Origin of the sequence: Oribacterium sinus, from assembly GCF_963553175.1 — a bacterium.
GTDB classification, from domain to species: Bacteria; Bacillota; Clostridia; order Lachnospirales; family Lachnospiraceae; genus Oribacterium; species Oribacterium sinus_B.
In genome coordinates this window covers 1-95,287 of record NZ_CAUVME010000006.1, presented here as the reverse complement: position 1 = coordinate 95,287, position 95,287 = coordinate 1, and the positions used below count along the sequence as shown (strand labels likewise).

At 43.0% G+C, this 95,287-nt stretch carries 69 protein-coding genes, 1 tRNA gene and 1 pseudogene; 60 read left to right on the top strand and 11 right to left on the bottom strand.

Annotated features, from left to right (window positions below; genetic code table 11):
* Positions 1–244: 244 nt before the first annotated feature.
* The 3 genes from RYO92_RS03030 to RYO92_RS03020 form a co-directional block, all read right to left on the bottom strand.
* A complete protein-coding gene (locus tag RYO92_RS03030; protein WP_304071852.1) occupies positions 245–820 on the bottom strand; it encodes a hemerythrin domain-containing protein in 576 nt (191 codons plus the stop codon).
* Positions 821–980: 160 nt separating this feature from the next.
* On the bottom strand, positions 981–1,586 hold the full coding sequence (locus RYO92_RS03025) for a hypothetical protein (RefSeq protein ID WP_007158057.1): 606 nt from the start codon (positions 1,584–1,586) through the stop codon (positions 981–983).
* A complete protein-coding gene (locus RYO92_RS03020) occupies positions 1,586–1,795 on the bottom strand; it encodes a DUF1858 domain-containing protein (protein WP_315369450.1) in 210 nt (69 codons plus the stop codon). The genes RYO92_RS03025 and RYO92_RS03020 overlap by 1 nt, the downstream gene beginning before the upstream one ends.
* Positions 1,796–2,079: 284 nt before the next feature.
* Between RYO92_RS03020 and RYO92_RS03015 the strand changes: the two genes are divergently transcribed.
* The 6 genes from RYO92_RS03015 to RYO92_RS02990 all read left to right on the top strand — a co-directional run bounded on the left by RYO92_RS03015 (position 2,080) and on the right by RYO92_RS02990 (position 11,201).
* On the top strand, positions 2,080–2,622 hold the full coding sequence (locus tag RYO92_RS03015; RefSeq protein ID WP_315000198.1) for a glutathione peroxidase: 543 nt from the start codon (positions 2,080–2,082) through the stop codon (positions 2,620–2,622).
* A gap of 213 nt (positions 2,623–2,835) precedes the next feature.
* Positions 2,836–4,167, top strand: coding sequence for a M18 family aminopeptidase (locus RYO92_RS03010; protein WP_183684397.1), 1,332 nt, complete (start codon positions 2,836–2,838; stop codon positions 4,165–4,167).
* A gap of 117 nt (positions 4,168–4,284) precedes the next feature.
* Positions 4,285–5,703: an APC family permease gene (locus RYO92_RS03005; protein ID WP_183684398.1), complete on the top strand. Its 1,419-nt coding sequence runs from the start codon at positions 4,285–4,287 to the stop codon at positions 5,701–5,703.
* Between the two features lie 240 nt (positions 5,704–5,943).
* Complete coding sequence (gene ppk1 / locus RYO92_RS03000; protein WP_315369452.1) at positions 5,944–8,010, top strand: polyphosphate kinase 1; 2,067 nt, start codon at positions 5,944–5,946, stop codon at positions 8,008–8,010.
* A gap of 113 nt (positions 8,011–8,123) precedes the next feature.
* On the top strand, positions 8,124–10,382 hold the full coding sequence (locus RYO92_RS02995; protein WP_315369449.1) for a spore photoproduct lyase family protein: 2,259 nt from the start codon (positions 8,124–8,126) through the stop codon (positions 10,380–10,382).
* A gap of 78 nt (positions 10,383–10,460) precedes the next feature.
* Entirely contained in the window at positions 10,461–11,201 is a 741-nt protein-coding gene (locus RYO92_RS02990; RefSeq protein ID WP_315369448.1) for an SDR family oxidoreductase, read from the top strand.
* Positions 11,202–11,860: 659 nt separating this feature from the next.
* Here the strand turns inward: RYO92_RS02990 and RYO92_RS02985 are convergent.
* Positions 11,861–13,318, bottom strand: a complete 1,458-nt coding sequence (locus RYO92_RS02985) for a sodium:solute symporter family protein (protein WP_314634517.1) — start codon at positions 13,316–13,318, stop codon at positions 11,861–11,863.
* A gap of 337 nt (positions 13,319–13,655) precedes the next feature.
* Here RYO92_RS02985 and RYO92_RS02980 point away from each other — a divergent pair, with 337 nt between their 5' ends.
* The 33 genes from RYO92_RS02980 to RYO92_RS02820 all read left to right on the top strand — a co-directional run bounded on the left by RYO92_RS02980 (position 13,656) and on the right by RYO92_RS02820 (position 51,118).
* On the top strand, positions 13,656–16,157 hold the full coding sequence (locus RYO92_RS02980) for a hypothetical protein (protein ID WP_315369447.1): 2,502 nt from the start codon (positions 13,656–13,658) through the stop codon (positions 16,155–16,157).
* A 186-nt stretch (positions 16,158–16,343) separates the two neighbouring features.
* Complete coding sequence (locus tag RYO92_RS02975) at positions 16,344–18,200, top strand: hypothetical protein (protein ID WP_315369446.1); 1,857 nt, start codon at positions 16,344–16,346, stop codon at positions 18,198–18,200.
* A 77-nt stretch (positions 18,201–18,277) separates the two neighbouring features.
* Positions 18,278–20,104: a hypothetical protein gene (locus tag RYO92_RS02970; RefSeq protein WP_315369445.1), complete on the top strand. Its 1,827-nt coding sequence runs from the start codon at positions 18,278–18,280 to the stop codon at positions 20,102–20,104.
* 244 nt (positions 20,105–20,348) lie between these two features.
* Positions 20,349–21,386, top strand: coding sequence for a PDDEXK nuclease domain-containing protein (locus RYO92_RS02965; protein ID WP_315369443.1), 1,038 nt, complete (start codon positions 20,349–20,351; stop codon positions 21,384–21,386).
* 333 nt (positions 21,387–21,719) lie between these two features.
* Entirely contained in the window at positions 21,720–22,115 is a 396-nt protein-coding gene (locus RYO92_RS02960) for a Fic family protein (protein ID WP_315365012.1), read from the top strand.
* Positions 22,116–22,211: 96 nt separating this feature from the next.
* Positions 22,212–22,283: transfer RNA gene (locus tag RYO92_RS02955), tRNA-Arg, on the top strand.
* A 427-nt stretch (positions 22,284–22,710) separates the two neighbouring features.
* Entirely contained in the window at positions 22,711–23,943 is a 1,233-nt protein-coding gene (locus RYO92_RS02950) for an ATP-binding protein (RefSeq protein ID WP_308579532.1), read from the top strand.
* A 148-nt stretch (positions 23,944–24,091) separates the two neighbouring features.
* Positions 24,092–24,706, top strand: coding sequence for a DUF6088 family protein (locus RYO92_RS02945; protein ID WP_308579530.1), 615 nt, complete (start codon positions 24,092–24,094; stop codon positions 24,704–24,706).
* A 285-nt stretch (positions 24,707–24,991) separates the two neighbouring features.
* Positions 24,992–25,396 carry a YbgA family protein gene (locus RYO92_RS02940; RefSeq protein ID WP_308579529.1) on the top strand — a complete coding sequence of 135 codons (405 nt, stop codon included), beginning with the start codon at positions 24,992–24,994 and terminating at the stop codon, positions 25,394–25,396.
* Complete coding sequence (locus RYO92_RS02935) at positions 25,380–25,748, top strand: TIGR02328 family protein (protein WP_314345168.1); 369 nt, start codon at positions 25,380–25,382, stop codon at positions 25,746–25,748. Before RYO92_RS02940 ends, RYO92_RS02935 begins: the two co-directional genes overlap by 17 nt.
* A gap of 110 nt (positions 25,749–25,858) precedes the next feature.
* Positions 25,859–26,314 (top strand): thioredoxin-dependent thiol peroxidase, encoded by a 456-nt coding sequence (bcp, locus tag RYO92_RS02930; RefSeq protein WP_308579527.1) that lies wholly within the window; start codon positions 25,859–25,861, stop codon positions 26,312–26,314.
* A 219-nt stretch (positions 26,315–26,533) separates the two neighbouring features.
* Entirely contained in the window at positions 26,534–26,854 is a 321-nt protein-coding gene (locus RYO92_RS02925) for a helix-turn-helix domain-containing protein (RefSeq protein ID WP_314965239.1), read from the top strand.
* Positions 26,854–28,113 carry a type II toxin-antitoxin system HipA family toxin gene (locus RYO92_RS02920; RefSeq protein ID WP_315369442.1) on the top strand — a complete coding sequence of 420 codons (1,260 nt, stop codon included), beginning with the start codon at positions 26,854–26,856 and terminating at the stop codon, positions 28,111–28,113. The genes RYO92_RS02925 and RYO92_RS02920 overlap by 1 nt, the downstream gene beginning before the upstream one ends.
* 294 nt (positions 28,114–28,407) lie before the next feature.
* Positions 28,408–29,592, top strand: coding sequence for an ABC transporter substrate-binding protein (locus RYO92_RS02915; RefSeq protein ID WP_007157809.1), 1,185 nt, complete (start codon positions 28,408–28,410; stop codon positions 29,590–29,592).
* Between the two features lie 90 nt (positions 29,593–29,682).
* The gene (locus RYO92_RS02910; RefSeq protein WP_315369441.1) at positions 29,683–30,546 is read left to right on the top strand and encodes an ABC transporter ATP-binding protein; all 864 of its coding nucleotides are present in this window, start codon (positions 29,683–29,685) and stop codon (positions 30,544–30,546) included.
* Positions 30,467–31,357, top strand: a complete 891-nt coding sequence (locus tag RYO92_RS02905; RefSeq protein WP_315369440.1) for an ABC transporter permease — start codon at positions 30,467–30,469, stop codon at positions 31,355–31,357. The genes RYO92_RS02910 and RYO92_RS02905 overlap by 80 nt, the downstream gene beginning before the upstream one ends.
* A gap of 25 nt (positions 31,358–31,382) precedes the next feature.
* Positions 31,383–32,069 carry an L-2-amino-thiazoline-4-carboxylic acid hydrolase gene (locus RYO92_RS02900; protein WP_308579523.1) on the top strand — a complete coding sequence of 229 codons (687 nt, stop codon included), beginning with the start codon at positions 31,383–31,385 and terminating at the stop codon, positions 32,067–32,069.
* Positions 32,070–32,195: 126 nt separating this feature from the next.
* Complete coding sequence (gene proC, locus RYO92_RS02895) at positions 32,196–33,002, top strand: pyrroline-5-carboxylate reductase (protein WP_315369439.1); 807 nt, start codon at positions 32,196–32,198, stop codon at positions 33,000–33,002.
* Positions 33,003–33,181: 179 nt separating this feature from the next.
* Positions 33,182–34,579 carry an ABC transporter substrate-binding protein gene (locus RYO92_RS02890; protein WP_315369438.1) on the top strand — a complete coding sequence of 466 codons (1,398 nt, stop codon included), beginning with the start codon at positions 33,182–33,184 and terminating at the stop codon, positions 34,577–34,579.
* Between the two features lie 180 nt (positions 34,580–34,759).
* On the top strand, positions 34,760–35,644 hold the full coding sequence (locus RYO92_RS02885; RefSeq protein WP_315369437.1) for a carbohydrate ABC transporter permease: 885 nt from the start codon (positions 34,760–34,762) through the stop codon (positions 35,642–35,644).
* 191 nt (positions 35,645–35,835) lie between these two features.
* On the top strand, positions 35,836–36,705 hold the full coding sequence (locus RYO92_RS02880; protein WP_331648038.1) for a carbohydrate ABC transporter permease: 870 nt from the start codon (positions 35,836–35,838) through the stop codon (positions 36,703–36,705).
* A 100-nt stretch (positions 36,706–36,805) separates the two neighbouring features.
* Positions 36,806–37,015, top strand: coding sequence for a hypothetical protein (locus RYO92_RS02875; RefSeq protein WP_331648035.1), 210 nt, complete (start codon positions 36,806–36,808; stop codon positions 37,013–37,015).
* Positions 37,016–37,101: 86 nt separating this feature from the next.
* On the top strand, positions 37,102–37,980 hold the full coding sequence (locus RYO92_RS02870; protein ID WP_007157797.1) for a BRO family protein: 879 nt from the start codon (positions 37,102–37,104) through the stop codon (positions 37,978–37,980).
* A gap of 271 nt (positions 37,981–38,251) precedes the next feature.
* Positions 38,252–38,974: a TIGR00266 family protein gene (locus RYO92_RS02865; protein ID WP_315369436.1), complete on the top strand. Its 723-nt coding sequence runs from the start codon at positions 38,252–38,254 to the stop codon at positions 38,972–38,974.
* Positions 38,975–39,180: 206 nt separating this feature from the next.
* A complete protein-coding gene (brnQ, locus tag RYO92_RS02860) occupies positions 39,181–40,542 on the top strand; it encodes a branched-chain amino acid transport system II carrier protein (protein ID WP_315369435.1) in 1,362 nt (453 codons plus the stop codon).
* Between the two features lie 260 nt (positions 40,543–40,802).
* Positions 40,803–41,573: a glucose-1-phosphate cytidylyltransferase gene (rfbF, locus tag RYO92_RS02855; protein WP_183684418.1), complete on the top strand. Its 771-nt coding sequence runs from the start codon at positions 40,803–40,805 to the stop codon at positions 41,571–41,573.
* A gap of 119 nt (positions 41,574–41,692) precedes the next feature.
* Entirely contained in the window at positions 41,693–42,799 is a 1,107-nt protein-coding gene (gene rfbG, locus RYO92_RS02850; RefSeq protein ID WP_315369434.1) for a CDP-glucose 4,6-dehydratase, read from the top strand.
* A gap of 125 nt (positions 42,800–42,924) precedes the next feature.
* Positions 42,925–43,758 carry a LicD family protein gene (locus RYO92_RS02845; RefSeq protein ID WP_315369433.1) on the top strand — a complete coding sequence of 278 codons (834 nt, stop codon included), beginning with the start codon at positions 42,925–42,927 and terminating at the stop codon, positions 43,756–43,758.
* Positions 43,759–43,881: 123 nt separating this feature from the next.
* Positions 43,882–44,835 (top strand): glycosyltransferase family 2 protein, encoded by a 954-nt coding sequence (locus RYO92_RS02840; RefSeq protein ID WP_315369432.1) that lies wholly within the window; start codon positions 43,882–43,884, stop codon positions 44,833–44,835.
* Positions 44,836–45,187: 352 nt separating this feature from the next.
* The gene (locus RYO92_RS02835) at positions 45,188–46,297 is read left to right on the top strand and encodes a galactose ABC transporter substrate-binding protein (RefSeq protein WP_308579513.1); all 1,110 of its coding nucleotides are present in this window, start codon (positions 45,188–45,190) and stop codon (positions 46,295–46,297) included.
* A 182-nt stretch (positions 46,298–46,479) separates the two neighbouring features.
* Positions 46,480–47,988, top strand: a complete 1,509-nt coding sequence (locus RYO92_RS02830; protein WP_315369431.1) for a sugar ABC transporter ATP-binding protein — start codon at positions 46,480–46,482, stop codon at positions 47,986–47,988.
* 11 nt (positions 47,989–47,999) lie between these two features.
* Positions 48,000–49,028, top strand: a complete 1,029-nt coding sequence (locus tag RYO92_RS02825) for a galactose/methyl galactoside ABC transporter permease MglC (RefSeq protein ID WP_315369430.1) — start codon at positions 48,000–48,002, stop codon at positions 49,026–49,028.
* Positions 49,029–49,354: 326 nt separating this feature from the next.
* On the top strand, positions 49,355–51,118 hold the full coding sequence (locus RYO92_RS02820) for an N-acetylmuramoyl-L-alanine amidase family protein (RefSeq protein WP_315369429.1): 1,764 nt from the start codon (positions 49,355–49,357) through the stop codon (positions 51,116–51,118).
* A 141-nt stretch (positions 51,119–51,259) separates the two neighbouring features.
* Here RYO92_RS02820 and RYO92_RS02815 read toward each other — a convergent pair.
* A pseudogene (locus tag RYO92_RS02815) lies at positions 51,260–52,793 on the bottom strand (IS1634 family transposase).
* Between the two features lie 110 nt (positions 52,794–52,903).
* Here RYO92_RS02815 and RYO92_RS02805 point away from each other — a divergent pair.
* The 12 genes from RYO92_RS02805 to RYO92_RS02750 all read left to right on the top strand — a co-directional run bounded on the left by RYO92_RS02805 (position 52,904) and on the right by RYO92_RS02750 (position 74,475).
* A complete protein-coding gene (locus RYO92_RS02805; protein ID WP_315369426.1) occupies positions 52,904–53,074 on the top strand; it encodes a hypothetical protein in 171 nt (56 codons plus the stop codon).
* A gap of 75 nt (positions 53,075–53,149) precedes the next feature.
* The gene (locus RYO92_RS02800; RefSeq protein ID WP_315369425.1) at positions 53,150–54,997 is read left to right on the top strand and encodes an N-acetylmuramoyl-L-alanine amidase family protein; all 1,848 of its coding nucleotides are present in this window, start codon (positions 53,150–53,152) and stop codon (positions 54,995–54,997) included.
* A 75-nt stretch (positions 54,998–55,072) separates the two neighbouring features.
* The gene (locus RYO92_RS02795) at positions 55,073–56,968 is read left to right on the top strand and encodes an N-acetylmuramoyl-L-alanine amidase family protein (RefSeq protein WP_315369424.1); all 1,896 of its coding nucleotides are present in this window, start codon (positions 55,073–55,075) and stop codon (positions 56,966–56,968) included.
* Between the two features lie 75 nt (positions 56,969–57,043).
* A complete protein-coding gene (locus RYO92_RS02790) occupies positions 57,044–58,951 on the top strand; it encodes an N-acetylmuramoyl-L-alanine amidase family protein (protein ID WP_315369423.1) in 1,908 nt (635 codons plus the stop codon).
* Positions 58,952–59,026: 75 nt separating this feature from the next.
* Positions 59,027–60,922 (top strand): hypothetical protein, encoded by a 1,896-nt coding sequence (locus RYO92_RS02785; protein ID WP_315369422.1) that lies wholly within the window; start codon positions 59,027–59,029, stop codon positions 60,920–60,922.
* A gap of 163 nt (positions 60,923–61,085) precedes the next feature.
* Positions 61,086–67,253 (top strand): hypothetical protein, encoded by a 6,168-nt coding sequence (locus tag RYO92_RS02780; RefSeq protein WP_315369421.1) that lies wholly within the window; start codon positions 61,086–61,088, stop codon positions 67,251–67,253.
* Positions 67,254–67,808: 555 nt separating this feature from the next.
* Positions 67,809–70,457 carry a hypothetical protein gene (locus RYO92_RS02775; protein ID WP_315369420.1) on the top strand — a complete coding sequence of 883 codons (2,649 nt, stop codon included), beginning with the start codon at positions 67,809–67,811 and terminating at the stop codon, positions 70,455–70,457.
* 54 nt (positions 70,458–70,511) lie between these two features.
* Positions 70,512–71,474: a DUF3137 domain-containing protein gene (locus tag RYO92_RS02770; protein WP_315271451.1), complete on the top strand. Its 963-nt coding sequence runs from the start codon at positions 70,512–70,514 to the stop codon at positions 71,472–71,474.
* Positions 71,475–71,562: 88 nt separating this feature from the next.
* On the top strand, positions 71,563–72,507 hold the full coding sequence (locus RYO92_RS02765) for a DUF3137 domain-containing protein (protein ID WP_315369419.1): 945 nt from the start codon (positions 71,563–71,565) through the stop codon (positions 72,505–72,507).
* Between the two features lie 33 nt (positions 72,508–72,540).
* A complete protein-coding gene (locus tag RYO92_RS02760; protein WP_315369418.1) occupies positions 72,541–73,197 on the top strand; it encodes a hypothetical protein in 657 nt (218 codons plus the stop codon).
* Entirely contained in the window at positions 73,194–73,778 is a 585-nt protein-coding gene (locus RYO92_RS02755; protein WP_315369417.1) for a TadE/TadG family type IV pilus assembly protein, read from the top strand. The genes RYO92_RS02760 and RYO92_RS02755 overlap by 4 nt, the downstream gene beginning before the upstream one ends.
* 10 nt (positions 73,779–73,788) lie before the next feature.
* Complete coding sequence (locus RYO92_RS02750) at positions 73,789–74,475, top strand: A24 family peptidase (protein ID WP_315369416.1); 687 nt, start codon at positions 73,789–73,791, stop codon at positions 74,473–74,475.
* Between the two features lie 148 nt (positions 74,476–74,623).
* On the opposite strand, the gene RYO92_RS02745 is transcribed toward RYO92_RS02750, so the two are convergent.
* On the bottom strand, positions 74,624–75,619 hold the full coding sequence (locus tag RYO92_RS02745; protein ID WP_315369415.1) for a DUF3137 domain-containing protein: 996 nt from the start codon (positions 75,617–75,619) through the stop codon (positions 74,624–74,626).
* Between the two features lie 212 nt (positions 75,620–75,831).
* On the opposite strand from RYO92_RS02745, the gene RYO92_RS02740 reads away from it, so the two are divergent.
* A complete protein-coding gene (locus RYO92_RS02740; RefSeq protein WP_315369414.1) occupies positions 75,832–77,148 on the top strand; it encodes an ATP-binding protein in 1,317 nt (438 codons plus the stop codon).
* Positions 77,149–77,336: 188 nt separating this feature from the next.
* On the opposite strand, the gene RYO92_RS02735 is transcribed toward RYO92_RS02740, so the two are convergent.
* Positions 77,337–78,548, bottom strand: a complete 1,212-nt coding sequence (locus tag RYO92_RS02735; protein ID WP_007157775.1) for a DUF819 family protein — start codon at positions 78,546–78,548, stop codon at positions 77,337–77,339.
* A gap of 53 nt (positions 78,549–78,601) precedes the next feature.
* A complete protein-coding gene (locus RYO92_RS02730; RefSeq protein ID WP_315369413.1) occupies positions 78,602–80,083 on the bottom strand; it encodes a C69 family dipeptidase in 1,482 nt (493 codons plus the stop codon).
* Between the two features lie 222 nt (positions 80,084–80,305).
* Here RYO92_RS02730 and RYO92_RS02725 point away from each other — a divergent pair, with 222 nt between their 5' ends.
* From RYO92_RS02725 to RYO92_RS02715, 3 genes are all read left to right on the top strand, one after another.
* Positions 80,306–80,692 (top strand): hypothetical protein, encoded by a 387-nt coding sequence (locus RYO92_RS02725; RefSeq protein WP_315369412.1) that lies wholly within the window; start codon positions 80,306–80,308, stop codon positions 80,690–80,692.
* 63 nt (positions 80,693–80,755) lie between these two features.
* A complete protein-coding gene (locus RYO92_RS02720; protein WP_007157772.1) occupies positions 80,756–81,373 on the top strand; it encodes a flavin reductase family protein in 618 nt (205 codons plus the stop codon).
* Positions 81,354–82,139, top strand: a complete 786-nt coding sequence (locus RYO92_RS02715) for a hypothetical protein (protein WP_315369411.1) — start codon at positions 81,354–81,356, stop codon at positions 82,137–82,139. The genes RYO92_RS02720 and RYO92_RS02715 overlap by 20 nt, the downstream gene beginning before the upstream one ends.
* A gap of 246 nt (positions 82,140–82,385) precedes the next feature.
* On the opposite strand, the gene RYO92_RS02710 is transcribed toward RYO92_RS02715, so the two are convergent.
* The 3 genes from RYO92_RS02710 to ssnA form a co-directional block, all read right to left on the bottom strand.
* Positions 82,386–83,612: a polysaccharide deacetylase family protein gene (locus RYO92_RS02710; RefSeq protein WP_315369410.1), complete on the bottom strand. Its 1,227-nt coding sequence runs from the start codon at positions 83,610–83,612 to the stop codon at positions 82,386–82,388.
* 891 nt (positions 83,613–84,503) lie between these two features.
* The gene (ygfK, locus tag RYO92_RS02705) at positions 84,504–87,497 is read right to left on the bottom strand and encodes a putative selenate reductase subunit YgfK (protein WP_315369409.1); all 2,994 of its coding nucleotides are present in this window, start codon (positions 87,495–87,497) and stop codon (positions 84,504–84,506) included.
* Positions 87,498–87,700: 203 nt separating this feature from the next.
* The gene (gene ssnA, locus RYO92_RS02700; protein WP_315369408.1) at positions 87,701–89,032 is read right to left on the bottom strand and encodes a putative aminohydrolase SsnA; all 1,332 of its coding nucleotides are present in this window, start codon (positions 89,030–89,032) and stop codon (positions 87,701–87,703) included.
* Between the two features lie 305 nt (positions 89,033–89,337).
* Here ssnA and RYO92_RS02695 point away from each other — a divergent pair, with 305 nt between their 5' ends.
* From RYO92_RS02695 to arcC, 5 genes are all read left to right on the top strand, one after another.
* Complete coding sequence (locus RYO92_RS02695; RefSeq protein WP_183684816.1) at positions 89,338–89,985, top strand: helix-turn-helix transcriptional regulator; 648 nt, start codon at positions 89,338–89,340, stop codon at positions 89,983–89,985.
* Between the two features lie 32 nt (positions 89,986–90,017).
* Entirely contained in the window at positions 90,018–91,211 is a 1,194-nt protein-coding gene (dpaL, locus tag RYO92_RS02690; RefSeq protein WP_304070480.1) for a diaminopropionate ammonia-lyase, read from the top strand.
* Positions 91,212–91,291: 80 nt separating this feature from the next.
* Positions 91,292–92,620, top strand: a complete 1,329-nt coding sequence (locus RYO92_RS02685; RefSeq protein ID WP_007157765.1) for a YgeY family selenium metabolism-linked hydrolase — start codon at positions 91,292–91,294, stop codon at positions 92,618–92,620.
* A gap of 128 nt (positions 92,621–92,748) precedes the next feature.
* Positions 92,749–93,954 (top strand): knotted carbamoyltransferase YgeW, encoded by a 1,206-nt coding sequence (ygeW, locus tag RYO92_RS02680; protein ID WP_040649311.1) that lies wholly within the window; start codon positions 92,749–92,751, stop codon positions 93,952–93,954.
* Positions 93,955–94,183: 229 nt separating this feature from the next.
* Positions 94,184–95,122 (top strand): carbamate kinase, encoded by a 939-nt coding sequence (arcC, locus tag RYO92_RS02675; RefSeq protein ID WP_308580293.1) that lies wholly within the window; start codon positions 94,184–94,186, stop codon positions 95,120–95,122.
* Positions 95,123–95,287: the final 165 nt, after the last annotated feature.

Genomic DNA, 95,287 nt, shown 5'->3' with positions numbered 1-95,287 from the left:
CGTGATATCCGATGAAATAAAAAAGAAGCTATAAAAAATCAAGATTATTAAGCAGGTTTTCAGCGATATAGGTCTGAAATGGGGCAATCTGAACCCGCGGGTACTTACGAAAAACGAATAGCATGAAGTTTTTCGCTTAGTACCCCTGCAGGGCGAGGTTAGCGGGAGCGTGCCCCAATTTAGACCTATATTGCATAGAAAACCGATATGATTTTTCACAGCTCATCTTTTTCTAATTTCGATATTACGCCTGTGCACTTGCCGGATATTTCTTCTCCAACTTCTCCAAAATATCCAGGTAATGCTTCTGCACACCCTTGGCAGTTTGCTCATCCTCGAAAATCTGGCTCTTCTCATTGATTTCCTTGAAATCTTCTTCGCTTAGACCTCTTTCCGCAAAGGGATATACCACACTGTTTTCCTTCTCGATATGAAGCTGTAATAAGTGAGCATAAGCCATAGCATAGGACAAGATGTCCAGCTTTAACTCCAGACGGGGATTTTTCTTATACTCGTTCAGGGCGGTTTCTAATGATAAAACATCCGCTCTTCCTAAATCATGCTCCACCAGCATACCGTGAGTTACTAGCTTGTCTCCTACAGGTCCCAACTTCTTTACCATCACGGGGAAGAGGAATTTCTCTTCCTTACCGTGGTGATGCTTATCCGCATATTCCCGAACAAACTCGATAATTTCCCGGAAATCCTCATCGGGAACTTCCCCTCCCTGCATCAGCTGCAGACAAATGTTACGGATAACGCCTAAAGCTCTATTGATGTTGGCATGGTCTTCTTCCATAAGAATTACACTTTGATTCATAAACTTCCTCTTTTCGTATTTTCTGAAATTTTTGCAATAGTAATAGGAGAAGGGTTTCTTCAAAGTGATGACCCCTCAATAAAAGATTCCTATAAATATATAGTATCGCCGGTGCTATGGGATTACGCCAGCCTTTAATCTGAACCGGCAGCATTTCCCTTTATCTGTAAATGCTGTAATGGTTTTCATCAGAAGAATCCATATGGAGTTTGGTATCCTTTAACATACCTTCCATAATTTTTCTTCTCAACTGATAGTAAACCTTAGGATCTCCGGAAACGGCCTCCCAGAAGGGGGCATGAATATCCTCTTCCTGCTGCCAGGAGGTTCTATCCACATCCTGCTCTGTTAAGACATTAACTCTGTCACAGGGCATACCGTTTAAAAGAGAATCGTCAATCTTTCTGTAAGCGTCGCTGGCATCGGAGTCAGCCTCCAAAGCGTGCTTCTGTCCAAACTGAAAGGCGATATCCTCTAAGGAAGAAAGACGGGAACTGTCCTCTGCAAGAACAGTTGTAACCAAAAGAGCATAGCGAGCTTCCGCATCCTGCACTCTTTCCTGCAACCATCCGTGAATGTTCATTACGTCAATCAATTCATTTAAAGGACGTAACTCTTTGTTTACCGTTTTCTCAGCCAAGTTTCCATCAGCAAAAGCCTTCCATTGCTCTTTTTCGCCGTAAGCTACAATATCCTTAATCAGCTCTTCCTGAAGCTGGATCTTGTTGTATAACCAATAATGAATCGGCCCTAAAAATGCACTCATTACGCCTCTACCTCTCCTAACTTACTGTTTAATGCCAAAACAAGAGCATCCGGGTTTAATCCGTGAACCATGCAAGCATCCTCCAAGGACTCCATCTGGGAGCTTGGGCAACCCAGACAATGCATTCCTGCCTCAAGTAAAGTATCAATTAATACGGGATACTCATTTACAATCTGTCCTACCAACATATCACTAGTAATCTGTGCCATTATTTTATCCTCCTGTAAACTCTGACTTATAAATTCTGAATCTGAGCAAAGTATAGCAAAGAGAAAAAATAAAGTTTGTTGCGATTGCAACATTTGGAGAAAAAGTATAGGCATAGAGGATTTTTAGACTTTCTTGAATTTTTAGATTCTTTTCCTTGACAGGGAAGTTTGCCCTCACTACAATAAAAATTGTAAAAAATTGAATTGTCAAAAATCTTTCAAAAAGCCAAAGACGGAAGAGAATTCAAATAGAACGTTAGTATAGTATTAGGAAGGAGTTTTTTATGGGATTTTATGATTACAAGGTAGCGGACACCAAGGGCGGAGAGAAGGACTTAAAGGATTTCGAAGGAAAGGTAGTATTGGTAGTAAACACTGCAACAGGCTGCGGATTTACTCCTCAGTACAAAGAGCTGGAGGAGATGTACGAGGCATTCCACGACAAGGGACTGGAGATTCTGGATATTCCTTGCAATCAGTTTGCCGGACAGACTCCCGGAACGGATGAGGAAATTCATGAGTTCTGTACTTTAAACTACAATACCCGGTTCCCTCAGATGAAGAAGGTGGATGTAAATGGAGAAACCCAGATTCCTCTTTATCGTTTCTTAAAGGAGCAGCAGGGCTTTAAGGGCTTCGGAGAAGGCAAGATGGCAGATCTTCTTCGGGATATGCTTCCCAAGATTGATCCGGACTATGAGAAGAATCCGGAGATTAAGTGGAACTTTACCAAGTTCCTGGTGGACAGAAAGGGAAATGTTATTGCCCGCTTTGAGCCCACCGCAGATATGGCAGAGGTAAGAAAGGCTGTAGAAGCTGCACTATAATATCTCCTTTGTCAAATTGCTTGGAAGCTATTTCTCAGAACAGATAGTTTTGAATAAATAGAAACAGCATTCAACAAATAGTTTTGCATAAATAGCATAAAAGAAAAGCCCGGACAGTATTTCATTGTCCGGGCTTTTACGGTATAATGCCATTCGGGTGTCACGATGTATTTCAGTGACCACCGGTTCTTGCAAGATTAGAAAGGAGTCTATATGCCGATAGACAAAGAAGAACAAAGCATAAACCGTAAATTAATGGACTTTTTGGACCAAAGTCCTAATGCCTTTTTTGCTGTGGAAAATATGAAGCAGGCTTTGGAAAAGGGCGGTTTTAAAGCTCTCTATGAGGGAGAGGCCTGGAAACTGAAGGCAGGAGAAAAGTACTATGTGACAAGGAATGGATCTGCTTTAATTGCCTTTGTCCTTCCCAAGGGGGACTTCAAAGGCTTCCAGATGATGGCCAGCCACAGTGATTCTCCGGTTTTCAAAATCAAGGCCAATGCGGAAATCGGGATTGACAAGGAGTATCTGAAGCTGAATGTGGAGAAGTATGGCGGAATGATTTGCTCCCCCTGGCTGGACAGACCGCTGTCTTTGGCGGGAAGAGTCATTTGCAAGACAAAGGGCGGAGTAGAGACTAAGCTCTTAAATGTGGACAGAGACTTAATGATTATCCCGAACCTTGCCATTCACATGAATCGTGAAGTCAACGACGGCTATGCCTTCAATGCACAAAAGGATATGCTGCCTTTATTTTCCTCCTTCCAGGAGAAGGGAGCCTTTCTGGAATTTATCGGAAAGGAACTGGGAGTTAAGCCGGAGGATATCCTGGATACGGACCTCTTCCTTTACAACAGGGAAAAGGCCAGCATCTTAGGGGCAAAGGAAGAGTACCTTTGCAGCGGAAGACTGGATGATTTGCAATGCGGATTTTCCTCCTTACAGGGAATCCTTGCCGCAAAGCCAAAGCATAGCGTGGCGGTTCATTGTGTCTATGACAATGAAGAGGTAGGCAGCGGTACCAAGCAGGGCGCAGCTTCCACCTTCCTAAAGGATGTGTTAATGCGAATTATTCGTGCCTTCGGAAAGACCGAAGACGAGTATTTGCAGGCTTTGCAGAACAGCTTCCTGCTTTCTGCAGACAATGCCCATGCGGTACATCCCAACCAGCCGGATAAGGCGGATCCCACAAACCGTCCTTATATCAATAAGGGAATTGTCATTAAGTACAGTGCCAACCAGAAGTACACCACGGATGGAATTTCCGGTGCCATTTTCAAGCAGTTCTGCGAAAAGGCAAAGGTTCCTTTCCAGATTTTCACCAACAGGTCCGATATGTTGGGAGGCTCTACCCTTGGAAACATTTCCAACAGTCAAGTAGCCTTGAATACGGTGGACATCGGTTTGGCCCAGCTGGCTATGCACTCCCCCTACGAAACTGCAGGGGTGAAGGACACCGGATACATGGTGGAAGTAGCTAAGCTGTTTTTCTCCTCCTCCGTTTTGGGACGGGGTGACGGAAATTACGAAATTCTCTTTTCGTAAAAAGATTTTTCTTTGGAACTGAAAATGGAGAACAGGGCCGGAGGAAAAAATCGCTCAACCTGTGTTACGAAAGCTTCGTGACACGATTTCAGCAATTAGAATTGAAGAGGAATAAGTATGGATCAGAAAAAAATTAGTTGGAAAATGCTGGCGTTTATGGCCTTTTCCACAGTATGGGGATTTGGAAACGTAACCAACGGCTTCGTATGGTTCAACGGAATTCAGGTTATTTTCAGCTGGATTTTCATGTTTGCCCTTTATTTTGTCCCCTACGCTTTGATGGTAGGAGAGCTGGGCTCTGCCTTCAAGCATGCGGGAGGCGGTGTAAGCTCCTGGATTAGAGAAACCTTAGGCACAAAGCTTGCTTACTATGCAGGTTGGACCTATTGGGCTTGTCACATCACCTATATTGCCAGTAAGCCAAGTGGCGGACTGAAGGCATTGTCATGGGTAATCTTCCGTAGCGCAGAGCTTTATGATAAGCTCCCCACGCTCATGATTCAGTTGATTACCTTTGCTTTGCTCATTATCTTCTGCTATGTAGCCAGCAAGGGCTTAAACCCCTTGAAGAAGATGGCCACCTTGGCAGGCTCCAGTATGTTTATTATGTCCCTGCTCTACATTGTAATGATGTTTGCGGCACCGGCTATCAATCCTAAGGGAGACTATGTTTCTTTGGATTTCAGCTTAAAGAACCTTATCCCGAATTTCCGTTTGGAGTATTTTACCTCTCTTTCCATCCTGGTATTTGCGGTAGGCGGATGTGAGAAGATTTCTCCTTATGTAAATAAGGTAGAGAACCCCAGTAAGGGCTTCCCCAAGGGAATGATTGCTCTGGCTATCATGGTTGTGGTATGTGCTATGCTGGGAACCATCGCTATGGGTATGATGTTTGACCCTGCGTTAATCAATGAGAGTAAGGAAGCGTTTGACTCCTATGCGGCAAACGGATCCTACTGGGCATTCCAGAAGCTTGGCCAGTACTATCACGTAGGCGACACTTTACTGGTAATTTATGCGCTTTGTAACGTAATCGGACAGTTTGCGGTTTTGATTATCAGTATTGATGCTCCTCTCCGTATGCTTTTGGACAATGAAGAGACTCGTCCTTTCTTCCCCAAGAAGCTCTTAAAGCAGAACAAGGAAGGAAGCTATGTAAACGGTATTGTCATGGTAGCTGTACTTTCCGGCTCCATCATCCTGGCACAGTCCTTCGTTCCGGGAGCGGCAGCGGTATTGAAGCAGCTGACTAAGTTAAACTCCGTATGTATGCCTCTTCGTTACCTTTGGGTATTCGTGGCTTACATTGCTTTAAGAAAGGCCGGAGACAAGTTCCCAAGAGAGTATTACTTTGTAAAGAATAATACAGTGGCTCTGGGCTTCGGTGTATGGTGCTTTGCCCTTACCGCAATCTGCTGTTTGATGGGAATGCACTCCGATGATCCTTTCACCATGGCTTTAAATATCATCACACCGGTGGTGCTTTCTGTTTTAGGAATTATCATGCCGATTTTGGCAAAGAACGAAAAGGCTTAAGCTATGTCTTGGACAGAGCGGAAAAATCGCCATTCCAGAAGCTTTCATTTTCGTAGAAAACAAAATTTCTTCCCTCTTCCCTCTGTACAGAGGGGGAGGGAAGATTTATTATCTTTAAGGAATAGGAAAGAAACGAAGCAGACCTTACTGCATAACGGAAGAGACAGCCATATGGACAGGCAGGAGCCGGATAAGGGGAAATTCTTTCCTGCCGCTATAGAGAGAAAAGAGGGATGGAAAATGAAGGAAGGAAGAGAAGCGTATCAAAACCGGGAACTATCTTGGCTTTTATTTAATGAGCGCGTTTTAGATGAGGCAGGAAATCCGCGAGTACCCCTCCTGGATCGTCTGCCCTTTATTTCCATTTACCAGACCAATTTGGATGAGTTTTTTATGGTGCGTGTGGGTACCTTGATGCAGCAAATGCGTTCTAAGAAAACTACCCGGGACAATAAAACGGATCTTAGCAGTGAGGAACAGGTGGATTTGATTTTAGAAGAGGTTCAACGCCTGGAGCAAAAGCGGAAAGAAATTTATGAGCAGGTCATGGGAGAGCTGGAGCCGGTGGGCATCCACATCATTAACTTCCAAAGACTGTCCAAGGCGGAGCAAAGTCAGCTGGAAATTTACTTTGATCAGGCCATTCGTCCCTACCTTTCTCCCATGATTGTGGGAAAGACCCAGCCCTTCCCCTTCTTACAGAATCGGGAGCTTTATGCGGTGGTACGTCTGGAAAGCAAGAACGGCAAAAAGAAGCTGGGAATTGTGCCCTGCTGGAACCCGGTATTTAAACGATTAATCGAGATTCCCGGAAGAAAGGGTTATCACATGTTGTCCGAGGAGTTGATTTTACACTTTGTTTCCAAGCTTTATCCCGGCTATCAGATTAAGGAAAAGTCCATCCTTCGGATTACCCGAAATGCGGATATTGACGCTACGGATGTCTATGATGAGGATCTGGATTATCGTGGCATGATGGAGCAGCTTTTAAAGAAGCGAAACCGTTTGAATCCGGTACGTTTGGAATTTACCAGAGAGTTGCATAAGTCCGTGAAGAAAAAAATAGCGGAGCATCTTGGCATTTCCCATAAGCACATCCTGCACTGCGGAACACCCTTGGATTTGTCCTTCCTCTTTACCTTACAGAACAGCCTTCGAGAGAAGACGGAGCTCTTCTATCCGAAGTACAGCCCCAGAAGCTCTGCTTATATTCAAAAAGGGGAATCCGTCCTTTCTCAGGTAGAACGTCGGGATTTGATGCTGTCCTACCCCTACGAAAGCATGAAGGGATTTTTAGGCTTATTGCAGGACGCAGCCAGAGATTCTTCCGTGGTTTCCATTAAGATTACCCTCTATCGGGTAGCCAGCCACAGCCAGATTGTGGATATTCTTTGTGAAGCTGCGGAAAATGGAAAGGAAGTGCTGGTGTTGGTGGAGCTTCGGGCAAGATTCGACGAAGCCAACAACATCGAGATGTCCCACCGTCTGGAGGACGCAGGTTGTCAGGTAATTTACGGCTTACCCAATTATAAGGTGCATTCCAAGCTTTGCTTAATCGCAAAACAGACGGAACAGGGTATCCACTACATTACCCAGATCGGAACCGGCAACTACAACGAAAAAACCGCTACTTTGTATACAGATCTTTGCCTAATGACTGCAAACCAAAGCATTGGAAAGGATGCGGCAGAGGTTTTCCGTACCCTTCTTTTGGGAGAAACCGTGGAATCTACGGAGGCTCTTTGGGTGGCTCCCCACGGTTTACAAAATCGCATCTTGGAAAAAATCCAAGGAGAAAAGAAAAAATGCGAAGAGGGTAGAGGCGGCTATATCGGTTTCAAGTTAAATGCCCTTACGGATAAGGATATTATTGATGCCTTGATTGACGCTTCCAAAAGCGGAGTAGTGATTCAGCTTCTGGTTCGAGGCATTTGCTGTCTCATCCCCGGAATTCCGGGAAAGACGGAGAACATCTCCGTTCGAAGCATTGTGGGCCGGTATCTGGAACACTCCCGCATTTATCGTTTTGGACAGGGAGAGGAAGAGGAGCTTTACATTGCCAGTGCGGACTGCATGACCAGAAATACCCTTCGAAGGGTAGAGGTGGCTGTACCCATTTGGGATCCTGAGAATAAGAACCGGGTTCGGAAAATTTTTGACTTAGGCTTCCAAGATACGGAAAAAGGAAAATGGCTTCTTTCCGACGGTCTATATCATGATCCGGATCCTATGCCGGAGGAACGATTGAATTCTCAGGATTATTTCTATAGGGAAGCCTATAAAAGAGTGGAACAGGAGAAAAGCTAAGAAATAAAGCCAAGAAATAAAGCCAAGGAATAAAGCTAAGGAATAAAGCCAAGGAATAAAGCTAAGGAATAAAGCCAAGGAACAAACTTGAGAAATAAAACAAAGGAATAAAAATGGTCTATATCTTTGCGGCCCACAAGGGAGAAGTAGAACATCTTATCAAGAAACTAAGTCTGGGGAAACGAAAAACTTCGTTTCCCTTTTTGCAGTATGAAGGGGAAGAAATTCTCCTGACCATCACCGGACAGGGACAGATTAATGCTTCCGCATCCGTGGCCTCAACCTTACAGGAGGAAAAAGCGAAAAATGGGGATTTGCTTCTATCCTTGGGAAGCGCGGCGGCGATTTTAGGAAGAAAGCGGCCTTCAGAAGATTTACTTGGTCGCTGGTTTTGGATTCAAAGTTTGGAGCAGGAAAGCACAGGTCGCAAATTTTATCCGGATTTACTATACAAGCCGGATTTTCCCGAAGCCGGGCTTATAACAGGAGATAAGATTTTAGAACTTGATTCTATGGGGAATAGAGATACCGTCTCCGAAAGACACGGAGATTCCAAAGAACAAATCATCTCCGAAAGACACGGAGATTCCGAAGGCGTTAGCGGATTGGATAACACCTTTCTTTACGATATGGAAAGTGCCGCAGTATTTCAGGCGGCGAATTTCTACCTGGCTCCGGAAGATTTCTTTTTTCTTCGCTGTGTGACGGATTTTGGGGTAAGTCCCGATGAAGAAAAACTGTCTTTCTCTCCCTTATCCCGGCAGGAAAGAATGCAAGCTCTTTTGCAAAAGGAAGAGGATAAAGTTCTTCGTTTCATTGGATTTTTACAGGAAAAATCCAAAGAGAGAAGAAAGGAAGAGGAAAGGGAGCTTGCTTTTCGGCAGCGGCTTCAAAGTCTTTCCGAAAGCTTGCATTGTTCCTTTGTGATGGAAAAACAGCTGGAAAGACTGCTTCGTTATGCCTTCCTGCAAGGGATTTCCGCAGAAGAAGTCCGGGAGTATTTAGAGCGGAATTTCGGAAGACGGAATGCAGGGAACGATGCCCTTCAGGATGCCGAAAATGGGGCTAAAGAAGAGCTTCTCAAAGGAGTTGGAAAGGATATAGATAAGCAAGGTAGGCTTACGTTAATTGATAAAAGAGCAGGGAAAAAAGCCCTTTCCTCTTTGAAGGAATGGATTTTATCCGAAAGAATTTTGCAGGTAAAATGTAATGGCTCGGGTAATCTGTTGCAGATTCATGACAACGATTCCGAAGTTATATCGCCAATCCCTTGTGAGCGTTCCGGAAGCACATTGCCGGAAGGAAAATGCGAAAAAAGCTATCCCTATCAAGATCATTTTCGGCATATTTATGTGGAGGAGGCCCTGCTGCAGAGCCCGGAAACCAAGGGGATTTTACAAAAATTTCCCAAGGCAAAAGTCATTCCGATTAAGCACTACAAGGATGTGTTTAATCGAAAGAAACAGGGGCGGCTTGCCCAGTCCCATAGCCGAAAGTTGATTTTGGCAAAGAAAGAGGGACAAAGGCTGTATGATGGCGCGGTGGTATGCCAGGATTTTTCGGAAAGCCATTTTTGCTATACCTCCCTCCTGATGAATTGCCCCTTTCACTGTGCCTACTGTTATTTGCAGGGGATGTACCCCAGCAGCAATCTGGTGATGTTTTTAAATCTGGAGGATTATTTTGCCGATTGCAGGAAGTGGATAGCGGAGAAGGGAAGCTTGTATCTCTGCATTTCCTATGATACGGATTTGCTGGCGATGGAGGGAATTTATCCCTATGTGGAGGAATTTGCCCGCTTTTTAAATCAGGAAAATGCTCTTCGTATCGAGGTGAGAACCAAGGCAGGGGGAGAAGGGCTTTGGCGGAAAATGCAAAGATTGCCCTTATCTTCGGAGGGCCGAAAACGAATGATTTTCGCCTTTACCCTGTCCCCGGAGGAAATTATAGAAGAGGCGGAGGAGGGAACTGCCAGGCTTTCCTCCCGAATCTTTGCCATTCAAAAGGCTTTGGAAGAAGGTTATCTGGTACGGCTTTGCTTTGATCCTATGATTTATCATCCCCGTTGGAAGGAGCTCTATGGTGCTTTGCTTCAGGAAGTTTTTGAAAAAATCCCCATGGAGCAGATTCATGACTGTAGTTTGGGAAGCTTTCGGATTTCGGAAAGCTATTTAAAGGCTATGGGAAAGGCTTTGCCCCATTCTCCCCATACCCAATTTCCCTATGAAAATACCGGGGGTTACTACCATTATCCCAAGGAACTGATGGAAGAAATGGAGGGCTTTTTGTATAGCCGTTTACTGGAAAGGCTCCCAAAGGAAAAAATCTTTCGTTGGGATAACCGGGAAGCAGATGGTGTAAATGAAAAATAGAGGCAGGCAGGAACTAAGACCTGAAACAGAACTAAGGGGAAGCTTGTAAAAAGACACGGGCATGAGAAGAAAAGGGGTGTGAAATTGGAAAATTTGTGTAAGGAGCAACAGCAAGAGAAACTGGCGTTGGTCACCGGAGCCTCCGGCGGCATTGGCTTTGCTATTGCGGAAAGCCTGCAAAAAGCAGGCTATACCGTCTATGGTATTGGCCGGGATTTTTCCGGTCTTGCCCCTTCTTTTCAAGCGATTTCTTTGGATTTACGGAAGAAAGAAGAAAGGGACAGCTTTTTAAAAAGCCTTCGGGAAAAGGGAAAGCTTGCTATATTGGTGCATTCGGCGGGGGTAGCCTACTATGGCTTGCAGGAAAATGTGGAAGAAGCAAAAATTCGAGAGATGACAGAGTTGAATCTGGAAATCCCCATGATATTGACGCAATATTTTTTGCGTGAGTTAAAGGAAAATCGGGGTCACATCATATTCATCTCCTCCGTGACGGCTTTAGAACGAAATACCTATGGGGCGGTGTACGGGGCAGGAAAGGCAGGATTACTGTCCTTCGCTAGAAGTCTATTTTCCGAATATAGAAAAAGCGGTCTAAAGGTACATAGTATTTTACCGGACATGACGGATACCAAGCTCTACCGAAATGCGGATTTTACCGTGGGAGACGAAGGAAGCTACCTTCTGCCGGAGGATGTGGCCTCGGCAGTGGAAATGCTACTCACTCAAAGAGAAGGGGTGGTGTTGGAAGAGATACTCCTCCGGCCACAGCGCTTTCAAATACAAAAAAAGAGAGGGACAGAACAGGGTTTAGCTTAGCTTTCTGGCAGATAGCTGTGGAAAAGAGGGTACGCTGAGAGCGTGACTCAACGTTTCCGAATAAAAAGAAAGAAGAGACTATAGATTTTTCGGTTCAATAGAATAGGTCCGAAAGAGGGGCAATCTGAGCCCGTCGAAACTTACCGAAAGCCGGTGAAGTGAAGGACTGTAAAAATCAATAATTGAAGCGATTGCAGTAGAGGTCTGTAAGAGAGGCAATCTGAACCCGCAGGTATTTAAGAAAACCGGCGGAAGGAAGGACTGTAAAAATCAATAAATGAAGCGAATGATGCAGTGTAGGTCTATAATAGGGGTAGTCTGAGCCCGTCGGTACTTACTGAAAGCGAGTGAAGCGAAGCTTGAAGTTAGTACCGCTACGAGGCGAAGCTAGCGAGAGCGTGCCCCATTTATAGACCTACACTGCATCAGAGCGTTTTCTTATAACAAGTGCAGTCCTTCACTGCGCAGTGCGAGGTTAGCGGGAGCATGCCTCTCTTATAGACCCATACTGCATCAGAGCGCATCCTTACAAAGAATACAGTCCTTCATTACGCAGGGCGAAGTTAGCGAGAGCGTGCACCAATTTTACAGCTATCTGTCGGAAAGTGCTTCAATGTTCTTCCCCTCTCTTTAGTTACCATAGGAAGCCTGTGTCCGGATTAGTCGTCTGCTTCCTCCGCCAGCTCTGTTCCTTCCTTTGCGGGAGGCATGAGGATGGAGAAAACCATAAAGCCGAAGAAGGCGGCAATCAGTCCGGGAATAATGGCCTGACTAAAGTGGATGCCGAAGAGCATTCCTTTGGACACATGTTCCAGATAGACTACGGTAATGGTTCCAAGTACCAAAGATGCAATGGTTCCTGCCGTGGAGGCTTTCTTCCAGAAGTGTCCCAGTACATAGGGGAAGAAGGAACCGGCAGCTCGGAGGGTAAAGCAGAACATCAGGATGGAAACAATGCTCTGGGTGTTGAAAAGAGCAATAAACATGGAAGCGATACCCACCAAAACCATGGTAATCTTGGTTACGTTCATAACTTCCTTGCTGCTGGCATTTGGCTTAAGGAAGATTTTGAAAATGTCATTGGCAAAGATGGATCCGGCTCCCAAAAGGTCGGAGTCGGAGCTGGACATGGTGGCGGAGATAACACCGGAGAAGAGCAGGCCGCAAATGATAGCAGGCATGGTGCGAATCGCCAGAATCGGTAAGGCATACCGTGCACCAACAGAAGCAAATTCATCGGCAGAGAATTTTCCCATGTTGATCAGTGCCAGTACAATCAATCCTAAAACAGTAGGAATAAAGGCATAAATAAAGTTTAACAGTGCGGCAAGCCAAGCTCCCTGCTTTGCCGCCTTTTCATCTCTTGCGGCATAGAAACGGGAAACCGCTTCCTGTCCTACAGAGAAGGTTCCTACGTACATAATGACGAGAGAAAGAATACCGAAGAAATCATAGCCGGCGAAAAGATTCAAGCTCTCCTTAGGAACATTTTGAATCACGGCTTCCACACCGCCGGCATGGGAGAGGGCGAAAGGTACAGCCGCCATCATACCGATAATAATCAGGAAGACCTGGACAAAGTCGGTAAGGGTTACGCTCCAAAGACCGCCCATAATGGAATAAACCGTTACCACTACCGCAACAATGATTACGGAAAGCTTATAGCTCAGTCCCAGCATAGTGGAAAGAATAACGGAGGATGCAATAAACTGTCCTGCGGTAAGCCCTATTAAAGGAAGCAGCATGATAATGGCAGTAACCAATCCGGAGGATTTTCCGTAACGTCTCCTGAAGTACTCCGGTACGGTTTTTACCGTGGCGGCTCGGAACTTGGGAGCCATGAAAGAGAGAATGACAAAGGCAATTCCCATGGTGATAATGTACCAAGCGGCACTTAAGCCATAGCCGGACATTCCGTTTTGCACAACGCCTAGAGAGCTGCCCCCTCCGATTTCCGTTGCGGCAAGAGTTCCTGCCATCAGCAGCGGTCCCAACCTACGGCCTGCTACCATAAAGTCCGTGTTACTTGTGATTTTTGTGGAGGAATACCAGCCGATAAACAGCATGGCCAGAAGATAAATCACCACCACAAGACAAACAATCCAATTTGCACCCATAAAATCTCCTTTCTGTTTTTTCAACTTGTAGATTGTTATGATTGTAACATAGTTCTATAAATTTGTATTTATTTTTTGAAAAAACAGGGGGTGGTTTTATGCACTTTCTCCTGTTTCTTTTGGAAATTTTTTTCGATTAATCCTTCGTCTTGAAAAAACCTCCTAAATAGCCTAAAATACAGTAATATGAATAGCAAGATATTTAGCAATATGCTCAGGTATAGAGGATAAGGCATTGATCAAAATGATAAGGGATTTAGCATCGAAGACAGAAAGACGCTAACGACAAGTAAAAAATTTGCTAAAGTATAACAAAAAGGGTAGAAGGGATATAGGAATGGCAGAGGGAAGAAGAGGAAGCATTGTAAAAACAATCGCCGGTGGAGGAATCGGTCTTCTTTCCCTTTATTTTTTTCTGCTGTTTTTTCGTGATTCGGGAAATCTGGAGCGTTTTTTAGAAGAGAAAACCCAAGTCGCTTTCCGGGAAATGCTTTGGCTTTTTGCCTATCTCTTCCTTTGTCTTATGGGCTTTTTTCTCAAAAGGAAAATGCAGAATGCCCCGGGGAAAGGGGTTTTTCTGAGAAGGGAAGCTTCCGGAGAAGCAATCAATAGAGCTTTTCTTAGCTTTCTTTTTCTTCTCTTTATTTTACCAACTCTGGTCTTCGCCTATCTTCACCGTATGCTTTTGCCAATGCTTGTTTCCGGCTTATGGTTTTTTGTGCTTGCCCTTTTGTTTCGCTTTATTACCACGGGAAGACCTTTGCAAATATTTGCAGACATAAAACAATTCTTTTCCTTTTTGGAAAAGGACTTTCAGGAGGGGGCGTTGTATCCCTTGGTTTTTGCCCTTCCCTTTTTTATCCTGCAAATGAACCGCAGCAATGTGGCATTGGATTATGACTCCCTTCGCTATGGGCTTAGAAGTGCGTATGTTTTGTTTCCGGAGGGCTTTTTCTCTGCCCACGGGCAAATCAACAGCGTTTACAGCTATCCCAAAGGATTGGAGCTTTTGACCTATCCCTTAAATTATCTTCCGGGCTATGGGTTCCTCTTATCCTTTACTTTGTGGACTTATCTGGCCTTGGCTCTGATTTTTGGCTTGCTTCTCTTTCATTTTCAAAAAAACAGAAAGAAGCTTTATATCGGCATACTCTGTTTTTTCCTACTGTCTTCTGTGGGGAATATGTCCCTTACCATGAAAACGGATTTATTCACCCTTTTGCTGCAGCTCTCCGCCTTGTATTTCTTCCTAAAAGGAAAGAGACTGCAAAGCTGCTTCCTGCTCTTTTTCAGCTACAGCTTTAAGCCTACGGCGGTGGTTTTCTCTACGCTACTGGGAATCGTTTTTCTCATCACCATGCTTTTGGAGTGTTTCGGGAAGAGGAATACAAAAACAAATACGAAAGAAAATATCAACATCAATGCGAATACCGGCATAAATAGCAACACAAATCATAATACGATTCAGGTGAAGGGAGAGAAATGGACTTCGGAGCTTCCCTTTGTCCTGTTTTCTCTAGTTTATACAGGACTGATTACCCTTCGGACTTTCTTGATTACGGGGCTTCCCTTTTCCACCACCTTTACCGGTATTTTCAAGGCTATCGGATTTCATGTAAACTGGCCCTTTAACTTGGATGCCCATGTGGATTACAGCGGAGAGCTTTCCCTTTCGGAAAGTACATTCTCCTTTTTCCGTAGATTCTTTTCTTTCCTTTTTTATCCGGTAGGAGAGGATATGGAGCATGTGGCCATTGCCTGGAGTGGCGTGCTTTTTCCGCTGATTTTAGTCTTCGGGATATGGCAGTGCTTTTCCTTAGGAAGAAAATGCTTACCGGGAAGAAATAGTTTACCGGGAGGAAATAATTTACCGGGAAAAAATAGTTTACTTGGAAAAAATAGTTTACTTGGAAGAAATAGTTTGTTGGGAAGAGAAGCCATTCTTTGTGGGGAGAGTGGAGAAGCTTACCTTTGGGACTACCTTCCCCTTGCCCTGTCCTTTCTTGTGATAATGTCATTTTCTCTGCTGAGCTTTGTGATGCTTTGGCAGATTGACGGAAATTACTATATTTTATGGGAAAGTCTGGCATTACTGCTATGTTTTAGCATGGGAAGTGCTCCGGAAATAAGTTCTCAAGAAGAAAATGCAAGGGGCTCCAAGCTTTCGGCTTTTCTTTTAAAAGTCTTTGCCTTCTCCCCCTTCTATCTTGCAGCATTTCTTACTACCATCACCACCAGCTGGGCGGGGGCAGTGGGCTTTACCCCCATTGATTTGGCTAACAAGGGCTATTATGACCATGGCCTGGTGGAGCTGGAAAATCAAGGAGAAAAGGGAAGCCTTCCCGCCTTTTCGGAAATGGCAAAAAATCCAAGGCACCATGTTTTGGCCTTTGCGGAGACACCGGAATGCTATCGAATCCCCTGCAATGTGCAAAGCATTACGGACGTGGAGGGATCCGGAGGAAGTCCGGGACTTTACGATTCCCCCCTCTATTTTGCCTGGTTCTTAAAATGGTCCGATACTGACTATGTGTATTTGGAGCAAAGCTTCCTGCATGATGAGAGGGAAGAGCGAGCCGGGGAGATGCTTCTGCAAATGGCGGAGGAAGGCATTTTCCAAAGTCCTATGCTGGTGGAGAAAAATAAAATCCTGCCTCTTGATGGCGTAAAGGCATTTTCAGAATCCAATGGCGAAGGGGCGGAACAGCTTTTGCTTTTACAGATTCGGAAAGAGCGTTTAGAATATCCTTGGGAAGAAAGGCCCTATCCGGAATTAAGTCCGGAAGAGCAGATGGAAAAAGACAGGATCCTGCAGTTGCTGTCGGAGTATTTGCAATAGGGTTTTCGAAGGCGCGAAAGCGGTAGTTGACAGTAGGATGAAAGTGATAGTTTCGCTATATCTTTAGGGAATAAATCACTACGTTTGGAATATCGCGAAAACGTGTCCGCGTTTCGATATATCTATCGGGAATAAATAGCAGGTGGATTGCATTACAAAATCTACCCGTAGAAAGGTAAGGAGTAAATGAAACAAGAAGGAAATAAAGCTTTTATAAAAGGAATACCGCTGGGAGGCTATTTACTGGCCTTTCTCTTCCTATTGGGCTCGGCCTATTGGATTAATCGGCAGATTCACATCAAGGCCCTTTACATGGATGACCTGTATTTGTTTTCCTTTTTCCGGGAGCAAAACTTCTTTGAATTCAGCTTTCCCATTGGGCAGGCGGTACGTTTCCGCCCGGTGTATTGGGCGATTTCCTATATCGAAATGGCTTTGGTGGGGGCGGATCCCAACCGCTACTTGCATTTCAACATTTTCCTAAACAGCCTGCTGGCCTTTTTCCTCTTCTTCTTTTCTTTGAAAATGACGAAGAAGCGCATCCTGTCCTTGTCCCTTGGGCTTCTCTTTTTGTCCGCCCATTTTGCCTACTACCAGATTGGGCAGGCCATCGGCATTTTGGAAACTCTGGCTTTGGGCTTTGCCCTTTTAACTCTGTATTTCCTTTACCGACAAATCGACTGCGAGGAGAGGGATTTTGGGAAAATGCTTCTCTTTTCTCATCTCTTTTTCTTCCTCTTGATTTTCACCCATGAGCGATATGTGGCTCTACTGCCGTTATTTTATATTCCCCTCATTTTCAGAGGAAAACAGGCGGAGGTAAATACTGCTGTCGGGGTGCAGAATATAGGGCTAAAAGAAGCGGAAGAATCGGAAAATGCGAAAGCTTTAGATGGTGCGAAAGCTGCAGATTATGCAAAAGCTTCGGAGTCCGCTTTGTCAGGGATTGCTGCCGTGGGAAAGCAGTATATTGTAGTGGAGCAGGGCGAAAGTGAAAGTACAAGTGTAAATACCGGCGCAAATACAAGTGCATATATAAGTGCGAGTACAGGTGCATATACAAATGTAAGTGAAAGTGTAAATGCAAGCGCAAGTGCAAGTGCAAGTGCAAATGTAAGCGCAAGCGCAGGGAAACAGGATAAGTCGGAGAGCCAAGCCCGGAAAAGACCGAAGCTTCTTCCCTTCTTCCTGCCTTTTGTACAGGCCTTTTTGTTCTTTGGCATTCGCAGCCTGGCCATCGGTTCCTTTATACCGAAGGGAACGGGAGGAACGGAGGTACAGGACGGCTTTTCTCTGACGAAAGCTCTGTCCCATGCCTTTTCTCAGGTATTCTATATTTTTGGCATTCAGGCGGGACCGGATTACCTTGCGGGAATTCCCTGGGAAGAAGTAGGCAGAAAGCATCGCTATGTCATTTACGCTTCCATTGCAGTTTTAGCCTTTAGCATTCTTTTGGCTTTGCTTTTTGCGATTCGTAAGGGCAAGCTGAAAAAAGAGTTTTTCGGGAAAAATATTTTGTTCCTATGCTTTATTGCTCTTTGCATCGGTTGCTCCTCCATTACTATCCGAGTGGAAATGCGTTGGGTTTATGTAAGCTTTGCGGCGGCTCTTTTGTATTTTGCCTATCTTTTGGGGAATACCGGCATGCCGATTCCCACATTTTTTGCCCTGCTCTTCGTTTGCCTGCGATTTCCTGCGGAAATGAAATATCGTGAGTCCTTCCCCAGAATTTACTTTTGGGAGGATCAGGACCGGATGAACTCCTTGGCTGAGCAGACCATAGGGAAGTATGGTCGAGATTATGTTTTGGGCAAGCAGGTGTATATCCTGGAAAATAACTACAAGATGAGTAAGTTCTACGGAGATACTTTCTTCCAGGTCTTTGATCCGGAAATGTCCGGACAGGGTACGAAGATTCATTTCATCAAGGACTTTAGGGAACTTCCGTCGGAAGCGAATTCCTACAACAGCCTTGTTTTAAAGGAAGTTCCGGAGGAAAGAGCCTATAGGGACATTACCCAGGAGGTATTTCCCAACCTCTGATATTAAAAGATTCTCCGGATCGGAGAAAAGATTACAAAATAAACGGCAATATATTCGCAGAGAAAGAGAGGGAAAGCATGGCAGAGCATGAGGGACAAAACAGAAATATACCGGTGGCCGGGTTAGAAGTTTCTACGGCACCGACTGCAGGCGTAAAAGCTTCCGGAGAGCAAGCTTTTGATGTGAAAAGTTCCGGCGAAGAAGCTTCCGGAGAGCGGGTTCCCTTAGGGCAAGGTTTTGGGGCATCCGCTTCGGGCAAGTATTTGTTTTCCAAGGGGAAAGAACGGCAGCTTCCTATTGCTTTATTGCTCCTTTCTTTCCTCATGGCCCTTGCCATTCTCTTTTATGTTCTTCTAAGTACTACGGATGTTTTGTATTCCGACTATATCCGGCTGGTAAATTCCTATTTGGGAAAGCCCTTTCAGATTGGGGATTTACTGCAAAAGGATATTTTAACCAGAATTCCCTTGACCTATTTCTTTCGGGAAATAAACCGTTATTCTTTTGGTTATACCCTGATTTTTGACCGGGTACTTGGGGTACTGGGACTATTCTTAGCCAGCAAACCCTTACTGCTTTTTATGAGAAATAAGCAGCTGCCCTTTTCACAGCAGCTTCTGTTTTTACTTCTTTTTTACAGCTTAAATAAGTGGGAAATGCTTTTAAACGGCTCGGGTTATATTCATTTTCTGGCCTTTTCAGCATTTTATGACTATTTCTATGCTTTGGATCAGGCCTTCAGCAAGAAAAGCTCCTTGCTTCTTCTATCGATTTATCCGCCATTTATTTTACTGGTGGCAGGCCCCTACTGCTTGGCGGTATTCCTTTCCTGCTTTGCCCTGTTCTTCTTCCTGGCTTTGGGGAAGAAGCTCTGGGATATGAAGGGGACGATTCTTCTCCTTATTTCCAACGGACTTTGCCTTTTTCTATATCTTCTTAGCAATCACTATGCGGTGTATGAATATGCCGGGGCGGAAAGCATTTCCCTAAAAGAGGTACTGCAAAATCATCTGCTTTTTGTGGTGAAATTTATCTTTTACGGCTTTTCCTCCATGCTTATTTCCGGGGAAAATCTGGAGAAGCTTCTTAGGGACGGAGCGATACAGGGAAAAGGGATTGTTTTGATTGGTGCATTTGTGCTTATCTTTTATATGTTTATGACCCTCTTGTATCTTTGGAAGTTTTTTGCCTCTTCCGAAAATGGAGGAGGAAAGGCATTTGCCGGGAAGGGAAAGGAAGGTCTTTCTTCGGAGCAGGGGCAAGAAGAGGCGAAAAATCGGATAGGAAAAAATGCTATGGCAGCAGAAAATAGTGGAGAGATTTTCTACTTTGGCTTGTTGCCCGGATTATTGCTTCTTCACGGCTTAGCCAGTCATGCCCTGGTTTTCCTTACCCGCTATATGTTTTTAAAGGAAAGCTATGCTTTTCAAAGCCGTTATGCCCTGCAATATCAAAGTGCTTTGCTGGGAGCATTTTTGATTTTGTTCCTATGGAAGAATGAGAAGAGATTCAGCTCGGGACAGGAATTAAGAACGGAACAGAAATCTCAAACAAAACAGGCATCAAGAATAGAACAGAAAATAGGCGTAGAACAGAAAATAGGAATCGGGGAGCAGATAAGGATTGAGCGGAGACAAAGAACAGCGCAGGGCAGATTTGCCTTTTGCCTCCTGATTAGCGGAATCTTCCTTTTGGGAACCCTTTGGACAGACAGCAGTGAATGGGGAAAATCCATGTATCGGCGTGAACGTTATGAGCGTATGTGGACCTATTCCCATGACCTTTCCGCCTATTCCGATGAGGAGCTGGAAAGCGTTTTTGAATATCGGCATGGAGGAGAACGAATTAGGAAGGCCTTTGCCATCTGGGAGCAGGTGAAAAAGGACTGGAGAGATAGATCTTGAGCAAAGTAATAATTTGCTTCAACATCAAACAAATAGAAAATAGAGGATATTGGAAAATGGCTGTTAGAAATTTATACACCGTTAAGTATCGTAAACATGCTGGTGTCAATTCTGAAGCCTTATTCAAACTGCCGTGTATATGAAAGCAAAGTGCAGAGTTTAATACAATTCAGCGATTGCCTCTCTGCCTGAAAATCAAGATAAATGGAATTTGCAGACGGGGACTGCAAAATTGGAGGATAAGATGGAGTTACAGGAAAGTACTCAAATCCAACTCATAACGGATATCAAGGATAAGATTAAAGCCGCGCAATACAGGGCTTTGTTGAATGTGAATGAGCAGTTAATCAGGTTGTATTGGGATATCGGAAATGATTTGAATAAGAATACAGCATATGGAAACAAGTTTATTGATACATTGGCACAGGAGATTAAACTGGCTTTTCCAGAGGCAAAGGGCTATTCAGCGAGAAACCTCCGGTATATGAAGCGTTTTGCTAGAGAGATAACGGATCAGAACTTTTTGCAGACGGTGTCTGCAAAATTGCCGTGGTCTCATAATCTTGTGCTGATTGAAAAATTGAAAACTATGGAGTCCCGATACTGGTATGGAGTGAAGGCGATTGAGAATGGATGGTCAGTTGCAGTATTAGAACATCAGATTGCTACGGGATTGATTGACCGTGAGCAAGGAGGAAAACTTCAAAATTTTGAGAAACTTCTTCCGGAGGTACAAAGCGAACTAGCGATACAGACCATGAAAGACCCATACATTTTTGATTTCGTTGAGTTTGACGAAAAGATGAAGGAACGCCAGATAGAGGATGAGCTTGTAAAGAACATTACAAATTTTCTTCTGGAAATGGGCAAGGGCTTTGCTTATATGGGGCATCAGTATCCATTGACACTCGGCAAAGATGAGTTTGCACTTGATATCCTGTTCTACAATACAGTCCTACATTGCTATGTGGTTGTAGATCTCAAAACAAAGAAATTTATTCCAGAATATGCGGGGAAGATGAATTTCTACCTATCTCTTGTTGATGAGAAGCTGAAAACAGAGATTGATAATCCTTCAATAGGCCTTATACTGTGCCGGGACAAGAACAGGACTGTAGCTGAATTTGCATTAAAAGATATGGTAAAGCCTATAGGTGTGTCGGAATATCGCTTTACACAGGAACTGCCGGATGAGATTCGAGAAGCCTTTCCAGAGGCGGAAAAATGGGCGGAGCATATAGTAATTGAGACGGCAGATGTAACGGGAAGAAATGAAAACTGAACTCAAGCAGACCGGCAAAGCTCAGCGAGAAGCTGAAAAGTTCCCGACCATCGGAATCAAATCCGAAAATCGGGAGCTTGCTTTATGTGCAGAATTATACTCGGATTTCCGTACCGTCCTTAATGGTGAAGCGGATGTTGTCCTGTATTAGCCCTGTGACGATGTTCAGCTCATCAACTCGTCATTGAACGGGATAAGATCACAACTGAAAATGCCAACCTTGCACATGGACACGGAAACCTGAATCTGAAAACATTCAGACCATTTGCAAAGAATCCGCCGATAGCAAAGGGTTTCCGAGAGATTGGACTTGCTGATGAGCTTGGAAGCGGTATGCGAAACAGCTATAAATACACGAAGATGCACTCCGGCGGAGAGCCTATTTTTACAGAAGCTGATGTCTTTTCAACTATTATTCCTCTATCTGAAGCTGCAACAGCTATGGTCGGGCCGTCTATAGAACTTGCTTTAAGGGAACAAGTTAAGGAGCAAGTAAAGGAACAAGATAAGGAGCAAGTCACGATACAAGATCTTATTCAATTTTGCTCTGTTCCTCGCAGTCGGAAAGAAATGCAAGAATTTATGGGGCTGGTTGGTAGAAGAAACTTTTCGGAAAAATATATCAAGCCTTTACTTAGCGCAGGAAAAATAGAAATGACGGTACCCGATAAGCCAAACAGTAGGAACCAAAAATATCAAAAAGTGAATAGTGAAGGAATAATTTCCTAAGGATGGGCATATGGAAACAGTCCGGTTAGCAGTAACTTAGTTCCTACCCTGCATTGACAGAAAACTGCAGGATAAGTAAAATAAGAGAGTTCCATTGTTCCCTTAGTTAAATGGATATAACAAGCGCCTCCTAAGCACTAGTTGTGAGTTCGATTCTCGCAGGGAACATTCGTTCTTGCAGCAATGATTAGAGAGATTCGTTGCTGCAATTTTTGTTTTTAAAACGGAATGTGTAGGCGTGTAATGGCGTACAAGCATGTAAAAAAGAATGCGAAGAGCTATGCTGCCAATATAAAAGTAGACATTCAAAAGTAGACATTGATGAAACAAAAGTAGATATTGATATTTCAGAGTCCATTGCTAATAAGTTAAAGGATACATCAACGAAAACAATAGATCATGTGCTTGCTTTATATAATACATTTGCTACTGTTTAATATTTTGGAAGAAGTGATGTTGTATCAATTATAAAGCTGAAAGATTCCGGTGCATCGAAGTTCTTATCAAAGCTATTGGAACTGGCGGTCATTGAGCCGACTTCTTGCATATACCATTAGCAGACAGTATAATAAGTACACCGAAGCGGTTTCAAGAAATGAAAAATCTTCAACTTTTGAAAGCGGGTGACGATATGAAAACAATTACAAGAGCAAAGTATCTAGACAGAATCATTGAACTGAATGGTACTCCTGACATCAAGATCATCACGGGCATTCGTCGATCCGGTAAGTCTAATCTGATGCAGGCGTATATTGAATATCTGAAAAGCCATTTTGAAAACATCAATATTATCTTCATTGACTTCATGGATTTGGCGTATGAGGAAATTAAGGAATACCATGCCTTACACGCCTATGTGGAAGAACATTATCAGGAAGGTAAAACGAACTATCTGTTTGTAGACGAGGTGCAGATGTGCCCCAAGTTTGAGTTGGCAATTAATAGCCTGTACTCTAAGGGAAAATACGACATCTATGTAACAGGCTCCAATGCTTTCCTGTTGAGTGCGGATCTGGCAACTCTGTTTACCGGACGCTATATTGAAATTCATGTGTTTCCTTTCAGCTTCCGGGAATATTGCCAATATTATGATGATGTTAGTGATAAAGATAAGCTCTTTGATGATTACGCTATCAAGGGCGGTTTAGCAGGTTCTTACGCTTACAGAACCGAAAAAGACAGAACAAACTATATCAAAGAGGTCTACGAAACGATTGTTACAAGGGATTTGGTGCAGAAATATGCGCTCCCGGACACTTTGGTTTTACAGCGTCTGAGCGAGTTCCTTATGGATAATATCAGCAACCTGACTTCCCCTAATAAGGTTAGTCAGCTGCTGACAGCAAATGAGACTCCGACCAATCATGTAACCGTCGGCAAGTACATTAAGTATTTGTGCAGTGCTTTTGTATTTTATGATATTAAAAGATACGACATCCGAGGCAAGAAATACCTTGAAAGTTCTGAAAAGTTCTATTTGTGTGACAGCGGTATTCGATATGCAATACTGGGAAGCAGAAATATGGATTACGGCAGAGTATATGAAAACATCGTTTGCATCGCACTTCTTCGCCGTGGATACGATGTCTATGTCGGCAAGCTCTATCAAAAGGAGGTCGACTTTGTTGCTCAGAGAGGCAGCGAGAAGATTTATATTCAGGTCAGCGACAACATTTCCGGGCAGGAAACATTTGAGAGAGAGTGCGCTCCTCTGCTTCAGATCCGAGATGCTTATCCGAAAATGATTATTGCCAGAACCAAACATCCAAAATATAGTTATGAAGGAATCGAAATTCATGATATAGCCGATTGGTTGCGACAAGAATAAACAAGGTGAAATATCTCCGTCATTCTCTTTTGAAATGATGGAGATATTTTTATTTTCTGAGCGAATTAACAATTCTAAAACAATTCCTTTACTAAAAGAATTGAATTTCGTTAAAAAAAGTGTATAATATTTTTAACGAGGTAATTTTATGGAAAGACCAAATATATTAGGAAAAACACGTGATACCATAACGAAATTTAAACCGGGCTCGGTATTTTCAGCGAGTGACTTTTCTGATATTTCAGATAGTGCAAAAATAGGAGTCACGTTATCGAGACTGGAGAAAGAAGGCTTAATAAAAAAAATATTACATGGCATTTATGTATATCCGGAATACAATTCTTTTCTTGGGGAATGTATCGAACCGGACCCTAACGATGTTGCACACGCTATAGCAAGAAAATTTGGTTGGACGATTGTTCCTTATGGCGACACTGCTCTTAACATATTGGGGTTGTCTACGCAAGTACCCTCTGTTTGGATTTATGTATGTGATGGTGCTTATAAAAAATATACCTATAAAAAGATAATGTTGGAATTCAAAAAGACAACGAATAAGGAAATTTCAAAATTATCTTATAAAACGGCACTAGTAATCCAAGCAATAAAGGCTATTGGTAAGGATGGAATTACTGAGAGTGTAATAAAGCAGATTAGAGAGAAATTTTCTACGGAAGAGAAAATATCAATGCTTGAAGAAGCAAAATTTGCCACGTCGTGGGTGTACGTAGTAATAAAACAAATATGTGAGGATATGCAATGAGACAGATTGCAAAATTGAATTATAAAGATAGAGAGGCTTTATTTACCTTATCTTAGTTTGACAAAGACAAACAGTGAAGTGGCTTAAACACTTGATAAAGTTTATCTATTTTTGACACAAATGAATAATTGCTGACTGATATGGGACGAACTCCTAAGCACTAGTTGTGAGTTCGATTCTCGCAGGGAACATTCGTTCTTGCAGCAATGATTAGAGAGATTCGTTGCTGCAATTTTTTTAAATATGGAATAGGGATGTTTACAATATTTTGAAAGAAGGCGTAAAGTGCAGCACAAGAATATAAAAAAAGAATGTGAAGAGCTCTGGGCAAAATATAAATATTATGTGCTGAGCAAATCCCATAAGGCATATCTGGATATCCGAGAGTATTTGAAAGAAAAGGAAGTGGATATTGTATATCTACAGGAAAAAATACAAAGTGTAAAGGGTATCAAAGAGAGTAAAAAAGATTTTCATAATGCCATTCTTCATGTATGGGGATATTTTAAAAAAGAAGCAAGTGAAAGGGAAAAGCAAGGATTATTTGCCCTATTGGAAGAATATATGGAAGGGGAAAATAGTCAGGATGCTGTGATTCAATATCTTAACGCTTTACTAAGGAAATATCCCAATCAATATTTAGAGGAATCTACTTTCTTAACAGGAGAAAATTATGAGACTATGGCATGAACAACTGATTCCCTTATTGCCGAAAAATCAGCTTCTTGGACAACATAGAGAATGCTGTGCCCTTAGAGGAAATGGGTGGAATAAGAAGCATAAAACAGTAGATTATGCATTTTCCTATACTCCATATCATTTATTTATATTTCATTCTTTAGTTATGGATGAAATGGAAAAAAGAGGGTATAAGGTTTCTGAAGAGTGGAGAGATAAGAATTATAGAGGAAAGACAGCAGAAAAATACGATAATCTTGAAGAAAAAATGATAGAAAGTCCTATCTACAAAGAGCATAATGGGGAATATCTGCTCGAGTGTATAGAAAACTTGCGAAATAAGGGTATAAAAATAGAACTATAAATGTTTAAATGGTTTATATTACAAAAGCTCATTGTTCTCAAAGGGGAGATGAGCCAATGATTCATGTGGCAAATTTTTAGCGAAAAAACCGCTGTTAAAGGAGGATTACTATGTTGGAAGTTGGAACAAAGGCACCGGATTTTACATTGCCGGATCAGGATGGAAACATGCACTTTCTGTCGGAGTACAGAGGAAAGAAGGTCATTTTATACTTCTACCCAAAGGACAATACCGCCGGTTGCACGAAGCAGGCTTGCGGCTTTGCAGAACGATATCCCCAGTTCACAGAGAAGGGTGCTGTGGTTCTGGGCGTCAGTAAGGACAGCGTGGCTTCCCACAAGAAGTTTGAAGAGAAATACGGACTGCCCTTTACTATTCTTTCCGATCCGGAGCTTGTGGCAATTCAGGCCTATGATGTATGGCAGGAGAAAAAGAACTACGGTAAGACCTATATGGGCGTGGTTCGTACCACTTATTTGATTGATGAAAATGGAAAGATTGTAAAGGCATTTGACAAGGTAAAGGCGGCGGATAACCCGGAGCAGATGCTGGGAGAATTGGGATAGTAAGTATCGTCTCAGACTACCCCCATATTCAGACCTATATTGCCGAAAATGTCTCTATTATTTTGATTTTTGCCGCTCTTTTTTGTATGAGTAGGTATTTTCAGATTTCTGTTTGCAATTCAAAAGTTCCATTTGAAATTACCATATTATAATGTATACTAATATCAACGAAAAAATATATATAGTTTATAATAGTAAACGTTAAATGGGGTGCATTGGATGAAGAAAGCGGCATATAACATACTTCCGGGTACAGAAGAAATACTAAAAACCATGGGTGAGCAGATTAAGCTTGCCAGACTCAGACGAAGCCTATCTTCGGAGTTGACCGCAGAACGTGCCGGAATCAGTCGGGCATCTTTGTGGAAGGTTGAAAAAGGTGATCCATCCGTAGCAATGGGAATCTATGCGGCAGTTTTGCATGCTCTAAACAATCTTGATAAAGATCTTCTACTGATTGCAAAGGATGATGCGCTTGGTAGGCAAATTCAAGATTTAAATCTGATAACAAGAAAGCGTGCACCAAGGAGGAATAAATAGTGGTATCTAAAGAAAAGACAATTTTCGTCTACGATGACTTTAGCATGCAGAATCCAACACTAATGGGAATCCTCTATGTTAATAGCTTAAAGGGCGAGGAATCTTATTCCTTTGAATATGACAGAGAGTGGCTCAAAAAGACCTCGCTAAAAATCACATTGGATCCTGAACTTATGCCATATTCCGGAAGACAATATCCCTTCGGCAAAACAATCTTTGGACTGTTTTCAGATTCTTCTCCCGACCGTTGGGGACGTGTTCTTATGAATAAACGCGAAAGAATATTGGCAGGAAAGGAAGGTCGTAAACCTGCTAAACTTTATGACAGTGATTATCTACTGGGGGTATATGATGAAACAAGGCTGGGAGGAATTCGATTTAAAACAGAGCCCAATGGGGCCTTCCTTTCAGATGATAAAGAAACAGCTGCACCGCCTTGGACAAGTCTTCGGACGTTAGAGGAAGCTTCCAGAAATTTTGAAAATGATGATACTACTTTATCTGAAAAATGGTTAAACCAACTAATAAGACCAGGCTCATCTCTTGGTGGTGCCAGACCAAAAGCTACTGTGATAGACCCGAAAGAACAGCTTTGGATTGCAAAATTCCCTTCCAAGAATGATGAAAATGATACCGGAGCATGGGAGATGGTAACACATGATTTGGCGAAGCTCTGTGGACTACATGTTCCGGAGGCAAAACTTGAAAAATTTTCCAATCTTGGGAGCACCTATTTGGTTAAGCGCTTTGATCGTATTTTGAGTAAGCGAATACACTTCGCTTCTGCCATGACGTTGCTTGGAAAAACAGATGGGGCTTCTGCTGCAGACGGGACAAGTTATCTGGATATTGCTGCTTTTATAAAATCCTATGGCGCGCAGCCAAAGCAAGATTTGATTGAACTATGGAAACGTATTGTTTTTAATATGGCTGTTAGTAACACGGATGATCATCTACGAAACCATGCTTTCATTTTCACAAAAAATGGCTGGAGGCTTTCACCTCTTTACGATGTAAATCCGGTTCCCTATGGCGATGAATTATCCTTAAATGTTGATGAAGAGGATAATAGTATCAATATTGACCTTGCAATACAGACGGCTGTCCGATTTGGAATTTCCGAGACGGATGCAACGACCTATGCAAAAGATATTCTGACCATTGTAAAAGAAAACTGGGAGAAGCAAGCTAAAGCTTGTGGATTGTCCCGTCGGCTTATAGAAGAAATGCGTCCCGCCTTTAGCGCTTGCTATAGATAATTCTTTCTGCTCGCTTTAATTTCTAATTTCTCTGCTCTTGCTAATCGTTCTAATCATTCTAATCACACTTATCAAGAAGAGTGATTAGAATGATTTAACAGACAATGTCTACCAAATCCGGAATAGGACTAACTGTATTTGTAAAGGTATAGATTATATCGTTTGCTATAAATATAGCCTATATACAGATAAAAAATTTTCGGATTATGCAAATACCTACCATTCCTGTATGCTAAAGGGGAATTAAGAACAAGAAAGTTTATGAAGCTGAGTTGCAGGTTAGGAGGGTATAGAATGAAGGGAAATTTAGTTTTTACTGCTACTACATTACGAAAGATTGCTTTATTGGGAATATTGTCATTAAGCCTTATTGCTTGCGGAAAGGCAAAGTCGGGGGAGGGCAGTTCTGCCGGCAGTCAGGCGGCAACGAAGCAGGAAAGTGACGGTACTGCAAAGCAGGAGGAGAATGGCTCTTCCGATCAGAAGACGGAGAATAAGGATAACAAGAAGATTCCTTTAAGAGTGATTGCGAATAACAACAATGTGGCTCATATCGATTCCGTTATCGCGCAGTATGCAGGACTGTATGATAAGAATGGATTAGACACTACGATTCAGTTTAACCCCTCTAATCCCGATAATATTCAGGCGCTTCTTGCCGACAAGGCGGATTTAGTTTCTGCCGGTTCCTCTGCGGTATTAAATTACATTGATAATGGGTCCGACATTGTCATCATCGGAGGACAAATGTCTTTGGGAGAAACAGTTTATGTGCGTCCGGAGAGAGCGGAGGAGTTTAAGGATTTATATAACCCCAATACTTTATATGGAAAAAAGGTCGGTGTAACCAGATTAAATACGGGAGACGTGGCATTCCGCAAGATTTTAAAGGATAAGGGATTGGATTTATCCAAAATAGAGTTTGTGGAGCTGGATTCTCAGGCAACGGTTACCCAGGCAGTTCTTAAGGGAGATGTGGATTTAGGTATTAACTTCTTAACCTTCCGTGATGGTGCGGAGAAGCAGGGGCTTGTTCCGGTTAGCCAGTTGGATGCGGAGGATGAATGGCCTGACTACATTTGCTGCCGACTTTTCACCACAAGAGATAAGCTGAAGGCGAACAGAGAAGCCTATGTGGATGCGCTGAAGGCGAATATTGAAGCCTACAGCCTTCTGGAAAATGACAAAGAGGCTGCGGAAAAAGCTGCTCGTCAGGGAATTGACTTAGACGACGATGCTTATCAAAAGCAGGTTTATCAATACGGTCACCTTGGTCTTAGTCCCAATCCGGACAGACAGAACACAAAAGCTTTCTTCCAGGCCATGGTAGATATCGGATACTCTAAGGGAAATGTAAATATTGATGACTATATTGATACCACTGTCTTTGAAGATGCTTTAAATGAGCTTATAAAGGAAAATCCGGATAACAAGACTTATCAGGCTTTGAAGGCGGAAAGTGAACGCACCAACCAATAAAAGCAGCAATAAAAATAGTTTCGACAAATACAAGTATCAATAAATAAAAGTTCCAACAAAGAATAGTACCAATAAAAGGAGAGGGTTGTTTTGAGCAAAATAGAATTGAATCATGTATCCTTTGAATATATTGACAAAAAGAATCAGGTATATGGCGCCCTGGAGGATGTTTCCTCAACGATAGAGGACGGACAGTTTGTCAGCATTATCGGAGCCAGCGGATGCGGAAAAAGTACAATTCTAAGCATTTTAGCAGGCTTAAACCGCCCGAAGTCGGGAGAGGTACTCATTAACGGAGAAAAAATAAAGGGAACAGGCAAGGATCGTAGTGTTGTATTTCAACACTACTCCTTATTTCCTTGGATGACCATTGAAAAGAACCTGATTTTCGGCATTAAACAAAATATCAAAAATCTTTCCAAGAAGGAGCTGCAGGAAAGAGCTTCTTTTTACTTGGAAAAAGTAGGACTAAAGGGTGTGGAGCACAAGTACCCCTCCGAACTTTCCGGCGGAATGCGACAAAGGGCGGCCATTGCCAGAACCCTTGCCATGGACACGGATATTTTGTTGATGGACGAGCCCTTCGGGGCCATCGATGCCAGAAATAGGGTACTTTTACAGGATTTGCTTTTGGATATCCTAAAAGATACCAAGAAAACCATCGTTTTTGTTACCCATGATGTGGATGAAGCGCTGTATTTGTCCGATAGAGTTTTGTTTATGAAGAACAAAAGAATCGAAAAAGATATCAAGCTTCTCTTTGAACGACCAAGATCAAGGGAAGAGCTTCTGGGAAGCTTGGAGTACAGAAGAATTCGGAAAGACATTGTTTCGTTATATTATGATTATGATAGAAAAGAGGAAAATGTAGTTTATGTGGAAGAAGATTCATACAGTAGTGCCTCACCTTCTGTTTCTGGTTCTGAGCCTTATTATTGTACAGCCCTCTCTTAGCGGGACGAAGGGATATTTTCCCTTCCTGTTTGTGGTATTTGCATCGGAAGCGACTTTGCTTCTTTTTCGCAAATCTCCCGTAGCTGTAAATATCGGTATCATACTCTACTGTATTCTGATTTTCTGGGAAATCATGACTGCTAAAATCGGGGTGAAAAACAGCATGCTCTATCCTGCTCCGGAAAATGTTTTTAGCGTTTTTCTGGGAGACTATCAAAAGATCTTGCAGGGTGTATTCAGTTCTTTGCAACTTCTGTTTATTGCTTTTATTATCGCTACCGTATTGGGGGTATCTCTAGGACTGTTTGTGGGCTTGTCCGACCATTTAAGCGGAATCGTTCTTCCTATCGTCCGGGTCATCAGCCCCATTCCGCCGATTATTTATTCTCCCTATGCTGTGGCATTACTGCCGACCTTTAGGGTAGCCGCCATTTTTGTGGTCACCTTAACCATTTTCTGGAGCTTGTTCATGAATATGGTATTAAGCGTTCGGGAGATTGATCCAAAAATCATGAACTCCGCAAAGACCTTAAATGTCAGCAAGTTCAGTATGATTATGGATGTGTTAATCCCCTACAGCTTACCGGGGCTGATTAACAGCATCTCTGTTTCCATTTCCACTTCCTTTTTGGTACTTACTGCGGCGGAAATGATTGGAGGAACTTCCGGTCTTGGCTGGTACATCAAGTATCATTCGGATTTTGCAAATTTTGACAAGGTTGTCTTCGGCATTTTCATGATTGGCCTTGTGGTGACCATCTTGAATTTTGGCGTAAAATCCCTAAGAAGAGTTTTGGTGCCCTGGAAGTAAACAGGAAATTGAAGTGAGGAGTCTTATGGACGGATTTAATGAGCGTGTGCACGCATATATTCCGGCAAAATACTATCATTATCTTAAAGAGTATTTTGGAGAAAGAGGGAAAAGAGCATTTTTACACGCGGTGCAGTACTATGGAGCCCAAAGAGGAAGAAGAATGGCGCAAAGAGCCATCAGAGACGGGGTTGAGCTGACACAGGAAAATTACAATTATTATGGAGAGTGGATTAATACGGAGGAAATCAAGAGGGAAGGCATTGAAAACCGTGCTGAGCTTACCTCGGATGGTGTGATGAAAATTAGTTCCTGCCCCTGGTATACCCAGTTTCAAGACATGAACAGCCGAGAGGCGGGAGCACTTTATTGTAAAGATTTGGATGCCTCCATTTCCAGAGGCTTTAACCCGTTTTTAGGCTATGAAGTGGAGAAAACCTTGCATGAAGGAGAGTACTGCATTCATCACCTTCGTAGCGGAAACATTGGGGAAGGGGCAAAACGCGGAAAAAATCCGGAGAGTCTGCGACCTTTTGCATATCACTGTGCTCACATTTTTTATGCTTTTAAGGAAGTGACGGAAGCGATTTTTTTAAGGGAAGGCGTGAAGGTCTCCGAGAAGGTTTTGGAAGATTTTCAAAAAGACTATGGGGAAGAAATGACAGATGCTATAGTAAAGTATCGCAATATTAATTTTAACGTATGTGACTAAGCTTAATGCATGAGAGTAAGTTGAAAGAATGAAAGCGAAATGAAAGTGACTGAGCTTAAAAAACTAAGCGTTATGAAATTCACTAAGCTTAGAAGCGTTAAGAGAGAAATCGGAAAGGAGTTTCAAATGGCAAAAACAATCGGATTTTTAGGCGGCGGTAACATGGCAAGCGGGATTATCGGCGGATTAATTGACAGAAAAAGCTATGAGCCGAAGAATATCTTTGTTCGGGAAATCAATAAGGACAGAGCAGCTTGGCTTCAGAAACAGTTTGGGCTGAGCATTGTGGAAAGCAATGAAGAGCTGGCCGGAAAAACAGATCTTATCGTCTTCGCGGTAAAACCCCAGGATGGAGAAAAGGCCGGAAAGGATCTGGCGCCTTACTTAAAAGGAAAGAAAACCATCGTTTCCATCCTGGCAGGAAGCCAAATCGAAAAGCTTCATGCCTGGTTAGGAGAAAATGTTTCTATTGCCAGAATCATGCCCAACACCATGATTGAATCTCAACGCGGATATAGCGCTCTTACCTTCGATACTTCTTTTGATGATGCAAAAAAGGAAGAAGTCAGAGGCATTACAGAGTCCATCGGAAAGACTCTTGAGATTCCGGAAAGTCAGTTTGATGCCTTTACGGCAAGCAGCTGTGCCGGTCCGGAGTGGTTGATTCTCTATGCAGGAGCTTTGGTGGATGCGGGAGTGAAAACCGGACTGAATCGTGACGACGTTCGAAAAATTGTTATTGAAAATCTTATCGCCACAGGGAAGGTTTTGGAGAACACCGATAGACACTTATATCAAATTACAGACGAAATGAACACTCCGGGAGGAATCGGTATCGCAGGACTTCATATTTGGCAGAAGGCCGGACTTCACGGCATCATTATGGATGCGGTAGAAGCGGCTTATAAGAGAACAACGGAGCTTGGAAAGTAAAAGCTCCGTTTTTTCTATGCCCTTTTTTGAAAGATATTGATTCTATATCCTATGCCAAGGAAGATGCTATAAATTCTTGACACCCTCCATTTATTGGGTATAATGCTAGATAAAAGCGTAAAACGGCGATTAGATTGTGTGCAAAGTCGCTAAAAACTTGTTGAAATTGGAGGAATAGTATGAAGAAAAGAAAATTCTTATCCCTTGCTTTGGCTTTAGTCCTGGGGCTTTCCTTGCCGGGCTGTGCGAACAATGCATCCAAGGCGGAAAGTGAGAAGGGCAGTGCAGCTGCAGGAGAAACAGAAGCGGAGAAGGAAGGTGCGGAAAAGAAAGAAACTTCTGAGGGGCTTAAGGAGATGAAGCTCCCCACCTTCTTGGCCGGAGAAAATGTGGGAGCAAAGTTCTTTCTTCCTCAGGTAGAGCGCTTTAATAAGAAGTATGAAGGAAAGTATAAAATCACTGTGGAAGAGGTGGTACAGGATTCTTATGCGGAGAAGATTAAGCAGCTGGCTACCCAGAAGAAGCTTCCTGCTTTGGTGCATAGCCCCGGCTCCGGCGGCATTGATGCCCAGTGGTTTAAGCAGGTAATTTTGGATAATGACCTTGCTTACGATCTGACCGATTTTGCTAAGGAAACACCGGAACTTTCCGAACTTTGGCTTCCGGAGTCCAAGGAATACTGCACTTATAACGGGAAACTGGTGGTTTCCCCCATGCTGGTGATTCGTCCTATCGGAATGTTCTACAACGAAGATCTGTATAAGCCGGAGAAAGCTCTTGGAGAGCTTAGCTATGAGGACTTTGTTTCTTCTTTAGGAGACAACAAAATAGCCTTTATGACCTCGGAAAATGCTTGGACTTCCGCTTTGATGCTCTCTGCTCTTGTGGGAAATGAAGAAGGTGGAGCAAAGCTTTTGCAAGACAGTGTAAAGGATAAGCTATGGGACTATACGGAAGAGCCATTTGTAAAGGGCGTGGAGAAGCTACAGACTCTTTTACAGAAAAATGCTTCCGCAAATACTTTAGGAGCAGCTTATGCGGATGCAGCCAATGCTTTCATGAGCAATAAGGCGGCCGTAATTCCCAATGGATCCTGGATGGTTTCCGAGTTTAATGAGGAATCCAAGGACAAGTGGAGTAATGATTTTAAGGGATCCTCCGTGCATGCCGGCATTTATCCCGGAAATATTGCATTAGCAAACCCCGCAGGATACGGAGATTTCTGGATTCCTGCAACCGCAAGCGATGACGAGAAGGAAGTGGCTAAGGCATTCCTTGCCTTCCGCGGCAGTCAGGAAGAGCTGGAAGCCTATCTTTTGGCAGAGGGCGGAACCGCACCAAGACTGAAGTACAGTGAGGATTTCCTGAATAAGCTTAAGGAAAACCCATTGTTATACGAGTACAATCAGAGCGTAAATGATGATACAAAATATGTGCCCATCTTAGGGGATGTGTTCCCCGCTTCTATCGGAGATCAGGAATTCGGAAAGCTTCTGCCAAAGCTGATTGATGGAAGTCTGAGCCCGGAGGAGTTCTGTAAGGAGCTTACAAAGAAGGCGGAAGAGGCAAAGCAGTAATACTTTAACAGTAAAAACCTATAGTTTTGCCATATTAAGCTACGAAGTGGAATAGCCGGAAAGTGCATTAGGCTAATAGAAAAAACAGTTATAGGATATTAATTAGCCAATAGAAATTTAGTAAAACAGATTTAATAAAACAGATTAAGCAATAGAAAGAGTAAAGGGGAGTAAAATAGGATGAAGGCATCAAGCTTGGAAAGACGGAATTATAAGTGGATTGCCCTGTTTTTGCTCCCCTCCTTTTTGGTTTTTCTCTTCTTTTATTTACAGCCGATTCTCAGTATTTTCCTGACTTCCTTTACGAAGTATGACGGCTTTAATCGTCCCCGTTTTGTGGGATTGCAAAATTACATACAGCTTTTTGGGCAGGAATCTTTTCAGCTTTCCATGAAGAATCTTTTTTTGTGGTCTCTTATTGCCACCATTCTTCATGTGGGCTTCGGAACGATTCTTGCTTTTATTTTGTTCCAAAAGCCTAGAGGCTGGAAATTCACCAGAGCGGTTTTTATGGTTCCCAATGTGATTTCCGCAGCAGCCTGGGCTTTGATTTATCGCTTCATTTTCAATGATGAGATGGGCTTTATGAACGGGCTGATTCGCCTCTTTAATAAGGACTTTCATCACCAATGGTTCTTTGAATCTCCCTATGCCTTTTGGGCGGTGACGTTAACCTGGCTCTTCTATGCGGTGATTGTGACCCTTCTTGTGATGAATGACCTGTATTCCATTCCGGAGGAGGTATTTTCCGCGGCGAAGGTAGACGGCGCCAATACCCTTCAGATTCTTTGGCATATCGAGCTTCCCATGTGTCGTATTTCCATCGGAACCTCCATCATTGCCTCCATTACGGCTAGAATTGCCATGTATGAGCAAATCGCCTTAACCACTTCCGGAGGGCCGGGAAACGACACCATGAACCTCCCCCTCATTTTGATGAAGAACATTTTGGATTTAAAATATGGCTTGGCCAATGCCAGCGGTGTGATGATGTTCCTGGCAGGAATTTTGGTGCTGCTTTTGGTGCATAAGGCCTTTCGCTTAAATGAAGGGATTTATGACTAAAAGAGAGCTTCGTAAGTAAAAGCATAAAGCGAAGTGACAACAGGAATTTACAGGCAAAAGAAATTTGTAGGTATAAGCATTAGAGGCGCTAGGTAGCCAAATGAGACTTATGGCTGCGATAAGGGATTTGTATATAAATGAGACTTAGGTTAGTGAGAAGCATTTGCATCTAAACGAAGGGATTTATCGAAATGAAAGCAATTTTGCAAAATAGGGAACATGGCCTTGTAGGAAATAAGAGGGGATTTTTATCCTCCCTTCTCATTGGAATGCTCTTGTGCTTTACTATTTTGATTTCTCTCTTCCCGATTGTGTGGGTGATTTTATCCTCCTTTAAAAGCAATGCGGCGATTTTGTCGGATCCCTTTTCCTTACCTACAAGTTTTTCTCTGGAGCCCTACAGCTATATTTTTTCCAAATACGATTTTGTAGGGTACTTTTTGAATTCCACCTTGGTTTCTCTTTCGGCAACCTTACTGGCTCTACTGATTTATGCCATGGGAGCCTATGTCTTTGCCAAGTATAACTTTCCGGGAAAAAATCTTCTTTTTATTCTGTATTCCATCACCCTTTTGGTGCCGGCACAGTCCAAGGCTCAGCCGATATTTTCCCTTTTGATTCATTTAAATCTCTATGATTCTTTGCCGGGACTCAGCCTGGTGTATATTTCCATGGGACTGGCCATGAGTATCTTTGTATTAAGGCCTGCCTTCCTTGCCATTCCCAAGTCTTTGGATGAGGCGGCAATTTTGGAGGGAGCGGATTTCTTCACTGTCTTTTGGAAAATCAACCTTCCCTTGGCAAAGGGCGGCTTAACCACAGCGGGAATCCTATTGTTCTTGGGAAACTGGAATGAGTATTTCTATGCCTCATTGCTGATTAGTTCGGATAAGGCCAGAACTTTGCCATTGGCTTTACAGTTTTTCACAGAGTCCTTCTCCTATAATTACCCCAGACTTTTTGCGGCTTTAACTGTGGTGGTCTTACCGGGAATCTTGCTCTATGCGGTAATGGAGGAGCAGGTGCAGACGGCAATGGCAAGCTCGGGGATAAAAGGCTAGATAGTATAGGGCTTTATTGCGAAAAATATTATATTGAATTCTCTTAGTGTCAAATACGGTTTTCAATGACGTTTTGCTTATGTTTTTTATGTAGCATTTTATGATGGAACTGGATTATCAGATGCTTTTTGACAAAAGGATATATGCTAATATATCTAAGGTCAAAAAAGATACCATCGAAGTAAAGGGAGTTGCTATTCAAATTTATACTGAAGACTTTAAAAATGACTATGTAAGTCTTACAGATATTGCTAAATATAAGAATAGAGAAGAACCTAATGTGGTAGTTGCGAATTGGATGAGAAATTAAACAGGTTTTATAAAATCATACATAGGAATATAATAAGGACATAAGATATTGCAGGAAATAAATTGTAAATATAAAGGGTTAAGTCAATGGATGAAATAAAGCTATATGAAAATAAACAAATACGCTCCGTTTGGGATGAGGAAAAAGAAGAATGGTATTTTAGTGTGGTGGATGTCGTAGGAGTGCTTACAGAGCAAGAAAGTGCAAGAGGCTCAAGCACTTATTGGGCGGTGTTAAAAAAGAGACTGAAAGAAGAGGGAAATGAACTGCTTACAATTTGTAAGCAGTTGAAAATGAAAGCGGCAGACGGCAAGATGCGTTTAACGGATGTAGCGGATATGCAAGGCATTTTCCGTATTATCCAGTCAATTCCATCACCTAAAGCAGAACCGTTTAAGTTATGGCTCGCAGAGGTTGGAAAAGAGCGAATTGATGAAATTATTGATCCGGAACTTACAATAGACAGAGCCTTGGAGGCCTACTTAAAGAAGGGGTATAAAAGGGAGTGGATAAATCAAAGACTGCAAGCTATTCAAGTCAGAAAAGAACTTACAGATGCATGGGATGATGCAGGAATTCAAAAGGGAATAGAGTATGCAATCCTTACAGATGAGATTACTAAGGCTTGGTCGGGGATGACAACAAGAAGATATAAAAATCTTAAAGGACTTAAAAAAGAAAACTTAAGAGACAATATGACAACTCTTGAAATCGTTTTGAATATGCTTGCAGAGGCGACCACAACAGAGCTTACGAAAGCGACTAATCCCAAAGGCTTGGAAGAAAATAAGAAGGTGGCAAAAAAAGGTGGTGGTGTAGCAGGAAATGCAAGAAAGGAAATTGAGAAAGAAACGGGAAAACCTGTTATTACATCGAAAAATGCTATGGATTTATCAAGACTTATTGAAGATGTGGTGAAAGAGCCTATAAACAAGACAGAGGCTAACAAAGAAAAAAATAAATAAAAACATTCATTTGGAGATAGCAAAAAGTGGCTATCTCTTTTTAATATCATAAAAGTGTGGTTGTTAGGGAACAATCCGCTTAAATAGATACACTTATTTTAATGCTTAAAACATATTAGAATGTTATAGATACGGTGACAAACTTACCCTATTTTATAGAGCAAAGGATAAAAATCCTTGAATTCGCCCTAAAAATAAGCGATAATTTTCCTGTCAGGTTCAAAAATGGAAAAAACGACAAGAAAACCCTATTTCACAGATTGGAGGATTTATGCAACATCGTATATTAGGAGATAATGATTGTCCCATTTTGGAAATTTCCTTAAACCCGGGAGAAAGGGTGAAGATTGAGAGAGGTTCCATGGCTTATATGGCCGGTGTGGAGTTGCAGGGCAAGATGAATTCCGGCGCTAACGGCGGGGGCTTGGGCGGTTTGTTAAGTGCTGTAGGCAGAAGCCTTGCCAGCGGAGAAAGTATGTTTATTACCGAGGCTATTGGTGTAGCCAATGGGGGTAGAATCGGTGTGGCACCTTCCATTCCCGGAAAGATTGTTCGTTTAGAGATTGGAGAGAGGCAGTATCGCCTGAATACCGGAGCCTTCTTGGCTGGGGATTCTACGGTGAACTATGCCATGAAAATGCAGGACTTGGGAAAGGCGTTCTTCGGCGGCACCGGTGGACTTTTCGTCATGGAAAGCCAGGGACAGGGAGATCTATTTGTCAATGCCTTCGGCGATCTTTTGGAGCTGGAGGTACATCCGGACAGCCCCTTAACCATTGACAATGACCATGTGGTGGCATGGGATAGAGGTCTGGATTACCACATTTCCATAGCCTCCGGAACCTTCGGCTTTACCACAGGAGAAGGCTTGGTCAACCGTTTTATTGGCGAAGGGAAGGTGTATATCCAGACCAGAAACTTAAGCAGTCTGGCCTCTGCCTTGCCCATTGCCAGAACGAATAAGAACAACGGCAAAGGCGGCTTTGGAATATAGAGCCATTTCTATGTCCTATAAGCAGTTTCGCTTCCATCGTAAACCAAAATGCTTTAAAATGAAAAAGGAGTGTCATAAGCTTAGCTTGTGGTGCTCCTTTGTTTTAGTGAATTCCTAAACTTTATCAAAAAAGAAGTGGGATTAGTGGAAGAGAAGGGAAAAGTAGGATATACTGCAAATCAGTTTTTAAGAAAGAGAGTTATCCTATGAAGAAAAATGTAAGCGGGCGTGAGCTCCTTTTTATTGCCTCCCTTCTCTTCGGTATGCTGTTTGGGGCAGGCAATTTGATTTTTCCGGTATCCCTGGGACAAAAAGCGGGAAATACCGTGGCCTTGGCTACTTTGGGCTTTTGTATTACCGGAGTGGGTCTTCCCCTTTTGGCGATTATAGCCATGGCCCGCACGGAATCTGCCAGTATGGCGGAATTGGCTTCTAAAGGTGGAAAAAACTTTTCCACCTTTTTTTCCTGTCTTCTTTATCTTTGTATCGGCCCTCTGTTTGCCATTCCCAGAACCGCCTCAGTTTCCTTTCAGGTGGGGCTTTATCCCTTTATCGGGGAAGCCCATCATAAGATGGGACTGCTTATTTTCACCCTACTCTTCTTTTTGGCGGTGCTGTATTTTTCCCTGCGACCGGGAAATATCCTGACCTATGTGGGGAAAATTCTGAATCCGCTATTTCTCTTCTTTTTAGGGATTCTTTTGCTTACGGCCTTTCTGCATCCTATGGGGAACATTCAAAGCCTCCCTCCCACAGAAGAATATGCGAAAAACAGCTTTGTGACCGGCCTTTTAGAGGGCTACAACACCCTGGATGTGGTGGGAGCCCTGGCCTTTGGAAACATTTTGATTGAGACCATTAAAAATCGGGGAGCAAAGGACGGAAAGGAGGTCTCTCGCTTAAGTATTATTTCCGGAAGCATTACTACGGTAATGATGGCAATCGTCTATTTTGCTTTGGCCTTTACCGGAGCGGCCAGCAGAAGTCTTTTTTCTTTGCAGGCTAATGGAGGAGACATCCTGCATTCCGTTTCCACCCATTACTTTCCACGATTTGGCGGCATTCTGTTGGGAATTATCATTTGCCTTTCTTGTTTAAAAACGGCAGTGGGGCTGATTACCTCCACCAGTCTGGCTTTTGCTGAAATGTTCCCTAGAGGGCTTCCCTATAAAAAGCTTGTGCTTTTGTTTACCTTCTTCTCCTTCGCCATTTCCAATCTTGGTTTAAGCAGAATTATCCAATATACCGTTCCGGCGCTTTATTTTATTTATCCCATGAGTATAGTGCTGATATTGCTTTGTCTGATTGGAGAGCATTTTCGGTTTGAAAAAAAGATTTTCCAAACCGCCCTTTATGTTACCGCGCCCTTTGCCCTTTTGGATGCCTACAAGGCTCTGCCGAAGGAGCTACTTGTAGGGATTCCTTTTCATGGGAAAATGATGGAACTTCTTTCCCACATCCCTCTTTTTTCTATTGGGATGGGCTGGGTTTTACCGGCAGTTTTGGCCTTTCTCCTTTCTTTCCTTTTTTGGAAAATGCGGGAAAGGAAAAGGCAGCATATCGCCTAAAATTTTGGCAGAACAAACAGCAATATATCGTAGGAAACATTTGCAGAAGTAAAATACGTCCCGGCATATAGAATAAGGGAAAAAATAGCGAAAGAAATAGCGGAAGAAATATCGGAAAAAATAGCGGAAGAAATAGCGGAAAAAATAGCGGAAGAAATAGCAGAAAAAATAGCGGAAGGAATCCTTAAAGATATCTTTCCGCTGTTATTTTCTAAGGACTCTGTGCTATACTCTAAAGAAAAAAAGAAAGGACGGAAGACATGAAGGTTGTTCTTCTTGCAGGAGGCTTAGGCACCAGAATTTCGGAGGAATCCCATTTAAAGCCGAAGCCCATGATTGAAATCGGAGAAATGCCCATTTTATGGCATATTATGAAATATTATTCTTCCTACGGCTTTAAGGAATTTATCATTTTGGCAGGCTATAAGCAGTACCTGATTAAGGAATATTTTGCCAACTATTTCCTGCACAATGCGGACATTACCTTTGACATGGGAAAGAATACCATGGAGGTTCACAATAGCGAGGCGGAGGACTGGAAGGTAACCGTGGTGGATACCGGCCTTCACACCATGACCGGCGGAAGACTTAAGAGGGTGGAAAAGTACTTAAAGCACGAGCCTTTTATGCTGACCTATGGAGACGGAGTTTCCGATGTGAATCTGGAGGCTCTTTTGGACTTCCATAAAAAGCATGGCAAGCCGGCAACCATCAGCATGGTAAACCTTGCTCAGCAAAAGGGAGTTTTGGATGTGGATGCCGAAGGGCAGATTCGTTCTTTCCGGGAGAAGGAAGAAAAGGACGGCGCGGTGATTAACGGCGGCTTTATGGTGCTGGAGCCGGAAATCTTTGACTATCTTCAGGACGACAATACCATTTTAGAGCAAAGCCCCATGCAGAATCTTGCGGCGGAAGGCAAGCTGATGGGCTATTACCATGACGGCTTCTGGCAGTGCATGGATACCCAGAGAGAGAAGAAGCTTTTGGAAGAGCTGTGGGCAAGCGGCAAGGCGCCCTGGAAGCGTTGGTAGCAAGGAAGTTTTTGCTAAGTTGATAAAAACGCCGGAAGTCATTTTGCAGTGGCTATTGCGTTTGGTACCGTTACGAAAAATTTGCAGAGAAATCTTGGTTTTAAGGAAGTAGGGGGCAAATGCATTTTCAAGAATTAAAAGCCTTTTATCAGGGGAAGAAAGTATTTTTAACAGGCCACACCGGTTTTAAAGGGGCGTGGCTTAGTTTGATTTTGCAAATGATGGGAGCGGAATGCACCGGCTACGCCTTAAAGGAAGAACCGGGAGCCTTATTTTCCCTCTTGAATTTAGAAAAGGGAATGCACTCCATTGAAGGGGATGTGCGGGACTATGTGCACCTTAGAAAAGCGATGGAGGAGGCGGAGCCGGAATTGGTTTTCCACTTGGCGGCACAGCCCCTGGTGCGGGAATCCTACCTTTTCCCCAGAGAAACCTACGAGACCAATGTGATGGGAACGGTGAATCTTTTGGAGGCGGTAAGGCATTGTCCCTCTGTCCGTTCCGTGCTGAATGTTACTACGGACAAGGTTTACGAGAATCCGGATCAGGAAGGACACGCCTTTACAGAGGAAGAGAAGCTGGATGGGCATGACCCCTATTCCAACTCCAAGTCCTGCTCGGAGCTGGTCACCCATAGCTATCAGAAATCCTTCTTTTCCGAGGATTCTGCCTACGGAAAAGGAAAAAAATTTCTTCCGCGCATTTCCACTGCAAGAGCCGGAAATGTGATTGGGGGAGGGGATTTTGCCAAGGACCGCATCATTCCGGACTGTGTACGGAAGAGCATAAAGGGAGAGGCAATCGGCATTCGAAATCCCTATTCTGTTCGCCCCTATGAGCATGTTTTGGAGCCTTTGTTTGTTTATCTGGAAATCGTGGCAAGACAGGCAAAGGAAGAGGGAAAGCAATTTGCCGGCTATTACAATGTGGGTCCGGAGCTTTCCGATGCTATTACCACAGGGGCCTTGGCAGAGCTTTTCGTGGAGTTCTGGGGAGAGAATGCAAGCTGGGAGAATCAGGCGGAGCCCAATGCTCCCCATGAAGCGGGATTTTTACAGTTAAGCACGGAGAAGTTAAAGCAGGTCTTTGGCTGGCATCCTCGTTATACCGTGAAGGAAGCGGTGGAGAAAACCGTAGATTGGTATAAGGCATGGCACAGAGGAGAAGACTTACGGAAGTTTTCCGAAGCACAGGTTTTGGCCTTTGCCTTGGAAGACCGGGAGTGAAGCTTTAGATTAGGTCGTTAGATTGGGGCTTTAAACGGAATTTTTAGACGAAGAACTAAGCTTGGAGCCTTGTAGCAATAAGAGTAAAGCTACATTTTGGATAAGAGCCGTAGAAAGGGTAGGGTATGGATTTAGCGGAGAAGCAGAGACGGGGCTTTGCCATTTTGGAGGAGATTCACCGTATTTGTGAAAAACATAAGATCAGCTACCGCCTGGATTCAGGAACCCTGCTGGGGGCCATTCGTCACGAAGGCTTTATCCCCTGGGATGATGATGTGGACCTTTGCTTTTTACGGGAGGAATGGGAAAAGTTTGAAAAGGCAGCGAAGGAAGAGCTTTCGGAAAACTTTGCTTTACTCATGCCAAATACCTACAGAAACGGTCGTTCCTTTTATGACTTTGTCCCCCGTGTTGTGGATCTTCAAAGCAAAAGACGGGAAGTCGAGGGGGAAGAGGATGCTTTTTACGAAGGAAAGCTGAATCATCTCTGGGTGGACTGCTTTATTTTGGATGATTGCCCAAGGAATGCTCTTTTGGACAAGCTGTATCGTTTTCGACAGCAGATGATTTTCGGTCTGGCCATGGGACATCGGAGAAAGCTGGATTTCCAGAAGTATTCTCCCATGGCAAAGCTCTTTGTGGCGGTTCTTGCCACTTTGGGAAAATGTCTTTCCCTGCCCTTTCTTTTTTCCTTACAGGACAAATGGGCACAGGGGGCACGAAGAGAGAAGAGTCAAAGAAGAGGAGAGGATTTCCTTTATTTTTCCAACTATCAGCCGGACTTCCAGTATTGTAAGGTGCAGTACAGCTGGGAGGAGCCGGTGCAGTATAAGCTCTTTGCCGGAAAGGAATTTCCGGTGCCGAAAGACTATGACAGTGTGTTGAAGATGCTATATGGGGATTATATGACACCGCCGAAGAAAGAAGAGCAGGTACCTAGCCACGAGGAAATGATTTAAGTCGGTGATGGGTAGAAGATCTTGCTAAAGTCGTTGAACAGAGATGGCTAAAAAGTTAGGACGGATAAGGAGCTCAAGAAAAATCATTTCAATGAGGGATTGTTTTAGAGAGAAGGGATGAACTTGGAAAAGATTTGTAGTGTTATTGTTTCCGTATATAACGAGGAAGACAGCTTGGAGCAGTTTTACCGGCATTGTAGTCAGTCTTGCGAAAAATTACAGGAGCTGGGCTATGGCTATGAAATTGTCTTTGTGAATGACGGCTCTCAGGATAAAAGTGCCATTCTCTTAGAGGATTTTGCAGAGAGAGACAAGGAACACGTGCGGGTATTGTCTTTTTCCCGAAATTTTGGCCATGAGGCGGCTATGACCGCAGGCCTGGATCATGCCAAGGGGGATTTTCTGGTTTTTATGGATGCGGATTTACAGCATCCCCCCGAACTGATTTCGGAAATGCTGAAAAAGTCGGAGGAGGGCTATCAGGTGGTGTCCATGGTGCGCACCAAGAATCCTTCCGCAGGCCTTGTGAAAAATATTACCTCCGCCCTGTTTTACTGGATTTTAAACCACGTTTCTCCGGTGCATTTTGAGGAAAATGCCTCCGACTTCTTCGGCATTTCCAAAAAGGTACAGGAGGTTTTAAAGAAGCATTATCGGGAAAAGGTCCGTTATCTTCGGGGCTTTGTCCAGTCCGTAGGCTTTCCCAAAACCAGTATTCGCTATGAGGCGGCGGCAAGACAGGCGGGGCACAGTCATTACTCTCTAAGTAAGCTTTGGCAGTTTTCCAAAAACACCCTCTTTACCTTTTCCAATCTGCCCTTACAACTGGGGATTTTTGCGGCCATTTGCAGTGGAGGACTGGGAACCCTGCTTTTGATTTACACCCTTTTAACCAGAAAGGGAGCTCCTTCCGGCTATGCCACCATCGTGGTGGTGCTTTGCTTTATGTTCGCGGTGCTCTTTTTTGTCATCGGAATTATCGGAGAATATATCGCTATTCTCTTTGAAGAACTGAAGGACAGACCTCTATACATTTTATCGGACAGCAAAAATATCGAAGAGGATTCTGAAAGCTAGAAGTGTCGATATACAGACGAAGGACAGTTTGGGTTTTGAAAAAATATATAGGTTTTCAGCAGTATAGGTCTGAAAGAGAGGCAATCTGAGCCCGCCGGTACTTGCGAAAAACGAAGGAACTGAAGTTTTTCGCTTAGTATCCGCTGCGAAGGCGAAGCTAGCGGGAGCGTGCCCCCTTTCAGACCTGTATTGCATAGAAAACCATTTCTTTTGTAGAAAAATACCAAACTTCCGAATTCTAAAAAATTCTAAGAATGAAAGAAGAAAACTCTATTTTTTTTTAAAAAAAGAAAAGCTATAATCCTCCTTGTTATTAAACATAGTCGAAAGTTATTTCGAACAGGAGGAAAAAATGAAAAGAATTTTAAGCACTTTGACAGTATCCGCATTGGCCGTATCTATGTTAGCTGCATGTGGCAGCAGCAATGCAGGAAAGACAACTACCGCAGCTGCTGAGCAGAAGGAAAGTGCAAAGGCAACAGAGAAGGCGATGGAAGGAACCAAGGCCGCTGTAGAAGAGATGAGCGGAGACTTCAGCGACAAGAAGGTTGGCGTATGTATCTATCAGTTCTCTGATAACTTCATGACTCTCTTCCGTACAGAGCTGGAAAATTATCTTGTATCCAAGGGATTCAAGAAAGAGAACATCAAGATCATGGACGGTGCTAATGACCAGGCTACACAGACCAACCAGATTGAGAACTTCATCACCGATAAGGTAGACGTTTTGATTGTTAACCCTGTTAACTCTTCCTCTGCTGCTACCATCACCGACAAGGTACAGGCTGCCGGAATTCCATTGGTTTACATCAACAGAGAGCCGGATCAGGACGAAGAGAAGAGATGGGAAGAGAAGAACTGGGATGTAACATACGTAGGATGTGACGCTCGTCAGTCCGGAACCTTCCAGGGAGAGATTATCGCTTCCGTTGGAATGGATAAGCTGGATATGAACGGCAACGGAAAAGTTGACTACATCATGATTAAGGGTGACCCTGAGAACATCGATGCACAGTACAGAACAGAGTTCTCCGTTAAGGCATTACAGGATGCCGGCATGGAAGTAAACAAGTTAGACGAGCAGGTTGGTAACTGGGATCAGGCTCTTGCACAGTCTTTGGTTGCTAACGCATTGGCAAAGAATGGTAAGGATATCGAAGTTGTTTTCTGTAACAACGACTCCATGGCTCTTGGCGCATTACAGGCTATTCAGGCAGCAGGAAGAACCGTTGGAAAGGATATCTACCTGGTAGGTGTAGACGCTCTTGAGGAGGCTTGCCAGAATGTATTGGCAGGAACACAGACCGGAACCGTATTTAACGACTTCCTTACACAGTCCCACGCAGCAGGAGATGCAGCAATCAACTACCTCGGCGGTAAGGGAAATGACCACTACATCGGTTGTGACTATGTAAAGGTTACCAAGGACAACGCACAGGACGTATTAAATCTCTTAAAGTAATAAGATTTGCAGGAAAACTTTTTCAAAGCATGGATTATCAGGAAAATGGAGATTTGCTAAAGAAATAGGAGCAGAAAACATTTTCCCAATACAGAACGAATTTGGGGAGTGCAGATGCATTGTGTATTTGCCTCCCCGATTGTTTTTCATTCCGAGAGTAGTGTGAAGAAATGGAGGAGGAAATGGCAGAGTATAAGTTAGAAATGAAAAATATCTCCAAATCATTTCCGGGTGTAAAGGCCCTAGACCAGGTGCAGCTATCCGTTCGTCCCGGAACGGTGCATGCCTTAATGGGAGAAAATGGAGCCGGAAAATCCACCCTGATGAAGTGCCTGTTCGGCATTTACAAGATGGATCAGGGAGAGATTTATCTGGATGGAAATAAAGTGGAAATCAACAATCCTGATGATGCTATGCTGCACGGTGTAGCTATGGTGCATCAGGAATTACAGCCGGTACTGGCCCGTTCCGTATCGGAAAATATGTATCTGGGACGTTTCCCGGTGAAAAAGCTGGGACCGATTCAGATGATTGACCATAAGAAGATGAATCAGGATACGGAGAAGTGGTTGTCCGAGCTTGGTTTATCTTACAATGTGAAGGCGCCTTTGTCCTCCTTATCCATCGGACAGATGCAAATGGTGGAGATTGCCAAGGCGGTTTCCCACGATGCCAAGGTCATTATCTTTGACGAGCCTACCTCTTCTCTTTCCGATAAGGAAGTAGAATTCCTCTTTAAGGTTATGGGAGATTTGAAGAAGAAGGGCGTAGCCATGATTTACATTTCCCATAAGATGGATGAAATCAAGCGGATTTCCGACGACATCACCATCATGCGTGACGGAACCTATGTAGGAACCTGGCCCGCAGAGGATATGACTACAGAGCAGATTATTGCCAAGATGGTAGGTAGAGAGTTAAGCAATATTTATCCGGAGCATCATCACAGCATCGGCGAAACCATTATGGAGGTGGAGGATTTGACCTCCATTCATGAAAAATCCTTCCGGGGAGTATCTTTCTCCATCAAAAAGGGCGAGATTCTTGGCTTCGGCGGACTGGTAGGTGCCCAAAGAACGGAGCTGATGGAAGGAATCTTCGGTATCCGTCATTTGGCTAAAGGAACCATCAAGGTTCACGGTAAAGAAGTGAATATTAAAAGACCCAGAGATGCCATGGATGCAGGCATCGGTATGATTACCGAGGATCGCCGGGGAAACGGTATTTTCGGCTGTCTCTCCATTAAGGACAATGTGGGTGTTTCGATTTATAAGAAGTATTTAAAGGCAGGAATTATGCTGGACCATCCTTCCATTAACAAGGTGGTGGATGACAATATCAAGCGTCTGTCCATCAAGACCCCCAGCATGAAAGAGCATATCGGAAATCTTTCCGGAGGAAACCAGCAGAAGGTAATTATTTCCCGCTGGCTGGCTAAGGATCCGGATATTCTGATTATGGATGAGCCCACCAGAGGTATTGATATCGGGGCAAAGCATGAGATTTATGAAATCATGGAAGAGTTGGCAAAACAGGGCAAGGCGATCATTATGATTTCTTCAGAAATGCCGGAGCTTCTGGGTATGGCGGACCGTATCTGCGTAATGTGTAACGGAAAGCTCACCGGAGAGCTGAATCAGCAGGAAGAAATGACCCAGGAAAATGTAATGAACTTTGCTACGATGTTTTAGGGGGAAAGAAAATGGAAAAGACACAAAAACAAAAATTAACGGATTTTCTGATCAATAACGGCGTTATTATCGTTATGTTCATCCTGGTGATTTACACAGGATTAACTACAAAGAACTTTTTGACCGCGGATAACGGAATGAACCTTTTGGCCAATATGTCCTATCGTTTAGTTATCGCCTTAGGAATTGCGGGCTGCGTTATTACCGCAGGTTGTGACCTTTCCGCAGGACGTATGATCGGATTCGGTGCCTGCCTTGCAGGAACCCTTTTGCAAAAGGCGGATTATTCCGGACGTTTCTTCCAGTCCGAGCCCTGGGCTTCCATGGGAAATGGAATTTTACTTAAGATTAGCCCGATGAATCCTTTCGTGGTATTACTCCTGGTAATGCTGATTTGTGCTCTCTTCGGTACCATCACCGGTTGGTTTATTGCTTACCTTTCCGTACCTCCCTTCATTGCCACACTGGCAATGATGGAAATCATCTACGGTTTAGGCCTTCTCTATACCAACGCAACTCCTTTGGGAGGTTACATTGAGTCCTACACCATCTTCTCTACCGGAAAATTCTTAGGCTTAAGCTATTTGATTTGGATTGCCCTTTTGATGGCTGCAATCACCTGGTTCATCTTCAACATGACCAGACACGGAAAATATATGTATGCTATCGGCGGAAACCCACAGGCGGCAGAGGTTGCCGGTGTTCCTGTAAACCTTACCTTAGTATTGATTTATGCGAAGGCGGCAGCTTTCTACGGCATGGCAGGCTATATGCTGGGAGCAAAAGCCGGAGGAGCTTCCGTAAATACCGGACTTGGTTATGAGATGGAGGCGATCGCGGCCTGCGCCCTGGGAGGTGTATCCGTAACCGGAGGACGAGGAAAGGTATCCAGTGCCTTTATCGGTGTGGCGGTTTTGGAACTTTTAAAGACCGCATTACAATACCTTGGTGTAAGCCCCAATGCGCAGTACATCGCCATCGGTATCGTAATCTTCATTGCCGCATCCTTGGATATTCGTAAGTATCTGACGAAGAAATAAAAGGTGAAATAAAAATAAGATGCCACAATGCCGATCTTATTTTTGTTTCTACTTGTTAAACTGTGAAAAGTAAAGAATAATAGGAAAGCGCTCAGACCGTTAAGGGTTTGGGTGCTTTTTGTTCTAATCGAGTATTACAGGTGAATTGGAGATAGCTTATTTCATTAATACTTAAAATGGAATCGTAAATTATTTCGGAGCTCATTCGAAGTGATACATTAAAAATATATTATATAAATATAAGATTAATTATTGATATAGTAATGACTACGGAATGGTGATAAAATAGCTCATAACAGTATATTACAGGCTTGCAGGAGGTGCAGATGAAAAGAAGCAGAATGGTATTCGTGGTATGTATGGGACTTGCGCTCTCTTTTATGGCAGGGAGAATGAGCGCTTATGCGGGAGAAGAAGGAACGGAACTTCGAGCCAGCTCTTCAAATATTTCTTCCTTGCAGGGGACACAATTTTTTTCTGCCGGAGCTAACTATGGATATTTTGGCGAGACTCCGCCTGCAGGAAAGATTGTCATTGATGAGATTCAACTTCGTGAACAAATAAATGATTTGATGCCTGATTTGATGCCTAATACACCGAGAGATGGGATGCGGGTACAAGAGCTTGATCTCAGAGGAAAGAACTTGAAGCTGAAGATTCATCAGAAGGGGGATGCCCCGAATCAGTTCATCAATGTAGACGATATCTACATTTCCTCTCCTATCTATTATAACAAGATGACCGGGGAAAGTGATTATGAGCGGTACACGGAAAGAACATTTACTCCCGGAGACTATTTTTACGGGATTGAACTGACTACAACAAACAAGAATTACTGGTTCGAGAATGATTTACGGAATAGTTTTTCTCTGGAAACCGTTTATGGGCAAGCAACAATTAGAGTCCATCATACCTATTCTTTCTATTTTGCGGGAGAAGAAGAGAGTGCAAACAAACTTGTTCTTTATTTTTCTGAAGGGTCTATGAGTAAAGTAGAAGAGGATTATCCGTTTAAAGAAATCAGGATGTTTCTTCCGGAGAAAGATTTACAGTATGGAAAATTAGGAGACGAGGTACCCTATACCACATGGAGTAAAATGGGAGATGGCCTGATTGATGGAAATGGAGAGGAAACAGAGACGGAAGTCTCCATTCCGCATAAGGGCGAAAATATAGTAAGATGCGAATATGCGTTAGAGGATGTTTCGAGGGGTGGATACTATGGAAGCGGATCGAAGATCACAAGGCCGGGAACTTATCGCCGTGTGCTTCGCAATTTTACATTGAAAATGAATTCGATAAGTCACTATCGTCTTACCTTCGGCGGCTTGGACGGCAGTCTTGTAACCAAGTTTTACATCAATGATAAAGAATGGAAGATTGATCCGAGAACAAGTTCTTTGGATTCAATCGATCCGGTGACGGGAAGCCTGAAAGTGACCTTGTATGACCCGGACTACATCACTTTAAGGGGCGCAGGTGGAAATACCGGCGGCTCCTCTCATAGCGGCGGTTCCGGTAGCTCCTCCGGCGGTAGCAGTGGTAGCAGTTCCTCAGGTAGTGGTTCATTTAGTGGCAGTAGCAGTGGAGGTTCTTCAGGTGGAGGCTCATTCAGTGGTGGTGGCTCCGGTGGAAGTAGCGGCGGTTCAGGGGGAGGCTCTTCTATTGTTGGTGGAAGTCCTGCCGGGCAAGTTTTAGGAGTAGATCGTTCTCTTTCCAATGGAGAATGGGTAAAAGATGAAAAAGGATGGTGGTACAAGAGAAAAGACGGAAGCTATCCGAAGAGTACCTGGGGTTATGAAGCCTACAATGGAAAGTCCTACTGGTATTATTTTCTAGACAGCGGATACATGGCAACAGGATGGGTAGACTTGAATGGCAGTAAATACTATCTCTTCTCTGGCTCCGACGGTTGGATGGGAAGAATGCTGACAGGCTGGCAGTGGATTGACGGATATTGCTATTATCTCGGAACGGACAGCGGAAACAACGAAGGGCATCTCTATCGAAATGAAAAGACGCCGGATGGCTACCAGGTAGATTCGGAAGGAAGATGGGTAGAGAACGGTGTTCCACAGATTAAAAAATAGCTACGAAAACTATACAAAACAATAGCTGAGAAAGAGGAGAAGTTGTTTGATTACGGCTTCTCCTTTTGCTTTATTGGAAATTTGCAGAGACATAAATAGCTTTAATGGCATTAATTATAGATAAAAATAGCAATAATATTTCTACTTTCTTGTTGCGGTTAAAATCTTTTTTATATCTCTTTGAGATACAATCTCGTAATCCGTTCTAAAACCAAATGTGTCGTGGAGTTTGTCTGTAAGGTCGGTTCGTGTATACTCAGGGATATATCCTTCACCGGGAGCTATCAGCATGTTCATTTCTTTCAGTGTTCTTATAATGCTTTCAGTGGTATAACTCTCACCTAACTTCTTCTCTAGAATGCGATAAAGAATCAGTGCGGTGAAGCAGGTAATGAAATGTGCCGTGATTCGATCTTTTCTGCTGAGATATACCGGTCTAGCTTGAAATTCACTCTTCATAATCCGGAAACATTCTTCAATCTGCCATCGCTTTTGATTAATACTTATAATCGTTGCCACGTCATCTTCCAGGTTTGTGCATACGGCATAGAAACCGTCATAACGTTCCTCTTCTGTGGCAACATCTTCATCTATCGAAGGGATCATTTTATCTGCAATCTCGCCGTCAGAAGTACAGTGATTCTGACGTATAAAACGCTTGGGATCGTTTGGACGTTTTTTATTCAGAGAAGAAGGATTTTCGACGAGCTTTTCAGCGCGTTCAAGCTGACGATTCCGTATCTTTCTCATATAGTCCCGATATTGAAAGGAAAAGGTGACAACGAGATGTTGCTCCAAACCGTCTTCATTAATCCACCGGTCTTTATAGAAAGTCTTCTCGTAATTCTCGACCTCATCTAGTTCACTGAGCTTGTACTCTTTTTTATCTCCGATAAGGTGCCATCCGTCTTCATCAAGACAGTAATCCTTGAGGTATCCTTTCAGCTTTTTGATTGCTTGCGTGGTAACAAATTTTCGGTTTGGAGTGTTGTTGAAGACACGGTTTGAAGTTGATGATAGCCCTGCATCTGTACAAACAATAAACTTCGTCATTCCAAAGTCAGAAAGAATCTTTTTCTCCAATGGTTTCATCGAAGGTTGTTCATTCTCGTTTCCGTTAAAGAGGGAGAAGGTGAGGGGAATCCCATCTGCATCCATAAATAGCCCCATCTGTACAATCGGATTCGGACGGTTTTCTTTGGAATGACCATATTTTCTGAAATCATCCGCTTCCTCAATCTCGAAGTAATAGTTAGTGCAGTCATAGTAAAGAACTCTTTTATGTCGATTCAGTACCATTTCGGAATTCTTGTAAAGTTGAGACTGGAAAAAATCATTCTCTTTTGCAAGGATTTCCAGTGCACGGTAAACGTGATGGAGCTTGCAGTCAGGCTTTTCAAGAAACTTTTTTGAAAGTTCAAGAGAAGACCTCTTGGATCCGGGATAAATAATCCTGGCGAAAAGTAGCATAGACAGGATTTGATTCTTCTGCGGAGCGTTTGGCAGCGTACTGCTTTGCCCACTCCAACGGAGTAAGCTCTCCGCAAACCTTCAGAAGTTCATCTTCCGAACCAATCTTCTCTATCGTCTTAGTAGTGGATTTACCATCTACCCAAACGGATTTACTCAGGTAATAGATGGTCTGATTCTTAGATTTTGATACAGATACTTTCATGACGCAGTCCCTCCATGCGCCCATTACACCATATATAGCCCAATATAGCCGATGTATATTTGATAAAATTTGACACAAAAAAAACAGGTTTTTCAAGGCCTGAGGAGGTTTTGGAACTATTTAACTGTCAAACTACCGAGTGGATTGACGGAAACTGCTACTACTTAGATACACAAGGACAGAATGAAGGAGTCCTGTATAGAAACACCACTACTCCCGATGGCTATGCAGTGGATTTGGAAGGAAGATGGGTAGTGAATGGAGCAGTGCAAAAACAATAAAATTTCCTCAAATGGATAGAAATATAGTATAATTTTATATCGTAAAATGGCAATAAATAAGAAAGGACGATGGAGATGAGAAGAAAAAACATGCTGGCTTTAGGACTTAGCTTTGTACTGGGAGTAGGAAGTAGTACTATGCCGGTATTGGCAGATATTTCAGCAAAAAGAGAAGAAGTAAAGCTGGAAAAGGAAGAAGTACAGGAAATACCTGAAGAGTCTAATGTTTTATTGGATTCTATGTTTGCTAATACAATGGAACATACATCGGAAAACAATCTTACATTGGATGAGGTAAATGATAGTTTAGAAGATTCTACTGATTCTTTTATCACAGAATCATCAGCAGAAAGTGCCAATCAAGAGCGAGGATATTCTGCTTTTCGTTCTATGATAAGAAACTCTGATAATGACATCCAAAGTATAGGAGTGCAGTTTCAACCCTGGGATGTTGCGGGAAGAGATCATATGAAAGTAGTCAGAACCCTGGGATTAAAGATTACTTCTTTAGTTATTAAAAAAGATCATCGAATATTGAAGAATCCGGAATCTGATATTCTTTCTATAATGCCAGAAAGAACAGTCGAGAAAAAAGAAGGCGCTCAATGGCTTACTTATAATAAGGATTATTATACACCAGGAGTATATCGCTACATCTATACGCTAAAGAAATCAAAGTCTTCATCTTATAACATAGTTCCAAAGGATACAGAGGAAAGTAACAATTCTTATTCTATCTTAGTTATGTATGATAATTTTTTGCATAAAGTAGTTAATACTTCTTATCTTATAGATAAAATAGGAATTAGTAGTAAAGAAGATAGTCAATATATTTATTATCCGGTTATAGGAAGAGAATTTACAGTAGAAGAGGAAAAGACCATTGCTAAGGCCTATCTTAGCTCGACTTTTGATATTCATAAAGCGAAAGTCGGAGATCGTATGCAAAGAGTTACATTACAAGTAGAAAAACTTGTACTGACAGACGGTACTGTAGTGCTGGCAAATACTTTTTCAGAACCATTTTTTGTAAATGTATACGATGACTATCCCGACACGCCCAATCAATTCAAGCTATTTTTAGATAGTTATAAAAATGCGGTGGGGGAACAGGGAAAGGTTTGGAATGCTTCTGAAGATACTCTTTTGCCGGCAGGACGTTATAAGGTTGCTTATTATTTGTCCCCTAACTATAAAATTGGAAAGTATCGTTTATTATTAGATGGAACAGATGATGATATTTATGGAAGCGTCACACAGTTTTATGTGAATAATGAGCTGTATAGTACCACGTCAGCAAAGCCAGAAAAAGCATTGACTGCAAGTATTAGACTAACGTCCGACTTCTTTGAGCCTACAAAAGTAGAGAAAAACACCGGAGAATCTTCAGGTAATGGATTCTCTAAAGAAAACTCCCTTCACTCCGGCTCCTCCAGTTCCGGGGGAAGTTCCTCCGGTTCCGGTGGCTCAGGGGGCAGTTTCGGTGGTGGTTCCGGAAGCTTTAAAGTAAGCAGTAGCTTTTCAGGACAGGTACTTGGCGTGGACCGTTCTCTATCCGGAGGCCAGTGGATGCAGGATGAAAAGGGTTGGTGGTATAAAAGACCGGACGGAAGCTATCCGAAGAATAGTTGGGGCTATGAAGCCTACAACGGAAAGTCCTACTGGTACTATTTCTTAGATTCCGGCTATATGGCTACAGGCTGGATAGAGGTAAACGGTAGTAAATACTACCTCTTCCCAAACTCTGACGGATGGAAGGGAAGAATGCTCACCGGTTGGCAGTGGATTGACGGAAACTGCTACTACTTAGACCTGCAAGGACAGAATGAGGGTGCTCTTTATAGAAACACCACTACTCCCGATGGCTATGCAGTGGATGCGGAAGGAAGATGGGTAGTGAATGGAGTGGTGCAAAAACAATAAAATTTCCATAAATGGATAGAAATATAGTATAATTTTATATCGTGAAATGGCAATAAATAAGAAAGGACGATGGAGATGAGAAGAAAAAACATGCTGGCTTTAGGACTTAGCTTTGTACTGGGAGTGGGTGCGAGTAGCACTCTCGCCTATGCCCTTCCTTTAGAGCAGGAAGAAAGCCTTCAGACAGGTAATTTAGAAGAGAAAACTGCAGAAGAGACAGCTTCCAATGCAGAGACCGTTACAGAGACCGCTGTAGAGAAAGACACAACAGAAGATTCTTCAGCTGTAGAGGAAAGGGAAGCCTCTGATAAGGAAAAGGAAGAGGCAGAAGAGGAATCTTCCCTTTCTACAGAAGCCTTAGGCGGCACGGACAGAGCTGTAGAAGAGACACTCACTCCATTAAGCAGAAGTAGAAGAGCCTTGGCAGATACTCCCCGCTATGCTAGTGAGGAGGAAGAAAAGGAAGACAGAAGAAATAGAATAACAGGAATGATGTTAGAATTCAATACACTAGAGGCTGTGGCCAGAGATCATATGAAGGTGGTTAGAGAGAAACCGATTACTGTAAAGGCTTATGTGGTGGACATAGCCGGAGCTCCTCATAATGTAGAGCAATTAAGTATAAGACCGAATAGAACAGTAGAGAAGAAGATTAATGGCCAATGGACAGAATACACATTGGATTATTTTACTCCCGGTGTGTATCGATATAAGTATATTTTAGATATACAAAAAGGCTCTACTTTATACGTTGCAGCAGGGGAGGAGTACAATGGGGTCAAGAAAGTTGCCATAGCTTATATAAAAGGACCTTATTTTTATCGTATAGAAAATGCATCTAATGATATGCAGAATATAGTTGCATTGGAAAAAGATAGTGCAAAAGGTAGAAAATATCTTTTAGAAAGTGGAGAATTCACAGTAGAAGCACAAAAGACAATTAGCAAGGTTTATCTAAAGTCCAGCTTTGATATTCACAATGTCCATGTAGGGGACTTGATGAAGAGGGCTACCTTGTCTACTGAAAAAATAGTATTAACAGATGGTACAGAGATTAAACCGGATAAAAATCCAATATTTTTTACAAATCCTTACGACAGCTATCCTAATAACCCAGATCAATGGAGGCTACTACTGTCCAGCGTTCAAACAGAGGAAGGCTATATAGGAAATGTCTCAAATATAAAAGAGACTAAGGCCTTTACTCCGGGACGTTATCAGATTTCTTATTTACTTCAACAAAATTACAAAATAGACAAGTGTCGTCTTTTGGTAAAAGGAACGGATGACAACTATGGGAATAATGGAACGGAATTCTATGTCAACAATGAGCTATATATTACGGAGATGCCTGCTAAGCCGGAGGTTGATTTAACTCCGCTACCTTTAATAACCTCTCCTTTATTTGATGCTAAAAAAGCAGAAAATCCATCTAAGAATAGTTCCGGTAATTCCTCTCGTGGAAACTCCGGTAGTTCTAGTAGTTCCGGAGGCAGCTCTTCCGGTTCCGGTGGCTCAGGGGGAAGTTCCGGTGGTGGTTCCGGAAGCTTTAAGGTCAGCAGTAGCCTTTCAGGACAGGTACTTGGCGTGGATCGTTCTCTATCCGGAGGTCAGTGGATACAGGATGAAAAGGGCTGGTGGTACAAAAGACCGGACGGAAGCTATCCGAAGAACAGCTGGGGATATGAAGCCTATAACGGAAAGTCCTACTGGTACTATTTCCTGGATTCCGGCTATATGGCTACAGGCTGGGTAGAGGTAAACGGTAGTAAATACTACCTCTTCCCAAACTCTGACGGATGGAAGGGTAGAATGCTCACCGGTTGGCAGTGGATTGATGGAAACTGCTACTACTTAGACCCGCAAGGGCAGAATGAAGGAGCTCTTTATAAAAACACCACTACCCCCGATGGCTATGCAGTGGATGCGGAAGGAAGATGGGTAGTGAATGGAGTGGTGCAAAAACAATAAAATTTCCATAAATGGATAGAAATATAGTATAATTTTATATCGTGAAATGGCAATAAATAAGAAAGGACGATGGAGATGAGAAGAAAAAACATGCTGGCTTTAGGACTTAGCTTTGTACTGGGAGTGGGTGCAAGTAGCACTCTCACCTATGCCCTTCCTTTAGAGCAGGAAGAAAGCTTTCAGACGAGTGCGTTAGAAGTGGGAAATACAGAAGAGACAGCTTCCAATACAGAGACCGTTACAGAGACCGCTGTAGAGAAAGACACAACGGAAGATTCTTCAGCTGTAGAGGAAAAGGAAGCCTCTGATAAGGAAAAGGAAGAGGCAGAAGAGGAATCCTCTCTTTCTACAGAAGCTTTAGGCGGCATGGACAGAGCTGCAGAAGAAACTCTCACTCCATTAAGCAGAAGCAGAAGAGCCTTGGCAGATACTCCCCGCTATGCTAGTGAGGAGGAAGAAAAGGCGGATAGGAAAAATCGAATTCTGTCTGTAACAGTAGAATTTGATACAGCAGATGTGGTTGCCAGAGACCATATGAAAGTAATACGAAACAAAGTTATTAATATAGGGGGCTATTCAGTACAGCAATATGGAGTACCAAAAGATTTCAGCTTACTACATATCCAGCCGAACAGAATTGTAGAGAAGAAAGTGAATGAGGAATGGGAAGTTTATAACTTGGACTACTATACTCCCGGCGTTTATCGCTATAAATATATATTTGAGATACAAAAAGGCTCCGATTTATATTTTATGCTTAGAGATGATGATGAAGATTTGTTTAATAAAACTGCAGTATATTTCACTACAAAGTTTTATTATCATATTTCGAACAATTCTCATCGAATTAATAAGATATTACCATTAGAGTTGGATAGTTCTAAGGGAAGAAAATACCTTCTGATAAGTAAGGAATTCACAGTAGAAGCCCAAAAGACAATTAGCAAGGTCTATCTAAAGTCCAGCTTTGATATTCACAATGTCCATGTAGGGGACTTGATGAAGAGGGCTACCTTATCCACTGAGAAAGTGGTGTTGACAGATGGTACCGAATTAAAGCCGGATAATAGTGAGCTATTTTTTGTGAATGCGTATAGAACTTATAGAGATCGCTTAGATCAATGGAATCTTCTGCTAAAAAGCTTTAAAACAGAGGATGGCTATAAGGGGGATGTTTCCAACATACAGGAGACTAAGGCGTTTACACCGGGGCGTTATCAAATAGCATATTTGCTACAACAGAATCACAAAATAGACAAGTATCGCTTTTTAGTTAAAGGAACGGATGATGACTATGGCAATGGGACCGAATTTTATGTCAACAATGAGTTATATACTACGAAACCGGTTGTACCTGAAACCGATTTAACACCTACTGCATTTTTATTTTCTCCTTTATTTGATGCTAAAAAAGTAGAAAATCCATCCAATAATAGTTCCGGAAACTCCGCCAGCTCTTCTCGTGGAAACTCCGGTAGTTCCTCCAGCTCCTCCAGTTCCGGAGGTAGCTCCTCCGGTTCCGGTGGCTCAGGCGGAAGTTCTGGTGGCGGTTCAGGAAGTTTTAAGGTCAGCAGTAGTTTTGCCGGACAGGTACTTGGAGTAGACCGTTCTTTATCCGGCGGCCAGTGGATGCAGGATGAAAAGGGCTGGTGGTACAAAAGAGCGGACGGAAGCTATCCGAAGAACAGCTGGGGCTATGAAGCCTATAACGGAAAGTCCTACTGGTACTATTTCCTGGATTCCGGCTATATGGCTACAGGCTGGGTAGAGGTAAACGGTAGTAAATACTACCTCTTCCCAAACTCTGACGGATGGAAGGGAAGAATGCTTACCGGTTGGCAGTGGATTGACGGAAACTGCTACTACTTAGACTCACAAGGACAGAATGAAGGAGCCCTTTATAGAAACACCACTACTCCCGATGGTTTTACAGTAGATTCGGAAGGAAGATGGGTAGTGAATGGAGCAGTGCAAAAACAATAAAATTCCCACAAATGGATAGAAATATAGTATAATTTTATATCGTGAAATGGCAATAAATAAGAAAGGACGATGGAGATGAGAAGAAAAAACATGCTGGCTTTAGGACTGAGTGCGGTACTTTGTACAGGGCTTTTTGTCCCTGCAAGCTATGCGGATAGTATTACGAAGGATACTTACGTTCCGGAGGTAGAAAAAACTGCTGAAACAGCAGGAACTGCAGAAGGATTAGATGATTTTCCGGAAGAAACTGCTGTGGAAGGGAAAACTGAGTCCATAGAGGAAGAAGTGTCGACTACTGATGCGGAAGACCTCGAGGAGCTTGCTGAGCGAAAGGGTGAGTTCACAGAGGACTCTACAGAAAGTATAAGGGGAACAGACTCTACGGTAGTGACCTCCGGATATTCAGGGTTTAGAAGTGCTGCAGTGACAAAACCACTTGATAATAAGATTGTTACTTTGCATGTTTCATTTGAAGATTGGGATTTTCCCGCAAGAGATCACATGAAAGTGCTTCGGGAGAAAAAGGTAAATGTAACAGGTATTGCCTTAAGAGGAGGAGGAGCTGGAGTTATCAACAATCCTAGCCCGGATCTTTATAAAATTCTCCCGGAGAGGGAAGTGGAAAAGAAAGTAAATGGTCAGTGGGTTCCTTATAATCGTAACTACTTTACCCCGGGGGAGTATCACTATGTATATACAATTGCTGAAGGAAAAAAGAGTCCATATTATCTTTTGCCAATAGCTGAACAGGACGGAGATGGAAAACTTACTTATACAAGAGTTTCTATGGAAGAAAGGTATTTTTATCATAGAGGGGTACATAGTTATTATCAGGACAATTTGAAAGCTACGCAACGGGAAGATGCAAAATATAAATATTATACCTTTGAAAGCGAAACTTTTACCGTGAAGGAAGCAAAGGTTATGGCGAAAGTATATCTCCGTTCCAGCTTTGACATCCATAATGTTAAGGTTGGTGATACTACGAAGAGGGCAACACTTCAAGTGGAGAAGGTTGTCTTAAAAGATGGTACGGAGCTTCTGCCTAAGGATTTACCACAGCCTTTTCTTATGAATTTTCGTAACGATTTTCCCGAAAACCTAGACCAGTATAAACTCTATTTGGAAAGCTATCCGAATGAAGCGGGAAAAAACGGAAATCTCAGATTTACGCAGGAAGAAGACAGAATTTTTCCGGAAGGTCGTTATAAGGTACTATATGTGATACAGCCTTATTATACAGTGGATAACTATCGTTTCCTGGTGTCGGAGACTGATGATAATTATGGTAAAGGCACAGAGATTTATGTAAATAATGAGCCCTATGAAGTCCGTAGGGTTATTCCCGATTATGAAATATCAACCATTACAAAAATAACTTCTCCTTTCTTTGATGCGGTAAAGGTAGAGAAGAAAGAAAATTATTCCGGTAGTACCGGAAACTCCGGCTCTTCCTCTAAAGGCGGTTCCTCCGGCTCTGGTAGTTCCGGAGGAAGTTCTTCCGGTTCCGGCGGATCAGGGGGAAGTTCCGGTGGTGGTTCCGGAAGCTTTAAGGTCAGCAGTAGTTTGAGCGGCCAGGTACTTGGTGTAGATCGTTCTCTATCCGGAGGCCAGTGGGTACAGGATGAAAAGGGTTGGTGGTACAAAAGAGCGGACGGAAGCTATCCGAAGAACAGCTGGGGCTATGAAGCCTATAACGGAAAGTCCTACTGGTACTATTTCCTGGATTCCGGCTATATGGCTACAGGCTGGGTAGAGGTAAACGGTAGTAAATACTACCTCTTCCCAAACTCTGACGGATGGAAGGGTAGAATGCTCACCGGTTGGCAGTGGATTGACGGAAACTGCTACTACTTAGACTCACAAGGACAGAATGAGGGTGCTCTCTATAGAAACACCACTACCCCCGATGGCTATGCAGTGGATGCGGAAGGAAGATGGATAGTGAATGGAGCGGTACAAAAACAGTAAAACAACCATTATGTTTTATAGAAATGGTTATATAATCTATTTTAGGGAAAAGCTAAAATAGAAAAAGACAGTAATTCTAAACAGAAATTCGACAATGCAAAAGGTAAAGAAACCGAGATAGAAGAGATGCTTCTGTCTCGGTTTGTGGAAGAAGGAGTAATTTATGAAAAGCTTTATCTTGGGGAAGAGAGGAAAGAGGCTGATAGCCCTGTGCCTTGTTATATTACAAGTGCTTTTTCAATTTCCTGTAGAATGGAAAGCGGAGGGAAGTCAAGTAGAGGGAAGTCAAGCAGAAGGAAGTCAAGAAGAGAAAGTTACAAAACTAGATTTTTCCTTTGTAGATCATAACTCAGAACGAGCCGGCTCAATCAAGGTGGAGGTAGAGCTTGTTGTATATAAAAAAATCGATGCAAAAAAGACAGAAGAGACAGATGAAAACGTGCTGTCTTCTTCCGTGATGGATGAAGATGAGGAGGAAAAGGTATCAGCTTCTTTTATTAGAGATGAAGGTAACGAAAAGACTAGCTCCAGTACTTCCGGAATAGAACCGGACGGTAACTATACTAAAGAACAAGTCAACTGGGATGAGAGTGACGGATTCCCACATTATTATCCCAGTTCGAACTATAGTGAAGATAAACCTTCTAATCAGATACATCCGACTTATGGAATTGTTCAGAAAGTTTTATTTTATACCGGGCAAACGAATCAAGATGGAGAAATTTCCCAGGAAATTCCGGCAGAGTATATGACCACAAACTATACGATAGAGATTCGTGTACGAGGAAGTAATGAGTCTTATGAAACGTCTGGTTTATATGAAGAACGTATTACAGACGGAAATTTACCGGATGACCTGTATAGAACTATAGAGCTTGAGTTGAATCAAAAAAAGAAACAGCAGTGGCAAGGAAACTTAGTATTTCCTCCGGTAAATGATGTAATTTTGAAAGAGGGAAAAAGTAGTCCTATTCTGTTGGAAGCATACTATCAAAAGGCCAGTGAGGAAGAGGGGGTAACGGTACCCCAAATAGAGTATTACCTTAAGAATTCCCGGGGTGATAGAACACGGATTTATGATCCTACTGCTTTTCCGGTTGGTACTTCCGGAAGATTTACCATCATCGCCAGAGTACCCGAGGACGCCAATCACGCTGCTTTAGAAGCTGATCAGAGTTTAGTTGTAAAAAAACGCTTTAATGGAGAAATCATTACAAATAAAAATATTAAAATACCACTGGAAAAGGGTGAAGAGATTCAGCCGGAAATTAATGAGATGTTTAAAGGCAAGGTCCATTATTCTATTATTTCTAATGACGATCATTCTATTGTTCTTGATGAAGCTAAAGGGGCCATTAAAATGGAACGTGTTGGAAGAGCAGCAACAGTAGAGGCGCGAGTAGATGATTGGGTCGATGCAGGGGACGGCACGATATATACGGTTGAACCGGAGCAGTTTTATATAACGATTATTCGCGGAAAACAAAAGCAATTTTCCTTTAGTTTAAAAGATTTTGGACAGCCAAGTGAAGAAGAAAGGGGAGGGAATAAGGTATTCCGGTATACCGTGCATTACGGAAAGGAGAATCAGGAAAGAGGATGGACTTTAGGGAAACATTCTTTTCGCGTAAGTACCAGAGGCGCTACAGGCACGAGTGTAAGTTATAAGCTTGAAGCAGGAGAGGATATTGCTGATTTTAATGCACAGACAGGAGTCCTTACTTTTAAAAACAGTAAAGTTGGTCCTGTCCTAATAGCTGCTACATCTGTTGACCCAACAGGAAATTATGATCCAAAGACCATTTATGCGGAGATTAATGTGGTTTATCCGGATTATTCCGATTATCTTCACATTCAAGAAGAAGCTAATGTCAAGGGCTGGAACAATAAGAATGTGAGGATTACTGCTCAAAATAATGGTAGTAAATATGCAGTATCTTATAGTGACTCCTGGGAACATGGAGATTGGGAGCCGGAGATTAATCTGAGAGAAGACAGTGAGTCTCCTGAGGGAAAGATTGTCTACATTAAAACAAAAGAGGGAATCGGACTGGGACTAAAAGAGGGAAAGGTTCTTGGAAAGTATAAGATAGACACTACCGAACCGGAGCTTTCTTCCATTTCCTATACGAAAGATAAAGAGTCCAGACTGAAAAGCCTAGGAGGCTATGGCTTCTATAGGGACACGCTTGAAGTAGAATTAAAAGCCAAGGATAAAACCTCCAAGGTAGATACTTTCCGTTACCGTTATCTGCATCAGGATAGTGATGGTATTATTCGAACAGGGTCATGGCTAAAGGTTAGCGATGGTGATGAGAACTTTAGCAGACCGGATGAGAATACGGCGATTGCAAAAATCAAGATTGATCCTCAATTCCGAGGCAAGATTGAATATTATGCGGTTGATAATGCAGACAATAACAAGCTTGGAACGCACACTCTAATTAACGATGAGTTTTTGGTTGTAGATAGCAAAAAGCCGGAGGCTAGACTTCAGTTTACAGATTCGTATAAAAGAGTAGGAGACCATTTTTATTTTCAGAATCAGGGAATTTTAAGTCTTGGAGTGGAAGAAAAGAACTTTTTTCCTGAGGATCAGGATTTTTCTTTGAAGGTTTATAGCAGAAGAAATGGAGAAGACAAAGAAAGTTCCTATAGAGTGCAGGGCAATAGGGAAGCTCTCACCTTAAAGAAGAATTCCGCTTTCATTAGTGATGGAAGAGAGAGCTTGTTAGAGGACAATTCTACTTCCTTCGTGCAAATCATGCCTAATGGGGAACAGAATGATTTGACAATGAATTTCACCGAGGAAGGACATTATCGTTTGTCCTTTGCCTATAAGGATCCTTCCGGAAATCCTTTAGAATGGAAGAATACTTTAGGATTGGAGAAGAATGGAGAACTGGCTATCACTGTGGATCATACAGACCCCAAGATTTACTTTGACCCTTCTTCCGAAAGTGGTCAGGTACGGTACTTTGCGAAGGATGTCAAATTTACAACAAAGATTTTAGAAGAAAATTTTAGTACCAATGATACCCACCTTAACTATAATTTTCTTCCGGATACTGTGAAAAGTTCGCCTTCATCTCTGGCTACGCCGGTAAGTCCCAGCACTATGCCCGGGCGTATTCTTCATCCCCGTTCTCTGGCTTCGACAAGAGGCGTGCAACAGTTTAAAAATCATACGGTTACGTGGAAGAAGGAAAAGCTATCCGATTCCAACCTATATTCTTCTGAACTAAATTTCACAGAGGACGGACAGTATGAGGTTATGGTGGATACTACCGATCTTTCCGGAAGAAAAGCCAGCGCCTCCAATTTCCTGGTAGTGGATAAAACACCGCCTAAGATTCGGCTGACTTTATCCAATGACGGCTTGGCTAATGAGAAATACTTTAGAGAAGTTAGAAAGGGGCAAATCGAAATTGAGGATGCCAACTTGGATTTCTCTTCTCTTCAGGTAGAGCTTACTGTAAAGGATAAGGCAGGAAATTCCATATCCATAGATGATGCAGACCATTTAACCAATCTAGCTTACTGGACGAAGGCGGGGAATAAGTATACCTATCCTATTGAGTTTAGTAAGGATGGGATTTATCATATCAGTCTTAAGGTCAAGGATTTGGCAGGCAATGAAAATGCTCCCATAGAAGTAGGAGAGACAAAGGCGGCCTTTGATTTTGTGGTGGACAGAAAAGCCCCCACCGGTGCCTTGAAGATTGGTGATTGGGATCGTTCCAAGGATGGAACCCTTTGGACCAAGCTCCTGGATCGTATCAGCTTTGGTCGATTCAGCAATAAGAAGCAGGTCATTCGTTTGCAGGCGGAGGATAACCTTAGCGGTGTCGGGCTGGTGGAAGTTCTTCGAACAAGGGAGAAGATGAGTCTTGCAGACTTGCAGGCAAGTTCTGCCTTTAAGAATGTTACCAGCGAAGCAAAGGATGGTTACTGGTCCAAGGAAATCTCTCCCAACGAGACCTTTATTACCTATGTCCATCTGAAGGATATGGCCGGAAATCAGTATTACCTAAGCTCTGACGGTGTGATTTTAGACCAGCAGAATCCGGAGATTCATATCACCTTACCGAAGGAAGAGGAGAAAAACGGCCTCTACAAGAAGGATGTGGGGGTAGGCATTTCCGTAACGGAGCCAAGCCCCGGAAACAGCTATGCCGGCTTAAAGGATGTGACCTATACCGTTTACAGGGACGGTATAGAAACCCAGGCAGGCTCTCTCTATCATTTTTCCAAGGAAGAGCCTCAGTTAAACGACTTAAAGAAGTCCTATGAGGATGCCCATGCCCTGACGATTCTGGCAAAGGACAACAACAGCAATGACGTGGTTCTGAAGATTAAGGCGGTGGACAATGCAGGCAATCAGACGGTGAAGGAAGAGCACCTGAGCATTGACATTACCAGGCCGAGGGTTGCCTTATCCTTCGACAACAATCGTGTGGAAAATGAGTTTTATTTTAAAGAAAATCGAACGGCTACCATTACGGTAGAGGAGAGAAACTTCTCAGAGGATGCCTTCAAGATTTTGATTACAGACCCGGCAGAGGGAAAGGGTGCCAAGCTTTTGGAGGTGGAAAGGGATTCCTTCCAAAAGGTTTCCGGAAGCGGAGACAGTACCAGATGGGAAAGCCGTATTTACTTTAATAAGGACGGAGACTATCAGCTTTCCATCACCGGAGAGGACTTGGCCGGAAATGCCATGGAAGAGCTAGTCTATGCAGAGGGTACTCAGGCAGCTTTGGACTTTACCGTGGATAAAACAGCCCCTGTACTCAGTGTAAGCTATGACAACAATACCCCAAACCATGAGTTTTATTACAAGGAAGGAAGAAGGGCGGAGATTTCCATTGAGGAGAAAAATTTCCGTTCGGATCTTGTGGACTATTCCGTGTTGAAGGATGGCGGCAGAGAGGGACATGGCAGTGCCCTGTCTTCCTTTAGCGGTGGAGAAGGTCGTGGGGTTTCCGAGCTTCATCATCAGGCAAGCATTTCCTATGAAGAGGACGGAGACTATCAGTTCAACATCCGGGTGAAGGATTTGGCGGGAAATGAGGCCTTGGCTTATCCGGAGGATCATTTTGTCATTGACAGAACGGCTCCCAGTCTGACGATTAGTGATATTTTGAACGAGTCTGCCAATAAGGGAGAAGTAAGTCCCAAGATTTCCTATGGCGATCGTTACTTGGATCAGGACGCTTTGTCTTTGAAGCTTGTAGGAGAGGTGCATGGAGAGCATGAACTGTCTTCTCAGCAGGGAGGAAGCATTTCCATAGCCAGAACGGATGCCTTAAACCTTCCTATGCAGAAGCCTATGAAGGAAATCGAGTCTCCAAAGCAGGAGGAGAAAGAGGGCATTGTTTACCAAAGCTCCGCCGGGGGAGAAGAGGGAAATCTTTCCTTCCAAAACTTCCCGGAGGAGCCGGAGACGGACGATGTGTATCGGCTTTCCGCAAAGATTGTGGATATGGCGGGAAATGAAACTACGGAGGAGCTTTGGTTCTCCGTAAATCGTTTCGGTTCCACCTATCTTCTGTCCGACAGGGCGAAGGCACTGCAGGGTACCTATCAGAAAGAGGGAGAAGAGATTCTGATTTCGGAAATCAATGCGGATGAGGTTTTGTCTTCTGCATTGACCTTATACAGAAATGAGGAGAAGCATGCCCTTTCCGAGGGGGCGGAGTATCAGACTACGCGCTCCGGCGGTAACGGAAAATGGTATCGGGGAGATTATCTGATTAAGAAGGATAACTTCGACAAGGAAGGTCTGTATCATTTGCAGATTTCCTCTCAGGATAAGGCAGGAAACCTTGCCAGTACGGAACAGACCGAAAGAGGGGCGGAGCTTCGCTTCGGTATCGACAGAACACCCCCCAGAATCCTGCTTTCCAATGTGGACAATCAGGGGGTATACCGTGGTGATGCCCTGGATCTGGATTTATCCGTACAGGATAACCTGTGGCTGGAGCAGGTGGATGCCACCGTGGATGGAACGGAAGAACTAAGCTGGAGGGACAAGAGTTTACAGGAAGCGGTTGCTAAGGACAGCTTCCCCTTACAGATTTCCGGAGAAAAGGGAAAACGACATAAGCTTTTGGTGGTAGCAAGAGATGCAGCCGGCAATGAAAGCCGAAAGGAAGTTTCCGACTTCGTGATTACCAACAATCCTTTGCTTCGTCTTATTTCTCAGAAAAACTTTGCCAGAAATGCCGCCATCGCTACTGTGGCAGGCTTAATGGGATTGTCCTGCGTGGTCAACGGCCCAAGCCTCTTACAGGAGCTGAAGCGGAGAAGACTGAGAGGAAAGATAAGATAGGGAAATTTAGATTTTTGTTTTTTAAGGCAGAAAATAATTGACAGAACAAAGGAGAAAAGCTTATAATCCCGAGTTTGACAGTTGAGAAAGAGCCAAGAGCCCATAAACGGCGTAATTACGCCATTTATGGGCTCTTGTTGATTCTCTTTTGCAAGGATTTCCAGTGCACGGTAAACGTGATGGAGCTTGCAGACAGGCTTTTCAAGGCCTGAGGAGATTTTGGAACTATTTAACTGTCAAACTCCCGATAGCTTTAATGGCATTAATTATAGATAAGAATAGAAATAATTTAATATAAATATTGAAAAATAAGAATCCATAAGTTAGTATAAACTATAATAGGGAATTGTTTAAAGTTATGTAATATATATAGAAAAATAACAATGGCAGTTCACTACCTAAACAGATGCGTTTATGCAGGGGGGACAGATGGAAAAGTTTTCAATGAGTATTTCTTTCCATGGGAGAGTCATGAAAAATTTTATGACTCTTATTCTATGGATTATTTTCTTACCGGTAATTTTCATTCCAAAGCTTAGGAACAGAATCGTTCCCATGAATATTTTAGAATTTCATAAAAAACTAAAGTTCTTTTTGTATTCTCATGTCAATGGCGGAAAGGGAATGATTTCTATTTTTTTGGCATTAACTGTTTCCCCTTTGTTGATGTGTACTTTGATTTTCGTAGAATATGCCAGAATACAAAGCGCACAAGCCATTATTGAAGAGTTGATGGGAAGCTCTATTTTTTCTGCCCTGGCTCATTATGATCCATACTTGGATGAACGATTTGGCTTTATGGCGGTAAGACAGGATCAGGAAGAATCTTTGGACTCTCATTATCAAAGCTATCTGGAAGCGAATGTTCAAGGATTCGGAAAGGCCATCAGCTTATCGGGAAGCTCGGCAGAGGGAAAAAATTCGCTTATTGAACCTTTAGTATTAAGGCAGGAGGTATTCGAGTACAGTGAGCTTTCCGTACCCATCAATACTTTGGAAGAGGGCTTAAATATAAAAGAATTATTGGATTACTACCATAAAAAAAATCCTTTACAGATTTGCAAAAATTTACTGGATAGTGGAAACAATGTAATTGATATTACGGATTCTGCTATTAATATGGCAAAATCTTTAAAAGAATACTGCGATGAAGCAAAGAAATATGTAGAGTCTTTAACAAAGTATAAAGAAGCAAGAAAGGCCTATGATAATGCGTATCAAGCTTTAGAAGAGGCAAGAAGCAGGAAAGATAATGGAGAAGAGATTTCTTTGGATTCTTACATTAGTGAAGTAGATAGCAAGGCCAGAGCCTTTGGCACAGCTACCGATGATTTAAAAGAGAGGCTTTCTTCTTTAAAAGAGAAAGAGAGAGATTTTTTAAAAAGCAGGGAAAAATATGCAAAAGGATTAGATGAACTACTGAGCAATACCCAAGAATACTATAAGAATAAGTATAAGAATAAGTATGGTAAAGATACAATAGAGGATCCTTTTTTTGCCACTTATAATGTAATGAATAATCAGGCTCAAAAATTTATAGATAACCAGCAAAAGGAAATATATAATGACGGACAAGAAGATGATGAAAAACTAGAAGCGCAGGCTAAAAAACTGGAGTCTTACTCTGCTGAAGCAGATGATAAAATTGAAGGATATATTGTTCTCTCTGAAGCAGAAAGTATTGATAAAATAACGGCTGCCTTATATGGAGAAATGGAAAATACCATTAAAGGCTCTGATTCTACGATTGATCTTGTAAGAAGTCTTAAGGACTTATTGTATCAGATTATAGGGACAAAAGTATTATATGATGGTTCCTTAGATTCTAATTTGGATCCCAGTGAGTTGATTAATCAAAGCGGTGTGCTGGACTTGGGGACAGCGGAAATAACGGATAGCGTTGTGAATTTATTATCTTCTATTTGGCAGTTCTTAATGGCGGCAGCAGATGGAGATTTTTTCGCGACGTTAACAGCTCTTGGAACTTTTTTGAAGAGCCTAGTCACCTTCTTTAAGGGTATATTTGATTGGGCAAGTAGCAGGCTCCAAAATCTTGGGCGTCTACTTTCCGGTGGAGAGTCCCTGGGGAAGAATTTTCTGCTCTATGGCTATGGTGTTTACAATATGCCAAATAGAACCAATTATAGTGATGGTTCCAGTTTAACGGGATATGAGTATAGTAATATTTTTGAAATGGCCGGTGGTACTTATAATATCGGTTTTCTAGACGGAGATTTCTGGCATTATCCTAAAATGGATAATGTGGAAGGAAGGGACAAACTCTACAAGGGAGCAGAGCTGGAGTATCTTTTAACCGGTTCCAACTCGGAAAAAGGTGCACAGGTGGGTACCTTCTTTAATGGCTTCTTATTAAGATTGGTCTCTAATCTCCCGGCTATTGCAAGTTCTGACTGGATTACAGAAACAAGTGTTACCGGTCCCTTCGTAGTAGTTGTTTTTGTGATACTTCTTTTACTAGAGTCATTTATAGATATGATACTTTTGGTAAACAAACAATCCGTTAGTCTTATTAAGATGAAGGCCTATATGTCTACTGAAGGCATATCAAACTTTATCGAGGATTTTTCAAAGTGTAGGGGGTTAAATGATGAAACAGCGAAACAAATCAAAAAGGGCACTCAGGATACAGCGGATAAGATCGCAGCAGAAGCAAAAAATAAAATAAATAGTACATTCGGAGGTACGACAGAAAGCAGTGAAGAATCAGATAACAACGATTCTAAAACAGAGAACGCTGAATCGAAAGCTACCAAAGATACCACAAAACCAGATAATGATAATTCCAATTCAGAGAACAATGCATCGAAAGCTACAAAGGATAGTACGAAGCCCCAAAATGATAATTCCAACTCAGGGAATACTGTTCCGCAAGAACCAAAGGAAACCACAGCCACAGAGGCCATGGGCTTAAAAGATGAGAAAGGCCTTATGAAGCTGGACTATGGGGAGCATTGTTTAATTTTGATGCTTTTAGGAACAAATCAAGATCAGTATCTTATGCGGTTACAGAACCTTGTGCAATTGGAGGCAAAGGAAAAGTATAAGGAAAAAACGGATTATCATTTGAGTAAAGCTTATACCGGAATTACCGCTACCACAGAGTATCAATTAAATGAATTTGTGCCCATTACAAAAAGTACTGGCGGGTTTAAACTTGATTGTACGAAAACGCTTGGGTATTAGAGAATAGTATTATTAAAAAATTTAAAGTATATATCGGAAAGTCGGAGAAAGTTGATGGAAAAAGATTGTATTCACTTAACAAGTGAAGAAAAAGAAAGATTAATAGAATTTAAGAAATCAGATAAATTTTTAAAAGCTTATAAACAAATTAAAGAGGAAATCGGACTTGAAGAAAGAAAAAAGCTGTATTTTCGTTTAAAGGTTTTATTTTGCTTATTTCTTCTTGTGAAATTTTTTCCATTGGGGATTTATCTGAGTTTCTTTGCTTTTATTATTTTTATGACATATGCTGTGCTGAAGGAAGAGAAGAAGAGCAGTTTAGTCGATACATATGCTCTCGGTATCTTAAATTCAATTTTACAAATCCTTGATCCGAATGCAGAAATATGCGTTAAAGGTGACTTCGTACTTAACGAATATATAAAAGTAGTTCCCGATTCTTATTATTATGCCCTAGGATGGATGTTTAAATATAATGATGACAGATGCCTTAAAGTTTGTGACCTGCGAGCATGGCATGAAGTGAAGAATAGTGAACATGACACAAATCCTAGAGAAGTCACTGATTTTCGAGGACTATTATATGGACTGATATTACCCCATTCTTATGCAGGTCAGTTACGAGTTGTTCCAACCAAGAAATCAAAATTCTTAAAAAAAGAAATCCAAGGAAGATATCTTGAAGCATTGGAAGGTGAAAGAAAAATAGATGTAGAAGATGTTTTACATAATGAGAATTACAACATTTACTGTACTGATGAGGTATCTGCCAGAAAATTTCTTAATCCCAGTGTTTTAGCTTGGTTTGATCAACAGATTTCGAAACAAGGATTATCATTATATTTGAAAGAAAATAAGCTGTTTATTTCAGTATATCAGGATCACTATCTGTTCCAAGTACCATATACACAGGAAATGCTGGATGCATGGTCAGTAGAAACAGCAGCACTCAGCCTTAAAGAGCTGAATCAAGAGATTAGGGATACGGTGGGTATTTTTTATCAGTTATCGATGTAAGATAGAGGAGAAATAAGGGAAGGCCAATAAATTGCATCAGAGGTGAAAGCATTCACGGAAGTACAATTTTAAAGGAGAAAATAGGAAAATGGCATTAACAGCTGAAGAAGTAGAGAAATTAAAGGAACTTAAACGCACTGAAGAGTTTAAAAAAAACTATAAACTGATAAAAGACGAACTTGTAAAAAGAGACAGGCAAGGTGTAGACATGGCTGCTAAGGGATTAATTTGTCTCTTCGTGCTGTGCTATCTGCCTCGTCGTGCAGGCTTTCCTTTGGCAGTAATCCTGCTGTTTGTCTTAATCATCATCCCCTTTTTTAAGAGCAAAAGTGATATCGATTTGAATGCCATCTATAAAAAACAGATTCTTAACCTGATACTGGGGGCAATCCTTCCGAAGGCTAAGATTCACTCCTGGGGAGAAGAGCCTATAGAGGATGTAAAATATGCGGTTCCTAAGTCGGAGAAGTATAATCAATTCAATGCATTGAAGTTTAATGACGAACGAAACCTTAGTGTTTGTAATTTTTATGCCTGGCATGAAGAAGAGTACAAGAGTGGAAAGGAAAAACGAATTAAGAAAGTGAGGGATTTCCGAGGCGTTTTGTATGCTCTAACTCTGAGGGAAGTTTATCAAGGGCATGTACGGATTGTGCCTACAAAGCAGCTTGCGCATTTGAATATAGAGACCCAGGGAAAATATGCGGGAGTCTTAGAGGGAGAGCAAAAGATTGATGTGGAGGATGTGCGGCACAATGAAAATTACAACATTTACTGTACGGATGAGATTGCTGCCCGAAAGTTCTTAAGTCCAAGTGTTCTGGCTTGGTTTGATGAGCAGATTTCAGATCAGGGACTTTGTGCCTACCTTAAGGGGAATAAACTTTATATCAGCAAATATACCAATGAATATATGTTTCCGGTGCCGTACACCAAGAAGAAGCTGAGTGAGTGGTCGGTGGAAAAAGCGGCTCTCTATCTAAAAGACTTAAGTCAGGAAGCAAAGGCTATGGCATCGGTTTTTTCTAAATAGTAATGTAAACAATGGGAACAAAAGAGGTGAGTTATGGATGTTCGAAGTGAAGAGGGAACCATAATGCTGGAATGGGGGATAGGAATGATATTTTCTATCTTTATTCTTATGTTTTTTTTGGCCTTATCCGTTCATTTGTATCAGCGAAACATGTTTACAGCGGCCTGCAATGCGGCGGTAGTGAGAGTGGCAGAGAATTATAAATACGAAGGCTTGGAATACAAAGAGGAGATAACAGTACAAGATATTGAAAATATAGGCTTGTATCGCTATCTTAGTCTGAAACAAATGAATCTTCTCATACACGGAAATGAGAAAGCAAGTAGTTTTTTAGGATTTAGACTTACGAAGTACAGTGGCGGAAATGGTGGCGGTAAGGAAACGGTAAGGGTAAAGAGAGTTCCGGATGATCTTGGACGATGCCATTATGTACTGGAAGCGGAAAAAAGCTTTGATTTTCTTTTTGCACCCTTGTTGGAGAAAGTCGGCTTAAAAGAATCCAACAAAGTAAAAGTAGTGGCAGTTGCCTCAACCCTGGATGTGCTTCATTACGTCAATACGGTCCATTTTAGCCAGTATTTTAATAATAAAATAAGTGATCTCTCCAAGGTTGCAGGAGTGATAGATTCCTTTATCAGCCTTGGAAAGGATTTGTTCGGTTTGATTACTTCTTTTGGAGAGGATTCATGATGGGAAAAGAGGTAAAAGAGAAAATGAATAGCTTTAAAGAGTCACTTCTTAGAGAAAGAGCTTCCGTTACCCTAGAGGCGGCGATTATCTTGCCCATATTCTGCTTTCTATTTATGGCATTGAATGGTGTGTTCTTTGTGTTTTCGGCGCAGAATCAAGTGATGCATACTTTGGTGCAAACGGCTAATAGTCTGAGTCTGGATCCTTATTGGAATGAAAAGATAAGATTGGAGAATACCAGTGTGAGCACTATTTTGCAAAGATTTGAGCGTTATGCTGTACGAGACAAGAGCTTTTCTTCTGCGGAAAGCTGGCACAAGAATGAAACAGTGTCTTCCGGCGTGCTGGAGGATCGATTTTATTCTTATTTTACCGGGGATGGAAATAAACTCAGTGCTTATACTAAATTAAAAAAATTGGGCGTTGTAGGGAACATGGAGCTTAGCGGGACAGTCAATAACGGCGACTTAACCCTTGTTGCCAAGTACAAGATGAAGTTTTGGTTTAATCTTTTTAAAACAGAACCATTGGACTTATCCCAGAAGGTGAAGGTTCATTTGTGGGGATTGGAAGACTATTAAAGGGGAAAACATGGCTTTAAAAATAGGCATCGGTGTATTATATCTGCTTCTCTCTGTGTTAGCTATTAAGCTAAGCCACATTTTACTGGTATGGCATCAAAAACAGCAAGAGGACAGGGGGATAAATAAAAAGGAAACCCATCCGATTTTCGATAAAAAGGCAAAAAATATATTGTATGGATTGTTTATTCTGTTTTCCGCTGTATTGGGCTACTTTACGGCACAGAATGCAGTAGATACCTTTGCTATCGTTCGTCTGACTTTGTTGTATTTTATTTTGGCTGTAGCGGCCATTGTAGACGGGGAAAAATACATTATTCCGAATATCTTAGTACTGATTTTTCTGGTGGCAGGGGTAGTGATAGGACTCATTGAAATTTTGTATTATCACCTTGGGTGGAAAGAATTCCTTTTCCAGTCCTTAGGTTCCCTGTTTATTTTATTGCTCTTTCTTCTGTTGATGGTATTCCTATCAAAGGGGGGACTGGGAATGGGAGATGTAAAATTATATGCTGCCATTGCCTTTTATTCCGGCATCAGTGCAGCCTGTATCATTCTTCTTTTTTCCTTTATTCTTTGTGCGATTACGTTCATCCCCTTTCTGCTTCTAAAGAAAATAAAGATTAAAGATGCCTTTCCTATGGGGGGCTTTATCTTTGCAGGCTATGGCATTAGCTTGATGCTGTCCCTGATATAGCACTGGGCTTTTGAATGGAGCATTGGGATGTACTATGGAGGATATTATGAGATTATCTTCTTAAATTGATGAAAAAAGACCGATAAACCATCGCTATGCGGGTTTACCGGTCTTTTTGATGGGCTTTCCTAAAAAGGCTCTTTTTCTTTTAGCTTTGGAATACCTTTGTAAAATTCAAAAGAAAATCCAGCTGCTTCCGAAGCTCCTTATATTCCTTCTCAATAGATAAGCCGTCTACTTCTTCAGGAGTCTGAGGTGTGGGGAAGATAAAGTTATCGGTATATAAGGAGATATACAGCTTATTTCCCTCCAGATAGACGCAAAGACCGTTTTGAGAAATGTGTTCGTCAAACCAGGTCAAGACTCTTGGGCTTAAGAACTTTCTTGCGGAAAGCTCATCGCTACAGTAGATGTTGAAGTTTTCGTTGTGCTGAATATCTTCCACATCAATTTTCTGCTCTCCGGGCAGGGCTCCGGGATAGGCATCCTGTACTTCTCGTTTCAGAACTAAAGTTTTTTTGGTAGGAACTACTCGAAGCTGTCCGTTAAAGTTTACGGGGAGCTGCATGGAAAATACCTGTCCGACAAAGTCTGTCACCTGAACGTTTTTTGCATATTCCTTCCCGTCTCTGGTCTCAATTCTGGTTTCCGTGTGGGAAGAGTAGAGATTACACATGCGAGTATCCTGCTCATCTCCTAAAGACAGGAAGAAGAAAGGCTCATATTTTTCTGATTTGGGCGTTACCTTTTTCATGGCCTGTAGAGGTAGGCTTCCTCTTTGTCCAAGATTTGCTTTTGGGAAGATTTTCTGAAGAATGGGATTTAGGAATTCCTCCGCATACAAATCATCGTTATTCTTACCGCCTTTTGCAAAGTAAGCGTTTCTTTGCTCTTTTTTCGGACGATAGACAAAAAAATAAAGGAGCCCTACAAGCAAAATTCCGAATAACTTAAACACAATAATCAGTAAACCGGCTACGATGGCCGCAACGATAAGATAATTTTTCCATTTAATATTTTCCTGCATTTCTCCGCGAATCTTTGTGAGTCGTGCCTGTACATCAGGATCATTGGCCAGCTGTCGTACCCGCTCCTGCTCCTCCTGCCGGTTTGTTTCTAGGTAATTTTCTTGAAAATCTGCCATGCAATCCTCCTTCATAGCTTAAAATTCATCAGCAAACAAGAAAAAATACAACATAACTATTTTACAACAGAGAGGGGAGACAAACAAGGGGCAGAAAAAGCAGAATAGGAAAAATAGAAAATAAAAAAGTTTGATTGATAAATACCCTAAACTTGAAAAAAATGAAAGTTTAGGGTATTCTTATTATCAAATTTAGCAAGGAGGTGTAAGAGGTGGGCGAGAATAGAAAATTAAAGGAACGTGATATTTACTTGAATAAATTGATTGCTTTTCAAGACACGGAGCCGGTGAAGGTTATCACAGGAATCAGAAGGTGTGGTAAGTCCAGTCTTTTAAAGTTGATGCAGGAACATCTCTTGCATTCGGGAGTAAAACAAGAGCAGATTATAGCAATCAATTTTGAATCCTTAGAATTTCAAGAAATGAGTTATAAGGATTTATATGCTTATGTGAAAAAAAAGATTTCGAAGAATCAAAGAACTTATTTGTTTTTTGATGAATTGCAAAGAATTCATCAATGGGAAAATGCGATTAATTCCTTTCGCGTAGATTTTAACTGCGATATTTATATTACAGGATCGAATTCCTATCTTTTGTCTTCGGAGTATTCCACCTACTTGGCCGGAAGATATATAGAAGTGAAAATGTATCCGTTGTCCTTTAAGGAATTCATAGACTTTCATGGTTATATTTTGAAAGACTATCAGACTCCTATTGGGGAAACAAAAAAACGTGCCTGGAAGGAAGATGGAGAAATCGCAGAAACAAGAGATTTACTTGATGCTTACATGCGCTATGGCGGAATGCCCGGAATTGCAGATTTTGGCTTGGAGCAAGATAGAGTGATGACTGTGCTGGACGGCATCTATTCAACGGTGGTGCTTCGAGACATCTTAGAACGGGAAAAAAGAAGAGGACAGCGGCAGATTACGGATGCGGAGCTTCTTAGAAAAATCATACTATTTTTAGCTGATAATATCGGCAACACTACATCCTTAAATTCCGTGAGCAATACTCTGGTATCGGAAAATTTGCTGGAAAATCGTGAGAGGCAGGGGAGGCCGGCAACCCAAACTATAGCAACTTATGTAAGCGCTTTAAAAGAATCCTTTATGTTCTACGAAGTCAAGCGATTTGATATTAAGGGGAAGGAGTATTTGAGAACTCTGGGGAAATATTACATCGTGGATATCGGATTAAGAAATTATCTCTTAGGTTTTCGGGATAGAGATAGGGGACATAGCTTGGAAAATATAGTATATTTTGAATTATTGCGTCGAGGCTATGATGTTGCTATTGGAAAAATAGCTAGTTTGGAGCTTGATTTTGTTGCTACAAAGGCCAATGAAAAGCTCTATATTCAAGTTACGGAGAGCATGCTGGAGGAGACGGTAAGAAACAGAGAATTGAATCCTTTACAGCAAATTCCCGATAATTATACAAAAATGGTGATTACTTTAGACAAAGCATTGGATGAGGAATATGAGGGAATTCATGTTGTAAGCTTAATTGATTGGCTACTGAACTAGAAAAAGGGCCTACAAAAAATCAAGATATCCATAGTCTTCATGCTGTATAGGAGACAGTTTTGATTTTTTGCAAGCCTCTTTTTTCTTCTTTTTTCTTCTGTTTCTTCCACTTTCTTTGTGTTTTGTTCTTCTGCTTTTTTGTGTTTTATACAAAATGAGATTCTTTTGCAAAGTCGGTGAGATTTCGTTTAATGCAAAACCATTCCCACAAAGATGCCCAGATAATTTCCAATCACATAGCCTAGAGTTCCAATCAGAAGTCCCGGAATAATCAGCTCTGTCCAGCCCTTGGAAACCGCCATGGCCGCCGCTGTGGTGGGGCCGCCGATATTGGCATTGGAGGCAATGATGATTTCTTCGATGGAGAACTTGAAGATTTTTCCGAAAATCAGGGAAATAATCATATTTACCGCTACCATAATCAAAGCCAGAACCAAAAGCAATGGGGATTCTTTAATAATCAAAAGAATGGAGGCAGGGGCACCGATTACCGCAAAGAAGAGGTAAATCAGGAAGGTGCCGATTTCCTGAGAGCCTTTCACGGAAGACATTTGCTTCGGGAAGAAGGAGGCAATCATCATGGTAATGGTGGTAATCAGCAGGTATTTGTTTCCGAAGAAACCGCCCATAAACTGACTGAAGGCGTCTTTTCCGGAGAAGAATCCGCTGATGACTCCGGAGAGCTTGGTGGAAAGGGTTACGATGGTAAAGGCAATGCCTACCGCAAAGGCAATGTCCTTTAGGGAAATGCTTTTTGCCCCCCAAAACTTCGCTGCCATGGTTTTGTTTTTATCCCGGTCCTCTTCGGACTGTGCCAAGAGGGCATCCTCATAGGGCTGCTTATACAGCTTTTTGATGATGGCCATGGAAGGCAGGGAAATAAGAACGAAAACATAAAGCGCCATCAAAAGATTATCCGCAACGATGGCAGCGGATACGGTTTTTCCCGGGACAGCATACTGCTCGGACATGGCTACGAAGTTTACCGCGCCACCGGTATAGGTTCCTACGAACATAGGAATAATATCATTGAGCTTGGGGATAGCATTTTTCAAACTAAAGTAGGCAACAAAGCCCCCCAAGAGAGTTCCGGCACTACTCAGAAGGTAGATGGCCAGCATTCTGCCGGATTCCTTTAAAATCTTCTTTACGTTGGCATTGAAGAGGAGCAGGGGTACCGCCAGGGGAACTACATAGCTCCATACCGCATCATATACCGGTGATTCTGTAGGGATGATGTTCAGGTTTGCCAGCACCAAAGTGAAGATTGTGGCTAAGATACAGCCGGTAATCTTGTTGGCCCAGACATATTTTTGTTCCAGGTATATAGAGATGGCCACGCTAAGGGACAGAATCGTCCATAGCGCCCAAGTATCTTCCGCGGAAATCAATGTTGTCATAAATATACCTCTTTCTATAATGGGGAGTTTCCTCTTATCGTGGGGCAGTGCCTCTAAGCGTCGGAGCGGGAATAGGAGTTTTTCATCACGCTGCTGGCTTCGAACAATACCTTGTCCAAAAGCTCGGCGGTCTCCTGCTTGGCACAACGGGCAATCTTTTCATTGCATTCTTCCAGCATTGCTCGAATTTCTTCCTGACTTCTCTTTTTCTTTGCAATTTCCTTCTTGCACTCCAGAATCAGCTGATAGCACTTGGCTTGTACGGAGTTCTGATAGCGCTCCACGTGGAAACGGCTGATGGCGTAGGAAGCATTTGCCAAAGCGCCGATGAGCCGGTTGTTCCAATAAAAGCTGTCGGTGCTGACTTCCTTCCTGGTGGTGCTGAAGTAAGCGGGAATCTTTCCCACGGAGGAGAAGAGGGGAATCAGGGCATTAAAGACATTGCTTCCGAAGGCAAGCCAGGTAATGCACTCCAAGTCCTTAATCTTTTCTTCTTTGTTCTGGTGGAGAGACAGGAAGCAGGTGCGCTCGATGCCGATGGGACGGAACTGTCCCACATGACTGGCATCACCGTATTTTCCGTAGCAATCATATTTGGTGCCTTGGAAATGAGAGGAGAGCACGTATTTTACATCCATGGGACTAATCTTCTTCTCCGGCACCATGCTCCAGGGGATGTCATCGGAATCCGGTGTGAAGTCTGCATTTTCCCCTTCATAACGGAAGCAGTGGGGATTCAAGGTCTTCAGCATATACCAGGTTCTGGGAGTGTTATACACATGGTCCGCATCGGAGTGACTGCCGAAGGCGTCTCTTGGATTGAATTCTTCCTCATAGGAAAGATTCAAATGATGCTCTGCGATAAATTCCTTTAAATCCTTGGAGCAGATGTGGGATTCCTGCTTTCCGAAGGCATCCTTTAAATCAAAGGAGTCGATGCCCTGCTGGTTGGCCATCATCACATAGGAATCATCCGGAACTCTTTTGGCGATAAAATGGTGTCCGCCAATGGTTTCCAGCCACCAAATCTCTTTGGTATCGGAAAAGGCTATTCCGTTCATCTCATAGGTGCCGTACTTTTCCAAAAGCTCTCCGAGACGAAGGACTCCTTCTCTTGCGGAATGGATATAGGGAAGCAGCAAGCTTACCATATCTTCTTCCCCGATGCCTCCGGGAATTTCCGTCCTGCCTTCCTTGTGAAGTACTACCAAGGGATCCGCTGCCAGCACCAGCTCGTTACTGGTAATGGTTTCCGTAGCGGAAACGGAGACATTGGCACTATTGGTGCCGGCGCCTGCCCAGATACCGTTATCGTTTAAGGCGTTGGGGAAGCAAATGTAATCCAGTGCCTTGTCCGGAAGAGGAATCTCCACATGAGACAGCACGGAACGATATTTCTTGGGAGGATTCTTTCCGGAAACGGAAATCATTTTCTTCAGAGTATACTCTCCGGAACCGGAATCCATATTACGGGCGATCATAGTGGAACCGTCGTAGCTGGCATCCTTACCAACCAAAATTGTTGTACAAGACATAGCAAATTCTCCTTTCAAATATTTTTTTCTATTATATAATGCACAAATTCAGAAAGCAAACGATGGTTTTTCCCCTTCTAATGGATGCTGTATCGGATTCGGCCCGTGCCTGTGTGCCTTTGTCTGTCGTTAGAGTGCCTTTTTCTTGCCATCGAAAGCCGATTCATGGTATAAACAAAGGGTTGGAGAAGGATTGGAAAAGGACGGTATAAAGGAGGCACTATGGAAGAACAGGGATACGAGAATAATAACGGTACTGTAGGCGGAGAGCAGCAGAGCATAGAAAAACAGTACAGCAGAGATACTTTGGAAAGAAAGCCGGGCCCATGGGATATTTCCGAGGAAGAGCTTCCTGAGGAGCTTAAGGTAGTACCGGCACTTCACTTCTTCCTATATCAGGTGGTTTTTGCGATTCCTCTGGTAGGACTTATTGTGGTGATTATCATGAGTCTCGGAGCTACGAAGAATAAGAATATTCGAAACTTTGCCAGAGCCCAGCTGATTGCCATTGTGGTGGGAATTGTTCTGACAATGTTGTTCGGAGCGGCAATTCTCAGCTTTTTCCTGGCTTTTGTGGGCCCCTATTTGGATCATCCCCCCATCGTATAAAGAGGAATTTCCATCCTAATCTCGATACAATGAATTGTATTGTTTTGGAAGAAAGGAAACTCTATGGCCAAGGAAATGTGGAAGCCCGGAAATATGCTGTATCCGGTGCCTCCTGTGCTGGTGACTTGTCAAAATAAAAAAGGGGAAAGCAACATGCTTACGGTGGCCTGGGCAGGTACCATTTGCTCCACACCGGCTATGCTATCCATTTCCGTTCGGAAGGAGCGCTATTCCCATGCTATGCTGATGGAAACCGGGGAGTTTGTGGTGAATCTTCCCACGGAGGATTTGGTACAGGAAACGGATGAGGCCGGTGTACGTTCCGGAAGGGATATCAATAAGTGGGAGAAACTGCATTTGCATCCGGAAGAGGGGAAAATGCTTTCCGTTCCCATGATTTCGGAGTGCCCGGTAAATATGGAATGTAAAGTAAAGCAGGTATTGGAGCTGGGAAGTCACGACCTGTTTTTGGCGGAAATCCTGGCGGTTCATGTAGACTCTTCCTTATTGGATGAAAAGAAGCGCCTGCAACTGGAAAAGGCAAAGCTTTTGGCCTATTCTCACGGACAATATTTCGGTCTGGGAAAAGTATTGGGAAGCTTCGGATTTTCCGTGCGAAAAGAAGCAAAGAAAAAAACAGCAGGAACAGAAAGGAAAAAGCATGGCAGCAGAAGAAAATAAAGACATGGAAGAGGAGCTGGTAGGGCTTTCCGAAGACTTAGCCAGATGGAATGCCAGAAGGTCCAAGGAGGAGCAGTACCATCTTATAGAAGAAGAATCCGAGAAGCTTAGGGCTAAAAATCAAGAAGAATTTTTTGAGGATAGAAGAGGACAGAACAAGGAAGGAATCACCGAGACCGGACAGAAGTATGCTTCTTTAGAGCAGGACGGAGATGGCTTGAAAAATGGAAAATGGACTACGGAAGAGCTTCATCGTTACCGCCGTGCAGGGGATAAAATTCCGGAATATACCGCGGGATATCTACCCAGTGAAGAGAAGTTTATCCGTTTTACGATGGCCTATTATAAGAAGAAAATCTGGAGCTTGGTTTTTATCTTTTGGCTTGCTCTAGGCCTTTTGGCATTTGCCCAGTATTGGATGGGAAATAGCTTTTTTGCCATTTGTATGGTAATTCTTATAGCTCTTGTTCCGTTTTTGCTGTTTTATCTTTATAAGGGACAACTTCAGAATCTGTATCGGTCTTCCAATAAAAAGCTGAATTTACCGGTAAGCATCGCCTTCTATAAAAACTATTTTTTGATGAAGACGGAACGCAGCAGTATGGTTGTGTACTACGATGAGCTGAAAAACATCGTGGATATGGAGACGTTGTATCTTTTGGACATCGGCGGCAATGCGCTAATTCCCGTAGATAAGGACAGCTGCAGCGAGTCCTGCAGGGACTTCCTGGAGGCAGTACGGAAGAACCTTCTTATGGGAAGGTAATCTAAGTAGAAAAAAGGAAATAAAAAGAGCTGAATCAGTAAAGACATCAGAAGGCTTTTCAGAAAAATAACTTCGGAATAAGGGGGCAATCTGAGCCCGCGGGTTCTTGGCTTTTGTTTTATAAAAGCTTAGAACCCCTGCGAGGCGAGGTTAGCGGGAGCGTGCCCCTGTTTCGAAGTTATTTTGTATTGAAAAGCCAAAATAATAGTCTTTATTCAGCTCTTTTTATTTCCTTTTTTTCTTTGATTAGCCCTTCTTCCGGAGGGAGCCGTAGTTGTGTCCTGCCTGCAGGTCTACGCCCTTTGCCTTCGCCAGCTCGGATACGGTTACCAGCTGGAAGCCTCTTTCCTGTAAGGCGGGAATCAGTACTTCTGCCGCATCGGCACTTTGAGAATAGATGGAATGCATTAAGATGACATCTCCGTCCTTTACGTGCTGTAATACGGTGTTAATGGTACTCTTGGAGTTTCTGGTTTTCCAGTCCAGGGTATCAATGCTCCAAAGAATGGAGGGCTGTCCCTGGTTTTGTAAAGCGGCCTTCACGCTGGCGGAGGTAGCTCCGTAGGGAGGACGCACCAGAGAAACGGACTGGCCGGAAAGTTTTCTTAAAATCTCGGTGGTCTTTGCTAAAGACTGGGTTGCTCCTGCCTGAGAAAGCTTTGGAAGATTCTCATGCTTATAGCTGTGGTTACCGACTTCATGTCCTGCCTCTGCCACACGCTTTACTACGGAAGGATATTTTTCCGCCTGGGTTCCTACGAAGAAGAAGGTTCCTTTTCCGCCATACTTTTGGAAGGCGGCCAGAATACGATCTTCATATTTTCCGGGACCATCATCGAAGGTCAGGGCAACCATGGGTTTGGAAGCGTCCACATTGCTCTTGGAGACCTTGTGGCTCTGCTCCGGCTGTTCCTCTCTGGGACTTTCTCCCTTTGCAACCACAGTGACTAAAATACCGTCAATGTGCATTCCCACACCGATTTTTCCGCTATCTTCTCCGTTTTTCGCCCAATCCTGCCAGGTACCCAGTACAGCGGTTTTGTAGTACACGTCATACTGATCTTTCAGACTGCCGTTTAGGGAAACGCGAATACCCTCTAAAGGCATGTTCTGCCCTTCTCCTGCGACCTGCCCATTCTCATAGGTTTTACTCCAGCCGCTACCGGAAATGTTGACCTGATACTGAATGGTACCAGTGCTTCCCTCGGGCTGATGCTTTAAAAGGATTTTAACTGCGGTGGGATAATTTCCGGCTTTCATCTGCCGTTGGCTATCGTTACTGTAGCTTTGGAAGCCGGTATCCGCTCCGTATAAACTATAGTAGGACTTCAAATGATGCTCCTCCGCAAAGCTTTTTCTTACTCCGAATAGAGGGAGAAGGGCAAAAAAGCAAAGAAAGAGGAAAGAAAGAAGAGCTCCTTTCATAAAAGAAGGCTCTTGATTCGTCTTATTTAGATTCAATATTTTCATCATAACACTCCTTATAGATTTATAAGCTCCTATCCCTTCTTTGGTTCCTAGAATCCCTAGAATTACGAAAGGCTTTCAAAGCTTAGTTCTTATTACTCAACTTGTCCTCAAGACATTGTAAACTCTTAAAAATATTAGAATAATTAAGAAATTACAACACCTTAAAATGATAGCACATTAGGAAAGACAGAAAAGGGAAGATTTGGTTACAAAATAAAGAAGAATGGAAAGAAATCCTATAGAGTTTTATTGAGCAGCTGTGAGCGCTTTGGCTTTTACTAGGGTTTGCCCTAGTTATGTGAAGGACTGTAAAAATCAAGAATTGAAGCGAATGATGCAGTATGGGTCTGTAATAGGGGACAATCTGAGCCCGTCGAAACTTACCGAAAGCCGGTGAAGTGAAGGACTGTGAAAATCAATAAATGAAGCGATAGATGCAGTATGGGTCTTGTAATAGGGGGCAATCTAAGCCCGTCGAAACTAATCGAAAGCCGGTGAAGTGAAGGACTGTGAAAATCAATAAATGAAGCAAATGATGCAGTATGGGTCTGTAATAGGGGGCAATCTGAGCCCGTCAGTACTTACTGAAAGCGAGCTAAAGCGAAGCTTGAAGTTAGTACTGCTACGAAGGCGAAGTTAGCGGGAGCGTGCCCCGATTACAGACCCATACTGCATCATCGCGAAACCTCTGAATGTTTACAGTCCTTCACTACGAGGCGAGGTTAGCAGGAGTGTGCTCCGATTACAAGCCCCATACTACATCATCGCGAAACTTCTGAATTTTTACAGTTCTTCACGCTAAAAGGCGAGCTCTGTGAGAGCCCGCCTTAGCTTTAGACCTGCAACTGCATGAAAACATAACTTTTTCTGCAGTCTTTTTTGGATTTTTAAATGTTAGATCAAGAGGTAAGAATAATCGTTGTAAACGGTATCTACCAGTTCAGCCAGACGATAGAAGAGCTTTGTATTCTTATCGCCTACCTTGTAGTTCATCTTCTCACCGCCTACGCGAACAATGGCATTTCCATCATTGTCAACGAATGCAAATCCGTCGTTGGTGGAATCTTCCATTTCCTCGGCTCTGTGGAAGAGAGTGAACTTCTCCTTGTAAGGAGCGGAGTTGTATGGGCAGAAGGTCTCACAGTTACCGCACTCGTTACACATATAATCCACGTGGATAATCTGGTGCATCTCTACGCCGGGAACCTTGATGGCGAAGTTTGCACGGTTAGGACATACATCGCAGCAGTTCTCACAGATGTGGTCGCAGGCAAGACAACGCTTGTCAGGATTTAATCCCTTCTCCGGCTCTACAAGATTACCCTTCTTAGCATAGATCTTCTCGTCTGTGGTTAAGGATGGACGATCTGTACCGATGGTCTTGTTTAAGATTGCTTCGCAAGCAAGTTTCGCATCAGCAATAGCCTTTACGATTACGGAAGCGCCGAAAGCACCGTCTCCTGCAGCGTAAACGCCGGCTACGGAAGTCTCATTGCTTTCCTTCTTTAATACAGGAAGTCCCTTGTCGGTAACAGCAATACCGTTCTTCTCATAGAAAGAACCGTCTACCTTCTCACCGATGGAAGCGATTACGGTATCACAAGGAATCTCAACCACTTCGTCGCTTTCCTTAACGGAACGTCTTCCGGAAGCATCCACATCGGAGAGTACCATGCGGTGGCAAAGTAACTTACCGTTCTCGTGGGTAAATGGAGCAAGGAGCTCCTGGAAGTTTACACCTTCTTCGATAGCCTCTTCCAATTCTTCCTGATCCGCAGGCATGTAGCGCTTTGTTCTTCTGTAAACCAGATAAACATTTTCTACTCCTGCATTTCTCTTCGCAGCTCTTGCAACGTCCATAGCGGTGTTTCCTGCACCTACTACAACAACGTTCTTTCCTAAGTTTACCTTGCCATCCTGTGCCTTGAAGTCAGCCAGGAAGTGAAGGGCATTGTAAGCCTCTCCCTTTTCCAGAACAAGTGGAGCTTCCTTGTGGGCACCGATAGCAACGACTACAGCGTCAAAGTTATTTTCCTTACGGAAAGCGTCAATATCGCTAACTTCCTGTCCAAGGTGGAACTGAGCGCCGTACTGCTTAGCTAAGTTTACGTCCTTCTGAATTTCTTCAGCAGGGATACGGAATCCGGGGATAACGTTGGCTACTACACCGCCGGCTACAGCGTCCTTATCGTAAACATGAACTTCTACGCCTGCTCTTGCCAGGAAGAAAGCGGCAGAGATACCTGCAGGACCTGCTCCGATAACACCAACCTTCTTCTGAACAGCACCTTCCTGCTTTAATCCGGGAAGAACGGCATCATATCCGCCTCTTGCAGCGATTAACTTGTTGGTACGAATCTGTACGTCTGTCTCATAGTGATTTCTGGTACAAGCAGACTGACAGGTATGAGTACAGATATTTCCGGTCATGAATGGAAGCGGGTTCTTATCTAAGATAACCTCTAAAGCTTCCTGGAACTTTCCTTCATTTACCAAGCGGCCGTAGCTGGTGATATCCTGGTGGATCGGGCAACGGTCACGACAAGGCATGGTATAGCAATCTACCAAAGGAACCTTCTTATCGGACTTTCTGTTGGGAAGGGGCTTAACGGGCTTTACCAAGTGCTTATCGCTCTTAGCGTCTGCAATCATCTTCTCCACTAAGGAAAGCTCAACCTTTTCCCAAGGCTTTGCCAGGTTCTTCTCTAAAAGCTCAGCCATCTGGATGAAACGAAGGTATCCACCGGTCTTTAAGAGGGTTGTTGCCATGGTTACAGGCCAAATGCCGGCCTCCACGATACGCTCAATGTTGAAGTAATCCGCACCGCCGGAGAAGGAGATACGAAGGCTTCCGTTAAAGTCTCTGGTCAGCATCTTTGCTACAGACATGGAAAGAGCGAAGAGGGACTTTCCGGACATGTACATTTCCTGAGAAGGAAGCTCGTTGTTCTTCACATCTACAGGGAAGGTGTTGGTAATCTTTACACCGAAGGCTAAGTTCAAGCTCTTTGCCAATTCCTGCAAACGCTTTAACATAGGTACTGCATCGCTGTACTGTAAGTCATCCTTAAAGTGGAAGTCTGTGAAAGCGATGTAGTCGTAGCCCATCTCATCTAAGATTGCACGAGCGGTTTCATATCCTAAGAGAGTAGGGTTACACTTTACGAAGGTGTGCAAATGCTTTTCCTGAATCAGGTAAGAAGCAATCGCCTCAATCTCGGAAGGAGGACATCCGTGAAGGGTGGAAACGGTAACGCTGTTGATGATTTCGGACTGAATAGCCTCAACATCTTCCTTGGTCACCTTCTTAAAACGGTCAAGGTTAGCCAAAAGCCATGCCTTACACTCCTTAAAGATTTCGGTATCCTTAGCGTCCTTCATCTCGTTGATGAAACGGTCTACCTTGGGAAGTTTGATTCCTTCCAGATCATATCCTACGGAAATGTTGAACTGGAAAGCGTCCGGATCACCTAAATCGTACTCCTTCGCCATAACCTTACAAGCGAACCAGCCCTTTACATACTCTGCAAAAGCCTGTGGTACTTCCAACTCTGTAGACCACTCACAGTTGTAACACTCGTCCTCTGCTGTGATGCAGGGCTTTGCTACACAAGCTGCCAGCTCTCTACCGTCCATCTTCTGTACGGTCTTTAACTCGAAGAAACGAGCTCCGCCGTAGTAAGAAGCTACGATGTTCTGAGCAAGCTGGGTGTTAGGTCCTGCAGCAGGTCCAATCTGTCCTTCTAATTTTCTGCCAAAAAGAGTGTTTGGCTGAAGGTTTTTTGCCTGGTAGCATTTCTGCATACCAAAAACAGCTCCCTGTTGATGCTCTACCAAAATACGGTTCATCAATCTGTCAAAGGGAATCGGGGTCATAATATCACTCATGGAAATCTCCTTTTCGGGTAAACAGCCCTCCTGCTTAAGATCCTGCGTCTTCTCCTGATTTACAGGAGGGCTTTTCCCTGATGGGGTATTCTTGCCTGACCAAGAATGGCCCATTAATGTTGCGAACAAAGTTTCCAGAAGAAAAGGGTTCTCAGCTACCCTTTTCTTCTATAGAAAAGCTTTGCTTTTTGTGAAATTCCGTTTTAACCGTTAATTTTCTTCTCTAAACGAGCTGCACCCTCGCGAATCTTGGCAAGGCATCTCTCTTCGTCGATTCCCTGAAGCTCTCTGTTCTTCATCAGAATCTTACCGTTTCCTACGGTAGTAACTACGGAACGACCGTTCATACCGAAGAGCATGTGGCCGTTTAAGTTGCCGGCATTCATCGGTGTTGGCGGGATATAGTCGGTGATGATGATATCTGCAGCCGCACCCTCCTCTAATACGCCCAGCTTCTTTTCAAAATAACGGTTAGCGATACGAGCATTGCCCTGGAAAAGCATTTCCGGAACCTCTGCCCAAGCGGCACCCGGGTCTACCAAATGATGCTTATGGAGAATATTAGCCACCTTCCAAGATTCTATCATATCATGGGTGTATCCGTCTGTACCTAATCCTGTAAGAATCCCTTTATGTACAATCTCCATGGTAGGAGGACATCCGCAGGCATTACCCATGTTGGATTCCGGGTTGTGTACTACCATAGTGTTGGTATCGCGAATCAAATCCATCTCGTGAGGATTTACATAGATGCAGTGGGCAAGGAGAGTCTTCTCCCCTAATACGTCCCAGTCATAGAGTCTGTCTACGATTCTCTTGCCGTGCTCCTTTAAGCAACGGTGAAGGTCTAAGATGTCCTCTGCCACGTGGATGTGGTATCCGATCTCCTTCGGCTTCTCCTTACGGCAAAGCTCCATGGTCTCATCGGAGATGGTAAAGCTTGCATGCATACCCATCATTCCCTTAATGAAGTCGTCCTTCAGGGAAAGAGCGTGCTTTGCGAAGTCAACATTTTCCTTAATAGCGGCATGTGCCTTTTCCTTACCGTCACGATCAGAAATCTCATAGCAAAGAACGGAACGTACGCCGAAGTCTCTGGCAGCCTCTTCGATGGCGAAAAGGGATCCGGAAATCTCTCCGAAGGAAGCGTGGTGATCGAAGATGGTAGTTACTCCGTTCTTGATACATTCTAAATAAGTAGCTTCTGCGGAAAGTTTGGTTAAGTCGTTGTCCAGATTCCGGTCAATAGTCCACCAAAGTCCGTCCAGAATCTCCAAGAATCCGTTAGGAGCATAACCCTTGATGGATAAGCCTCTTGCCAAAGCAGAGTAGATGTGCTCATGGGTATTGATAAAAGCCGGGTGAATCACACCGCCCTTTGCATCAATAAATTCCGCGTCTGCGTATTTTTTCTTTAATGTCTCAAAATCTCCTACTTCTACAATAGTGTTGTCTTTCCAAACTACTGCGCCATTCTCGAAAAAGCTGTTCTTTTCGTCTCTGGTGAAAAGACGTCCATTTCCGATTAAAAACATAGCTCAATCCTCCTTTTCTTTCTAAGAGCCCTTGGCTCAGTGCGAAAAATTGTATACAGTTTTCCTTAAAAAAATCGCTGTAAAGCCTTGAAAATTCTAGGGAAAAACATATTTGATAGGATTTTATCATTCCCTGAAAGTAATTGCAATGGAGAACATAAAAAAATTTTTGGAAGCTAAAAAATTTTTTGAAAAAACCATTGCAAAGTAAAAAAACCGTGCTAAGATAGGGGTACATAAAAAATTTTTAGGTAGTGCTTTTCGATAGATTTTGAAAGCATAAATTCCGGTAGAAAGGAGGGAAAATGACAGAGGATAGCAGCTTGGAAATGCTGGTGAGTACGGCTCACGGTATTGCCAGACAGTTCGGAAAGGATTGCGAGGTTTGTATCCATGATCTTTCCGTAAAGGATTTGGAACATACCATCATTTTCATCATCAACGGACATGTGAGCGGAAGAAAGATAGGAGACGGCGCCTCAAAGGTGGTACTGGAAACCCTGGAAGCGATAGAAAAGGGAGACATCATTGTGGACCATCTGGGCTATCGCACTACTACCCAGGACGGCAGAATCCTAAAGTCCTCTACAGTTTTCCTGAAGGACAGCACCGGAAAATACCGCTGGGTTCTGGGCATCAACTATGATGTAACCGCACTGATGAATGTGGATGCGGCATTGCAGTCCATTACCACGGTGGAGAGCCATGACAGTAACGGGGACGGACAGATTCCTTTGAACGTGAATGACCTTTTGGACAACCTGATTAATCAAAGTGTGAAGCGGATTGGAAAGCCGCCGGCTCTGATGAATAAGGAAGAAAAAATCCAAGCCATCCAGTTCTTACGGGATGCGGGAGCCTTCCTGATTACCAAGTCAGGAGACAAGGTTTCCAATTTCTACGGCATCAGCAAATTTACTTTATACAGCTATATTGACCAAAGCAAAAAGTAACAGTATAGTGGCGAAAAAAAGGAGGAATAGCCATGCAGGATTTAAAATGGAAAATTAATGAAATGCCAAAGACAGAGGACAAGAATCTTCCTCTTATGTCTATGGAAGAAGTAAAGAAGGCAAGAACCTTCCACGAGAGCTTCCCTCAGTACTCTGAGACCCCTCTTTGCAAGCTTCCCAATATGGCAAAATATCTTGGCCTGGGAAACATCTACGTGAAGGATGAGTCCTATCGTTTCGGCTTAAATGCCTTCAAGGTATTAGGCGGTTCCTACGCTATCGCCCGTTACATTGCCGAGGAAACCGGAAAGGATATTTCCGAGCTTCCCTACAATGTTTTAACCTCCGAGAAGTTAAAGGAAGAGTTCGGAACAGCAACCTTCTTCTCCGCTACCGACGGAAACCACGGAAGAGGAGTAGCCTGGGCGGCTAATAAGTTAAGACAGAACTGTGTAATCATCATGCCGAAGGGCTCTACAGAGACCCGTTTGAACCACATCAAGGCTGAGAATGCCAAGGCATGGATTTCCGATGTAAACTATGACGAGTGTGTAAGACAGGCTGCAGCTCTTGCCGAGAAGGAAGAGCACGGAATCGTAGTACAGGATACCGCTTGGGAAGGCTATGAGAAGATTCCTGCTTGGATTATGGAAGGTTATGGAACCATGGCGGATGAGGCTGCCGACCAGCTGGGAGAAAGACCTACCCACGTATTCGTACAGGCCGGCGTAGGTTCTCTGGCAGGTGCAGTTGTAGGATACTTTGCTAACCGTTATAAGGAGAATCCTCCTATTATGGTTGTGGTTGAGGCTTCCGTTGCAGATTGTCTTTACAAGGGCGCTGTGGCAAATGACGGAAACATCCGCATTGTAGACGGCGACATGATTACCATTATGGCAGGACTTGCTTGTGGAGAGCCAAACATTACTTCTTGGGATATCTTGAAGAACCATGCAAAGGCATTTATCTCTGCTGAGGATATCGTTGCTGCAAGAGGAATGAGAATGTTGAACGCTCCGTTAAAGGGAGACGATCAGGTATTTTCCGGAGAGTCCGGTGCAGCAGGCTTCGGTGCATTGGCTGCCATTATGTTACAGGATGACTTCAAGGATTTAAGAGAGAAGTTACAGCTTAACGAGAACAGTAAGGTGCTTTGCTTCAACACCGAGGGAGATACCGACCCTGAGCGTTGGAAGAACATCATCTGGGAAGCAAAAGAGAAGTAAGATAGAACTTCATTTTCAAAAAGACAAATTGTGCAACACCCTGGATAACAGGCTTATATATAACTAAGGAGGATATTAGTATGGGACAGTTAAATAAGGAAGTTTTGGAAGAGATTAAGAAGAGAGCGGAAGGCTATAAGGCTGACATGAGTGCTTTCTTGAGAGCAATCGTAAAGAATCCGGGAGAGTCCGCTGACGAAGCAAAGCACGTTGAGACCATCAAGAACGAGATGGAGAAGGTGGGCTTTGATGAGGTTAAGGTTGACCCACAGGGTAACGTAATGGGATTCATGGGATCCGGAAAGACCCTGATTTGCTTCGACGGACACATCGATACCGTAGGAATCGGAAACAGATCAAACTGGACATTTGATCCATACGACGGATACGAGGATGACACCAAGATCGGTGGAAGAGGTGTTTCCGATCAGCTCGGCGGAACCGTTTCTGCTGTATATGCTGCAAAGATCATGAAGGACATGGGACTTCTGAACGATAAGTACCGCGTAATGGTAGTAGGAACTGTACAGGAAGAGGACTGTGACGGTCTTTGCTGGCAGTACATCATCAACGAAGATAAGATTCGTCCTGAGTTCGTTGTATCTTCCGAGCCTACTGACGGTGGATTATACAGAGGACAGAGAGGACGTATGGAAATCCGCATTGACGTGAAGGGTGTTTCCTGCCACGGTTCCGCTCCTGAAAGAGGAGACAATGCAATCTACAAGATGGCTGACATTCTTTCCGACGTTCGTGCATTAAACAACAACGGAGATGCAGAGTCTACTTCTATCCGCGGATTGGTTAAGATGTTAAATCCGAAGTACAATGAGCAGTGGAAAGAGGCTCGTTTCTTAGGAAGAGGAACTGTTACCGCTTCCGAGATCTTCTTCACATCTCCTTCTCGTTGTGCAGTAGCTGACAGCTGTGCTGTATCTTTGGACAGAAGAATGACTGCCGGAGAGACTTGGGAGTCTTGTCTTGAGGAAATCAGACAGCTTCCTGCAGTAAAGAAGTACGGTGAGGATGTTGTAGTTTCTATGTACAACTATGATCGTCCTTCCTTCACAGGATGTGTATACCCAATCGAGTGCTACTTCCCAACATGGGTACTTCCTGAGGATCACAAGTTATGTAAGGCTTCCGTTGCTGCTTACAAGGATCTTTACGGTGAGAAGAGAATCGGTGAAGTGGATACAGTGGCAGAGAGAGAGCCAAGACCTCTTCTTGACAAGTGGACCTTCTCTACAAACGGTGTTTCCATCATGGGAAGAAACGGTATCCCTGTAATCGGATTCGGACCCGGAGCTGAGGCTCAGGCTCACGCACCTAACGAGATCACATGGAAGAAGGACTTGGTAACCTGTGCAGCATTCTACGCAGCTCTTCCACAGTACTACTGTGACTAAGTTTTAGAGTCTAAAGTGTAAATCAAGTACTATACTTTTCGGTAATTCCGGAGTAGATGGTACAAAATAAGAATAAAGATTAAGCCATGGGGCTTTATCGGATAAACACATTTTTAAAGGAGATTAAAATGGATAAGAAGCAGCAGTTTGAAGAGTTAGTAAAGGAAATTAAGGGACTTAAGACTGACAAGATGTACTTAAATGATTTCTTCCTTACATGGGAAAAGTCTGATGATGAGTTAAAGGCAGTATGGGATGTTGCAGATGCACTTAGAAACTTAAGAGAGAGAAACATCTCCACAAAGGTTTTTGATTCCGGTTTAGGAATTTCTTTATTCCGTGATAATTCCACAAGAACCCGTTTCTCCTTCGCTTCCGCTTGTAACCTTCTTGGATTAGAGGTTCAGGACCTGGATGAAGGAAAGTCTCAGGTTGCTCACGGTGAGACCGTTCGTGAGACCGCTAACATGATCTCTTTCATGGCTGACGTTATCGGTATCCGTGATGATATGTACATCGGTAAGGGAAATGCTTACATGCACGAAGTTGCTGATTCTGTTGAGGCAGGACACAAGGACGGCGTTTTAGAGCAGAGACCTACTCTGGTTAACTTACAGTGTGATATCGACCACCCGACACAGTGTATGGCTGACGCTTTACACGTAATCCACGAGATGGGCGGAATCGAGAACTTAAAGGGTAAGAAGCTGGCTATGACTTGGGCATACTCTCCTTCTTACGGAAAGCCACTTTCCGTACCTCAGGGTGTAATCGGTCTTTTCACAAGACTTGGTATGGAAGTAGTTCTTGCTCATCCGGAAGGATATGATGTAATGAAGGACGTTGTAGACGTAGCAGAGAAGAATGCTAAGGAGTCCGGCGGATCTTTCAAGGTTACCAACGATATGAAGGAAGCATTCCAGGGTGCTGACATCGTATATCCAAAGTCTTGGGCTCCATTTGCAGCTATGGAGAAGAGAACCAACCTTTACGGTGAGGGAGACACAGAGGGTATCAAGGCTCTTGAGAAGGAGCTTCTTGCACAGAACGCTCAGCACAAGGATTGGGCTTGTACAGAAGAGATGATGAAGCTGACCAAGGACGGAAAGGCTCTTTACATGCACTGCTTACCTGCTGATATCACCGGCGTATCCTGCAAGGAAGGTGAGGTTGACGCAACTGTATTCGATCGTTACAGAGACCCACTTTACAAGGAGGCTTCTTACAAGCCATACGTTATCGCAGCTATGATCCTTCTTGAGAAGTTCAAGGATCCTGCAAAGGTATTAGAGGAGTTACAGAAGCGCGGACAGGATAGAATCTTCGAAGCATAATTTGTGCGGACAGGATAAAATCTGAAGCATAATTCATGCAGACAGATAGAACCTTTGAAGCAAAACGAGATATCGCACACTACGCATGCGATACTCGTTAAGAATAAACGCTTAGAGGGAGAATGATATAGCGTCCCGATTTATTCGGGGCGCTATTCTTCCCTTAAAAAGGATTTGAAAAGCCTATTTTTCCTGTTTCAGGAGTAAAAATTTTTATTGGAGAATAATTATGGGAAAGAAAATTGTTATCGCCTTAGGGGGAAATGCCCTGGGAAATAATTTGCCGGAGCAGATGGTAGCCGTAAAGACCACCGCAAAGGCTATCGTTGATCTTGTAGAAGACGGAAATGAAGTAGTAGTTGTTCACGGAAACGGTCCTCAGGTTGGTGTTATCAACAATGCTATGGGAGAGTTTGCTTCCGAGCATAATGAAGATCCGACTCCTCTTTCCGTATGTGTAGCCATGAGCCAGGCGTACATCGGTTATGATATCCAGAATGCCTTGAGAGAGGAATTCTTGAACAGAGGAGGAAAGGTACCTCCAGTAGTAACCGTAGTAACCCAGGTTCGTGTAGATAAGGATGACCCTGCTTTCCAGAATCCTACCAAGCCAATCGGTCGTTTTATGACTAAGGAAGAGGCTGAGGCTGAGGCACAGAAGAGAGGCTGGAATATTAAGGAAGATGCAGGACGTGGATATCGTCGTGTAGTTGCTTCTCCTAAGCCAAAGGAGATTGTAGAGCTTTCCGCTATTAAGGCTATGTCCGATGCGGGAGAGCTGGTAATCTGCTGCGGTGGTGGCGGAGTTCCCGTGGTTTCTGAAGGAAAGCACCTTGCCGGAGCCGCTGCGGTTATCGATAAGGACTTCGCTGCAGCACTTTTGGCAGAGAGCCTGGAAGCAGATATGCTGATTATCTTGACTGCTGTAGAGAAGGTTGCTATCCGTTACGGTAAGCCGGATCAGGAGTGGTTAACAGACCTTTCCGTAGAAGAGGCTCAGAAGTATGCAGACCAGGGCGAGTTCGCTCCCGGATCCATGCTTCCAAAGGTACAGGCTGCTATCCAGTTCGCTTCCGCTAAGAAGGGAAATGAAGCTATGATTACCCTTTTGGAGAAGGCAAGAGAAGCATTACAGGGTAAGACAGGAACCAAGATTACCAAGAAGTAAGAAGTAGCTTTTCTTCGAAAGTCTACATTTACTGACAGTTAGGGAACTGTAAAGAATCAATATATTTTTTCTAAACAATATAGGTCTGAAACGGGGCACGCTCTCGCTAGCTTCGCCTGACTGAGCAGTGGTTTCTGTTAACCACTGCTCACTTTGCTTGTGCGC

Bases quoted from the DNA above. Each gene is read 5' to 3' on its own strand.
- RYO92_RS03030 (WP_304071852.1), bottom strand. From the start codon at position 820: ATGAATCAAAGTGTAATTCTTATGGAAGAAGACCATGCCAACATCAAT.
- RYO92_RS03025 (WP_007158057.1), bottom strand. From the start codon at position 1,586: ATGAGTGCATTTTTAGGGCCGATTCATTATTGGTTATACAACAAGATC.
- RYO92_RS03020 (WP_315369450.1), bottom strand. From the start codon at position 1,795: ATGGCACAGATTACTAGTGATATGTTGGTAGGACAGATTGTAAATGAG.
- RYO92_RS03015 (WP_315000198.1), top strand. From the start codon at position 2,080: ATGGGATTTTATGATTACAAGGTAGCGGACACCAAGGGCGGAGAGAAG.
- RYO92_RS03010 (WP_183684397.1), top strand. From the start codon at position 2,836: ATGCCGATAGACAAAGAAGAACAAAGCATAAACCGTAAATTAATGGAC.
- RYO92_RS03005 (WP_183684398.1), top strand. From the start codon at position 4,285: ATGGATCAGAAAAAAATTAGTTGGAAAATGCTGGCGTTTATGGCCTTT.
- ppk1 (WP_315369452.1), top strand. From the start codon at position 5,944: ATGAAGGAAGGAAGAGAAGCGTATCAAAACCGGGAACTATCTTGGCTT.
- RYO92_RS02995 (WP_315369449.1), top strand. From the start codon at position 8,124: ATGGTCTATATCTTTGCGGCCCACAAGGGAGAAGTAGAACATCTTATC.
- RYO92_RS02985 (WP_314634517.1), bottom strand. From the start codon at position 13,318: ATGGGTGCAAATTGGATTGTTTGTCTTGTGGTGGTGATTTATCTTCTG.
- RYO92_RS02980 (WP_315369447.1), top strand. From the start codon at position 13,656: ATGGCAGAGGGAAGAAGAGGAAGCATTGTAAAAACAATCGCCGGTGGA.
- RYO92_RS02975 (WP_315369446.1), top strand. From the start codon at position 16,344: ATGAAACAAGAAGGAAATAAAGCTTTTATAAAAGGAATACCGCTGGGA.
- RYO92_RS02970 (WP_315369445.1), top strand. From the start codon at position 18,278: ATGGCAGAGCATGAGGGACAAAACAGAAATATACCGGTGGCCGGGTTA.
- RYO92_RS02965 (WP_315369443.1), top strand. From the start codon at position 20,349: ATGGAGTTACAGGAAAGTACTCAAATCCAACTCATAACGGATATCAAG.
- RYO92_RS02960 (WP_315365012.1), top strand. From the start codon at position 21,720: ATGCGAAACAGCTATAAATACACGAAGATGCACTCCGGCGGAGAGCCT.
- RYO92_RS02950 (WP_308579532.1), top strand. From the start codon at position 22,711: ATGAAAAATCTTCAACTTTTGAAAGCGGGTGACGATATGAAAACAATT.
- RYO92_RS02945 (WP_308579530.1), top strand. From the start codon at position 24,092: ATGGAAAGACCAAATATATTAGGAAAAACACGTGATACCATAACGAAA.
- RYO92_RS02935 (WP_314345168.1), top strand. From the start codon at position 25,380: ATGAGACTATGGCATGAACAACTGATTCCCTTATTGCCGAAAAATCAG.
- bcp (WP_308579527.1), top strand. From the start codon at position 25,859: ATGTTGGAAGTTGGAACAAAGGCACCGGATTTTACATTGCCGGATCAG.
- RYO92_RS02925 (WP_314965239.1), top strand. From the start codon at position 26,534: ATGAAGAAAGCGGCATATAACATACTTCCGGGTACAGAAGAAATACTA.
- RYO92_RS02915 (WP_007157809.1), top strand. From the start codon at position 28,408: ATGAAGGGAAATTTAGTTTTTACTGCTACTACATTACGAAAGATTGCT.
- RYO92_RS02905 (WP_315369440.1), top strand. From the start codon at position 30,467: ATGTGGAAGAAGATTCATACAGTAGTGCCTCACCTTCTGTTTCTGGTT.
- RYO92_RS02900 (WP_308579523.1), top strand. From the start codon at position 31,383: ATGGACGGATTTAATGAGCGTGTGCACGCATATATTCCGGCAAAATAC.
- proC (WP_315369439.1), top strand. From the start codon at position 32,196: ATGGCAAAAACAATCGGATTTTTAGGCGGCGGTAACATGGCAAGCGGG.
- RYO92_RS02890 (WP_315369438.1), top strand. From the start codon at position 33,182: ATGAAGAAAAGAAAATTCTTATCCCTTGCTTTGGCTTTAGTCCTGGGG.
- RYO92_RS02885 (WP_315369437.1), top strand. From the start codon at position 34,760: ATGAAGGCATCAAGCTTGGAAAGACGGAATTATAAGTGGATTGCCCTG.
- RYO92_RS02880 (WP_331648038.1), top strand. From the start codon at position 35,836: ATGAAAGCAATTTTGCAAAATAGGGAACATGGCCTTGTAGGAAATAAG.
- RYO92_RS02875 (WP_331648035.1), top strand. From the start codon at position 36,806: ATGATGGAACTGGATTATCAGATGCTTTTTGACAAAAGGATATATGCT.
- RYO92_RS02870 (WP_007157797.1), top strand. From the start codon at position 37,102: ATGGATGAAATAAAGCTATATGAAAATAAACAAATACGCTCCGTTTGG.
- RYO92_RS02865 (WP_315369436.1), top strand. From the start codon at position 38,252: ATGCAACATCGTATATTAGGAGATAATGATTGTCCCATTTTGGAAATT.
- brnQ (WP_315369435.1), top strand. From the start codon at position 39,181: ATGAAGAAAAATGTAAGCGGGCGTGAGCTCCTTTTTATTGCCTCCCTT.
- rfbF (WP_183684418.1), top strand. From the start codon at position 40,803: ATGAAGGTTGTTCTTCTTGCAGGAGGCTTAGGCACCAGAATTTCGGAG.
- rfbG (WP_315369434.1), top strand. From the start codon at position 41,693: ATGCATTTTCAAGAATTAAAAGCCTTTTATCAGGGGAAGAAAGTATTT.
- RYO92_RS02845 (WP_315369433.1), top strand. From the start codon at position 42,925: ATGGATTTAGCGGAGAAGCAGAGACGGGGCTTTGCCATTTTGGAGGAG.
- RYO92_RS02835 (WP_308579513.1), top strand. From the start codon at position 45,188: ATGAAAAGAATTTTAAGCACTTTGACAGTATCCGCATTGGCCGTATCT.
- RYO92_RS02830 (WP_315369431.1), top strand. From the start codon at position 46,480: ATGGCAGAGTATAAGTTAGAAATGAAAAATATCTCCAAATCATTTCCG.
- RYO92_RS02825 (WP_315369430.1), top strand. From the start codon at position 48,000: ATGGAAAAGACACAAAAACAAAAATTAACGGATTTTCTGATCAATAAC.
- RYO92_RS02820 (WP_315369429.1), top strand. From the start codon at position 49,355: ATGAAAAGAAGCAGAATGGTATTCGTGGTATGTATGGGACTTGCGCTC.
- RYO92_RS02800 (WP_315369425.1), top strand. From the start codon at position 53,150: ATGAGAAGAAAAAACATGCTGGCTTTAGGACTTAGCTTTGTACTGGGA.
- RYO92_RS02795 (WP_315369424.1), top strand. From the start codon at position 55,073: ATGAGAAGAAAAAACATGCTGGCTTTAGGACTTAGCTTTGTACTGGGA.
- RYO92_RS02790 (WP_315369423.1), top strand. From the start codon at position 57,044: ATGAGAAGAAAAAACATGCTGGCTTTAGGACTTAGCTTTGTACTGGGA.
- RYO92_RS02785 (WP_315369422.1), top strand. From the start codon at position 59,027: ATGAGAAGAAAAAACATGCTGGCTTTAGGACTGAGTGCGGTACTTTGT.
- RYO92_RS02780 (WP_315369421.1), top strand. From the start codon at position 61,086: ATGAAAAGCTTTATCTTGGGGAAGAGAGGAAAGAGGCTGATAGCCCTG.
- RYO92_RS02775 (WP_315369420.1), top strand. From the start codon at position 67,809: ATGAATATTTTAGAATTTCATAAAAAACTAAAGTTCTTTTTGTATTCT.
- RYO92_RS02770 (WP_315271451.1), top strand. From the start codon at position 70,512: ATGGAAAAAGATTGTATTCACTTAACAAGTGAAGAAAAAGAAAGATTA.
- RYO92_RS02765 (WP_315369419.1), top strand. From the start codon at position 71,563: ATGGCATTAACAGCTGAAGAAGTAGAGAAATTAAAGGAACTTAAACGC.
- RYO92_RS02760 (WP_315369418.1), top strand. From the start codon at position 72,541: ATGGATGTTCGAAGTGAAGAGGGAACCATAATGCTGGAATGGGGGATA.
- RYO92_RS02755 (WP_315369417.1), top strand. From the start codon at position 73,194: ATGATGGGAAAAGAGGTAAAAGAGAAAATGAATAGCTTTAAAGAGTCA.
- RYO92_RS02750 (WP_315369416.1), top strand. From the start codon at position 73,789: ATGGCTTTAAAAATAGGCATCGGTGTATTATATCTGCTTCTCTCTGTG.
- RYO92_RS02745 (WP_315369415.1), bottom strand. From the start codon at position 75,619: ATGGCAGATTTTCAAGAAAATTACCTAGAAACAAACCGGCAGGAGGAG.
- RYO92_RS02735 (WP_007157775.1), bottom strand. From the start codon at position 78,548: ATGACAACATTGATTTCCGCGGAAGATACTTGGGCGCTATGGACGATT.
- RYO92_RS02730 (WP_315369413.1), bottom strand. From the start codon at position 80,083: ATGTCTTGTACAACAATTTTGGTTGGTAAGGATGCCAGCTACGACGGT.
- RYO92_RS02725 (WP_315369412.1), top strand. From the start codon at position 80,306: ATGGAAGAACAGGGATACGAGAATAATAACGGTACTGTAGGCGGAGAG.
- RYO92_RS02720 (WP_007157772.1), top strand. From the start codon at position 80,756: ATGGCCAAGGAAATGTGGAAGCCCGGAAATATGCTGTATCCGGTGCCT.
- RYO92_RS02715 (WP_315369411.1), top strand. From the start codon at position 81,354: ATGGCAGCAGAAGAAAATAAAGACATGGAAGAGGAGCTGGTAGGGCTT.
- RYO92_RS02710 (WP_315369410.1), bottom strand. From the start codon at position 83,612: ATGATGAAAATATTGAATCTAAATAAGACGAATCAAGAGCCTTCTTTT.
- ygfK (WP_315369409.1), bottom strand. From the start codon at position 87,497: ATGAGTGATATTATGACCCCGATTCCCTTTGACAGATTGATGAACCGT.
- ssnA (WP_315369408.1), bottom strand. From the start codon at position 89,032: ATGTTTTTAATCGGAAATGGACGTCTTTTCACCAGAGACGAAAAGAAC.
- RYO92_RS02695 (WP_183684816.1), top strand. From the start codon at position 89,338: ATGACAGAGGATAGCAGCTTGGAAATGCTGGTGAGTACGGCTCACGGT.
- dpaL (WP_304070480.1), top strand. From the start codon at position 90,018: ATGCAGGATTTAAAATGGAAAATTAATGAAATGCCAAAGACAGAGGAC.
- RYO92_RS02685 (WP_007157765.1), top strand. From the start codon at position 91,292: ATGGGACAGTTAAATAAGGAAGTTTTGGAAGAGATTAAGAAGAGAGCG.
- ygeW (WP_040649311.1), top strand. From the start codon at position 92,749: ATGGATAAGAAGCAGCAGTTTGAAGAGTTAGTAAAGGAAATTAAGGGA.
- arcC (WP_308580293.1), top strand. From the start codon at position 94,184: ATGGGAAAGAAAATTGTTATCGCCTTAGGGGGAAATGCCCTGGGAAAT.